General features: G+C 66.4%; 91 protein-coding genes and 1 riboswitch (2 of these 92 only partly in view). Of the genes, 33 read left to right on the top strand and 58 right to left on the bottom strand.

What is annotated here, in order from left to right; all coding sequences use genetic code 11:
* The 3 genes from U5817_RS10840 to U5817_RS10830 form a co-directional block, all read right to left on the bottom strand.
* A protein-coding gene (locus U5817_RS10840; protein ID WP_407280738.1) for an ABC transporter permease crosses the window boundary here: on the bottom strand, window positions 1-53 show its beginning. 784 nt of this gene lie to the left of the window's left edge; 53 of the gene's 837 nt are visible here — the first part of the coding sequence; it begins with the start codon at window positions 51-53; its stop codon lies beyond the left edge, outside the window.
* Window positions 46-1254, bottom strand: coding sequence for a glycine betaine/L-proline ABC transporter ATP-binding protein ProV (gene proV / locus U5817_RS10835; RefSeq protein WP_407280737.1), 1209 nt, complete (start codon window positions 1252-1254; stop codon window positions 46-48). Before proV (U5817_RS10835) ends, U5817_RS10840 begins: the two co-directional genes overlap by 8 nt.
* Before the next feature lie 264 nt (window positions 1255-1518).
* Window positions 1519-2403 (bottom strand): TorF family putative porin, encoded by an 885-nt coding sequence (locus U5817_RS10830; protein WP_407280736.1) that lies wholly within the window; start codon window positions 2401-2403, stop codon window positions 1519-1521.
* 392 nt (window positions 2404-2795) lie between these two features.
* On the opposite strand from U5817_RS10830, the gene U5817_RS10825 reads away from it, so the two are divergent.
* Together U5817_RS10825 and U5817_RS10820 are read left to right on the top strand one after the other, a co-directional pair.
* Window positions 2796-3746: a choline ABC transporter substrate-binding protein gene (locus tag U5817_RS10825; RefSeq protein ID WP_169127945.1), complete on the top strand. Its 951-nt coding sequence runs from the start codon at window positions 2796-2798 to the stop codon at window positions 3744-3746.
* Between the two features lie 117 nt (window positions 3747-3863).
* Entirely contained in the window at window positions 3864-4193 is a 330-nt protein-coding gene (locus U5817_RS10820; protein ID WP_407280735.1) for a DMT family transporter, read from the top strand.
* Window positions 4194-4203: 10 nt separating this feature from the next.
* Here U5817_RS10820 and U5817_RS10815 read toward each other — a convergent pair whose 3' ends face one another.
* Both U5817_RS10815 and U5817_RS10810 read right to left on the bottom strand, forming a co-directional pair.
* The gene (locus U5817_RS10815) at window positions 4204-5907 is read right to left on the bottom strand and encodes a SulP family inorganic anion transporter (protein ID WP_407281055.1); all 1704 of its coding nucleotides are present in this window, start codon (window positions 5905-5907) and stop codon (window positions 4204-4206) included.
* Window positions 5904-6158 carry a hypothetical protein gene (locus tag U5817_RS10810; protein ID WP_407280734.1) on the bottom strand — a complete coding sequence of 85 codons (255 nt, stop codon included), beginning with the start codon at window positions 6156-6158 and terminating at the stop codon, window positions 5904-5906. Before U5817_RS10810 ends, U5817_RS10815 begins: the two co-directional genes overlap by 4 nt.
* Before the next feature lie 310 nt (window positions 6159-6468).
* Between U5817_RS10810 and U5817_RS10805 the strand changes: the two genes are divergently transcribed.
* On the top strand, window positions 6469-7521 hold the full coding sequence (locus U5817_RS10805; protein ID WP_407280733.1) for a GlxA family transcriptional regulator: 1053 nt from the start codon (window positions 6469-6471) through the stop codon (window positions 7519-7521).
* Here U5817_RS10805 and U5817_RS10800 read toward each other — a convergent pair.
* The 4 genes from U5817_RS10800 to U5817_RS10785 all read right to left on the bottom strand — a co-directional run bounded on the left by U5817_RS10800 (window position 7487) and on the right by U5817_RS10785 (window position 11694).
* Window positions 7487-7915, bottom strand: coding sequence for an aldehyde dehydrogenase family protein (locus U5817_RS10800; RefSeq protein WP_407280732.1), 429 nt, complete (start codon window positions 7913-7915; stop codon window positions 7487-7489). The genes U5817_RS10805 and U5817_RS10800 overlap by 35 nt on opposite strands.
* Before the next feature lie 234 nt (window positions 7916-8149).
* A complete protein-coding gene (locus U5817_RS10795; RefSeq protein WP_407280731.1) occupies window positions 8150-9253 on the bottom strand; it encodes a 2Fe-2S iron-sulfur cluster-binding protein in 1104 nt (367 codons plus the stop codon).
* Between the two features lie 113 nt (window positions 9254-9366).
* On the bottom strand, window positions 9367-10608 hold the full coding sequence (locus U5817_RS10790) for an aromatic ring-hydroxylating oxygenase subunit alpha (RefSeq protein WP_407280730.1): 1242 nt from the start codon (window positions 10606-10608) through the stop codon (window positions 9367-9369).
* A gap of 564 nt (window positions 10609-11172) precedes the next feature.
* The gene (locus tag U5817_RS10785; RefSeq protein WP_407281053.1) at window positions 11173-11694 is read right to left on the bottom strand and encodes a DUF5943 domain-containing protein; all 522 of its coding nucleotides are present in this window, start codon (window positions 11692-11694) and stop codon (window positions 11173-11175) included.
* 525 nt (window positions 11695-12219) lie between these two features.
* On the opposite strand from U5817_RS10785, the gene U5817_RS10780 reads away from it, so the two are divergent.
* The 3 genes from U5817_RS10780 (at window position 12220) to U5817_RS10770 (ending at window position 16781) form a co-directional block, all read left to right on the top strand.
* Window positions 12220-13230 (top strand): GlxA family transcriptional regulator, encoded by a 1011-nt coding sequence (locus U5817_RS10780; protein ID WP_407280729.1) that lies wholly within the window; start codon window positions 12220-12222, stop codon window positions 13228-13230.
* A 127-nt stretch (window positions 13231-13357) separates the two neighbouring features.
* Window positions 13358-13552, top strand: a complete 195-nt coding sequence (locus U5817_RS10775; RefSeq protein WP_169127973.1) for a hypothetical protein — start codon at window positions 13358-13360, stop codon at window positions 13550-13552.
* A gap of 31 nt (window positions 13553-13583) precedes the next feature.
* A complete protein-coding gene (locus U5817_RS10770) occupies window positions 13584-16781 on the top strand; it encodes an EAL domain-containing protein (RefSeq protein WP_407280728.1) in 3198 nt (1065 codons plus the stop codon).
* 17 nt (window positions 16782-16798) lie between these two features.
* Here the strand turns inward: U5817_RS10770 and U5817_RS10765 are convergent, their stop codons facing one another.
* The 14 genes from U5817_RS10765 to dctP all read right to left on the bottom strand — a co-directional run bounded on the left by U5817_RS10765 (window position 16799) and on the right by dctP (window position 33371).
* Window positions 16799-17668, bottom strand: coding sequence for an ABC transporter permease (locus U5817_RS10765; protein WP_407280727.1), 870 nt, complete (start codon window positions 17666-17668; stop codon window positions 16799-16801).
* Complete coding sequence (gene proV / locus U5817_RS10760) at window positions 17661-18872, bottom strand: glycine betaine/L-proline ABC transporter ATP-binding protein ProV (RefSeq protein ID WP_407280726.1); 1212 nt, start codon at window positions 18870-18872, stop codon at window positions 17661-17663. Before proV (U5817_RS10760) ends, U5817_RS10765 begins: the two co-directional genes overlap by 8 nt.
* Window positions 18873-18972: 100 nt before the next feature.
* Entirely contained in the window at window positions 18973-19842 is an 870-nt protein-coding gene (locus tag U5817_RS10755; protein ID WP_407280725.1) for a glycine betaine ABC transporter substrate-binding protein, read from the bottom strand.
* A gap of 464 nt (window positions 19843-20306) precedes the next feature.
* Window positions 20307-20528: a hypothetical protein gene (locus tag U5817_RS10750; protein ID WP_407280724.1), complete on the bottom strand. Its 222-nt coding sequence runs from the start codon at window positions 20526-20528 to the stop codon at window positions 20307-20309.
* Window positions 20529-20601: 73 nt separating this feature from the next.
* Window positions 20602-21420, bottom strand: coding sequence for an electron transfer flavoprotein subunit beta (locus U5817_RS10745; protein ID WP_407280723.1), 819 nt, complete (start codon window positions 21418-21420; stop codon window positions 20602-20604).
* A complete protein-coding gene (locus tag U5817_RS10740) occupies window positions 21410-22660 on the bottom strand; it encodes an electron transfer flavoprotein subunit alpha/FixB family protein (protein WP_407280722.1) in 1251 nt (416 codons plus the stop codon). Before U5817_RS10740 ends, U5817_RS10745 begins: the two co-directional genes overlap by 11 nt.
* Window positions 22657-24627, bottom strand: a complete 1971-nt coding sequence (locus U5817_RS10735; RefSeq protein ID WP_407280721.1) for a (Fe-S)-binding protein — start codon at window positions 24625-24627, stop codon at window positions 22657-22659. The genes U5817_RS10740 and U5817_RS10735 overlap by 4 nt, the downstream gene beginning before the upstream one ends.
* Before the next feature lie 390 nt (window positions 24628-25017).
* Window positions 25018-27081, bottom strand: a complete 2064-nt coding sequence (dgcA, locus tag U5817_RS10730) for a dimethylglycine demethylation protein DgcA (RefSeq protein ID WP_169127986.1) — start codon at window positions 27079-27081, stop codon at window positions 25018-25020.
* Between the two features lie 15 nt (window positions 27082-27096).
* Window positions 27097-27624: a DUF5943 domain-containing protein gene (locus U5817_RS10725; RefSeq protein WP_169127987.1), complete on the bottom strand. Its 528-nt coding sequence runs from the start codon at window positions 27622-27624 to the stop codon at window positions 27097-27099.
* Window positions 27625-27757: 133 nt separating this feature from the next.
* Window positions 27758-28735, bottom strand: coding sequence for a dipeptidase (locus tag U5817_RS10720; protein ID WP_407280720.1), 978 nt, complete (start codon window positions 28733-28735; stop codon window positions 27758-27760).
* A 268-nt stretch (window positions 28736-29003) separates the two neighbouring features.
* Window positions 29004-30173 carry a GlxA family transcriptional regulator gene (locus U5817_RS10715; protein WP_407280719.1) on the bottom strand — a complete coding sequence of 390 codons (1170 nt, stop codon included), beginning with the start codon at window positions 30171-30173 and terminating at the stop codon, window positions 29004-29006.
* Between the two features lie 300 nt (window positions 30174-30473).
* On the bottom strand, window positions 30474-31769 hold the full coding sequence (locus U5817_RS10710; protein ID WP_407280718.1) for a TRAP transporter large permease: 1296 nt from the start codon (window positions 31767-31769) through the stop codon (window positions 30474-30476).
* Entirely contained in the window at window positions 31757-32302 is a 546-nt protein-coding gene (locus U5817_RS10705) for a TRAP transporter small permease (RefSeq protein WP_246262238.1), read from the bottom strand. Before U5817_RS10705 ends, U5817_RS10710 begins: the two co-directional genes overlap by 13 nt.
* Before the next feature lie 67 nt (window positions 32303-32369).
* Window positions 32370-33371, bottom strand: coding sequence for a TRAP transporter substrate-binding protein DctP (gene dctP / locus U5817_RS10700; protein WP_407280717.1), 1002 nt, complete (start codon window positions 33369-33371; stop codon window positions 32370-32372).
* A gap of 396 nt (window positions 33372-33767) precedes the next feature.
* Here dctP and U5817_RS10695 point away from each other — a divergent pair, with 396 nt between their 5' ends.
* From U5817_RS10695 to U5817_RS10680, 4 genes are all read left to right on the top strand, one after another.
* Window positions 33768-35045 (top strand): MFS transporter, encoded by a 1278-nt coding sequence (locus U5817_RS10695; RefSeq protein ID WP_169127990.1) that lies wholly within the window; start codon window positions 33768-33770, stop codon window positions 35043-35045.
* Window positions 35046-35377: 332 nt separating this feature from the next.
* Window positions 35378-36601 (top strand): hypothetical protein, encoded by a 1224-nt coding sequence (locus U5817_RS10690; protein WP_169127991.1) that lies wholly within the window; start codon window positions 35378-35380, stop codon window positions 36599-36601.
* 403 nt (window positions 36602-37004) lie between these two features.
* Entirely contained in the window at window positions 37005-38558 is a 1554-nt protein-coding gene (locus U5817_RS10685; protein WP_169127993.1) for a BCCT family transporter, read from the top strand.
* A gap of 246 nt (window positions 38559-38804) precedes the next feature.
* Window positions 38805-40367 carry a trimethylamine methyltransferase family protein gene (locus tag U5817_RS10680; RefSeq protein ID WP_169127995.1) on the top strand — a complete coding sequence of 521 codons (1563 nt, stop codon included), beginning with the start codon at window positions 38805-38807 and terminating at the stop codon, window positions 40365-40367.
* Window positions 40368-40439: 72 nt separating this feature from the next.
* Here the strand turns inward: U5817_RS10680 and cbpB are convergent, their stop codons facing one another.
* The 10 genes from cbpB to U5817_RS10630 form a co-directional block, all read right to left on the bottom strand.
* Window positions 40440-41819 carry a peptide-modifying radical SAM enzyme CbpB gene (cbpB, locus tag U5817_RS10675; protein WP_407280716.1) on the bottom strand — a complete coding sequence of 460 codons (1380 nt, stop codon included), beginning with the start codon at window positions 41817-41819 and terminating at the stop codon, window positions 40440-40442.
* Window positions 41816-41965, bottom strand: a complete 150-nt coding sequence (gene cbpA / locus U5817_RS10670) for a modified peptide precursor CbpA (protein ID WP_407280715.1) — start codon at window positions 41963-41965, stop codon at window positions 41816-41818. The genes cbpB and cbpA overlap by 4 nt, the downstream gene beginning before the upstream one ends.
* A gap of 82 nt (window positions 41966-42047) precedes the next feature.
* Window positions 42048-42238: riboswitch (cobalamin riboswitch) on the bottom strand.
* A gap of 176 nt (window positions 42239-42414) precedes the next feature.
* The gene (locus U5817_RS10665; RefSeq protein ID WP_407280714.1) at window positions 42415-43167 is read right to left on the bottom strand and encodes a tyrosine-protein phosphatase; all 753 of its coding nucleotides are present in this window, start codon (window positions 43165-43167) and stop codon (window positions 42415-42417) included.
* A gap of 368 nt (window positions 43168-43535) precedes the next feature.
* Window positions 43536-44675, bottom strand: a complete 1140-nt coding sequence (locus tag U5817_RS10660) for an MFS transporter (RefSeq protein WP_169128003.1) — start codon at window positions 44673-44675, stop codon at window positions 43536-43538.
* Between the two features lie 45 nt (window positions 44676-44720).
* Window positions 44721-46235 (bottom strand): alpha,alpha-trehalase TreF, encoded by a 1515-nt coding sequence (treF, locus tag U5817_RS10655; RefSeq protein ID WP_407280713.1) that lies wholly within the window; start codon window positions 46233-46235, stop codon window positions 44721-44723.
* Between the two features lie 160 nt (window positions 46236-46395).
* The gene (locus U5817_RS10650; protein ID WP_407280712.1) at window positions 46396-47577 is read right to left on the bottom strand and encodes an ABC transporter ATP-binding protein; all 1182 of its coding nucleotides are present in this window, start codon (window positions 47575-47577) and stop codon (window positions 46396-46398) included.
* A gap of 158 nt (window positions 47578-47735) precedes the next feature.
* Window positions 47736-48581 carry a carbohydrate ABC transporter permease gene (locus U5817_RS10645; RefSeq protein ID WP_407280711.1) on the bottom strand — a complete coding sequence of 282 codons (846 nt, stop codon included), beginning with the start codon at window positions 48579-48581 and terminating at the stop codon, window positions 47736-47738.
* On the bottom strand, window positions 48578-49573 hold the full coding sequence (locus U5817_RS10640; protein ID WP_407280710.1) for a carbohydrate ABC transporter permease: 996 nt from the start codon (window positions 49571-49573) through the stop codon (window positions 48578-48580). Before U5817_RS10640 ends, U5817_RS10645 begins: the two co-directional genes overlap by 4 nt.
* A 206-nt stretch (window positions 49574-49779) precedes the next feature.
* A complete protein-coding gene (locus tag U5817_RS10635; protein WP_407280709.1) occupies window positions 49780-51048 on the bottom strand; it encodes an ABC transporter substrate-binding protein in 1269 nt (422 codons plus the stop codon).
* 112 nt (window positions 51049-51160) lie between these two features.
* Window positions 51161-52879, bottom strand: coding sequence for a glycoside hydrolase family 13 protein (locus tag U5817_RS10630; RefSeq protein WP_407280708.1), 1719 nt, complete (start codon window positions 52877-52879; stop codon window positions 51161-51163).
* A 254-nt stretch (window positions 52880-53133) separates the two neighbouring features.
* On the opposite strand from U5817_RS10630, the gene U5817_RS10625 reads away from it, so the two are divergent.
* The gene (locus tag U5817_RS10625; protein ID WP_407280707.1) at window positions 53134-54186 is read left to right on the top strand and encodes a substrate-binding domain-containing protein; all 1053 of its coding nucleotides are present in this window, start codon (window positions 53134-53136) and stop codon (window positions 54184-54186) included.
* A gap of 85 nt (window positions 54187-54271) precedes the next feature.
* Here the strand turns inward: U5817_RS10625 and U5817_RS10620 are convergent, their stop codons facing one another.
* A complete protein-coding gene (locus U5817_RS10620) occupies window positions 54272-55792 on the bottom strand; it encodes a carbohydrate porin (RefSeq protein WP_407280706.1) in 1521 nt (506 codons plus the stop codon).
* A gap of 450 nt (window positions 55793-56242) precedes the next feature.
* On the opposite strand from U5817_RS10620, the gene zwf (U5817_RS10615) reads away from it, so the two are divergent.
* On the top strand, window positions 56243-57703 hold the full coding sequence (gene zwf / locus U5817_RS10615) for a glucose-6-phosphate dehydrogenase (protein WP_407280705.1): 1461 nt from the start codon (window positions 56243-56245) through the stop codon (window positions 57701-57703).
* Window positions 57704-57763: 60 nt separating this feature from the next.
* On the top strand, window positions 57764-58753 hold the full coding sequence (locus U5817_RS10610; protein ID WP_169128020.1) for a glucokinase: 990 nt from the start codon (window positions 57764-57766) through the stop codon (window positions 58751-58753).
* Window positions 58754-58813: 60 nt separating this feature from the next.
* On the opposite strand, the gene U5817_RS10605 is transcribed toward U5817_RS10610, so the two are convergent.
* Together U5817_RS10605 and U5817_RS10600 are read right to left on the bottom strand one after the other, a co-directional pair.
* Window positions 58814-60574 carry an amidohydrolase family protein gene (locus U5817_RS10605; RefSeq protein ID WP_407280704.1) on the bottom strand — a complete coding sequence of 587 codons (1761 nt, stop codon included), beginning with the start codon at window positions 60572-60574 and terminating at the stop codon, window positions 58814-58816.
* Window positions 60571-61386 carry a uracil-DNA glycosylase family protein gene (locus tag U5817_RS10600; protein ID WP_407280703.1) on the bottom strand — a complete coding sequence of 272 codons (816 nt, stop codon included), beginning with the start codon at window positions 61384-61386 and terminating at the stop codon, window positions 60571-60573. Before U5817_RS10600 ends, U5817_RS10605 begins: the two co-directional genes overlap by 4 nt.
* Window positions 61387-61636: 250 nt before the next feature.
* On the opposite strand from U5817_RS10600, the gene U5817_RS10595 reads away from it, so the two are divergent.
* From U5817_RS10595 to U5817_RS10575, 5 genes are all read left to right on the top strand, one after another.
* Window positions 61637-62884, top strand: coding sequence for an ROK family transcriptional regulator (locus U5817_RS10595; protein WP_407280702.1), 1248 nt, complete (start codon window positions 61637-61639; stop codon window positions 62882-62884).
* Window positions 62874-64421 (top strand): sugar ABC transporter ATP-binding protein, encoded by a 1548-nt coding sequence (locus U5817_RS10590; RefSeq protein WP_407280701.1) that lies wholly within the window; start codon window positions 62874-62876, stop codon window positions 64419-64421. Before U5817_RS10595 ends, U5817_RS10590 begins: the two co-directional genes overlap by 11 nt.
* Window positions 64422-64550: 129 nt before the next feature.
* Window positions 64551-65579, top strand: coding sequence for an ABC transporter permease subunit (locus U5817_RS10585; protein WP_407280700.1), 1029 nt, complete (start codon window positions 64551-64553; stop codon window positions 65577-65579).
* Window positions 65580-65678: 99 nt separating this feature from the next.
* Complete coding sequence (locus U5817_RS10580) at window positions 65679-66611, top strand: ABC transporter substrate-binding protein (RefSeq protein WP_169133051.1); 933 nt, start codon at window positions 65679-65681, stop codon at window positions 66609-66611.
* A gap of 201 nt (window positions 66612-66812) precedes the next feature.
* The gene (locus U5817_RS10575) at window positions 66813-67742 is read left to right on the top strand and encodes a carbohydrate kinase family protein (RefSeq protein ID WP_407280699.1); all 930 of its coding nucleotides are present in this window, start codon (window positions 66813-66815) and stop codon (window positions 67740-67742) included.
* Window positions 67743-67772: 30 nt separating this feature from the next.
* Here the strand turns inward: U5817_RS10575 and U5817_RS10570 are convergent, their stop codons facing one another.
* The 5 genes from U5817_RS10570 to zwf (U5817_RS10550) all read right to left on the bottom strand — a co-directional run bounded on the left by U5817_RS10570 (window position 67773) and on the right by zwf (U5817_RS10550) (window position 74206).
* Window positions 67773-69095, bottom strand: a complete 1323-nt coding sequence (locus U5817_RS10570; protein WP_407280698.1) for an amidohydrolase family protein — start codon at window positions 69093-69095, stop codon at window positions 67773-67775.
* A gap of 322 nt (window positions 69096-69417) precedes the next feature.
* On the bottom strand, window positions 69418-71055 hold the full coding sequence (gene pgi / locus U5817_RS10565; protein WP_407281052.1) for a glucose-6-phosphate isomerase: 1638 nt from the start codon (window positions 71053-71055) through the stop codon (window positions 69418-69420).
* 2 nt (window positions 71056-71057) lie between these two features.
* Window positions 71058-71975 (bottom strand): transcriptional regulator HexR, encoded by a 918-nt coding sequence (gene hexR, locus U5817_RS10560; RefSeq protein WP_211167259.1) that lies wholly within the window; start codon window positions 71973-71975, stop codon window positions 71058-71060.
* Between the two features lie 75 nt (window positions 71976-72050).
* On the bottom strand, window positions 72051-72788 hold the full coding sequence (gene pgl, locus U5817_RS10555; RefSeq protein ID WP_407280697.1) for a 6-phosphogluconolactonase: 738 nt from the start codon (window positions 72786-72788) through the stop codon (window positions 72051-72053).
* A 2-nt stretch (window positions 72789-72790) separates the two neighbouring features.
* Window positions 72791-74206, bottom strand: a complete 1416-nt coding sequence (gene zwf, locus U5817_RS10550) for a glucose-6-phosphate dehydrogenase (RefSeq protein WP_407281050.1) — start codon at window positions 74204-74206, stop codon at window positions 72791-72793.
* 422 nt (window positions 74207-74628) lie between these two features.
* Between zwf (U5817_RS10550) and edd the strand changes: the two genes are divergently transcribed.
* The 9 genes from edd to U5817_RS10505 all read left to right on the top strand — a co-directional run bounded on the left by edd (window position 74629) and on the right by U5817_RS10505 (window position 86686).
* Window positions 74629-76476: a phosphogluconate dehydratase gene (gene edd / locus U5817_RS10545; RefSeq protein WP_407280696.1), complete on the top strand. Its 1848-nt coding sequence runs from the start codon at window positions 74629-74631 to the stop codon at window positions 76474-76476.
* Between the two features lie 25 nt (window positions 76477-76501).
* Window positions 76502-77137 (top strand): bifunctional 4-hydroxy-2-oxoglutarate aldolase/2-dehydro-3-deoxy-phosphogluconate aldolase, encoded by a 636-nt coding sequence (gene eda, locus U5817_RS10540; RefSeq protein WP_407280695.1) that lies wholly within the window; start codon window positions 76502-76504, stop codon window positions 77135-77137.
* Window positions 77137-78330: an aldose 1-epimerase gene (locus tag U5817_RS10535; RefSeq protein WP_407280694.1), complete on the top strand. Its 1194-nt coding sequence runs from the start codon at window positions 77137-77139 to the stop codon at window positions 78328-78330. The genes eda and U5817_RS10535 overlap by 1 nt, the downstream gene beginning before the upstream one ends.
* 8 nt (window positions 78331-78338) lie before the next feature.
* A complete protein-coding gene (gene pyk, locus U5817_RS10530) occupies window positions 78339-79853 on the top strand; it encodes a pyruvate kinase (protein ID WP_407281049.1) in 1515 nt (504 codons plus the stop codon).
* Window positions 79854-79917: 64 nt separating this feature from the next.
* A complete protein-coding gene (locus tag U5817_RS10525; RefSeq protein ID WP_407280693.1) occupies window positions 79918-81555 on the top strand; it encodes an NADP-dependent glyceraldehyde-3-phosphate dehydrogenase in 1638 nt (545 codons plus the stop codon).
* Window positions 81556-81777: 222 nt separating this feature from the next.
* Window positions 81778-83061, top strand: a complete 1284-nt coding sequence (gene eno, locus U5817_RS10520) for a phosphopyruvate hydratase (RefSeq protein ID WP_407280692.1) — start codon at window positions 81778-81780, stop codon at window positions 83059-83061.
* Window positions 83062-83215: 154 nt separating this feature from the next.
* Window positions 83216-85978, top strand: a complete 2763-nt coding sequence (gene ppc, locus U5817_RS10515; RefSeq protein WP_407281048.1) for a phosphoenolpyruvate carboxylase — start codon at window positions 83216-83218, stop codon at window positions 85976-85978.
* 28 nt (window positions 85979-86006) lie between these two features.
* Entirely contained in the window at window positions 86007-86285 is a 279-nt protein-coding gene (locus U5817_RS10510) for a SemiSWEET transporter (RefSeq protein ID WP_407280691.1), read from the top strand.
* Entirely contained in the window at window positions 86282-86686 is a 405-nt protein-coding gene (locus tag U5817_RS10505; protein WP_169131501.1) for a VOC family protein, read from the top strand. The genes U5817_RS10510 and U5817_RS10505 overlap by 4 nt, the downstream gene beginning before the upstream one ends.
* 56 nt (window positions 86687-86742) lie before the next feature.
* On the opposite strand, the gene U5817_RS10500 is transcribed toward U5817_RS10505, so the two are convergent.
* Window positions 86743-87429, bottom strand: coding sequence for a DUF6946 family protein (locus U5817_RS10500; RefSeq protein WP_407280690.1), 687 nt, complete (start codon window positions 87427-87429; stop codon window positions 86743-86745).
* Between the two features lie 29 nt (window positions 87430-87458).
* A complete protein-coding gene (locus U5817_RS10495; protein WP_407280689.1) occupies window positions 87459-88415 on the bottom strand; it encodes a helix-turn-helix domain-containing protein in 957 nt (318 codons plus the stop codon).
* 140 nt (window positions 88416-88555) lie between these two features.
* Here U5817_RS10495 and U5817_RS10490 point away from each other — a divergent pair, with 140 nt between their 5' ends.
* The 4 genes from U5817_RS10490 (at window position 88556) to U5817_RS10475 (ending at window position 91684) form a co-directional block, all read left to right on the top strand.
* Complete coding sequence (locus U5817_RS10490) at window positions 88556-89365, top strand: ThuA domain-containing protein (RefSeq protein ID WP_407280688.1); 810 nt, start codon at window positions 88556-88558, stop codon at window positions 89363-89365.
* Window positions 89362-90477, top strand: a complete 1116-nt coding sequence (locus U5817_RS10485; RefSeq protein WP_407280687.1) for a Gfo/Idh/MocA family protein — start codon at window positions 89362-89364, stop codon at window positions 90475-90477. The genes U5817_RS10490 and U5817_RS10485 overlap by 4 nt, the downstream gene beginning before the upstream one ends.
* Before the next feature lie 223 nt (window positions 90478-90700).
* A complete protein-coding gene (locus U5817_RS10480; RefSeq protein WP_407280686.1) occupies window positions 90701-90883 on the top strand; it encodes a LysR family transcriptional regulator in 183 nt (60 codons plus the stop codon).
* Between the two features lie 36 nt (window positions 90884-90919).
* On the top strand, window positions 90920-91684 hold the full coding sequence (locus tag U5817_RS10475; RefSeq protein WP_407280685.1) for an enoyl-CoA hydratase-related protein: 765 nt from the start codon (window positions 90920-90922) through the stop codon (window positions 91682-91684).
* A 171-nt stretch (window positions 91685-91855) separates the two neighbouring features.
* Here U5817_RS10475 and U5817_RS10470 read toward each other — a convergent pair whose 3' ends face one another.
* From U5817_RS10470 to U5817_RS10435, 8 genes are all read right to left on the bottom strand, one after another.
* Window positions 91856-92269 carry a hypothetical protein gene (locus tag U5817_RS10470; RefSeq protein ID WP_407280684.1) on the bottom strand — a complete coding sequence of 138 codons (414 nt, stop codon included), beginning with the start codon at window positions 92267-92269 and terminating at the stop codon, window positions 91856-91858.
* 47 nt (window positions 92270-92316) lie between these two features.
* Entirely contained in the window at window positions 92317-92856 is a 540-nt protein-coding gene (locus tag U5817_RS10465; protein WP_407280683.1) for a hypothetical protein, read from the bottom strand.
* Between the two features lie 647 nt (window positions 92857-93503).
* A complete protein-coding gene (locus U5817_RS10460; RefSeq protein ID WP_407280682.1) occupies window positions 93504-95024 on the bottom strand; it encodes an IS1182 family transposase in 1521 nt (506 codons plus the stop codon).
* 139 nt (window positions 95025-95163) lie between these two features.
* Window positions 95164-96480, bottom strand: a complete 1317-nt coding sequence (locus U5817_RS10455; protein WP_407280681.1) for an ATP-dependent nuclease — start codon at window positions 96478-96480, stop codon at window positions 95164-95166.
* Between the two features lie 100 nt (window positions 96481-96580).
* Complete coding sequence (locus U5817_RS10450) at window positions 96581-97345, bottom strand: hypothetical protein (protein WP_407280680.1); 765 nt, start codon at window positions 97343-97345, stop codon at window positions 96581-96583.
* A 333-nt stretch (window positions 97346-97678) separates the two neighbouring features.
* On the bottom strand, window positions 97679-98323 hold the full coding sequence (locus U5817_RS10445; protein WP_407280679.1) for a PIN domain-containing protein: 645 nt from the start codon (window positions 98321-98323) through the stop codon (window positions 97679-97681).
* Window positions 98324-98696: 373 nt separating this feature from the next.
* Entirely contained in the window at window positions 98697-99083 is a 387-nt protein-coding gene (locus tag U5817_RS10440) for a DUF488 domain-containing protein (protein ID WP_169131477.1), read from the bottom strand.
* A 58-nt stretch (window positions 99084-99141) separates the two neighbouring features.
* Entirely contained in the window at window positions 99142-100665 is a 1524-nt protein-coding gene (locus U5817_RS10435; protein WP_169131475.1) for a sigma-54-dependent transcriptional regulator, read from the bottom strand.
* Window positions 100666-100935: 270 nt separating this feature from the next.
* Here U5817_RS10435 and U5817_RS10430 point away from each other — a divergent pair, with 270 nt between their 5' ends.
* Complete coding sequence (locus U5817_RS10430) at window positions 100936-102459, top strand: alanine/glycine:cation symporter family protein (RefSeq protein ID WP_407280678.1); 1524 nt, start codon at window positions 100936-100938, stop codon at window positions 102457-102459.
* Window positions 102460-102628: 169 nt separating this feature from the next.
* Here the strand turns inward: U5817_RS10430 and U5817_RS10425 are convergent, their stop codons facing one another.
* The 4 genes from U5817_RS10425 to U5817_RS10410 all read right to left on the bottom strand — a co-directional run bounded on the left by U5817_RS10425 (window position 102629) and on the right by U5817_RS10410 (window position 109618).
* Window positions 102629-104107, bottom strand: a complete 1479-nt coding sequence (locus U5817_RS10425) for an efflux transporter outer membrane subunit (RefSeq protein WP_407280677.1) — start codon at window positions 104105-104107, stop codon at window positions 102629-102631.
* A gap of 10 nt (window positions 104108-104117) precedes the next feature.
* Complete coding sequence (locus U5817_RS10420; RefSeq protein ID WP_407280676.1) at window positions 104118-107360, bottom strand: efflux RND transporter permease subunit; 3243 nt, start codon at window positions 107358-107360, stop codon at window positions 104118-104120.
* A 25-nt stretch (window positions 107361-107385) separates the two neighbouring features.
* Complete coding sequence (locus tag U5817_RS10415; protein WP_407280675.1) at window positions 107386-108633, bottom strand: efflux RND transporter periplasmic adaptor subunit; 1248 nt, start codon at window positions 108631-108633, stop codon at window positions 107386-107388.
* Between the two features lie 124 nt (window positions 108634-108757).
* Complete coding sequence (locus tag U5817_RS10410) at window positions 108758-109618, bottom strand: alpha/beta hydrolase fold domain-containing protein (protein ID WP_407280674.1); 861 nt, start codon at window positions 109616-109618, stop codon at window positions 108758-108760.
* Between the two features lie 156 nt (window positions 109619-109774).
* Here U5817_RS10410 and U5817_RS10405 point away from each other — a divergent pair, with 156 nt between their 5' ends.
* The gene (locus U5817_RS10405; protein WP_407280673.1) at window positions 109775-110689 is read left to right on the top strand and encodes a LysR substrate-binding domain-containing protein; all 915 of its coding nucleotides are present in this window, start codon (window positions 109775-109777) and stop codon (window positions 110687-110689) included.
* A gap of 648 nt (window positions 110690-111337) precedes the next feature.
* Here U5817_RS10405 and folB read toward each other — a convergent pair.
* The 3 genes in view from folB to U5817_RS10390 are tightly spaced (at most 5 nt apart) and all read right to left on the bottom strand, a layout consistent with a single transcriptional unit that may run on beyond the window.
* Complete coding sequence (gene folB, locus U5817_RS10400; protein ID WP_407280672.1) at window positions 111338-111796, bottom strand: dihydroneopterin aldolase; 459 nt, start codon at window positions 111794-111796, stop codon at window positions 111338-111340.
* A gap of 5 nt (window positions 111797-111801) precedes the next feature.
* Entirely contained in the window at window positions 111802-112503 is a 702-nt protein-coding gene (locus tag U5817_RS10395; RefSeq protein WP_407280671.1) for a sarcosine oxidase subunit gamma, read from the bottom strand.
* Window positions 112496-115343, bottom strand: the 3' portion of a protein-coding gene (locus tag U5817_RS10390; RefSeq protein WP_407280670.1) for a sarcosine oxidase subunit alpha family protein. It continues 182 nt past the right edge of the window; 2848 of the gene's 3030 nt are visible here — the last part of the coding sequence; the start codon falls outside the window, past its right edge; it ends in the stop codon at window positions 112496-112498. The genes U5817_RS10395 and U5817_RS10390 overlap by 8 nt, the downstream gene beginning before the upstream one ends.

The raw sequence follows: 115343 nt of genomic DNA, 5'->3' as shown, positions 1-115343 counted from the left end.
AGGAAATTCACGGCTTGGTCGGCCCACTCGCCGATCGGTAGAAACTCAGACATTGGCCGTCTCCTGTGCCATGTTCCGCAGCAGGATCGTCTGGGTCACTGCGCCGAGATAGCGCCGCTCGCCGTCTATGATCGGGAGCGGATAGGGATTCCTGACGATGTTGGAAATGAGCTCGGTCATGCGGGTGTCGCCCGAAACGGCCGGGATGTCGTCGAGCAGCGCCTGTTCGAGCGTTGTCCTGCCCTCGGCCAGGCAACGCAGCATCGAATCGATCGACACCGTGCCCAGCACCCGCCGCTCCTTGTCGACGACGAAGCCGTAGTTGCGGCGCATCTGCCGGAGCCGCCCGATCGCCGACTCGAAACCCGCATTGAGGTCGGCCGGGGCCTCCATCACGAGGACCTCGTCCGGGAGGGCGACATCCTTCGCGGTGAGGTAGCGCTTGACGTCCACGCCCTTGAAGAACGCACGCACGTAGTCGTCGGCCGGATTGCGCAGGATCTCGTCGGGCGAGCCGATCTGCACGACGCGCCCGCCTTCCATGATCGCGATGCGGTTGCCGATGCGAAAAGCTTCGTCGAGGTCGTGCGAGACGAAGATGATGGTGCGCTTGTGCTCCTTCTGCAGCGTGAGGAGGAGCTCCTGCATTTCCGTGCGCTTGAGCGGATCGAGCGCCGAGAAGGCCTCGTCCATCAGCATCAGCGACGGATCCACGGCCAGCGCGCGGGCAAGGCCCACGCGCTGCTGCATGCCCCCCGACAGCTCGGCGGGACGCTTGCCGGCGAAGGCCTGGAGGCCGACCTCGTCGAGCACCTCCAGCGCGCGCCGCTCGCGTTCCTTGCGCGCCACGCCCGCGACCTCGAGCCCGAACGCGGCATTGTCGAGCACGGTCAGGTGGGGCAGCAGCGCGAAGGACTGGAACACCATCGCCATGTCGCGCCGACGCAAGGCGACGAGCTGGGCCTTGCTCATGGTCGCGACGTCCTGCCCGTCGACGAGGATCTGTCCGGCGGTCGGCTCGATGAGACGGTTCAATAGGCGGATCAGCGTGGACTTGCCCGACCCCGAAAGGCCCATGATGACGAAGATCTCGCCCTCATTCACGGCGAAGTTCGCGTCCTGAACGCCGACGACCATCCCGGTCTCTTTGAAGATTTCATCCTTGTGCCGCCCCTTGCGCAGCATCTCCATCGCGATGTCGGGGCTGCGGCCGAAGATCTTGTGCAGGCCCTTGGCGACGATCTTATGTTTCATCGCCTTATCCCCTTTTCCATTTTCATGATCGTGTCTCCGTTGGGTTATTCGTTACCGTCGTCGCTGCTTCACCTCGTGCACTTCATCGCGGCGGGCGGGGCGCGGGCAGGAAGAGTTTAGGGGGACGGGAAATCGGCAAGACCCGGATTGCGACCACCAGAATCGGGACTGCGTCAGGAGGTCCGGAATCAGCGCGCGCATCGAGTACCCCCAACGAGCCGCGGAGGTCCGGGGCGGCCGTTCGCGTCGCCCCGGACGATGTCCTCAGAACGTCCTCGTCACCGAGAACAGGACCGTGCCCTTCAAGGGGTTGGAGACGTGCATCCTGCCCGAGGAGTCGACGGCGCCCGTCGTGTAGTTCTCGAACAGGTCGTCCTTATCCCAGGCCTTCGTATAGCCCAGCGACACGGTCCAACCGCCATCGAAGCTCTTGTTCACGGCCACCTTGGCGTCGCGCCAGTTCGCGAAGCTGAAGCCGCGCACGCGCTGATGGCCGTAGTGGAGCAGCAGGCCGTAGCCGGCGCCGAGGTCGAAGTTGGCGTTGATATCGAGGTAGCCCGAGCCGCGGCTGTGCCGGTCGCCGGTGCGCGCCGTGGTGCCGAGCGTCTCGTCGTTGAAGCCGAAATAGTCCCGCGTGTAGGTGAGCCAGTACTTCACGGTGAGGAACTTGTAGCTGATACTGGGAACGATCTCGCCGTAGTCGTAGCGCACGTCGGCGAAGGCCATCTTCGCGCCGGGATAGACGTAATAGTACGCGGTAACCCCGTAACCAATGTCCCCCGCCGTTCCGGCATAGCCTGCGTAAAGATCCCACTCGACGGTGCCGTTCTCGATGAAGCGGTTGCTCACGCTAGACATCCAGGTGCCGGCGAAGAAACCGCTCGGGTGCGCGTAGTCGAAACCGCCCTGCAGCGCGGGTTTGCCCCAAGTCTGCCGCCAGCCGCGCGAGACGTACTGCGAGGTCAACGTGACATTCGCGGAGAGGGCGGAGGCGGCGGACTCCTCGGGTGCGACCGACGCGCCGGCCTGCGGCCCCGCTGCGATCTGCACGGGATCCGGATCCGCCGATTGCGCGAGCACGGGCGGGGCAATGCCCCACAGCGCCGTTGCGCACAGGCCGAGGACGGAGGCGGTGGTGTGGAATTTCATTATTTTTGCTCCTGGCACAGAACATGGAAGGACTTCTTTCGCACCCCCGCTCGCCGTCCAGGTCCGGTCGCAGCCTGTTCGCTCGAGGTCATCCTCCGGGGAGGCGGGCCGATTATTCGTCGCCAGGAACGGTCGCGCAGACGAGATTGCGACCAGGAAACCCACGTTTGCGACCGGAACAGGGGATCTCCTGCAACACGCCCGCCATCGGGCGCCGTCACGACAGATCGGGTCGCGCAGAGGGAATCCGAAGGCGAAGCCGCTGGCTATCCTCGGCAGCACCTGTCGGTCCGGAACCGGCAGCCATAGCGAGCGGCACCCGGGCTGGCGCACACGTGCGCTGCCGGGCGTGTCGCCAGGATTGAATTCCACCGCACCGAAAAGGATCCGTCATGAAGAAAATGGTCAACGTCGCCGCTGCCGCCAGCCTGGCTTTCACGGTGTTCGCCACCAACGCCGCCGCCAGCGTCGAGCCGGCCAGCTGCCGCGACGTCCGCTTTGCCGACGTGGGCTGGACCGACATCACCGCGACGACGGCGCTCGCCTCCACCCTGCTCGAAGGCCTCGGCTACCGGCCCAAGACCACGATCGCCTCGGTGCCGATCACTTTCGCCGGCATCAAGAAGAAGCAGATCGACGTCTTTCTCGGCTACTGGTCGCCGTCGATGACCCCGATGATCGAGCCCTTCGTGAAGACGGGCGACGTGAAGGTCCTCGATACGCCCAACCTCACCGGTGCGAAGTACACGCTGGCGGTGCCGAAATACGTCGCCGACGCGGGACTGAAGAGCTTTGCCGACATCGCCCGCTTCGCCGACAAGCTCGACCGCAAGATCTACGGCATCGAACCGGGCAACGACGGCAACGCGCTGATCGAGAAGATGCTCAAGGAAAACGCTTTCGGACTGAAGGGCTTCGAGATGGTCGAGTCGAGCGAGGCCGGGATGCTGCTGTCGGTGGATCGGGCGATCCGGCAGAAGAAGTGGATCGTGTTTCTCGGCTGGGAACCCCACCCGATGAACGTCAAGTTCGACGTGACCTACCTGGAGGGAGGCGACGAGGTTTTCGGGCCGAACTTCGGTGAAGCCAAGGTCTACACCGTCGTGCCGCCCGACTACATCAACCGCTGCCCCAACGTCGGCCGCCTAGTAAGCAACCTCACCTTCAATACCGACATCGAGAACCGGCTGATGATGCCGATCGTGGAGAAGAAGAATCCCTCGGCCGTGATCAAGACCTGGCTCAAGGAAAACCCGGCCCAGCTCGACAGCTGGCTCGCCGGCGTCAAGGCCGCGGACGGTAGCGACGGCCTCGCCTCGGTGAAGGCCTACCTGCAACGCTGAGGATCGGGGGAGGCGGAGTCCCGGCCTCCACCGTCCCGATCGTCTCCCTGCTTCCTCCCTCGGCGCGCGCCCTTCCGAGTCGCGCGCCATTTTTTTGCACACAGCACGGAGCTCCGCATGGAGTGGCTCTACCTGTCGATCTCGATCCTCGCCGAGGTGGCCGCCACCACCGCCCTGAAGGCTTCCAACAGCTTTACGCGCCTGCTGCCTTCGCTTGTCGTGGTGACCGGCTACGGCATCTCCTTCTATTTCCTGTCGCTCGCCATTCAGCGCATCCCGCTGGGCGTCGCGTATGCGATCTGGTCCGCGGTGGGCGTCGTCCTGATTTCCGCCGCAGGCGCCCTGCTCTTCGCCCAGCGCCTGAGCGCTCCGGCCGTTGCCGGCATGACGCTCATCGTCGCCGGCGTCGTCGTCATCAACGTCTTCTCGCGCGACGGCATCCACTGACGAGCACAGCCTATGGGCTGCTCGTCGCTTGCGGCACGAGTGTCATGATCGCCTCGCGGTCGGTTGCGAGCAATGCGGCCTCACCCAGTTCGGCGCTCAGGCCGGCACGGTCGAGCACCGCACGGAACTGCCGCTTCACCGCCGACAGCCTCAGCACCACGTCGGCCCGGGCGAGCTCGCGGTGCATCCGGCGCAACATGTCGACTCCGGTGGCGTCGAGATCGTTGGCAGCCGACACGCATAGCAGCACGGTGCGCACACCGGCGGCAGTGCCGACGCGCTCGAGCACGAAGCGCTCGAGGAGCGGCGCGGTGACGTAACTCAGCGAGGCGTCGATGCGCACGGCGAGAACGTCCGGCGCCAGCGGTGGCAAGCCATGTACGAAACGGTCACGCAAGGTGCCGTCGGCGTGGAGTCCCAACTCGACGATGCGCGGATGCGCGCGACGGTACAGGAAGCACAGCATCGCGGTGACGAAGCCGGCGAGCACGCCCCAGTGCAGCTGAGGCATGCTGGCGAGCGTGGCGGCGAAGCTCACCAGTGCGACCAAGCCGTCGTCGCGCGAAATGCGCCACAGTCGCGCGAAGACGCCGAAATCGATGAGCCCCAGGACGGGCGCGACGATCACCGCCGCGAGCAGGGCGCGCGGCAGATCGTGGAGGGCGTCGGTGAGGAAGAGCAGGAACACCACGACGCCGGCCACCGCGAAGAGCGTCGACCAGCCGCTGACGGCACCCGCGAACACATTCAGGGCCGAGCGCGAGAACGAGCCGCTGACCGGGAAGGCACCGCTTGCCCCGCTCACGATCTTGGCCAGGCCCTGGCCGACGAGTTCCTGATTCTCGTCCCAGCGCCGCGCGCTGCGCTGACTGAGCGCACGGCAACTCGACATCGCTTCGGTAAAGCTCACCAGGGCGACGATCAGCGCTCCCGGAAGCAGCGCCCGATGCTGCTCCAGACCGAGCGATGGCGGCAGAGCGAGTTGCGGCAGTCCCGCGGGAACGGACCCCACCACGGCCCCCCCGCTTCCCGCAAAGCCCAAGGCCGCGCTGATCGCGGTGCCACCCACGCACACCAGGAGAACGCCGGGAAGTCGCGGCGCGAATCGACGCAGGAGCAGCAGCAGCGCAAGCGCGCCGAAACCGAAGCCCGCGGTCGTCGCAAGCAGGCCCGGGTCGGCGTGCCACGTCGTAGCCAGGCGCCGCGGCCAGTCGGCATCGACCCCGCCCGCCACGCCGAAGAGCGCCGGCAACTGTGACAGGATGATGGAGAGTGCCGCGGCATTGATGAAGCCGGCAATCAGGGGATTCGACACGAAATTTGCGATCAGCCCCAGGCGCAGCGCGCCCAGCAGGAACTGGATCGCGCCAGAATACAGCGCGAGCCAGATCGACAAGGCCACCCACTCGGTGCCGCCCGGCACCGCCAGCGGTTGCAGGATGGCGAAGCTCAGGATGCTCGTCAGCGCAACGGGCCCCACGGCGAGGAGCGGCGAAGCGCCCCACAGGACGCCCACGACGGCGGGCAACAGCGCCGCGTAGAGGCCCGTCACCGGCGGCATCCCCGCCAGGGTGGCGTAGGCGAGTGACTGCGGGATCAGCACGAGGGCCACGGCGAGCCCGGCCCAGGCGTCGCGGCGCAGGGTCTGCGCGCTGGGCCGCGGCCAGCGCAGGAAGGGCAGCAGCCGCAGGAGTCGCGCCCTCGCCGGACTCATTTCAGCCACAGGACCATCGCCTTGCCGCCGGCGGCGGCGTTGCCCGGCAACGTGAGCGGCCGATCGATGGCGTACATGCTTTCCTTGGCGACACCGATGGCGTGTTGCCGGGCCGAGTCGACCATCGCGAGGACCTCTTCAGACAGGAGATTACCGAGACGATAGCGCGGATTGATGTAATGGTCGCACGCATAGACGCCGCAATTGTGCTCGACGAGCAGCGCATGCCCGAGCGCTTCGGCATCGTGCACACCGCCCCTTCCCCGCCGAGCGCGACGTGCGTGAGCCATTCTAAGTTCATCTCGAACATGTCGCCCACGTCGTGGGGCACCCACTCGTCGAACGCCGCGACCCACCGTCTCCCTGGCTCGCCGGATCGGCCGACCACGCCGCCAGCACGCCACCATGGTCACCGCTCTTTTTTGATTGCACGTTCAATTAAAAAAGCGGAAGATGTGCCGAACCGTTCGTCGCTGCACTCGCGACAGACGGTGATCAAGCAGCAGGAGCCGGACACAAGCATTCCGGCCAACGACAAGAGCACCGGAAGGAGACCACACCATGGCAGCAGCAACGGCAGCGCCGACCTATCGCTTCGCATTCATCACGCTCGACAACTATTCGATGATCGCCCTCTCGAGCGCGATCGAGCCGCTCCGCATGGCCAACTACCTGAGCGGGCGCGAGGTGTACCAGTGGTCCATCGTCACGCTCGACGGCCAGCCGGCCACCGCAAGCAATGGCGCGTACATGCTGCCGACGGTGTCGCTCGATGACATCGGGCCGGTGAACATCGCCTTCGTGTGCGGGGGCATCAAGGTCAAGGAAGCGATCACGCCTGCGCTGCTGGCCGCGCTGCGCCGCCTGGCGCAGCGGCACGTGCCGATCGGCGCACTGTGCACCGGGAGTTACGCGCTCGCGATGGCCGGCGTGCTCGAAAAGCACCCGGTGGCGATCCACTGGGAGAACATGGCCGGTCTGCTCGAAGAGTTCCCCGGCATCCACGTCACCGAGAAACTCTTCTCGATCGGCGACGACCGCTACACCTGCTCGGGCGGCATCGCGCCGCTGGACCTGATGCTTCACCTGATCAAGGACCAGCTCGGACCCGAGATCGCGTTGGCGATTTCGGAGCAGTTCATCGTCGAGCGCGTCCGCGACGACAACGACCGTCAGCGCATCCCGCTGCAGAACCAGGTCGGCATCTGCCAGGAGAACCTGCTCAAGGTCGCCGCGCTGATGGAGGCCAACATCGAGGAGCCGCTCTCGCTCGACGAGTTGTCCGACGAGATCGGCGTCTCGCGGCGGCAGATCGAGCGCCTGTTCAAGCGCTACCTCAACTGCGTGCCGACCAAGTACTACCTGGACCTGCGCCTGCACCGCGCGCGCACGCTGCTGCTGCAGACTTCGATGTCCATCCTCGAAATCGCCATCGCCTGCGGCTTCCGCACGCCGCCGCATTTCGCGAAGTGTTATCGCGATCTCTTCGGCTACCCGCCGAGCGGCGAGCGCGGGCAGAAGTGCAGGAAGCCGCCGTTCACGCCGGTGCCGCTGCTGGCAACGCCGCGCCCGCAAGCCATCACGCCGAGCGTCGACTATTACGGCAACGCTTGAAGCGCGAGGGGCGCGACGCGGCCGACTTTCTGGTCGTCTTGAGCTCGATGTAGTGCTCGTGCGCATACACCGACTTGTCGCGCCCCCCGAACCCGGACTGTTTGTACCCGCCGAACGGGGTCGTGATGTTGCCTTCCGAGAAGCAGCCGACCGACACCGTGCCGGCATGGATCGCCTTGAACATGCGGTGGGCCGTGCTGAAATCGTCACTCCACAGCGAGGCCGTCAGCCCGTAGCAGGTGTCGTTGGCAATAGCGGTGGCCTCTTCCTCGCGGTCGAATGGAATCATCGCCAGCACTGGCCCGAAGATCTCTTCCCGCGCAATCTCGGCATCCTCGGGCACGTCATCGACGATCGTCGACGCGATCGTCACCGCCAATCTGATCGGTCGCAAGCAGCTCTACCGCTTCGAGACATACCGCCTCGAAGCGGCGAAGGTTCGCGGCGGCCTGGGGATCGACGTTTCAGTCGACGGCGAGTTGGTCGCGCTGGACACGACGGATCTCGACGTCCTGATCATGTGTGGCGAGTTCCGTTCGAATCTCGAACCCCGCCGTCCGGTCGTCGACAAGCTGCGCGCGGCACCGCCCCGACTGATCGGAACCGGTGCCGCTTTTCCGGGCGGACGTCAGCGCTCGATGACGAGATCGCTCCGCGGCGTGCTGCAGCAGGGCAGGATCAAGCCCTGATCAATCTCCCTTTGGCGGATGCCCCCGCCATGGACCATGTCCACTTCGCCGGAAACGAGGCGCGACTTGCAGGTGCCGCACACGCCCTTGGCGCACGACGATGGCAGGCGCAGGCCCGCCGCGCGCGCCGCGTCGAGCAGCTTCTGTCCAGGCGCGCAAACCACTGTACGGCCGCTTTTCGCGAACTCGACGGTGAAACCGACTGCGTCGTCGGCTGACGCCTCGGCTGTGCCGGTTTCCCCGCCTTCCTCGTCGCTCGCCGTGTCGGCGAAGCTGAAGCTTTCCTCGTGATAGTGCTTCATGTCGAAGCCGCCCTCGGCCAGCAAGGCCCGGACGGCGGCCATGTAAGGCTCCGGCCCGCAGCAGAAGATCTCGCGCTCGCTGAAGTCGGGAGCGATTCGCTTGAGCAGCGATAGGTCGAGATAGCCGGTCGGCGACGACCAGTCGGCCTCGCTGCCCCGCCCTTCGCACACGAAGGCGGTGCGGAAGTTCGGCTGGTTCGCAGCGAGCAGGCCGAGTTCGCGGCGGAAGATGATGTCCGCGGGCGTGCGTGCGCTATGCACGAAGACAACGTCCCGATCCTCGCCCAGGTCGTGGAAGCTGCGCGACATGGACATCAGCGGCGTGATCCCGGAGCCGCCTGACAGGAACAGGTACTTGCCCGCCGGATGCAGGGCGCAGGCGAATTCCCCGCTCGGCCCCAAGGCGCGCACGCTCATGCCCGCGGTGAGGTGATCGTGCAGCCAGTTGGAGACGAGGCCGCCGGGCACGCGCTTGACCGTGATCGACAGGGTGTCCGGGCGCGTCGGCGAGGACGAGATCGTGTAGCAGCGATTGACCGTCTCGCCATCGATCTCCAGTTCGAGCGTGAGGAACTGCCCCGGCAGGAAACGAACCAGCCCCGGCGTGCGGGGGCGAAAGATGAAGCTCTTGACGTCGTGCGTCTCATGGCGAACCTGGCAACAGATCAGGACGTCGTCCTCCTCCGCATTCCACAGGCGCGGCACGGGCTGCCATACATCACGAGTAACAGGTGCGTTCATGCTGGATACATCCTCGGATTTCCAGACCCCGCTGCCGTCAGGAATGCGGCAAGCGGGGGGATTTGCGGTTCATGGCGGAAGGCACGGATACTCCGGCTCCCGCCTCGCGTCGTTTATTCCACGGCGGCCTTCAGGCGCCCCACGTACCAGTTGGCGAACTTCTCGACCAGCTCCTCGGTGTAGGGCGAATAGGGGCCCGGCTCGTAGGCCGGATCGGCGACGCCGCGCTGGGACATCTCGACAAGCTCGCGGTCCTGCTGGTTGGTCGCGCGCCACACTGCGGTGAGCTTGGCGGGATCGTAGTCGCGCCCTTCCACTGCGTCCTTGTGCACCAGCCACTTCGTGCGCACCAGCGTCTGATCGGGGCCGATCGGCAGCACCGTGAAGGTCACGATGTGGTCGCTCATGAAGTGGTGCCAGGAGTTGGGCTGGGTCCAGAACGACAGGCCGCCGAGGTTGCGCTCGCCAAAATTGCCGAGCAGTTTTTGGCAGGCAACCTTGGCGTCCATCGTCTGCGACTCGCCGGCCTTGTCGAGCGGCAGGCGCTTGGTGCGAAAACCGGTGACGCAGCTGTCCAGCTCATCGATTTCCGCGGACTTGAGGCCGGCGGCCTCCCAGCGGGCATGCTCGCGCTCCGTGAGGTCGCGGAAGGCCTGGACCTGCTCGATGTTCGAGGGCGAGGGCTGGTAGCCGAAGCCGTACTCGTACAGCGAGATCGTCAGTTCCGGGTGATTGCTCACGCAGTGGTAGCACTCGCGGTTGTTCTCCATGACCAGCTTCCAGTTGCCGGCCTCGACGATCTCGTCCTGCACGGCGATCTTGCAGTCGGCGAGTTGGTGCGGCCCGATGTAGCGCGCCATCGTTTCGCGCATCCGGGCGAAGTCTTCGGGCGGGTTTTCGGCGAGGCAGACGAAGATGAGCCCCGCGACGCTCTCGACATGGACGCGCTTGAGGCCGCGGCCGGAGGGATCGAAGTCCTCGCCCATGTGCTCGGCGTAGATCAGCTTGCCGGACAGGTCGTAGGTCCATTGATGGTAAGGGCAGACCAGGTTGCCGACGCTGCCCTTGTGCGCGTTGCACAGCTGGGCGCCGCGGTGGCGACAGACGTTGTGGAAGGCGCGCAGCTCCATGTCGTCGTTGCGCAACACCACGACCGACGCACGGCCGAGCTTGACCGTGAAGTAGTCGCCCGGCTCGGGGATGTCGGGTTCGACCCCGACATAGATCCAGTGCCGTCCGAAGATGGCTTCCATGTCCAGGTCGAAGATCTCCTGGCTGGTGTAGAACTGCGCATCCAGGCTGTGCCCGGTACGTCGGGCGGCGAGGAGTTCCCTCACCCCGTTGCTCGCTTTCATGTTTTTTCCTCCTCGGTGCAGAAACGTTGGGGTGATATTCCCGCAGGCTGCGCGACGTCACTTGTGCTTTGTGGACGCAATCCAATTCAATTCCGACATGAGGACAGCAGAACCCGGCGACGACCCGGACCGTTCGGCGCGTCCGCGGCGAACGCGAGCGCATGGCGGTCGCCATCGGGAACTGCGTGAATTCGCATGATTGATTCGCGGTGAGGTTCAGCCCTCACGAGCGGCGGAGGCAGGCAACCGTCCGTGGGAGCTTCAACCGCGAATACGCACGCTGGAGGACATCTGTTGCCGATTCGCGGCTGAAGCCGCTCCCACAGGAAGCCAAATCGGCCGTTCGTACGATCGTCCGTCGCAGCGTCCTGTCAGTTGAGCAGGCGCGGGCGGATGGCGAAGATGCAGTGGTCGAAGCCGTCAGCGCCGCATTGTGTTGTCCGTGGGAGCGGCTTCAGCCGCGAATACACACGCTGGAGGACATCTGTTGCCGATTCGCGGCTGAAGCCGCTCCCACAGGAAGCCAAATCGGCCGTTCGTACGATCGTCCGTCGCAGCGTCCTGTCAGTTGAGCAGGCGCGGGCGGATGGCGAAGATGCAGTGGTCGAAGCCGTCAGCGCCGCATTGGGTTTCGCAGCAGATCGTGCTGAGCGGCTTGCCGGCGTTTTCGCCGATCCAGTCCATCATGCCCGCGAACCAGCCCGCGAACATGTAGCAGGTCCTGGCGGCACAGGCTTCCGCCTGCGAGAGGACGAGCGTGGAATGGTCGAGGCGGACGTCGGCCGTGCCGGTGCGGAAGTCGGCCTCGGCGAGGCTGAAGCGACCCCAGCCGCGTGCGGACAGGCGCTCCAGGTAGTGTTCGAAGAGCTCGACGCCGGCGAGGCCGTGGGCGAACGCTTCCTTTTCGCACCAGTGGCGCGCCGACTTGTAGCTGGCGTGGTAGAGGATGTCGCCGTAGCTTTCGTCACCCATGCCCGTCTCCAGGTCCTGCAGGGTATCCAGGCAGAAGCTGCGCGCCGCGAGGCGAATGGACTCATACTCGGCCTCGGCGCAGCCGTCGTCGTCCTGGTCCTGCCCGGCGCTCATCGAATCCACCTGTCGATCCTTCCCGTCAGCCTCATTGCATCATTATTCGCACCCCGGCGCGTCGTGGTCAGTCTGCTTGCGACAGGTTTCCGCGAGATTGCGACAGTTTGCTGCGCCCGGACCGTGAAGGCTGGCGAAGGCCGGGAGAAGCCGCTATGTTTACAGACATATAGCTCGATCCGCATGGCGCACCAAAAAGAACAAGGCGCCCGCGTGACGCCCCATGCCGGGGCGTGAAACGCGAGGACGACCAACAGGAGACACCGATGTTCCATTTCCCCGGGCCAGCCGCCCCAGGGCGTTCCGCGCCCGCCTCTCCCCCGACTCCATCCTGTCCGTCCCTGTGCCGGCGCCGCTCTTGCGGGCGCGATGTGGCGGGCTGACGCGCGTCTTTCCTGCCGCGCAGCACGCCTCGTCGCACAGAGGCATGGTTCCTGCTGAAGACGGCATAGCGACTGCACCGATGCAAACCGGTCCGCCGCACCAATCGATGTTTGCATTCGCCCAACCTTGAAATCGGAGCACATGGTGTCCGCCACACTTTCGTCCGTGACCCGCGTCGGTTTTCTCCTGCTGAACGAATTCACGATGATCGCGTTCTCCAGCGCGATCGAAGTCCTGCGCATGGCCAACCACATCAGTGGCAAGCCCCTGTACAGCTGGTCCGTGATTTCCGCCGACGGTCAGCCGGTGGCCTCCAGCAACGGCCTCGCGCCCGCGCAGATCGGAACCTACGAGGAGTCCGGGCCGTTCGACATGGTATTCGTGTGCGGCGGCACCAACGTCACCCGCTTCGTCGATGACAAGGTGCTCGCCCTGCTGCGCCGCATCGCGCACGACAAGGTGATTCTCGGCGGACTGTGCACTGGAACCTATGCGCTGGTGAAGGCCGGCCTGCTCAACGGCTACCGCGCGACCATCCACTGGGAGAACCTGAGCGCACTGCGCGAGGCCCACGGCAGGATCCACTTTGTCGAGGAGCTCTTCGTCATCGACCGCGACCGGATCACCTGTACCGGCGGTATCGCCCCCATCGACATGATGCTCGCCGTGGTGCGCGAGCGTTGCGGCAAGACCCTGGTTGCGGAAATCTCCGAGCAGTTCATCCTCGAACGGGTGCGCGACAGCAAGGATCGCCAGCACATCCCGCTGGCCGCGCGAGCGGGCTGCAACCGCAAGGCCCTGGTGGAAGTCGCAGCCCTGATGGAAGCGAACATCGAGGAGCCGCTGTCGCTGGAGGAGCTGTCGCAACTCGCCGGCCTCTCCCAGCGCCACCTGCAGCGCCTGTTCCGCGAAGCCTTGCAAGTCACTCCCAGCCACTACTACCTGGAATTGCGGCTGCGTCGCGCGCGCGAGCTCCTGTTGCAGACGCAGATGTCCATCACCAACATCACGGTCGCCTGCGGCTTCCAGTCGGCCTGTCATTTCAGCAAGTGCTACCGCGCGCTGTTCGGCAAGCCGCCCAGCAGCGAGCGGCGGCCGCAGGGGACCGTGGCGGGCGTGGGCAAGTCCGTCGTCCATCATCTGGCGGCATGACGCGTCTGCCGGCGGCCTGAGTCCGGGTCGCTCCAGGCTCCGTGCAATGCACGGAGCCGTTTCCTATCCTTGTAGCGCAGGGATGCGCAGAGGCCGGTTGTCGAGGAACGATCCGGGAGAGGAAACCATGAACAGGCCCAACATCAAGGTGTATCGCCTGGCGGCGTTGTTCGTTCTGGGCATCCTGCTGTTCAACTACCCCCTGATGGCCCTGTTCAATCATCCGACGCTGGTGGCCGGGATTCCCGTTCTGTACGTGTACGCCTTTGCGGCCTGGGTACTGCTTGTCGCGCTCCTGATCCTGGTGATCGAGCGGACCTAGCGCAGCTGCGCGGCCGCGGGGAGACGCCATCTTGCCGACATGGCTCATCGCGGTGGTGGTCGCGGCCTATCTCGGGCTGCTGTTCGCCATCGCCTATCTGGGCGAACGCGCCGCAGACGCGGGTCGCAGCCTGATCGCAAATCCCTATGTCTACGCGCTCTCGCTGTGCGTCTTCCTGACCGCGTGGGGCTTCTACGGCGACGTCGGCGTCGCCGCGAACTCGGGCATCGCCTACCTGCCGGCGAACATAGGGCCGTGCGTGATGGCTTGCCTGTGGTGGATGGTGCTGCGCAAGATCATCCGCATCGCCAAGGACAACCGCCTCACCTCGCTGGCCGACTTCATTTCCTCGCGCTACGGCAAGAGCGGCCTGCTCGCAGGGCTCGTGACCGTGATCGCGCTGCTGGGGGTCACGCCCTACGTGTCGCTGCAGCTCAAGGCGGTGGCGATGAGCTTCCACTTCCTGCGAGGCTTTCCGGACGTCCCGGCGTCCGCGTCGCTCGTCGACAGCATATGGCGCGACACGACCTTCTACGTGACCCTGCTGCTGGCCGCGTTCACGGTCGTGTTCGGCACGCGCAAGCTCGATCTCGCCGAGCGGCACGAAGGCATGGTCGCCGCGACCGCCTTCGACTCCCTGGTCAAGCTGCTCGCCTTTCTCGCCGTCGGCATCTTCGTCACCTGGGGGCTGTACGACGGCCCGGGTGATCTCTTCGGCCGTGCGGCCGAGGTGCCGCAGTTCGCCGCGCTGTTCACGATCGGCGGTGGCGAGAGCGGCGGACAGTCGCCCTGGGGATCGCTGTTCGCCATCTACGCCGTCACCATGCTCGCGGTGATGTTCCTGCCGCGGCAGTTCCAGGTGGCGGTGATCGAGAACGTCGACGAGACGCACGTGAATCGGGCGATCTGGCTGTTTCCGCTGTATTTCCTGCTGTTCGACCTCTTCGTCCTGCCCATCGCCTTCGCCGGCCTGCTGCAGTTCGGCCCCGACGGCGCCGTGAGCCCGGAGACCTACGTGCTCGCGCTGCCGTTGGCCGCGCAGCGCGAGGCGCTGGCGCTGCTCGTGTTCGTCGGTGGTTTCGCCGCGGCCACCGGCATGGTGGTCGTGGAGGTCATCGCGCTGTCGACGATGGTCTGCAACGACCTGGTGATGCCGATCCTGCTGCGCGTGAAGGCGCTGCGCCTGACGGAACGGACCGACCTGTCGGGCCTGCTGCTGGCGATCCGGCGCATCACCATCGTGGGTGGGCTCCTGCTCGGCTACGCGTATTACCGACTGGCAGGCGAGACCTATGCCCTGGCGTCGATCGGGCTGCTCTCGCTGGCAGCGGTGGCGCAGTTCGCGCCCGCGCTGCTGGGCGGGCTGTACTGGAAGGCAGGCACCAAGGCGGGCGCGTTCGCCGGGCTGGGGGCGGGTTTCGTGGTGTGGCTCTACACGCTGGTGGTGCCTGCCTTCGCCCGTGCGGGCTGGCTGCCGCCGACCCTGCTCGAGCAAGGCCCCTTCGGCGTGGAGTTGCTCCGCCCGCTCGTGCTGTTCGGCCTGGAGGGGCTCGACGAGACCAGCCATGGGGTGCTGTGGAGCATGCTCGCGAATATCGGATCCTACGTGGCGGTGTCGCTCCTCAGCGAACAGGGCAGCGTGGAGCGGACCCAGGCGGCGCTGTTCGTCGACGCAACGCGGCACGATCGCGGCATCGAACGCGACTGGGGGGCACGCGGTTCGCTGCCCGACCTGTATGCGCTCATGCAACGTTTCCTGGGTCCGGAAAATGCCCGTCAATCCCTGGCGTCGTATGCGATGCGGCATGGCCTCGACTGGCCCCGCGAGGTGGACGCCGATCTGGCGCGCCACTGCGAAGCGCAACTGTCCGGCATCATCGGCGCGGCTTCAGCGCGTCTCGTGCTCGGCTCGGTGGTGGAGGAAGAGTTCCTGCGCGACACGCTCACCGGCCTTCCGAACCGCGCATTGCTGCTAACCCGTCTCGGCGACGCCCTCGACCGGCACCGGCTGGGCAAGGCGCACGGGTTCGCCCTCCTGTTCATCAGCCTGGACCGCTTCCGACTCATCGGTGACAGCCTGGGCGCAACCGTCGCCGACGAGTTCCTGATTGCGGTCGCACGCAGCCTGGGCTCCGGGCTCCGCCCCGGTGACACGGCGGCCCGCCTGGGCGGCGAGAATTTCGCGCTCCTGCTCGACGAAACCAGCGATGTCACGGAGGCGATACGCTTCGCGGAGCGCCTCCAGACGGAGCTGGCGGCCGGCTTCAACGTGGACGGGCACGCGCTGTTCTCGTCGGCGAGCGTTGGGATCGCCCTCGGTCGGCCCGACTACGCAGACCCCGCCGACATCCTGCGTGATGCGGAGACGGCCGCGCACAACGCCACGCGGCGCGGTGGTGCGTGCCAGGAGGTGTTTGCCGCCGACATGCGCGAACGCGTGGTCGCCCTGCTCGACATGGAGACGCAGTTGCGCCGGGCGGTTTCACGCGGCGACGAGTTCCGCGTCTACTACCAGCCCATCGTCGACCTGCCCACCGGCCGGTTGGCCGGTTTCGAAGCGCTGGTGCGGATGCGCCGGGCCGACGGTACGCTGGTGCCGCCAGGCGAGTTCATTCCGCTCACCGAGGAGACCGGTCTCATCGTGTCGATCGGCCGCTGGGTGCTGGCCGAAGCCTGCCGACAGATGCAGGACTGGCAACGGCGCTTTCCGGAGCGCGCGGCCGGGAAGATCAGCGTGAACCTCGCCGGCCGGCAGTTCGTGCAGCCGGACCTGCTCGAGCAGATCCGGGCGGTGCTGGCCGAAACCGGCCTCGACGCGGGCAGTCTCAAGCTGGAGGTGACCGAGACGCTGCTGATGGAGCACGCCGAAGCGGCGGCCGCCGTGCTGACGAAACTGCGCGCACTCGGAATCGAACTCCTGATGGACGACTTCGGCACCGGCTACTCGTCGCTGTCATACCTGCACCGCTTCCCGCTCGACACCCTGAAGGTCGACGCCTCCTTCGTGCGCCGCATGGACACGGACCAGGCGGCGGACGATATCGTCCAGACGATCGTCACCCTCGCCCGCACGCTCGGCATGAGCGTGATCGCCGAAGGGGTCGAGACCGCGGCCCAACTGGCCCGGCTGCGGGCCTTGGGGGTCGATTATGGCCAAGGATATTACTTTGGCCAGCCGCTCGACGCAGAAGCCGCCGAGCGGATGATCAGCACTGCGCCGACCTGGTGATCCGCGGGTCCGGGGCGTCAGGACTCCTGCCCCTGGCCCCCTTTCCGACGTGCGATCCGCTCTTCCTTCCGCACGCCGAAGCTTTCGGTAAGACGATCGAGGATGATCGCGAGCAACACCACCGCGAGTCCGGACTCGAAGCCCAGTCCGATGTCGAGGCGCTGGATACTGGCGAGGACGTTGTTGCCCAGGCCGCCACCACCGACCATCGACGCGATGATGACCATCGACAGCGCCATCATGATCGTCTGGTTGATGCCGGCCATGATCGAGGGCAGCGCGCCGGGGATCTGGATCTTGAGCAGCACCTGCAGCGGTGTGCAGCCGAAGGTGATGCCGGCCTCGACCTGCTCCTTGTTGACCTGGCGGATGCCGAGCGCGGTCAGGCGGACCACCGGCGGCATGGCGAAGATCACCGTCGCCAGGACCGCCGGTACGCGCCCGAGTCCGAACACCATCGCCGCCGGGATGAGGTAGACGAAGGCCGGCATGGTCTGCATGAAGTCCAGCACCGGCCGCAGCAGGTAGTTGATCCGCCGGTTGAGCGCCGCGGCGATGCCCAGCGGTATGCCGACCAGGAGGCTGATGAGCGTCGCCGCGATGATCAGCGCGAGCGTGACCATCGTTGCCGGCCAGAAGCCGGTGCCGATGATGACGACGAAGGCCGCGGCCGCGACGACCGCGAACTTCCAGCCCAGGCGCCAGAATCCCAGGGCGACGAACATGCCTGCGAGGAGCCAGTCCGGCACCCATTGCAGGAGCTGCTCCGTCAGGGCCGTCATGTCGCCGACGACGTCCCCCAGGCGCTCCAGCACCCCGTGATCGTTTTCGAGGATGAAATTGATGGTTTTCTCGGCCCATTCGCCGATTGGCAGGAAATCACGCATGGCTGAGCTCTTCCTTCGCCATCTTCTTCAGCAGGATCGTCTGGGTGACCGCGCCGATGTAGTGGCCCTGCGACTCGATCACGGGCAGCGGATAGGGCATCTTCACGATGCGGCAGATCAGCTCGCGCAGGTTGAGGTTGCCATTGACCGGCGGGAGGTCGGTCAGCAGCGCGTGGGAGAGTTCGGTGGAGCCGGATTCGAGCGACCGGATCATCGAGTCGATGGAGACGGTGCCGACGAGCTTGTGCTCGCCATCCACGACGAAACCGTAATTGCGTCGCGCCGCGCGCAGACGCTCGATCGCGCCGTGGAAACCGTCCGCGAAATCGCCGTGCGCCTTGAATACCGGCACCGCATCGGCGTCGGCGATGTCCTTGGCGGACAGGTACTTGTTCACATCCACCCCGTTGAAGAAGGCCCGCACGTATTCGTCGGCGGGGTTGCGGATGATTTCGTCGGGCGTGCCAATCTGCACGATGCGCCCGCCTTCCATGATGGCGATGCGGTTGCCGATGCGACAGGCCTCGTCGAGGTCGTGGGAGACGAAGATGATCGTGCGCTGATGCTCGCGCTGCAGGTCGAGCAGCAGGTCCTGCATTTCGGTGCGCTTAAGGGGGTCAAGTGCGGAAAAGGCTTCGTCCATCAGCATCAGCGACGGATCGACGGCCAGCGCGCGCGCGAGTCCCGCGCGCTGCTGCATCCCGCCGCTCAGCTCGCGCGGATAGCGGTTTGCGTAGGCGCCCAGGCCCACCTGTTCGAGCACCTTCATCGCCCGCGCTTCGCGCTCCTTGCGCGGCACGCCTGACACCTCCAGCCCGAAGGCAGCGTTTGCGAGCACCGTGAGGTGCGGCAGCAGCGCGAACGACTGGAAGACCATCGCCATGTCGCGGCGGCGCAGCTTGATAAGCTCGCGCGGGTCCATCGACGCCACATCCTGTCCGTCGACGAGAACCTGCCCGGAACTGGGCTCGATCAAGCGGTTGAGCAGGCGGATCAGCGTTGATTTGCCGGACCCGGACAAACCCATGATGACGAAGATCTCGCCCGCGTTGATGTGGAAATTCGCATTCTGGACACCGACCACCATGCCGGTTTCCCGAACGATCCGGTCCTTGTCCTTGCCCGAACGCAGCATCTGCATCGCCACGTCCGGTTTGGGGCCGAAGATCTTGTACAGATCCTTTACTACGATCTTTGCCTGCATGGTCTCGCGTACCTCCAGCGCACTGCTCCACCCATCAATCGACACCGGTGCCCGCAATGCTGCGAACACCGGTTTTCGCGTCTGCGCGCAATACGCCGCCTTACTGGGCGTCCTTCAACCAGGCTGCAACCATTTCGGGATGGCTCGCAATGTAGGCCGCGGCCTCTTTCTCGTAGGACGATTCCTTCGCCTTCGCCATGATGCCTTCAAGGTCCGAGAGCGGAATCTTGAAGTTCTTGATGAAGGCCGCCGCTTTCGGGAAGTCCTGGTCGAAGCCCTTGCGCCCGATCGCGTGGATGGCTTCGGCGCCGCCGAGCGACTTCTTCGGATCCTCGAGGTAGCGCACCTTGTATTTCGAGAACATCCAGTGCGGATTCCACGTCGTGACGACGATCCAGTCCTTGCGCGCCATCGCGCGATCGAGGGCGACGATCATCGCGGCATCGGAACCCGTGCGCAGGTCGTAGCCGGCGAGGCTGTAGTCCTTGAGCGCCTGTTCGGAGGCGCGCATCAGGCCTGCACCCGGGTCGATCCCCTGGACCTGGCTCTTCAGCTTCTTCGCCACTTCCGGTTTGTTCAGATCGGAAATCGACGACAGCTCGGACGCGGGGACATAGTCGGGAACGGCCCAGCCGAGCTTGGCGTTGTCATACAGGATGCCGAGATCGACCAGATCGCCGTTGAGCTTGTCCCAGTAGGCCTTGTGCGTATTCGGCAACCATGCCATGAGCATCACGTCGAGCTGCTTCTTCGCGACGCCCTGGTACTGCAGCCCGATGTCGGTCATCACCAGCTCGACCTTGTAGCCGAGCCGCTGTTCGAGCAACTGCTTGGCGATGTTGGTCACCGCCTCCGCGTCCGACCAGGCCGTCCAGCCGATCTTGATCGTCTTCTGATCGGCGGCCTGGACGCCGGTCGCACCGGCCACCGCGGAAACGATCATCGCAGCGCCGATTGCGTGTTTGAACACTTGCCTCAGTCTTGAAAACATCTACTCCTCCGGTCTGGTGTGTCGGGCTCTATGGATTGGCCCGTTGGTGGTGAGTCTGTGTGGTGCGAGTCGAGAACTGCGATCCAGCGGGTGGAACAGCCGACCGAGTTATCAAGCGGGCGAGTAAATGCCGTTCGGACTGGGATCTTCTACTAGCGCAGGGCGAACGGTAATACCTTTAACGAGAAGATCGGCGAGAGTCAGTCTAGGGGCCCGCGGGTCGGGCAATTTACCCCTGTGCGACCTCCAGTCGATCTGTTTGCGGCATCGGGCAGGGCGAGGTTTCGTAGGGCGGGAGGCACGAAGCAGATCCCGCCGCGCGACATTCGTGACGCCTCCGACGCGTGGAGTGGCGGGATGCGCTGCGCTCCTCCCGCCCTACGGGTTCGTGCGGTGGTTCGGATTGCCGCCGTCTCCTCCATCGTCAGAGGTGACTGACGGACTCACGGCACTAGGATCAGGTCGATGGCCCTGCGCACCTCGGGCTGCAGCGTCGTGCCTTCGGCGCACAGGGCGGCGATCAGTTCGGGGAGGCCGTCGACGGGCTGGGCGGCGCGCACACGCTGCGCCCAGTCGTCGGGCGTTTCGCCCTGCGGCAGCGCGACCCCCAATGCGCCGAGCCGCTCGCGAAAATCGTCGATATCGACGAGGTCGGCAAACATCATGATGTGGCCCTCCTGAAGGACGAGGAATACTTTACGCCTTTCGACGGTCCGCGATAGCTGCGGTTTCCCGCGCTCACCGCAGCACCCCTTCCTCGCGCAGCAGCTTGAGGATGGCCTCGGCGCCCTGTTGTGCGGACACGCCTGTGAGCACCTGCCCGCCGCTACCTTCGGCCTTCGCCGCGGCGGCCTTGAAGCGGTCGCGGGCGGATGCCGCCTTCACGATCTTGAGGCGCTTCGGGCGCTTGCGCGCGGGCGCGACCGTCCACTCACGCGCAGCAGCATCGGGCACCACATCGGACGCGACGCGATGCAGCTCGCCGCGTTGCGCGGGTCCGAAGGCGCTTTGCCGTGCGGGCTGCGCCGCCGCGTCGACCGTCACGACGGCGGGCAGGCGCACCTTCAGGCGTCGCCGCTGCCCGCGCGGCAGGGCCTGCAGCACCGTCATCGTGTCGCGGTCCACCGACTCGATCTCGGCGAGCCCGGACACCAGCGACCAGCCGAGTCGTTCGGCGAGGATGAAAGGCACGAGGCCAGACCCTTCCCCGGTTTCACCGCGCGCCCCGCACAACACGACGCGCGGGCCGGCGGCGCGCAGCCAGCTTTCCAGCGCCGGCACGACGTCGGACCCGTCCGGTTGCTGCAGAACGTCTACGGCGCCAGGGCCCATGCCCAGGTAGCCGCGCAGCGCCGCCTCCGTCTCGGGCGACGAGGCGCCCGCATGCACGAGCGACAGATCCCCGCCTTTCGCCAGCGACAGGCCGATCTCGACCGCGCGCGCGTCGTACTCCGCGCGCCGCGCCCGGCCGGTCACCGGGTGGCGGCCGACCGAGACCAGGGCGGCGACTTTCAGCGACGGCTCCGTCGCCGCATTTCCATTGCCATCACGCTGCATTGCGTTGCTCCTTGCGAACGCCTTCGACCATCTCCACCAGCGCGGCGAGCACCTCGCTCGAATCCGCGATCACCGAGAGATCCGCCCGCTTCACCATGTCGCAACCGGGATCGGTGTTGATCGCGATGACCTTGTCGCACTGCTGGATGCCCTGCAGGTGCTGGATCGCGCCCGAGATGCCGACGGCCAGATACACCCGCGCCGTGACCCAGGTGCCGGTCGCACCGACCTGGCGGTGTCGCGGCATGAAACCGCTGTCCACCGCGACGCGGGAGGCGCCTTCGGTCGCGCCGAGCACGCGCGCCGCCTGGTGGAAGCCGTCCCAGTCGCGGATGCCGTTGCCGGCCGACAGGATGAATTCCGCTTCCGCGAGCGCCACGCCGGCCGGATCGACCGCGACCGCGCCGAGGTCCTCGACACGCCGCAGCGGCTGCGGCAGCGCTGCGGGCGGATCGATCGGAGCCGCGGCGTGAATCGTCTCGCTCACCGGTTCGGCGCATTCGGGCAGTGCGAGCACGATGCGCGGCAGCCTGCGCGTGACGTCGGTCGTGCCCGCGGCGCCGCGGCCGGTGCATTGTCCGTCCGCGATCTGCCACACCTGGGTCGCCGGCCGCTCGCCGAGACGGGCCGCGAGACGCCGGCCCAGCTCCGCCCCGCCCAGCGGCGAGTCCGGGAACAGCCAGTGGCGCGGCTCGTGCTGGCGCTCGATGCCGCCCAGCGCCGTGAGACGCTGTTCCGGCGCGTAGCCTTCGAAGGACTCGCCGGCGAAATTCACCACGCGATCGACACCTGCTTCGCCGAGCGCGTCCTCGCGCGAGTCGCCGAACGTCACCAGCAGCACCGCGCCCTGCCCGCCTTCGTCGGCGAGCTGCCGCGCAAGGCCCAGCACGTCGCGGTCGTGGGCCGACAGGCGGCCGCCGGGCATGTCGGCCACCACAGCGATGATGAACGCGGGGGAGTCGATCTGCACGGCCCGCCGGGTGGGCGCCGCCGAGGCTTCGCGCCGCGGGGAGCCCGACGCATGGGCCGTCTGCGCGCCACTGCGGTCGATGCGGCGGATGCCGTTCGGGCCGATGAAGCCGACCGCGTGCGGATTGCGCCGGATGATGCCGTTCGGCCCCATCCACTGCGCCACCGCCGCGCCCCCGTTCAGCTGCGCCAGCACGGCGTCGTGCTCGGGATGCAGGCGATTGCGGGCGATCCACTCGGTGCGCGGATCGCGTCTGACGATTTCACTCATGCCACCACCTCCACTGCGCGTTCCACCTGAACACGCTTGTCCGCGCCCCGCGCCGGCGCCGGTGCCGCCACCAGCTGCGCCGCGACGAGCTCGGCAATGTCGAGCACTTCCGGGCGAGGCCCGACGACGCCTTCGAGCATCGCCGTGCATTGCGGGCATCCGACGGCCACGATGTCGGCCTTCGTCGAATTGATCTCTTCCATGCGCATGTCGGGGATGCGGCGCTTGCCGGGAATGTCGGTGATCGGCGCCCCGCCGCCACCGCCGCAGCAGCGCGAACGGAAGCCGGAGCGTTCCATCTCGACGACCTTGATGCCGATGCCCTTGAGCGCATTGCGCGGCGCTTCATACTCGCCGTTGTAGCGGCCGAGGTAGCACGGGTCGTGGTAGGTCACGCGGCCACCGGTCCATTCACCCAGCGCGAGCCGCCCCTTCTCCATAAGCTTGGAGATGAAGGTGCTGTGATGCGTCACCGCGTAGCTCGCGCCAAAGGCCGGGTACTCGTTCTTCAGCACATGGAAGCTATGCGGGTCGCAAGTCACGATCTCGCGGAAGCGGTACTTCGCGAGCGTCGCCGCGTTGCGCACGGCGAGCGTCTGGAAGGTGGCCTCGTCGCCCAACCGGCGTGCGACGTCGCCGCTGTCGAGTTCCTCATTGCCGAGCACCGCGAAATCCACCTGCGCCGCGCGCAGCACCTTCACGAGGGCCCGCAGCGTGCGCTGGTTGCGCATGTCGAAGGCGCCGTCGCCCATCCACAGCAGCACGTCCGCCGTGCCGCGCTTCGCCATCAGCGGCAGCTCCAGGTCGGCCGCCCAGTTCATGCGCGATGCGGGATCGAAGCCGCCGGGGTTGTCGGTGGTTGCGAGGTTCTCCAGCACCTCCCGACCCTTGTTCGGCGTGTTGCCGTGCTCCATCGTCAGGAAGCGGCGCATGTCGACGATCGCATCGACGTGCTCGATCATCATCGGGCACTCCTCGACACAGGCGCGGCAGGTCGTGCAGGACCACAGGGTTTCCGCATCGACGAGCGCGCGGCCCTCTCGCAGGACGATCGGGCTGTGCGCGTCGCCGCCGTGCTCGCCGATCGGCTTGCCGGGATAAGGCGAGCCCGCATAGGCGGCGTCGGTGCCGCCGGCCAGACCGACGACCATGTCCTGGATCAGTTTCTTCGGGTTCAGCGGCTGGCCGGCGGCGAAGGCCGGGCACATCGCCTCGCAGCGGCCGCACTGCACGCAGGCATCGAAGCCGAGGAGCTGGTTCCACGTGAAGTCCGCGGGCTTGCCGACGCCCAGCGGCGCGGTGGCGTCCTTCAGGTCGATCGGCTTGAGACCGGTCGAGCGCCCGCCGCCGAAGCGTTCGGGCCGGCGGTGGAACGCCAGATGCAGCGCGCCGGCGAAGGCATGCTTCATCGGTCCGCCCCACGTCATGCCGAGGAACATCTCGCTGATGCCCCACGCGACGATGAGCGTCAGCACCGCGGCGAGCGCCCAGCCGCCGAACGAGGCCGGAAGTACACCGGCCGTCGGCAGCGTGACCAGGAACACGCCGCTCGCGAACGCGAAGAGGCTCTTCGGCAGGCGCATCCACGGGCCGCGCGAGAGCCGTGCGGGCGGGTTCTTCCGCCGCGCGGCGACACGCAGCGCGCCCGCGAACATCACCGCGGTGGCCGCGAGCAGCGCCCAGCTGAGCAGCCGGCTCTCAAACTGGAAGCCGTGCACCAGGATCAGCAGCACGGCGGCGGCGACGAAACCGCCACCCGTCGCGACGTGGGTGTTGGCGAACACCTTGTCGCGCGCGACGACGTCGTGGAGGTCCACCAGGTAGCGGCGCGGCATCGCGGCCAGGCCGCCGAGCACGGAGACTGGCGAGGGGCGTCCCTGGCGCCACAGTCGGATCCGCTGGATGGCGCCCAGCAGGGCCAGCGCCAGCGAGGCGAAGATAAGTATGGGGAGTACTACGTCAAGCATTCGTCTCTCCTAGTAGGACGTTGCTCTCTTGATGAGACGGAACAGATGCCGCGAGCCGCGGACGACTCCCTCCCCTTCAAGGGGGCGGAAGCGGGGTTTCGGGGAGCCCTGCTCCCCGCCGCCGGAGCGGCGGAGCGAAGCGGAGACTCCTGGGTTGGGGTGGGGATGGGTGGACTCCGCAGCGCCAGTAAGAAACCCATCCCCATCCTGTCCATTCCAAGGCCGGCTTTGCACAGCCGGCCCGCTCGGACGGCGCGAAGCGATGCTTCGCGAAACCCCGTCCTCGCCCCCTTGAAGGGGAAGGAACCTGCTAATCGCACCGTGCGAACTCCACAAGACCGCGCCGGACCGTGCGCAATTACGTCAGCTTCGACCAAGACCTCCGCGTACTCAGAAGTCTTTGCACAGCCGCAACGCATCCAGGATGGCCGCATGCGTATTCCGCTGCGACACGCAGTCGCCGATGCGGAACAGCAGGTAGCCATCACCCTTCTCCGCAAGGCAGGACTGCGGCTGGATCGCGAAGAGCTCCTCGATGTTCACCTGGCCCTTGTTGCGCGAACCCGGCTTCAGCTCGTAGTACAGCTTCTCGTCCGGCCGCACGCCGTTTTCGACCACGATCTGGTCGACGACCCGCTCTTCCTTTGCACCGGTGTATTCGTTCTCCAGCACCGCGACGAGCTTGTCGCCTTCCCGATACACCTTCTCCAGCATCAGGTCCCCGGTCATGATCACTTCCTTGGGGTACAGGCTGCGGTAGTAGGTCGGGAAGGTCGTGCCGCCGATCGCCACACCCGGCTTGATGTCGTCGGTGACGATCTCGACCTTGGCGCCCTTGTCGGCGAGGTAGTCCGCGACCGACATGCCGGAGAACTCGCAGATCGTGTCGTACACCAGCACGTTCTTGCCCGGCGCGACCCGGCCTTCGAGGACATCCCAGCTGCTCACGACCAGCCCTTCGGCGGCGCCCCAGTGCGGGTTCTGCTCGAGGAAGGGATGGGCCCCCACCGCCAGCACGACGACGTCGGGCCTCAGGTCCATGATCGTCGCCGCATCCGCCCCAACGCCCAGGCGCAGGTCGATCTTCAGGCGTGCGAGCTCGAGCTGGTACCAGCGCGTGATGCCCGCCATCTGGTCGCGCTGCGGCGCCCGGGCGGCAATCGAGATCTGGCCGCCCAGCGCGTCCTTCTTCTCGAACAGCGTCACGTCATGGCCGCGCTCGGCCGCGACGCGCGCCGCTTCCATGCCGGCCGGCCCGCCACCGACGACGACCACCTTGCGCTTCGGCCCCGTCGATTTCTCGATGATGTGCGGCAGCCCCTGATGCTCGCGCGAAGTCGCGGCGTTCTGGATGCACAGCACGTCCAGGCCCTGGTACTGGCGGTCGATGCAGTAGTTCGCGCCGACGCACTGGCGGATCTGGTCGACCTGGCCCATCTTGATCTTGTTCACGAAGTGCGGATCGGCGATGTGCGCGCGCGTCATGCCGACGAGGTCGACGTAGCCGCCTTCGAGGATGCGCTGCGCCTGATTCGGGTCCTTGATGTTCTGCGCGTGGATCACCGGCACCGACACCACTTCCTTGATCCCGGCCGCCAGATGCAGGAAGGGCTCCGGCGGATAGCTCATGTTCGGGATCACGTTCGCCAGCGTGTTATGCGTGTCACAGCCCGAACCGACGACGCCGATGAAGTCGAGCAGACCCGTGTCGCTGTAGTACTTGGCGATCTGCTTCATGTCCTCGTGCGTGAGACCGTCCGGGTGGAACTCGTCGCCGCAGATGCGCATGCCAACCACGAAGTCGCGCCCGACCTCGGCCCGCACCGCCTTCAGCACCTCCATGCCGAAGCGCATGCGGTTCTCGAAGGAGCCGCCCCACTCGTCGTTGCGCTGGTTCACGCGCGGGCTCCAGAACTGGTCGATCAGGTGCTGATGCACCGCCGACAGCTCCACCCCATCCAGCCCGCCCTCCTTCGCCCGGCGCGCCGCCTGCGCGTAGTTGCCGATGATGCGCTCGATCTCCTCGGGTTCGATGGTCTTGCAGGTCGCGCGGTGCACCGGCTCACGGATGCCAGACGGCGACACCAGATGCGGCCAGTTCTCACCGTCCCAGCGCGAGCGACGGCCCATGTGCGTGATCTGGATCATGATCTTGGCGCCGTGCTTGTGCATCGCATCGGCAAGGTTCTGGAAGTGCGGAATGATCTTGTCGGTCGACAGGTTCACCGACTTCCACCAGCCCTGCGGACTGTCGATCGCAACCACCGAGGAGCCGCCGCAGATGCACAGGCCGATGCCGCCCTTGGCCTTTTCCTCGTAGTACTTGACGTAGCGCTCGGTGGTCATGCCGCCGTCGGTCGCATAGACCTCGGCGTGCGCGGTACTGACGATGCGGTTGCGGATCGTCAGCTTGCCGATCTGGATCGGCTGGAACAGGGCGTCGAACTGGGCCATGGCCATTTACTCCTATCAGCGCGGGCGGGTGATGAACACGCCGTAGTCGCAGCCTTCCTCGGCGCCGCTCTGGGTCTGCTCGGCGAGCGTGCGCAGCGGGCTGCCGGCGGCGGCCAGGATCTGGTCCATTGCGCCGGCAAACCAGCCCGTGAACATGTATTCGATCTTGCGGCCGACCTTGCCGTACTCATAGACGAAGGCCGAGTGGTCGAGGCGCACGCGGCAGGTGCCGGCTTCAAGATCGATGGCCTCGATGGAGAACAGCCCCCAGCCGCGCTGCGACAGGCGCTTCATGTAGTGCTCGAACACCGCAACGCCCGACAGTCCGTGCAGCGCGGCTTCCTTCTCGCACCAGTGCCAGGCCGACTTGTAGCCCGCCTTGTAGAGGATCTGGGCGTAGCGCTCGGCGCCGATCTCTTCCTCGATGCCCTTGTGGTTGTTGATGAAGAAGTGGCGCGGCACGTACAGCATCGGCAGCGCGTCGGTGGTCCAGACGCCGGTTTCGGAATCGACTTCGATCGGCAGTTGCGGTGCGGTCTTCATGTTCGGTTTGTCTCCAGTATTTTGTCGGGGCAGGACGGGCCTTCTTCGGATCACGCCGGAAACCCATCCCCATCCCTAGCCCTTCCCCTTGAAAGGGAAGGGAACGTCGTGCGGGGCTATGCCCCGGAAAACATCAAGCGCCCCAGACGTCGCGCAGCACGCGCACCCAGTTCTCGCCCATCACCTTGCGTACGACACGCTCCGGCATGCCGCGCTTGAGCAGTGTTTCGGTCAGGTTCGGGAATTCACCGACGGTACGGATGCCCAGCGGATTGACGATCTTTCCGAAGTTGGTGAGGCGGCGGGCGTAGCCTTTGTCGTGCGTGAGCCACTCGAAGAAGTCCTTGTCGTGCCCCTGCGTGAAATCGGTGCCGATGCCGATCGCATCCTCGCCGACGATGTCCATCACGTACTCGATCGCCTCGGCGTAGTCGTCGATGGTCGAGTCGATGCCCTTCTTTAGGAAGGGCGCGAACATCGTCACGCCGACGAAGCCGCCGTGATCGGCGATGAACTTCAGTTCGGCGTCGGACTTGTTGCGCGGATGTTCCTTGAGGCCGGACGGCAGGCAGTGCGAATAGCAGACCGGCTTCTTCGATTCGAGGATGACTTCCTCGGAGGTCTTCGCGCCGACGTGCGAGAGGTCGCACATTATGCCGACGCGGTTCATCTCGGCGACGACCTCGCGGCCGAAGCCGGACAGCCCGCCGTCACGCTCGTAGCAGCCGGTGCCGACGAGGTTCTGCGTGTTGTAGCACATCTGCACAATGCCCACGCCGAGCTTCTTGAAGATCTCGACGTAGCCCAGCTTGTCCTCGAACGCGTGCGCGTTCTGGAAGCCGAGGATGATGCCGGTCTTGTTGGCTTCCTTCGCCGCGGCGATGTCGGCCGTCGTGCGCACCGGCATCACGAGATCGGTGCTCTCCGCCATCAGGCGATTGACCATGACGATGTTGTCGACGGTCGCCTGGAAGCCTTCCCACACCGACACGGTGCAATTCGCCGCGGTCAGGCCGCCCCGGCGCATGTCCTCGAACAGATGCCTGTTCCACTTCGCAATGATCAGCCCGTCGATGACAACGGCACTGTCGTGAACTTCCTTCGCATTCATTCGCAGCTCCTCGGCAAGCGCTATTCGTGGGGATGAGAATAGCGTTCTCGCCGGGAGACCTATCGCACGGGAAGCGACGGGCACGAGTCAAAATGCGTCATTTTGGTGCGAACCGCGACAAGCCCTGCGCGCTGCACGTGTATAGCGGTTCGATCACGCAATGAAACCGGCTTCGAGATGCCCAAAAAAGAATCCGCCCGGAACCAGAAAGGTTCCGGGCGGATTGGACACGTGAAGCTTCAGACGCCGGCGCGGAGGCGTCGTCCTGTCAGCACACGGCGCGACGCGGCGCGCGCGTGAGGCTTCCGTAGGTCGCCTCGCCGCGGGCAGCCATCAGCGCCAGTTCGGCGGTCGACGCGGGCAGGACGACGTCCGGCAGGTCGGCGCTCTCGTCGGCGATAAAGATCTCGCGCCGCCCGCGCGCGCCGCGCGGCACGGGCTCGATGGTCCGCTCGCTGCTCGGCGGAACACCGAAAAACCCGCGGTAGCACTTCGAGAAATGCGGCGTCGAGACGAATCCGCAGGCCGTGGCGACCTCGATGATCATCATAGAGGTCTGCCGCAGCAGCTGGCGGGCGCGGTTGATCCGGATCGTCAGGTAATAACGGGACGGTGAACAATTCAGGTGCCTGAGGAAGAGGCGCTCCAGCTGCCGCCGCGAGATGCCCGCGATGGCCGCGAGATCCTCCAGCTCGAGAGGTTCCTCGATGTTGGCTTCCATCAAGGCGACGATCTCGAGCAGTTTCGGCTGCGAGGTCCCCAGCACGTGGCGCAGGGGAATGCGCTGCTGCTCCTGATCGTTGCGGATGCGCTCGCACATGAACATCTCGGAGATGGCCCCCATCAGTTCGCGCCCGTGCTGCTTGCCGATCAGGTTCAGCATCATGTCGAGTGGCGCGGTCCCGCCCGATGCGGTCAGGCGGTTCGCCTCGATGGTGAAGAGGCGGTTCGTCACCAGCACTTTCGGGAAAGCTTCCTGCAATCCCGAAATGCATTCCCAGTGAATGCTTGCGCGGTAGCCGTCAAGCAGCCCGGCCTGCGCCAGCGCCCAGGTTCCCGTGCATACGCCGCCGATCAGTGCGCCGCGGCGCGCCTGGGCCTGCAGGAAGCTCAGGTGCGATTTGCGGATCGCCTGCTGCTGGGCGACTCCGCCGCACACGATCACAATGTCCAGATCGTGCGCATCGTCCATCGGTGCATCAGGGAGAATGCGCTGGCCGTCGCTGGCGCGCACCGGGTCACCGTTCTCGCTGAGCGTGAACCACTGGTAATGCTCTTCCCCGCTCAAGTGATTGGCCATGCGCAAGGGCTCGATGGCCGACGAATGCGCAATGAGCGTGAAATTGTCGAGCAGCAGGAAACCGATACGGGTCGGCCTGGCGACGACACCCGGCTCCGTCGGCCTCCCAGCCGCGGCGCGATTGCGTTCGTACATCATTACCCCTCCTCCACAGGCACCCCTGGGTGCCACGCAGGCCGGTCTTTCTGCCGGCCTTGTCGTTTGAATAGTCCTCGTGCACCACGCGGTGCCGCGGGACCCCTGAACGCTATTCCCAAAGTCTTAGGAAGAAACTGTTCCGGAGGGCGCGCCGCACCGTTTGCCGCGTCGTTTCCGACGAACAAATAGTGACACTCCCAGCAGGGCTAATCAACAGCGGAGGGGCTCTCGTCTTGTCTCCTTACGACGGGCGTTTTCCCAAACGCGACATCGCACCATTGCTGCACCGCACTTCGCGACTCACAGGAAGCCGAGCAGCCTCGGCAACGCGAGCGACAGCTCCGGCACAAAGGTCGTAACGACCATCACCGGCAAGGCCACGAACAGCATCAGCGCGATTGCGGGCGCGATCGTGCGATGGATTTCCGCCTTCCCGATACGGCACGCCATGTAGAGGATGGGCGCCACCGGCGGGCTATTCGCCCCGATCACCACCGAGCACGCGACGATGGACGCGAAATGCACCGGATGCATGCCGGTTTCCATCATCAGCGGCAGGAACAGCGGCGCGATGACGACGGTCACGGACACATCGTCGATGATCATGCCGGCGAGGATCAGCACGAGGTTGACGGTCACGAGGATCAGCAGCGGATTGCTCACCAGCGAGGTCACCCATTCCGTGAGGTCCTGCGGGATTCCTTCGGACGCAAGGATTCGCCCGATCATGAAGCTGAAGAGCAGGATCAGGATCACCGTGCCGGTCGTCTCGGCGGCCGCGACCAGGTTGTGCGCGAAGCCCTTCGCCGTCAGGTCGCGGTAGAAGAAGAAACCCACGATCATCGCGCAGAAGGCCGCGACCGCCGCTGCCTCGGTCGGCGTGAAGATCCCGCCGTAGATCCCGCCGAGGATCATCAGCGGCAGCGACAGGGCCGGCAGCGCGCTCAGCGTCGCGCGGCCCTTCGACACCCGCTCCTGCCCGTCCGCGGCAGCCGCGAAGCTCTCGTGGAACAGCCGCCCGACGCTGAAGCGGTTGGCGACGATCAGGCCGATGATCAGCAGGATCGCCGGCCCGATGGACGCCGCGAAACAGGCCGCCACCGACTGGCGGGTGACCACCGCGAACAGGATCATCGTGATCGACGGCGGGATCAGGATGCCGAGCAGGGACGAGATGCCGAGCAGCGCCGACGAATAATGACGCGGGTATCCACGTTGCTCCAGCGGACCGATCATGATCGTGCCGATCGACGCCACCGCGGCCGTCGCCGTCCCGGCGATCGCGCCGAAGATGCCGGACGCCAGCACCATCGAGGCTCCCATGCCGCCGCGCCGCTTCCCGACCATCACTTCGATGAACTCGACGAGCCGCCTCGCTATACCCCCGCCCTGCATCAGGTAGCCGGTGAGCACGAACAGGGGCAGCGCGATCAGGATCACCGAATCGAGCGAGCGGTAGCCCTGCATCATGATCGTGTCGATATTGACGTCGTAGGCGGACACGAGATACGCCAGCACGCCGGCGAACGACCATGCGACCGGCACGCCGAGGACCATCATCACGAGCAGCAGCCCGATTGCGATCAAGCCTTCCATGACAGCGCCTCCTCGGAGCGGATTGCGGTACGTGCGCGTGCGGACGAGAGGGCCAAGCCCGCCAGTACGATGTCGCGCAGCGCATAAAGACCACTGCCGACAGCAGCGACCAGGATCGCCGACTGCGGGATCCATAGCGGAATACCCATGCCCGGCGTCGTCTGCGGATGATCGAAGCTCCATTGCAGCATGCGCCATGCGAGCAGCGTGAAGAACGCGGTGGCCGCGAAGGTGATCACGCCGACCAGGATCCTGTGCGCCTCGCGCGCCCACCCGTCGCCGAACTTCTGCGCGAAGAAGTCGACGACCAGGTGCTCCTTGCGCCGACTGGCGATCAGCGCGCCCAGCATGTACAGCCACATGCCGCACATCATGATCACTTCGAGCAGACCGACGATGGACCAGCCGAAGAGATAGCGCCCCGCGACGAGCAGCAGCATCAGTCCGACCACCAGCACGCTGGCGACGAACGCCGCGGCATCGAGCAACCAGGCCGCGCTCTTTCCGAGCGCGGCAATCACTCTCATTGTCATTTTTTCATCCCGTCCAACGGAAACCAGCCCGGATCAGCGGGCTGGTCGGGTTTCAAGCAGGCACGTATCAGAGTGGCGAGGCGTTGCTGCGGATCGTCTTGACGATCTCCGCCCCGATTTCCTTCTCCATCAGCGGCCACACCTTCTCGCGCGCCGCCTTCCCCAGCACGGCCAGTTCGGCAGGCGACGGCTCGATGTACTTGATCCCAGCCTCGACGGCCTTCTTCACGTAGAACTCGTCCTGTGCCTTCGCGGCCTTGAACTGGTCGTTCATGATCTCCAGCGAGGCCTCGCTGACCACCTTCTGCTGCTCGGCCGAAAGCTTGTCCCAGGCCTTGTGGTTCATGCTCAGCACGCCCGTCATGAAGAAGTGCTTGGTGCGGACGTAGGTCTTGACGATGTCGCGGAAGTACTCGTAATCCCAGAAGATCACATTGCCGGCCTCGCCATCGACGACCCCGGTCTGCATCGCGGTATAGACCTCGCCCCAATCGATCGCGGCGGTCTGGTAGCCGAGCGCCTGCATCGTCTGCGGCGCCGGGAACACCGTCATCGTGCGCACCTTGATGTTCTTGGCGTCGCCGATCGTCAGCGCGTGGCTGCCACGCGTGGCGACGCCGTTGAAGCCTTCCGGCCAGGGGCCGAAGAACTTCAGGCCGATGTCCTTGTAGATGCCGCCGAGCAGGTTATTCACCCAGCCGCCGGGGCTGTAGGCCTTCAGCGCGTCGTCCCACGAAGTGGTCATGTAGGGCGTGTAGATCACGCCGATGCGCTTGTCGTAGGAGGTCATCGGCCAGTTGAGCATCAGCTGCACGTCGCCCGCGACGTGCAGGTCGAACACCTCCTGCTGCCCCCCGAGCTCGTTCTGGTAGAACACCTTCACCTTGATGTCCCCCTTCGACTTCTGCTCGATCAGGTCGGCCCATTTCTTCAGCGCGTTGCCGGCGGGAGAGCCCTTGGCGCCCGAATCGGTGGCCATCTTCAGCGTCGTCGCCGCGTGCGCGAGCGGGGTGAACAGACACGTCGTTGCCGCCACAGCGAGCAGCAGGCTCCGCAGCTTGAATCTCATCGTCATTTCCTTGGTCTCCTCGGTTTTTCGGTGCGCAGGCATCTCCGCTACCCTGCCCGCATCCGCGAGCAACCTTCCGGGCAGCAGGGTCATGCCCCGAGGTCATAAAACAGCACAGCGCGCGACCGGCGCAATACGTCGATCGCAAACAGTACCGACGGAGGTCGCTTCGGGAACACAAGTGGTCGCCGGCTTGTTCCTGTGCGACATCCGGGACCGGCAGGAGCACCCCGACGGAGCGCGCGCACCGGAATCGTGCGCGATGGGGTCGTTTCACCTTGCCCTCGCTCCCTTCGCATGGCACCTTTCACATCCGAAGAACCTCTCGGCCCGCCGGATCGGTCCGCCCTCCAGCCTCCGCCCCCGGCATACCGTCCGCGGCGCCGCGCCAAGAAAATGCTTGCACACACCCTTCCGATCGCCACACTGATGAGCGGCGTAGCCCTGCTGCTGATCGGCAACGGCCTGCTCGGCACCCTCGTGGCCGTCCGCGGCAACGACGCCGGATTCACGGATGCCTTCCTCGGCCTTCTCGGCTCGGGCTACTTCGCCGGCTACCTCGTCGGCAGCCTCCTCGCGCGTCCCTTCATCCAGCGCGTCGGCCACATCCGCGCGTTCGCCTTCTTCGCGGTGGGCATCGCGGGCGTCGCGCTGCTGCACGGCCTGTTCGTATCGCCCATCGTGTGGGTCGCGCTGCGGGTGCTCGCAGGCGCGGCCATCGTCGCGCTGTACATGCTGATCGAGAGCTGGCTCAACGACCAGACACCCCAGGCACTGCGCGGGCGCATCTTCGCGATCTACATGGTCGTGAACCAGCTCTCGCTCGCCGCCGCGCAGCAACTCCTGCGCTTCGATTCCGCCGACGGACTGGCCCTGTTCATGGCCTCGGCGCTGTTCGTGTGCCTCGCGGTGATGCCGGTCACCTCGACCCGGCTGACGCAGCCGACCCCGCATCGCGCGGCCTCGTATCCCTTGCTGCGCATCGTCCGCGAGATCCCCGTCGCAGCGGCGGGCGCCTTCTTCACGGGCACCGCGCTCGGGGCGTTCTGGAGCATGGGCCCGGTCTACGCCGCGCGCGCGGGTGCCGGCGAACAATGGGTTCCCCTGTTCATGAGCGCAGGCATCCTGGGTGGCGCGCTGCTGCAATGGCCGCTCGGCGTGCTCTCCGACCGCATCGACCGCCGCAAGGCCCTGGCGATCGCCGCCGCACTCGCCACCGTCTCCGCCCTGCCCCTGCTCGTGCCCGGTCTCGGCCAGGGCGTTGCGGTCGCGGCCATCGCGCTCTTCGGCGGCTTCGGCTTCGCGATCTACCCGATGGCCGTGGCCCACCTGGTCGACCACCTCCCCGCAGACAACATCGTCGCCGGATCGAGCGCCGTGCTCCTGCTGCACGGTATCGGCGCGGCCATCGGGCCGATGGCCGTCGGCCTGGCAATGGGCTGGATCGGCTCGTCGGCGCTACCGCTGTACTTGATCGTCGTGCACGCGCTGCTCGCGCTCGTCGCCTGGACGGCGGCCCGTCGGCAACCGGACGAGATCCTCGAACATGCCCACTTCGTGCCGATGATGCGGACCTCGGCCACCGTGCTCGAGATCATGCCCACGCCCGAACACCCTGCGAAGCCCGGCACGCAGGACTCTGCCGCGCCCACTCCTCGCCCCGGGGAAACCTGAGCGCGCTGCCCGGAATTCCACCGCGGCGCAGCAATGTTCCCTTTGCGACCTTCGCGATTCTTCCTGCGCCGCATCTATTGAAGCCGATCCGGCACTGCTGTTTCATCTGACCGCACCCGGACGCAATCGGGCAATTCAATTCACCCCGTCTTGTCGCGTCCCGATTCGCCCGGGTTGCGTGCACTGATTCGACACGGAAATTCGATCGAGCCCGCCATCGGCGTAACCGGGAAAAGACGCCGATAAAAACCGGGAGGTATTCCCTCGCGTGCTTGCTCGAGATCAATTGAAAAATACATAAAAAAATCACCATCAAGGAAGGAGATAGGTCAATGAAGTTTCTCAAGCGTGCGAGGTCAGCGCCCCTTGCAGTGGCGGGCGCCTGCCTGTTCATGTCGGCATCGGCGGCGGTTGCCCAGGTTGCCGAATCCCCGCTGAAATTCGACGGTGCCGTGCGGATCAGGGCCGAGCACCTGGACTGGAATCCGGATCGAAAAGGGACGCTCGAATTCGACACGATCCGTCTCGGCTACACCTACGACGACGGCCGCTTCATTTCGTCGGGCCGCCAGCGTTATTACCATTACTCGACCCGTCAGACGGGCGCCGACGAAGGCGCCAGCATCCTGATGAACGAATACCTGTGGGCGGGCATGCGCTTCCAGGACAAGAGCGAAATCCGCGTCGGCCAGGATCTCGTGCCCTTCGGCCTGGTGCGCTACGCGTCGCACAACTTCTTCGAATCCATGGCGTACTACGCCGGCTTCGAGGACACCTTCGCGCTCGGCGTGAAGTACCTGCGCAAGGACGGCGGCTTGAGCACGATGCTGGGCTTCTTCCCGTCCGACGGGGGCCACATGCTGGGCGCGGCCGACAACATGTCGGTGCTCGACGGCTATGATTCGCTGCGCTTCAGCAACCACCTGATGAAGACCTACGGGCGGGAAGAGCGCAATACCTTCGTCGGCCGTCTCGCCTACGACTTCGAATTCGGCGGCGGCAAATCGGAATTCGGCGTTTCCGCGATGACGGGCCAGCTCGCGGCAACAGCGTCCGAATTGTCCAGCGGCCGGCGCAATGCGCAGGCGATCCATTACTCGGGCGAATTCGGCAATTTCGGCGTCAAGCTCCAGACCATCCGCTATCGCAACAGCTTCTCCGGCAATGGTTCGGTCGACGGCAACTGGTGGTCCGCGTGCGACAACGACTGCGTGATCATCGGCTCCTACGGCTTCACCAACCGCATGGCGGCGAAAGGCAATATCGACGTCGTGAGCCTGAGCTACAAGATTCCCGGTTCCATCGGGCCTTTCAGCAATTTCCGCGTCTATAACGACTGGAGCCAACTGCGCAAATCCGCCTCGGGCTATTCGCGCAGCGTGCAGAACGTGACCGGCGTGGAATTCGGCAGCGGTGGCTGGTGGATCATGCTCGACTACGCCTACGGCAAGAATCAGCCCTACCTCTCGCCGGTGTTCGGCGATGCCCTGGCGGCCGGCGGAAGCTCCAACACCTCCGGAAGGCGTTTCAACGCCAGTATCGGCTACTACTTCTGATCACGCCCGAGCGGCCGGAGAACGGGCCGGCAGTGCGGAAACGGGCTCACGTCCGTTTCCGCATGTTCGTTCGCCCCCGGAACGCGATGGCCCAAATCGGCGATCGCTCCATCCGCGGCCGAACGGTGCCACGTGCGTCTCCCCGCTAGAATTGAAACGACTGCCGCGTGAATTGCAGCGGCTATTTCTCGGCACCCCAAATTGGTGCGTATTCGCCCCATCTTGTCGCGCTTTTTTCACTGCGCCCACAATGACCATTTTTGACTGCATCCGGTCGTGGACTGACAAGTGCCGGCGAATCCCAGCACCAACAATATGCCTGCATTTGGGGGAGTACGTATTTCTCCGGGAAACAAATATTAACCGGCGAACCGCAACTACCGAGATCTGAGGAGATAACTACATGAGCGTCAGTCATAGCCTGGCCCTGGAGCCAGGCATCGACAACAAGCAGTTATGGGGCATGGATTTTCATAATCCCGTGTTCCCGATTTCCGCCGGTTTTACCCTGCTCTTCATCCTTTACGCACTGTTCGATCCGGCGACGGCGAGCGCCCAGATGGTCGCCGCACGGACGTGGGCGATCGAACATTTCGACTGGCTGTTCATGTTTGCCGGCAACGCGTTCGTGCTGTTCTGCTTCGCGCTGATCCTGCTGCCGGTCGGCAAGGTCAGGCTCGGGGGGGCCACGGCACGGCCCGAGTACTCGACCATGTCGTGGTTCGCGATGCTGTTCGCCGCGGGCATGGGGATCGGACTGATGTTCTGGAGCGTCGCCGAACCCGTTGCCTATTACACGGACTGGTACGGCACCCCCCTCAACGCGCCGGCGAGAACGCCGGAAGGCGCGAGCGCAGCGATGGGCGCCACCATGTTCCACTGGGGCCTGCACCCGTGGGCAATCTATGCCGTCGTGGCGGTCGCGATCGGCTTCTTCACGTTCAACATGGGATTGCCGCTGTCGCTGCGGGCCGCGTTCTTCCCGCTGCTCGGCAACAAGGTGCGCGGCTGGCCCGGCCACCTCATCGACATTCTCGCAGTGCTGGCGACCATATTCGGGCTCGCCACCTCGCTCGGACTCGGTGCGACTCAGGCAGCCAGCGGTCTTAATTTCCTGACCGGAGCCGAAAATTCGATCGACCTGCAGATCTGGATCATCGTCGTCGTGAGCTGCATCACCGTGCTGTCCGTGTGGCGCGGGATCGACGGAGGCGTGAAGCTCCTCAGCAATATCAACATGGTCCTGGCGACCACCCTGATGGTGTTCGTCGCCTTCGCGGGCGGCATCGTCGCGTATTTCGGCTGGCTCGGCACCACGGCCTCCGACTACGCCTCACATCTGTTCCAGCTATCGAACTGGATCGGTCGTGAGGACGACAAGTGGCTCCACGGATGGACGGTCTTCTACTGGGCCTGGTGGATCTCCTGGTCGCCCTTCGTGGGGATCTTCATTGCGCGCATCTCCAAGGGCCGCACGGTCCGTGCGATGGTGACCGCGGTCCTCATCGTCCCGACCCTGGTCACCTTGCTCTGGATGACCGCTTTCGGCGGTAACGCGCTGGCGCAGACGACCGGGGGAATCGGCGAACTGGCCAAGGGAATCAGCGACGTGTCACTGCCCCTTTTCCAGATGCTCGCGAACATGCCCTTGAGCTCGGTCACCTCCCTGCTTGCGGTGATGCTCGTTCTGGTGTTCTTCGTGACCTCTGCGGATTCCGGGGCACTGGTGATCGACTGCATCACGGCCGGCGGAAAGGTCGATGCTCCGCGCCGGCAGAAGGTGCTCTGGGCCTGCCTCGTCGGCGTCATCGCCGCGATCCTGCTGTCGGCGGGCGGAACCGATGCGCTCAACGCCTTGCAAGCCGGAGCCGTCACCGCCGGCCTGCCCTTCACCGTCGTGTTGCTAGTGATGCTGATCGGCCTTTACAAGGCACTGCACGAGTGCCACTACGCCTGAGTGCAAACGGCCGTCGAACCGACGGCTGTTCTTCGTGACGGGTGCGGCAGGCAGCCGCGGCCGTCACGAATCAGGCTATCGCGGCAGGCGCGCGCCGCCATCCCCTGAGCCGCCATCTCCCGAACTGCCGGCCCCGTCTGGCGCAAATCGCTAATCGCGGGTCGCTTCGTGCCATGTCAGCACACCCTGTCCCTCCGCATACTGGCAGCGTGATGTGTTCCGAACAACATGATGGAGAGCGAGACAATGAGTACCACCGAAACCCGCCGGCGCGGCGGTCGCAGCGGAAGCGAGGCGCGCCGGGCGGCCCGGTCACGCGGGCAAGGGATGAGCGTCCCGTACGTCACCCGCAAGGTTCCCTTCTATGAAGTGCTCAACGAGGAAGGGCTCGCGATCATCGAGCACAACGCCGACACCATCCTGGAGGAGATCGGCATCGACTTCCGCGACGACGCGGAGGCACTGCAGATCTGGCGCGACGCGGGGGCCGACGTGCAGGGCGAGCGGGTGCGCATGCCGCGCGGCATGTGCCGCAAGCTGATCCAGGAGAACGCACCGCGCGAATTCACTCAGATCGCACGCAACCCCGAACGCAGCGTGCGCATCGGCGGCCCCAACACGGTCTTCGTGCCCGCCTATGGCTGCCCCTTCATCCACAACCTCGACGACGGGCGTCGCTACGGCACCATCGAGGACTTCCGCAACTTCGTCAAGCTCGCCTACCTGTCGCCCAGCCTCCATCACTCCGGGGGCACGATCTGCGAGCCGGTCGACCTGCCGGTCAACAAGCGGCATTTCGACATGGTCTACAGCCACATGAAGTACTCGGACAAGTGCTTCATGGGCTCCGTCACCCACCCCGAGCGCGCGCAGGACACGGTCGAGATGGCCAGGATCCTGTTCGGCGACCAGTGGATCGACCCGGAGACAGGCAAGCCGCGCACCGCCGTGATCAACCTGATCAACGCCAATTCGCCGATGACCTTCGACGATACGATGCTCGGCGCGGCCAAGGTCTACGCCCGCAACAACCAGGCCTGCGTGGTCACCCCGTTCATCCTCGCCGGCGCAATGTCGCCGGTAACCGTCGCCGGCACTGCCGCGCAGACGCTCGCCGAAGCGATGGCCGGCATGGCCTTCGTCCAGCTCGTCAACCCGGGCGCACCGGTGGTGTTCGGCAGCTTCGCAAGTTCGATGTCGATGCAATCGGGCGCACCGACCTTCGGCACGCCCGAACCCGCCCTGGTGCTGTACGTGATGGCGAACCTCGCGCGCCGCCTCGGCGTGCCCTTCCGTTCCGGAGGCTCGCTGACCGCCTCGAAGATTCCCGACGCGCAGGCGGCATCCGAGAGCGCCAACACGCTGCTGCCGACCGCGCTGGCCGGCGTGAACTTCGCGCTGCACACCGCGGGCTGGCTCGAAGGCGGCCTCGCGATGGGCTACGAGAAGTTCATCATGGACGCCGACCAGGCCGGCATGATGCAGACCCTGATGGGTGGCGTCGATCTCTCGGAGAACGGCCAGGCGATGGATGCGATCCGCGAAGTCGGTCCGGGCAAGCACTTCCTCGGCTGCGCCCATACCCAGGCGAACTTCGAGAATGCCTTCTACCGCTCGCCCATTGCCGACAACAACAGCTTCGAGCAATGGGACGCCGAGGGCCGCCTCGACATGGCACAGCGCGCCAACGCACGCTGGAAGAAGATGCTCGCCGAGTACGAGGCGCCCGAACTGGATCCCGCCGTCGACGAGGAACTGCAGGCCTACATGCGCCGACGCAAGGAGTCCTTCCCGGACTCGAACACCTGAACGACATTCGGGCACCCATGAAAAAGGCCGGTTTGACCCGGCCTTTTTTGCATCTGCGCGATCCTGTGAAGCTCAAAGGGCGAGATTGAACACCGTCTCGGTCCCCTCGTCCCAGCCGTCCCACAGATAGTCGTCGGCCTTGCCGTCGGCGATCAGGCGCAGGGAGTAATTGACCTGCTCCTTGTAGAAGTCGCAGAAGGCGCCGATCTTGTCCATCCCGCCGTTCATCTCGTGGGCCTCCGCGGGGCACGGCGAGCCGCAGAAATGGCGGATCGCACAGTCGCCACAGGGGCTGAACTTGTCCACGTCACGCCCCGTCACCGTCTTGAAGGCTTCGGACTCCAGCGCCGCCTCGACACCGCCATCGACCAGCAATGAACCGCCGTTGAAGCGCGGCAGGCCGATGAACTCGCTGCAGGGGTAGAGGCTGCCGTCGGCCGCCAGCGCGAAGAATGCGCGACCGCCGCCGCAGGGCGAAATGTCGCACATAAGCCGTCGCGCGGTCGGCGCCAGGATGCCGATCAGGATATTGGCGAAGTTGGCCACCACGAGCTTGCGCCCCGTCTCCCGATACAACTCATGACTGCGGTCGAGCGCGGCAAAGAAGGCCTTGGCCATCTCGCCGTCCGCCGGCTTCACTCCCCGCGCCCCGGGCAAGGTACAGCGCAAGGTGTTGAGCATGCAGGTCGGCACCTCGTTCGCATGGAACAGCTCGACCATGGAAGTGAGGTAAGGCAGGTTCTCGGTGGTGCAGGTGGTGATGACGCTCCACGAGCCATAGCCCTTTAGCTTCGCCATCGCGGCGAGCACCTTCTCATGCACGCTCTTGCCGCCCCAGGTGCGTCGGGTGGCATCGGTAATGCCCGCCACCGGGCCGTCCAGGGAAAGGCCGATACTCACATTGCGGCTGGTCAGGAATTCGACCGCGGCATCGTCGAGCAGGGTGCCGTTGGTCTGCACCCCGAAGGCGAAATCGTCGGCGAACTCGCTGATGGCAGCGAACACGGCGGCCTGGTTCATCAGCGGTTCCGCGCCGTGGAAGATCGCGCGCGGCTTCCTGCCCTCGGGCATGACCGAGCGGAAATAATCACGCAGCCGCCCCAGGGATGCGACCAGGGTCTCGACCGGCATGTGCTGCCCGGTCTTGCGCTGGCTGCCGGGAAGATAGCAGTAGGTGCAATCGAGATTGCAGCGCTCGGTCGGATTGAGATAGACGCCGGAAGGCTTCAACTCGAAGCGCAAGGCATGCAGTTCGCGCCCGAAGGCTTCCGCCTGCCCGCGATAGGCGTCGAGCAGCGGACCGTCGGACAGGGACTCGGCCAGGCGGCTCTTGTCCACCAGCGCCCAGAAGGCGGTCCTGGGGTCGGTGACCGCCGCATAGACGTCGTGGCCGATGTCCACGGGGATCAAGGCCGGGCCCGCCAGGGCCTGGCTCGGGAGGGCGGCCGTCACTTGGCGGCCTTCCGATCCATCAGCACATAGTGCGACAGACCGATGCCGTCCGGGTTGCAGCTCTTGCGGATGGCGATGGTCGGAGCGGCCTTCTGCGCCGGGGCTGTGTTCTGGGTCTGGGCTTGGGTTTGAACAGTGTGGGTCATGATCCATTCCTCGAGATAGAAAAACAAAAAGGGCTCCGGCTGACGGCACGCTTTGAGCATGCAGTCAGCCGGAGCCCTTGCCTTGGCTCCAGATCGGTTCGACACGTCTTCTGGCTACCGGATCAGCCGGATCGCTGCGCCTTCCCGCCGGGGTTGTCCCCGTCAGTGGCTGGTCTCTTCAACCTGGCAGCGGCCGTCCCCGGATACAGCGGCGGGCCCGCCACGGATTCTCACCGTGTTCCGTTTCGTCGAACCGAAAGGAACTGGAATTTTTGCCTATTCGGGCGGCATCGGTCAACAGTCTTCGCCGCCGGGGTCGAAACGCCCCGATACGCGTCTGCGCACCATTCGTGCCGCACGTCGACACCCCCATCCCCGGCCGCCGAACTTCGCGTCGCGGCACAGCCACAGGGGCTCCGGCACCGCGATGCCGGCGGCGTGGGCCGCCCCTATCGTGACTCCAGCCAGCGCTCGCGCAGTTCGGCGAGCGCCTCCTCGTCCAGGCCGGCCCGGGCCCTCAGGTAGCCCTGCATCGATCCGTAGCGTTCATTCACGGTATCCAGGGCCGCACGCAGATACTCGGGGCGGGCGTCGAGTATCGCGTCGATCATTTCCTCGGTCGGATCCCGATCGGTAATGCGGCGGATGATCCGTGACGTCGCTGCGCGGCGTTCTCCATCCGCCAATTCACGAACGCGCGTCGAAAGCAGGTAATCCGCCATCACGGCCTCATCCGCGACGCCGAGCGCATGCAGGATCACCGCGACGGTGAAGCCGGTGCGGTCCTTGCCGACGACGCAATGCACGAGCACCGGCACTTCGTCCTCGCGAAAGAGCCGGAACAGCGTCGACAGGTGCGGAGCGAGCGCCTCGGGAAACTGGCGGTACATCTGCCGCATCATTTCCACCGCGCCCTCGGCACCGTGGCGCGTGCGCAGCGGCTCGACCAGTTCGGGGTTGGATCGCACGTCGCCGACGAGTTCGATGGGGATCTGCCTCATGCCCTGCTCCGGCAGGCTGTTGGGGAACCGGTTGCGCTCCGAGGCCGTGCGCAGGTCGCACACCGTCTTCACGCCGAACGAGGCGAGCAGATCCCAGTCCGTCGGTTGCAGGCGATCGAGCTGGTCCGAGCGCAGCACCACATGTCCCGCGATGCGGCGTCCGTCCTTCGTCGGCAGGCCTGCCAGGCTGCGAAAATTCAATGTGCCGCTCAGTTGCCGGTGCAATCTTGTCCCCTTCCCTGTCCCCGCTTTGTTCGACCGGAGCTGTTTCCGCTCCCTTGCCCGTACGCGAAGGCAGTATCCCGCGTTACCCGCCCGCGACACCTCTGCCGGAAGCTGCGATGGCCCGATACGGACGGAGCAAGGATGCCTGCGCCAGGCGCCAATTCTGCTCAATTCGACGCGGCACTGCCAGCAGTACGGGATGGCGTTTGACGGGGCCATGTCGCCGTTGACTGCCGAACTGTCCGTGCAGGAACGACCACCATTGCCCTGAACCCGTCGAGACGACCGACTCGCCGAGGGTGCGTTCGCCCCCTGCTCCGGGCGGCGCATGGGAAACCGGCGTTTCAGTGCCTCTTGCCCTGCGTGCTCGCCGCCAGGGCGGTCGCCTGCCTCACGATCACGACGGCGACTGCGGCGAGCGTCGCGAGCACCCAGTCCAGCGACACGTGGCTGGCGATGCGGCCGAGGATCACCGGGCCGAGCAGTCCTCCGAGCGCGCCGAGTCCGGCGATCAGGGCAAGCGCCTCGCCGCCCATGCGGCCCGCGACCGAGAAGATCACCGGCGCGGCGGCGGCGAGCCCCAGGCCGGTGACGGCGAAGGCGAGCAAGGTGACGGGCAGCTCGTGCAGCCAGGCCGCCAGCGCGAGGGAGAGCGCACATGCGATCGCGCCCGTGCGGACGATGCGCAGCGCGCCATGACGCGTGACGAGCGCGTCCGAGAAGAGCCGCCCCACCGCCATCGCCCCGGAGAAGAGCGCGAGGCCGATGCCGGACAGGCTTTCGTTCGCCTTCAGGCTCTGGTTGAGATACACCGACGCCCAGCCCATGACGCCGCTTTCGAGCACCGTGCACCAGCAAAACAGCATGCCCAGCCCGAGCCAGGACTCGGGGGCGTGATGCACGGCGACGGGCGCGGCCGATCGGGCCGCCGCGGCCTCCAGCGTGGCCGCCGCGGCGCGGTGGATGAGCGCGGAGGCGAGGCCGACCGCGGCCATGTGCAGCGGCAGGCTGACGGAAAGCGCCGCGAGCAGGCTGCTGAGGAAGGCCGACAGCACGCTGCCGATGAAGAAGGTCGCGTGCAGGCGGCCCATCATCCGTGTGCCGCGCCGCAGTTCCCAGTCGGACGCCTGCTGGTTGATGGCGACGCTGACGCCGTTGTAGATCACGCCCTGGGCGAAGAGACCGGCGAGCAGCCCGGGCACGCCGGGTAGCCAGGGGATGGCCGCCAGCACGACGCCGCCGGCCGTGCCGAAGCGGAGCAGCATCCCGCGGCTGCCCCAGCGCGCAAGCAGCCAGCGGTTGAGCGGATAGGCCAGCACGCCGCCGAGGCCGGTGGCGAACAGCGCCCAGCCCCACTCGGCGTTGTCCAGGTTCCAGCGATGATAGAACTCCGGCTGGCGCGTCATCAGGACGCTGCCGACACCGCCCAGCACGGCAAAACCGGTCACCAGCGCCCACAGGGGGCCGGCGGGGAACTTCAGCATGATGTCCTCGTAACGGGGAGACGGCGCAAACGGAGGTTGGATGGTTCAGTCGGCCGGATACGCGTCGAGGCCGAAACGCTCGATGAAGGCGCGCACGACGCCGTTGGTCCAGCCGAAGCCGTCCTGCACCGGATACTCGCCACCACCGGCGTCGAGCGACATGTCGCATACGTCGTACTTTTCCATCAGCTTGCCGGTGCGGCGCCATACGCGGTCGGCGAGATCCACGAAGCGCGTCGCGATCTCGCGCGCGAGTTCGTCGTGACCGTAGTCGAGCAGCCCCTGCACCGTCACCCACTGCAGCGGCGCCCAGCCGTTGGGCGAATCCCATTGTTCGTGCGAGTCGGCCAGTGTCGTGACGACTCCGCCGGAACGCAGGAATCGTTCCGCGATGTTGCGGGCGACGCGCTCGGCCTGGGCCTCATCCGCGACGCCACAGTACAGGGGAAACACGCCGGCCAGCGACCAGCATCCGCTCTGGCCTTCCTCGCGCCACGACCAGTCGAAGAACCAGCCGTGTTCCTCGTTCCAGCAGTGCTTCACGGCGGCCACGCGCCGTCGCTCGGCGGCGAGGCGGTAGTCGACGGCGCGGGGTTCGTCGAGCCGGGCGAGCCAGTCGCCGAGCATGCGTTCGATGCGGAACAGCAGGCAGTTGAGGTCGACCGGGATCAGTTCGGTCGTGCGAATGTCCTCGAGCCCGCCCTCCTCGCCGCACCAGCGGCTGCTGAAGTCCCAGCCGGACTCGGCACCCGCGCGCAGGTTGCGGTACAGCTCGTCGCGGCGTGCGGGCGCGGCGCGGGCGTACAGTTCGACGTCTTCGGCGTACGACTCCTCGCGCGGCGTGTTGCGGTCGTCCCAGTAGCGGTTCAGCACCGACCCGTCGCACAGGCGCACGACATGGCGATCGGGCATCGCGGCACCGCGATGAGGTGTCCGCGCGTGCGCCATCCACCAGGCGTATTCGCGCTCGAGTTGCGGCAGGTACGGCCGGATCGCGTCGAAACCCCGTTCGCGCTCGAGCAGGCGCAGCATGAAGCCGAACATCGGCGGCTGCGAGCGGCTGAGGAAATAGCTGCGGTTGCCGTTGGGGATGTGGCCGTGCGTGTCGATGAGCCAGGCGAAGTTGCGGATCATGCTGTCGAGGAGCTCGAAGCGTCGGGACGCGACCAGGCCCAGCATCGTAAAGTAGCTGTCCCAGTAGTAGATCTCGCGGAAGCGCCCGCCGGGCACGACGTAGGGGTACGGCAGCGGGATCAGCGAGCCGTGCGGCGCGTCGGCGCGGTCGGCGTCGCGCGTGAGCGTGGGCCAGAGGCGGTCGATGTGGGCGGCGAGCCCGGCGGCCGGGTCCGTGCCGCCGTCGGTCGCATTGCCTGCGGCCTGGGCGGGCGGCGCGAAATGGGTGCGCACGAAGTCATCGAGGACGCGGCGGAACTCGGACTCGATCGTTCCCGGATCAGCCAGCGGCACGCTGTCGGGAAAGGTCTTGGAGTCGTCGAAAAGGCGTGCGCGCTGCACCGCCTCGAACAGCGCGCCGGAGGTTTGCAGGAGGTGGTCGGTCACTTCAAATCCTATCGAGCGGACGACGACCGTCCGGGATTGGCCTAAGACGCCCAAAAGGATGTTCGTAGGGCGGATGAGCCGAAGGCGTTATCCGCCGCATCTGCCTTGAACAACGACATACGGCGGGATGCGCTTCGCCTTCCCGCCCTGCGAACTGTTATCAATGCAGCGCGTTGGTACGCGCCGGCTCGGCGAAGGTGATCGGCGGCGCGTCGACGCCGGGGATGCGGCTTGCACCGTTGCCCGCGGCGCGGCGCGCGAACGCCTTGCCCGATTCGTCGAACAGGTGGCAATGCTCCGGCGGCAGGCGGTAGCCGACTGTCTCGCCCGCAGCGATGTCGGAACGGCGCGAGTCGCGCACGACCCACGGTTCGCCGAGCTTGCCGCTGTCGAGGTAGTGGTAGGTCTCGTTGCCCATGTGCTCGACGAAGAGGACATCGGCGAGATTCGGCGCCTGGGCGACGCTGCCCCATTCGATGTGCTCGGGGCGGATGCCCAGCTTGACCTTGGTCCCTTCGGCGCTCGCGGGGGTCGCGATCGGCACGACGAGGTCCTTGCCGCTCCACAGGCGCACGACGCTATCGGCCTCGCCTGCGCGCACGAGCGTTGCGGGCATCAGGTTCATCTTCGGCGAGCCGATGAACTGCGCGACGAACTCGTTGGCGGGATGATCGTAGAGCTCCAGCGGCGTGCCGACCTGCTCGACGTTGCCGCGGTTGAGCACGACGATGCGCTGCGCGAGCGTCATCGCCTCGACCTGGTCGTGGGTGACGTAGATGATCGTGGACTTCAGCCGGCGGTGCAGCGCGGCGATCTCCATGCGCATCTGCACGCGCAGCGCGGCGTCGAGGTTGGACAGCGGCTCGTCGAAGAGGAAGAGCTTGGGTTCGCGGGCGATCGCGCGGCCGATCGCGACACGCTGGCGCTGGCCGCCGGAGAGATCCTTGGGCCGGCGCTGCAGTAGCGGTTCCAGTTGCAGGATGCGCGCCGCTTCCTCCACGCGGCGGGCGATCTCGTCCTTCGGCAGCTTCGCGAGCTGCAGGCTGAAGGCCATGTTTTCGTATACGTTCATGTGCGGGTACAGCGCGTAGGACTGGAACACCATGCCGATGCCGCGCTCGGAGGGCGTGTCGTCATTCACGCGCACGCCGTCGATGTACATGTCGCCGCCGGAGATGTCCTCCAGGCCGGCGATCATGCGCAGCAGCGTGGATTTGCCGCAGCCGGAGGGGCCGACGATGACGACGAATTCGCCGCTATTCACCTGCAGGTCGATGCCCTTGATGACCTGGGCGGCCTCGCCGTAGCGCTTGTTGAGTTTCTCGAGAGTCAGTTGTGCCATGATCTTTGATCCTTGATGAGCGAGGCGGTCCGCGGCGGGCACGCCGGTTTTCGTAGGGCGGGAGGAGCCGGAGGCGTATCCCGCCAATCAACCGCCGAGTGGCGGGATGCGCTGCGCTCCTCCCGCCCTACGGGGTGCTCCGATTGACACGTCATGGCTCACCCCTTCACTGCGCCGGCCGTGAGGCCGCTGACGATGCGTTTCTGGAAGATCAGCACCAGCGCGATGATCGGGATCGTCACGACTACCGACGCGGCCATGATGTGTCCCCACGGCAGTTCGTATTGTGAGGCGCCCTGCAGCATGCCGATGGCGACCGGCACGGTACGGTTCTCGTTGGAGATGATGAAGGTCAGCGCGAACATGAACTCGTTCCACGCGCCGATGAAGGCGAGCAGCCCCGTGGTCACGAGCGACGGCCCCATGATGGGCGCGAAGACCTTGGTGATGATCACCCACAGGCTCGCGCCGTCGACGATCGCGGCCTCCTCCAGTTCCACCGGCAGCGAGCGCATGAAGGTCGTCAGCACCCACACCGTGAAGGGCAGCGAGAAGGTCGTGTAGGACAGGATCAGCGAGCCGATCGAGTCGTACAGGCCCATGAAGCGCACCAGCTCGAACATCCCCGACAGCACCGCGACCTGCGGGAACATCGACACGCACAGGATCGTGAAGAGGATGTACTTGCGCCCGCGGAAGCGCACCCGCGCCAGCGCGAAGGCGGCGGTGATCGACACCAACAGGCAGATGCCGACCGTCACCGTCGCGACGAGCGCGGAGTTGAGCAGGCTGCGGCCGACTCCGTTCTCGCCGAGCGCATTGACGTAGTTCTCCCAGTGGAAGGTGGTCGGCAGGTAGTTCGTCAGGAACAGCTCCTGGCCGGTGCGCAGCGAGGTCAGGATCGCGTTGTAGAAGGGGAAGACGCAGATCACGCCGACGACCAGCGCCGCCAGGTAGATCCAGAACTGCCGTCCCAACTCGCGTTGTTGGCGTGTGAGTTTCATTCCTTCGCCTCCTTGCCTTCGTGGCTGAAGCGGTTGATCCACAGGAAGCACGCGGCGATGCCTGCGACCATCATGAACACCAGCACCGAAGCGGCCGAACCGACGCCCATTTCCTGGAAGGAGATCATCTGCTCGCGGGCGTAGCCGGAGATCGAGATCGTCGCCTCGCTGTTGGAGGTCAGCACGTAGATCAGGTCGAACACGCGCAGCGCGTCCATCACGCGGAAGATCAGCGCGACGATCATCGCCGGCATGATCAGCGGCAGCGTGATGCGGCGGAAACGCTGCCAGGCGTTGGCGCCGTCGACGCGCGCCGCCTCGTAGAGGTCGGACGGGATCATCTGCAGCGCGGCGAGCAGCATCAGCGCCATGAAGGGCACCGTCTTCCAGACGTCGGCGATCACCACCGCCCACATCGACAGCGTCGGCTCGGCGATCCACGCGAGCGGCGTCTCGATCAGACCGAAGCGCAGCAAGAGGTCGTTCACCACGCCGTACTGGTCGTGGAACATCCAGCCCCACATCTTGGCCGTGACGATGGTCGGGATCGCCCAGGGCACGAGGATCGCAGCGCGCACGACGCCCTGGCCGCGGAACTTCTCGTTCATCAGCAGCGCGAGCAGCATGCCGAAGAAGAGCTCCAGCGACACGGAGCACGCCGTGAACCACAGCGTGTTGCCGACCGCCTGCCACCACAGCGGGTCGGCGAGCACGCCGAAGCTGTCGCCCTCGGCGAAGTCGAGGTAGTTCGCAAGCCCGACGAAGTTGTACTCCTCCGGGGTGTCCATGGCGGCGTCGGTGAAGCTGTAGAACAGCGTGCGCAACAGCGGCCAGCCGGCCACCGCAAACAGCAGGATCAGCGCCGGCGCGACCAGCAGCCAGGCGGCGCGGGCACGCCGCTGCTGCAGGCTGCGCTTGCGGCCTGGCGCGGGCGCCGCCCGGGCCGGCGCGACCGCGGCCGAAGGCGGCAGGGTCTGGGAATTGTGACTCATCGTTGTTTCCTCCTGAGGTTCGGCAAACTGCCGCGCGGGCCGGGTCGGATCCGTAGGGCGGGAGGAGCGAAGCGCATCCCGCCGAACGGACGTCGCGTGTCGCCACACGCCGATTTGGCGGGATACGCCTTCGGCTCCTCCCGCCCTACAGACGTTCCGTCGCGTACCCTGAACTGCCGCGCGGCGGTGTCAGGCCGATATCCCGCTTACTTCCACTCGCGGCCCTTGATGCGCTTCAGCTTGTCCTCGAGGTCCGCCACCGCCTGCTCGCCCGTTGCCCGACCGCTCAGGACGTCGTAGCCGGCGTTGAACATCGCCTTCGAGACCTTCGGGAACTGCGCGCGCGTCGGGGTCGAGGGGCGCGGCACGGCGTTCGCGAACACGTCCTTGAACTCCGTGAGGTACGGCGCCTTGGCCTGCACTTCGGCGTCCTGGTAGGTGTCGATGCGCGCCGGCGGGATGCCCAGCAGCATGAAGGCGCGCTTTTGCGTGTCGGCTTCCGACAGGATGCGCACGAGCTTCACCGCCGCGTCGGGGGTCTTCGAGTACGCGCTCACGCCCCACTGCCAGCCGCCCAGCGTCGCCGCGTGCAGACCGTCGTCGCCGCCCTTGGGGATCGGGATGACGCCGACCTTGCCCTTCACCGGGCTGTTGTCCGCCTGCGTCAGCAGGTAGGCGTAGGGCCAGTTGCGCATGAAGAGCGCGTCGCCATTCTGGAACACCGCGCGCGATTCCTCTTCCTGGTAGCCCATCACGCCCTTCGGCGCGATCGAGCCGACCCAGCTTGCCGCGGTATTGAGCGCCTTGGCGGCCTTCGGGTTGTTGATCGTGACGTTGCCCGCGGCATCGACGAAGGTGCCGCCGTTGTAGGAGGCGACCCACTCCAGCACGTCGCACGACAGGCCCTCGTAGGCCTTGCCCTGGAACACGAAGCCCCAGAAGTTCTTCTGCCCGGCATCGCGCTCTGCCTTCTGGATCTTGGTCGCGATGCGGGTCAGGTCTTCCCAGGTCTTGGGCGGCTGCTCCTTGTGCTTGGCCAGCAGGTCCTTGCGGTAGTACATCATGCCGGCATCGACCTGGCCCGGCACGGCCTTGATGCGGCCATTGACGATGTTGTTCTTCCAGTTGTTCGGGAAGAAGGCCGGCTCCAGGTCCTTGACCTTGTCGGTAATGTCGAGGAGATGCTTGTCGAGCAGACCGGTCCAGATCACGTCGATCGACAGCACGTCGACCGCGTCGCCGTCCTTCGCGGCGAAGATCTGCTGGTACAGCGCGAGCTTCTCGTCGGTGGCGGCGGGCATCTCGACGAACTCGAGCTTGTGCGTCGTCTCGGCTTCGAAGCGCTGCTTGACGTGCTCGCAGAAGGGCTTCATCGCGCCGGATACGTTGCACGCCATCTTCAGCGTGGCTGCGTGGGCGGCGGGGATGGCGCCGAACAGCAGCACGGCCAGGGTGGTGGGAAGCAGTTTTTTCATGGGGTGTCTCCTCCGTTGTTTCGAGTTAGTTGATTTCCCGGCGGCCCGTTCGCTCTGAGCCTGTCGAAGGGCGGTGTCAGGGCTTCCGGGTTAATCCATTGGCGGTTGCGGCTCAGCCCACGCGATAGACGCGCGCCTCGAAGGGACGCAGCGTCAGCCGGCGCGTCTCCTCATGCGCGTCGACCGCGTAGTTGGCGAGCAGCAAATCCTCGTGACGGACAGCGAAGCCGTCGTGCTCGACGCGCGCCTCACGGCCGGTGAGGTTCGCGATCACGACGATCTGCTCGCCGCCCAGCGTGCGGGTGTAGGCATAGACCTGCGGGTCGCTCTCCATCAGCAGCGCGTAGCGACCATGCACCAGCACCGGCTCGGCCTTGCGCAGCGCGATCAGGCGGCGGTAGAAGTTCAGGATCGAGTCGGGGTCGGCTTCCTGCTGCGCGACGTTGATCTGCGGGAAGTTCGGGTTCACCTTCAGCCACGGCGTGCCGTTCGTGAAGCCGGCGTTGGCCGACGCGTCCCACTGCATCGGCGTGCGCGAGTTGTCGCGCGAGCTCACCGCGAGCGAGGCGATGATGTCGCTCGCCGGCACGCCCTGCGCGCGTTGCAGCGCGTATTCGTTCTTCGCGAAGACGTCGTTGAAGTCCTCGATGGCGGCGAAGCGGGTGTTGGTCATCCCGATCTCCTGGCCCTGGTAGATGAAGGGCGTGCCCTCCATCAGGAAGTACATCGTCGCGAGCGCGGTCGCGCTCTCACGCCAGTACTGTCCGACGTCGCCCCACTTCGACACGATGCGCGGGATGTCGTGGTTTTCCAGGAACAGCGCGTTCCAGCCCACCCCGTGCAGCGTGCCTTGCCAGCGCGAGAAGATCTTCTTCAGGCCGACGACGTCCAGCGCGGCCTTCGGGTCCTGCGCCCACAGGTGCAGGTGTTCGAACTGGAAGATCATGTTCAGGCGATCGCGGTCCGCGCCGACCCAATCGACGGCCTGTTCGGCCGACACGCCGTTGGCCTCGCCGACGGTCATGATGTCGTAGCCCGCAAAGCTGTTCTGGCACAGGTCGTCCATGTAATCCAGCACGCCATCGACGTTCATGTGCATCGGCAGGCAGGAGACGTGGTCCAGCCCTTCCGGGTTGGGCATGTCGGGCAGGCCGGCGACCTTCTTCATGTGGCTCACGGCGTCGAGGCGGAAGCCGTCGATGCCCTTGTCGAGCCACCAGCGCACCATGTCGTTCACCGCGGTGCGCACCTCCGGGTTTTCCCAGTTGAGGTCGGGCTGCTTCGTCGAGAAGAGGTGCAGGAAGTACTGGCCGGTGGTCTCGTCGAACTTCCACGCCGAGCCGCGGAAGATGCTCTCCCAGTTGTTCGGCTCGTCACCCGACGTGCCGCCGCTTTTGCCAGTTTCGCCGCCCTTGCCGTCGCGCCACACGTACCAGTCGCGCTTGGGGTTGTCCTTCGACGAGCGCGATTCGACGAACCACGCATGCTCGTCGCTGGTGTGATTCACCACCAGATCGAGGATCAGCCGCATGCCGCGTGCGTGCACTTCCGCCAGCAGGCGGTCGAAGTCGGCCATCGTGCCGAACTCGTCCATGATCGCGTGGTAGTCGGCGATGTCGTAGCCGTTGTCGTCGTTGGGCGACTTGTACATCGGGCAGATCCAGATCACATCGATCCCGAGCGCCTTCAGATAGTCGAGGCGCGCGGCGATGCCGTTCAGGTCGCCGATGCCGTCGCCGTTGGTGTCCATGAAGCTGCGCGGGTAGATCTGGTAGGCGACCGCCTCCTTCCACCACTGCGTCTTCACGACCTTGTTGTGCTGTTCACTCATGGGGGATTTCTCTCTCGTCAGGCCGCCGTCGCGGCGTTCCACTCGCGGAACTGATCGAAAACGGGTACGCGATGAATAACTTTGATGAACTTATAAAATCGTCCAAAGCGGTTTGGATCGTAATCCGAAGCGCTTTGGATGTAAACTGCTTTTTATGCTCACGATGCGACTCCCTGAAGTCGTTAGACTGCGGTCATGACGCGGGCCGTCCCGAGACGGCCCATCGACGCCCAATGCGGGCCGAAGGAAGGCAGATGAAGGTCAATTTGAAGATGCTGTCCGAGACGCTCGGACTGTCGCAAACCACGGTGAGCCGCGCGCTCAACGGCTACTCCGACGTCAGCGAGGCGACGCGCAAGCGCGTCGTCGAGGCCGCGGCGCAGCTCGGCTACCAGCCCAACCCGCAGGCTCGCCAGCTCGCCACCGGGCGGGCCGACGCGATCGGCATCGTGTATCCCTTCGGCGCGAGCGACATCGGCGACATCCGCTTCGGCGAGGTCGTCTCCGGCATCACCGAACGCCTCGCCGAACACAAGCTGGACCTGCTGATCCACTCGTCGCGCCCGGACGTCGAACTCGACACCTACCGGCGCCTGATCGAAGGCCGCCGCGTCGACGCGATGATCGTCGCGCGCACCCGCGTCGACGACCCGCGCATCCGCTTCCTGCAGGAACACAATTTCCCCTTCGTCGCCTACGGTCGCACCCGCAGCAGGATCCCCTACGCGTGGTTCGACTTCGACAACGAGGCCGGCGGCCGGCTGGCCGTGGAGCGCCTGGTGGGACTGGGGCACCGTCGCATCGCGCTGGTGCACGCCCCACTGGAACTGAACTTCGCGATGCAGAGGCATCGCGGCTTCGTGACGGGCCTGCGCGCCGCCGGCATCGAGCCGCACCCCGAACTCATCATCGAGGCATCGCTCGACCGCATCGGCGGCTACCAGGCGGTCGGCCGGCTGCTGGCACTCGACGAGCCGCCGACGGCGGTGCTGGTCGACAACAACGTCGCAGGCGTCGGCGCGCTGCGCGCGCTCGGGGATTCGGGATGGAAGCCGGGCAAGGGCATGTCGCTGATCGTGTATGACGGCATCCCCAGCGAGATCCCCCTGACCTGCAAGGTCACCGGCGTGATCCAGCCGACCGGAACCTCGGCGGGCCATGCGCTCGCGGACCTCGTCGTCGACGTGCTCGCCGGCAAGCCGCTGGAGGCGCTGCATTCCCTCGGCGCCCCCTGCCTCAGCGTGGGCGACACCGACGGCCCGCCGCCCGCGGCGACGCGCCGGCGGCAGGCCGCGAAGGCCGGCTAGGCCATCGCCGGCGGCGCCGGGAAAGGCGCTGCCGGACGGATGCGCTCGGCCCACGGCGTCCATGTCCGCATCGCCCGGGCGTGGCTCAGAACCACACTTCCATCTGCGCCCCCACCAGCCACTTGCTGTCGCCGGTGAATTTCGTGCTGCCGAAGCCCTCGTTCGCGCTGCCGTCGTAGGTGAAGCCGTTCAGATCCTTGTCCCAGCCCATCCACGTGGCGAAAAGGCGCAGCTCCGGCCGCGCGAAGAAGCCGGCGCCGGTGTCGAGCTTGAAGGTCGGTGAGACGGTCAGCTTGTAGAAGTTGCCCTTCGCCTGCGCGAAGGTGCTGTCCAGGTCCATGTACTGGAAGCTGCCCTCGTACTGCATCGCGAAGTTCTTGTTGATCGCGTTGGTGAAGCGCAGGTTGGCGGAGGCCCACTTGTACTCGTCGCCCTTGTTGAAGCGATCCTTGCTGACTTCGGCCATCAGCGCCGGCGAGACCTTCCACTTCGGTGCGAGATCGGTGACACCGAAGCTCATCACGCGAAACGCCTGAGCGTCTTCGAGCAGGTTGCCGACCGCGCCGAGCCGCTTGACCTCGGCTCCCAGCCCGCGCCCCGCCAGTATGCCGGTCTTGGAGAAGCCGTCGCCCAAGCCGTAGAAGCTCGGTGCATGGTAGGCGACCAGGCCGTGATAGCCGCTGGTCGCGCGGTCGCTGCCGTTCACGTCGTTGTTCTTCGCGTGCATGCCGTTCAGCATGAACTGCCAGTTGCCGACGTAGTTGTTCATCGTGAAGACGTAGCTCTTGATGCCTTCGTCGTCCTCGTTGAGGAAGTCGCGACCATACACCGACACGTTGGTCTTCCAGTCCGGCGTCACCTGGGCGTCGTACACGCCCGCACCGGTGCCGGAAAGGAAGACGAAATCGCTGTCGAAGAAGTGGATGTCGAAATTCTTCTTGTCGAAGCGCTTGCCCGCCCAGATCGTGGCGTTCTCAAGCGCTGTGCCCTTGAAGGTCGGAAGGTTGCCCATCTCGGCATAGGCCCAGCGCACATTGATGCCGTTCTCGCCACCGGTCCAGTCGTTGTTGCTATTCACGCCGTCCGCGAGCATGAAACCGAAGGTCGCCCAGCTGCCGTCGTCCGAGCGGAAGTTCTTCAGCAGTTTCGCCTCGGCGTAGGTATCGGTCTCCAAGCCCAGGCGGCCGACCGCGCCACCGAGGTTGCCCGCCGGCGTGATGTAGGGCCCCACCCCCTTGACCGTGAACATGTCGCTGTTCGAGACGGTGCCCGAGCGGGCATAGCCGTGGAACTCGAAGGACGACGCGGTTTCGGCCGCGGCCTTGGTCAGCGGCGCCTGCGCATCGCTGGCGGCCTTGGCCGCAGACGCGGCGGTGTCGGCCTTGCGCGCGACCTCGTTCGCCTGCTGGGCACTGCTGCTGGCCTGCTGGGCTGCGCTGGTCGCCTGCTGCGCCGCCGTGGTCACCTGCCGCAACATCTCCTCCAGCTTGGCGATGCGCGCTTCCAGTTCCTCGACGCGCGTCGGCTTCGCCTTGTCGGCGGCCCCCGCGGTCCCGCAGAAGGCCAGCGCGATGCCGACAGCGATGGCGGTTTTCCTGATGGTCATTTTTGTCTGTCTCCTCATTGATCAATGGTTGCAACACCGTCGCCGGTCGCGGCGCCTCTGCGGGCGTTCGCGACGAGCCAAAAAACCACTGCTGGCAGCGCCCTTGTCCTCCCGGATGCTGCTCGTTCCAACATCCGAAGCGCTTTCAAGGATGGCCACGCTGATTTTCTGCGAAGTGTAGTAATGCTACGAAACAAAGGCAAACTTTTTTGTAATTTTTAAACATGAAAGGTCCTCACTTTGCCTGCCATTGACATTTTTATTCCGTATATCATGTTGTTTTGTCTGGTGTCTTATTGTTACTACTGAAATTTTTCATTCACCCGCACTTGACCAGAGCACTCGCCACGTCGTGTAGCTTTATGCTGTGAGCCGTTGATTTATGTGTAAGTTTGTTCCAGACTATTAACTCAAAGCGCTTTGGCTCACAATCGGTACATGAGGTCATCCATGGCAAGCACCCGTTCCCTCGATCTGGTCGTTTTCGGCGGCACCGGCGACCTCGCCATGCGCAAGCTGCTGCCGGCGCTCTACCATCTGCACTGCGATGCCCTGCTGCCGCCCGAGGCGCGGATCGTCGGGGTTGCGCGCGACGGACTCGACGACGACGGCTACCGGCGTTTTGCCGGCCAACAGGCGGAACGCTTCCTCGGCCGCGACTTCAGGAGCGACGACTGGCAGACGTTTGCCGCCCGTCTCGCCTACGCGCAGGTCGATGCGATGCAGGGCGACAGTTTTGCGACGCTCGCCGACCGACTGGCGGCGCGCCCGGATGGTCAGCGCGTCTTCTACCTGTCGACCGCCCCCAGCCTCTTTGCAGCCATCAGCCGCCACCTCGATGCGGCGGGATTGCTCCACGGCGACAGCCGCGTCGTGCTGGAGAAGCCGCTCGGGCACGACCTCGCGTCATCGCGCCAGATCAACGACGAGGTGGGGCGCCATTTCGGCGAGGACCAGATCTACCGCATCGACCACTACCTCGGTAAGGAACCGGTGCAGAACCTGCTCGCGCTGCGCTTCGGCAACGCGCTGTTCGAGCCGCTGTGGCGGCGCGAATGGGTACGCGACGTGCAGATCACGGTTGCCGAACAGGTCGGTGTCGAGACCCGCGGCGACTTCTACGATCGCGTCGGCGCGATGCGCGACATGGTGCAGAACCACCTGCTGCAACTGCTGTGCATCGTCGCGATGGAGCCCCCGGCGTCGATCAACCCGGACGCGGTGCGCGACGAAAAGCTCAAGATCCTGCGGGCACTGCGCCCCTTCGGCGCCGGCGACGTCGCCGCGCGCTCGGTGCGTGGCCAGTACCGCGCCGGGGCGAGCGGCGGGAAACCGGTGCCGGGCTATCTGGAAGAGCCTGGCATTGCGACGGACAGCCGCACCGAGACCTTCGTCGCGCTGAAGGCCGAGATCAACACCTGGCGCTGGGCCGGCGTGCCCTTCTTCCTGCGCACCGGCAAGCGCATGCAGGAAAAGGTCGCCGAGATCGTGATCAACTTCCGCTCCGTGCCGCACTCGATCTTCGGTGTGCCGGCCTCGCCGTTTCACGCCAACCGCATGGTGATCCGCATGCAGCCAGAGGAGACGGTGGACCTGCATCTCCTCGCGAAACAGCCGGGCGACGTCATGCACCTGCAGCCGGTGCGCCTGAACCTGGACTTCGCCGAAGCCTTCCGCAGCCGCCGCCTGGAAGCGTACGAACGATTGCTCATGGACGTGATGCGCGGCAATCTGACGCTGTTCGTGCGGCGCGACGAGCAGGAAGCCGCGTGGCGCTGGGTCGAGCCCATCCTCGCCGGCTGGGACGCCTCGGGGGAACGACCCAAGCCCTACACCGCCGGCACCTGGGGCCCTGCCGCGTCGAGCGCGCTGCTGTCGCGCGACGGCCTGTCGTGGCACGAGGAAATCTGAACAACGCCGCATCCACCCGCTGCAATGACGTCACCACTGACGGCACTCGAGGACTTATCGATGTTTTCCGGTTCCCCTGACACCTTTCCCCGCCTGGTCGGCGACATCGGCGGCACCAATGCGCGCTTCGCGATGATCGCCGGCCCGGGGCAAGACCTCGTCGCGATGCGGACCCTGCCCTGCGCGGACTTCCCCGGCCCGGCCGAGGCGATCGAACGCTACCTCGCCGACGGCGATCTGCCACGGCCGCGCTGGTGCGCCTTCGGCATCGCCAACCCGGTCGATGGCGACTTCGTCCGGATGACCAATCACAGCTGGGCGTTCTCGATCGCGGCCCTGCGCGACCAGTTGGGGCTGGATCACCTGCAGGTGCTCAACGACTTCACCGCGCTTGCGATGGCGCTGCCGGCACTGACACCCGCCGATCTTGCGCAGGTCGGAGGTGGTACGTCGGTTGCGCGGCGCGCGATCGGCCTGCTCGGGGCAGGCACCGGGCTTGGAATTTCGGGCCTCGTGCCCAGTGGTGACGACTACGTGCCGCTCGAAGGCGAAGGCGGCCACGTCACGCTCGCAGCAAGCAACGCGCACGAGGCCGAACTGATCGCCTGGCTCGCGACCCGCTACCCTCACGTCTCGGCCGAGCGAGTCCTGTCCGGACCCGGGCTCGTCGCGCTGTACGACGCGCACGCCGCGGTTGCCGGTGTACCCGCCGATGTCCTGAGCGCTGCCGAGATCAGCAGCCACGGCCTTGCGGGAACGTCTTCGCTCTGCGTCGAAACGCTGAACACGTTCTGTGCCTTCCTGGGCACCGTCGCAGCGGACCTCGCCCTGATCCTCGGCGCGCGCGGCGGCGTCTACATCGGCGGCGGCATCGTGCCGAAGCTCGCCGATTTCTTCGCCCGCTCGCCCTTCCGCGAACGTTTCGAGGACAAGGGGCGCTTCAGGGAGTACCTCGCACAGATCCCGACCTGGGTCATCCATGCGCCCTACCCCGGCCTGGTCGGCGCGGCGCGCGCGCTCGATCGGGCGGCAGCGTCGCTGGCACGCTAATCCCAGCGCTGGAAGCCCTGCTTGCGGCGAGTGCCGCGGGCCGGGCACCCGCTTCCACCATCAGTAGAGCTCCGCCAGTCGCGTACGGATGGCTTCCGGCACGTTCGGTTGATTCGCGATCTCCGACAGGAAGTCCGGATCGTCTGCCACGGTGAGGCGATCGAGGGCGATGGACCCGAGGATGGTCGAGAGCGGGGCCGCGGCGGCGCGCGGAGAGATGCGCTCGGGGCCGGTGAAGTCGTCGGGGCCGCCGAAAGGCAGGCGCGGGCGCAGGTCGATGTCCGTGTCCTCGATCTCGTCGAGGGCGAGCGACCAGACGATGGATTCGGGCGTGCTCCGCAGGGCATTCCTCGGCCGCGGTGTTTCGATTTCGCGCGCGAGGGCGGGAAGATTGCGGAAGGCGGCCCGCAGGGTGCGGCAGGCCTGTTTCAGCGACACGGCGGCGACATCGGGATCGGCCGTTGGCTGCATGAGGTTCAGGCAGCGCAGCCTGCCGCCGACACGCAGCGTTTCGCCTGCGGCGCCCAGCGCGCTCATCATCCCGGGCGTGCCGTAGCGCGCGAGGCCGTTGATCATGACGAGCCGGATCGATATCTCCTTCGCCTTGACGAGCGCTTCGTAGGGGTCGCCGGCCGTGCCGTCGATGACGAGGAGGTCGGCGCGCCTGCCGGGCTGGAGCGTGCCCAGCGCCTTGTCCCATTTGAGGATTGCGGCGGCTTCGCGCGTCGCCATCGCGACGAGGTCGCGCGCACCGAAGAAGCCGTCGAGCATGTGCTGCGAATAGAGCCACGCGACCTTCAGTTCGCCGAGCAGGTTCTTGCTCCCCGAGGGGGACCAGTCGCTGCCAAGGGCGATGCGCACGTTTGCGCGGCGGGCGGCTTTCACGTCGGCGGTCGCCCCATAAAGCAGGAGGTTGCTGAAGGGGGACCACACCATCGCGCCCTGGTGCCGCCCCAGTACTGCGAAGTCTTCCGGCAACAGGCCCGCGGCATGGATGCCGGCGAGACGGTCATTGAGGGCCCACCGGTCGGGCGCAACCTGTAGCGCGAGGAAATGGCGGCGCGCGATCGAATCCGGCGCGTCCGGTGGCGTCACGCCTTCGCTGAGATGAAGGAGGAAGCAGCTGCCCTCCTTCTCGAGCCGCTCCAGGAACCAGGCGGCATCGCGAGCATCGATGTCGGGGATGCGCGCCTGCGCTTCGGGCAGTTCGGGGTCGTCGGTCTGTTCGACATTGCGCAGCAGGCCGCGGTAGTAGCGTCGTATGCCGGCGTTGCTGTTGAGCATGATCCCCTGGCTCGTCGTGACGCCGCCGAGCAGGCATTTGCATTCGACGTAGCGGACGAGCGGTGCGAGCAGCGCGGCCTTGCCTTCGGCGTAGCGGTAGGTGCCGACGACGGTCATCGGGCCGCTGATCAGCCGACGGTAGTCGGGATGATCGGGCCACTGGCCGCGATGCTGGAAGCGTCGGGGCACCGGCGCCCAAAGCGGCAGCGCGTTGTAGGCGAGGTGATTGTGCAGCTCGATCAGACCCGGGTAGAGCGTGCCGCGCGTGGCGACGGGCGCGATGCCTTCGAAACCGGGCGGCGCCGGCCGGGCGCGGTCCTGCACGGCGACGATGGCGCCGCGGTCGATGTAGACGACAGCGTCCGTCCTGACGGTAAACGCGTCGTCCATCGTCACGACGCGCCCGGCGAGCGCGGCCTTCGGGCCGGTCGGGAGGTCGATCGGCCCTGCTCCCCTGGCGACCGCCACGGGGGCGCGCCGGGCGGGCGGCGCCTCGGCTCCGGCAAGCGGATACCAGCGACGCGGGATGCCGGTCATGCGACGACTCCCTTGGGAATCCTGATCGTGATGTTGCGCCGCTTGGCCAGATCGTCGGGGCCGACGCGCCGCGCCCAGCCGTCCTGCTCGCGCATCCACGCCGGCAATCCGGCGGGAAAATCGAATTCGGGGATGCCGATGCGATCCTCGTCCGTCCAGGTATCGCCGTACAAGACAAGGGGAGTCGGCGCGTCCGGATGCTGCACGCGCGGCGCGACGGCCTGCAGGGCCTTGTTCCAGTTGCGCAGCAAAGCCGTGGTCGCATCCGCGAGCTTCGCCTTGTCGCCATTCGAGGCGCTTTCCGGCTGGGTGGGATGAGTCAGCGCCGCATAGGCGAGGTCGATGCCCCCGCCCGCCGGGGTCTCCCTCCAGAAACGCCACGCCTCGTCGGCCACCCGGCCGAATGCCAGCACGACCTCGATGCGGCTGCCGGTCAGCAGGGCGTGCAGCCAGCGGTTGCGGTAATCGACCAGCCGCGCATCCTTGCGCGTGTGCGCCTTGACGCTGCCGTAGACGCTGTAGAGGTAAGTGTTGATGAACACGTAGCTGCGCGTCACGCCGAGCTTGCGTAGCATCCCCTGCACGCGCCGTCCCGCCTCGCCGACCATGATGCGCCGGATGACGCTCTCGTGCTGCGCGGGGTCCTGTCCGATGACCAGCACGCGGGCGGAACCGTCCAGCCGCCCGCGATGGAAGATCGGCCCCCATTCGGTGCGGAACTGCCCGGGCGGGTAGACATCCGTCCCCGGGTATTCGGAACAGAGCGTCACGAAAGGCTCGGCGACATAGCCTGGGTCGAACGGATGCAACATGAGAGCTCTCCTTCGGACGGGCGGTGGCCTGCGCGCCGCCGGCCCCGCCGTTGATTTGGCATAGCACAGAAATTCGCTTCGTTCGTGCCTGACCGCGGCCGGAGTTCGCCGAGACGCGTGCGCCGCCGGTCGGGCCCTCCGCCCGGGTAAGAAGTTCTCCTTGACAACCGGCCTTTCACGGCATTTAATAAACCAACTTGATTTATTAATAAACAAACACCGCCAAAGAGCGGGGTCGAAGGAGACGAGCATGGCAACTGCCCAGATCGGCCGCGGCCGCAACTCCGTGCGGCTGCGGCGCTACAACGAACGCCTGCTGCTGCAGGTGTTGCGCCGTTCCGGGGAGGCCTCGAAGGCCGACCTTGCGCGCCGCACCCACCTGACCAGCACGGCCATCGGCAGCATCATCCAGTCGCTCGAGGCGAGCGAGCTGATCGTGTATACGGGCCGCCGCACCGAAGGCCAGCGCGGCCAGCCGGCGACGCTGATCGACCTGAACCCGAAGGGGGCCTTCGGCATCGGCGTGCGCCTCGACCGCGACACGATCGAGACCGCGCTGCTCGACTTCGGCGGCCAGATCCTCGCCCGCCGCGTGCACGACCGCATCCTGCCCTCCCCCGACGAGACGCTGAAGCTGGTGCAGGCCGACATCGAGGAAGTGCTGAAGGCGATCACGCCGGAGGAGCGCGAGCGCCTGACCGGCATCGGTGTCGCCCAGCCTTTCAACCTCGGCGCGTGGCTGCGCGAGTTGAACCTACCGAACGAGGACTTCCGCGCGTGGGACGAGGTCGATTTCGCCTTCGAGCTGGGCGAGGCGACCGGCCTGCCGGTGTTCAGCGAGAACGACGGCAACGCGGCGGCGATCGCGGAGCTGTTCTACGGCTGCGGACGCGAGTTCGACGACTTCCTGTATCTCTTCATGGGGCCGGTGATCGGCTGCGGCGTCGCGCTCAACGGCGACTGCCTGCGCGGCGTCACCGGCAACGCGGGCGACATCGCGGTGATGCCGGTGCCGCCCAGCCGCCTCGCCTCGGCGCAGGCGCCCGCGCACAAGTGGGACATGCTGCTGTCGCGCGCCTCGCTCAACGCACTGGGCCGCCACCTGCGCCACATGGGTGCCGACGTCACGAGCCACGCCGACCTGGAGCGCCACATCCGCGCCCATCACCCGGCGGTCGAGGAGTGGGTCGAGGACTGCATCGACGCGCTCGCCCCGGCCGTGCGCTCGGCGCTGTGCATGCTGGACGTGCCGGTAGTGGTGTTCGACGCGGACGTCGATGGCGGCCTGATCGACCTCCTGCAGCGCCGCCTCGCCAAGGCACTGGCCGACAACGCGCCCGAGGCGCGCGAGGCCCCCGAGCTGGTGCGTGGCTCCTTCGGTTCCGATGCCGGTGCGGTGGGCGCTGCGAGCCTGCCGATGTTCTTCAGCTTCTCCCCGCGCGCCGAGATCCTCGGCAGCGTGACGCGTTCGATCGAGGATATGCGCGATGCCGACTGATATCACCCCTCGCCCCGTGCTCGAGATGCGCGGCATCTCCAAGACCTTCCCCGGCGTGCGCGCGCTGCGCGACGTGTCGCTGACGCTCTACCCCGGCGAGGTGCATTCGCTGATGGGCGAGAACGGCGCCGGCAAGTCGACGCTGATGAAGATCCTGTCGGGCGCCTACACCGCCGACGAGGGCGGTGAGATCCGCATCGACGGCAAACCCGTGGTCATCGACGGGCCGCTGTCGGCGAAGGCGCTGGGCGTCGCGGTGATCTACCAGGAGCTCACGCTGTGCGCGAGCCTGACGGTGGCCGAGAACATCTACCTCGGGCGCGAACTGCGCCGCGCCGGGCGCATCGACCGCCACGCGATGGAGGCGGGCTGCGCCGGCATCCTCGAACGGCTGGGCGCCTCCTTCGGGCCGCGCGCGCTGGTGAGCGACCTGTCGATCGCCGAGCGCCAGTTGGTCGAGATCGCCCGCGCGATCCACGCCGACGCGCGCATCCTGGTGATGGACGAGCCGACCACGCCGTTGTCGTCGCGCGAGACGGACCGTCTCTTCGAGCTGATCCGCCAGCTGCGCGCAGACGGCCTCGCGATCGTGTACGTGAGCCACCGCATGGCCGAGATCTACGAGCTCTCCGACCGCGTGTCGGTGCTGCGCGACGGCAGCTACGTCGGCACGCTCGACCGCGACGCGCTCTCGGCCGAGGCGCTGGTGCAGATGATGGTGGGCCGCGACCTCTCCGGCTTCTACAAGAAGGACCACAAGCCCTACGAACCGGGCGCGGTGGTGATGGCGGTGCGCAACATGTGCGACGGCAAGCGCGTGCGCAGCTGCGGCTTCGACCTGCACGCGGGCGAGGTGCTGGGCATCGCCGGCCTCGTCGGCGCGGGACGCACGGAACTGGCGCGCCTGATCTTCGGCGCGGACGAGCGCAGCAGCGGCGAACTCGTCGTCGACGGCGTACCGGTGCGGCTGAGGACGCCCCTCGACGCGATTCGCGCGGGCGTCGTGTATCTGACCGAGGACCGCAAGGGCCGCGGCCTGTTCCTCGACATGAGCGTGCGCGACAACATCAACGTGTGCGCGTGTTCCGGCGACGCCCGAACCGGCGGCGTGCTGAACCTCGCGAAGGCGCGTGAACGGGCGAAGGCCGCGATCCGCGACCTCGCGATCCGCGTGCCGAACGCGCGCGTGAATGTCGGCGCGCTCTCCGGCGGCAACCAGCAGAAGGTGCTGCTGTCGCGCCTGCTGGAGATCCGGCCGCGCGTGCTGATCCTCGACGAGCCGACGCGCGGCGTCGACATCGGGGCGAAGTCGGAGATCTACCGGATCATCAACGACCTCGCCAACCGCGGCGTCGGCGTGATCGTGATCTCGAGCGAGCTGCCCGAAGTCGTCGGCACCGCCGACCGCGTGCTGGTGATGCGCGAAGGCGAGCTGGTCGGCGAGCTCGGCGGCTACTCCGGCGCTCCGATCACGCAGGAAGCAATCATCGAATTGGCCACCGGCGCCACCCCCCAGACCCTGCCGCGGGCCGCCTGAGCGCCACCGCCCGGCCGCCCGAAGGTGGCGCTCATCCTCCCCCGGGGAGGATGTCGCGCAGCGACTGGAGGGCAGTGCAGTCAGCGGCCCCACGCACAAGAGCAGGAGCCACACACCATGGAGAAGACAATGAGCAACGCCACCGCCACCGCGGCCACCACGCCCCCCGACAGCCTCGCCGGTTCGCCGCGAGTCCCCGTGCAGGCCACCCCGCGCGAGCGCTTCCAGTCCGTGATGCGCGCCGTCGGCATGCTGCCGGTGCTGATCCTGCTGGCCGCGGGCTTCGGCATCCTCGCGGAGGGTTTCCTGACCGCGCAGAACCTGTCGATCGTCGCGCAGCAGGCCTCGATCAACATCGTGCTGGCAGCCGGCATGACCTTCGTGATCCTCACCGCCGGCATCGATCTGTCGGTGGGCGCCATCCTCGCGGCGGCGGCGGTCGTGTCGGTGATGGCCTCGACCCTGCCGGGCGGCGGCTTCCTCGGCATCGCGGCGGGCCTGCTCGTGGGGCTCGTGTTCGGGCTCATCAACGGCGGGCTCGTCGCCTTCGCGAAGCTGCCGCCCTTCATCGTGACGCTGGGCGCACTGACGGCGGTGCGCGGCGTCGCCCGCCTGCTCGGCGCCGACCAGACCGTGTTCAACCCCGACCTGCCCTTCGCCTTCATCGGCAACGACAATCTGCTGGGCGTGCCCTGGCTGGTGTGGATCGCCGTCGCGGTGATCGCCGGTTCGTGGTTCATCCTGCGCCGCACGGTGCTGGGCCTGCACATCTACTCGGTCGGCAGCAACCCGGAAGCGGCGCGCCTGTCGGGCATCAAGGTGTGGAAGGTGCTGCTCTTCGTGTATGCGATGTCGGGCCTCCTCGCCGGCCTCGGCGCGGTGATGACCTCGGCGCGCCTCCTGGCCGCCAACGGCCTGCAGCTCGGCCAGTCCTACGAGCTCGACGCGATCGCGGCGGTGATCCTCGGCGGCACGAGCTTCGTCGGCGGCGTCGGTTCCATCGTCGGCACGCTGATCGGCGCGCTGATCATCGCAGTGCTGTCGAACGGCCTCGTGCTGCTGGGCGTCTCGGACATCTGGCAATACATCATCAAGGGCCTCGTGATCATCGGCGCCGTCGCGCTGGACCGCTACCGCCAGAGCGGCGCGCGGACCTGAACGCCGCACACCCCTCCCCCCGTTTTCCCATCACGCCACGGCCCGGAATCCGGTCCCGGGTCGCGGCATAAGACAAGATCGGATCCAGGAGACATCCAAATGTTCGTTCGCAAAGCACTCGTTGCCGGCATCGCGCTGGCCTGCGCAACCGGTATCGCCCAGGCGCGCGAGATCAAGTCGGTCGGCGTCACCGTCGGCTCGCTCGGCAACCCCTTCTTCGTCACCATCGCCAAGGGAGCCGAGGCGAAGGTGAAGGAGATGTACCCGAACGCGAAGGTCATCACCGCGTCGGCCGACTACGACCTGAACAAGCAGTTCACGCAGATCGACAACTTCATCTCGGCCGGCGTGGATCTGATCCTGCTCAACGCCGCCGACGCGAAGGCGATCGAGCCGGCCGTGAAGAAGGCACAGAAGGCCGGCATCACCGTCGTCGCGGTGGACGTCGCCGCCGCCGGGGCAGACGCGACGGTGCAGACCGACAACGTCCAGGCCGGTCGCCTCGCGTGCGAACACATCGTGAAGAAGCTCGGCGGCAAGGGCAACGTCGTGATCCAGAACGGGCCACAGGTCTCCGCCGTGGTCGACCGCGTGAAGGGCTGCAAGGAAGTGCTCGCCGCCGCCTCGGGCATCAAGGTGGTCTCCGACGACCAGGACGGCAAGGGCTCGCGCGAAGGCGGCATGAACGTGATGCTGGGCCACCTGACGCGCTTCCAGAAGCTCGACGCTGTGTTCACGATCAACGACCCGCAGGCCATCGGCACCGACCTCGCCGCCCGCCAGCTGAAGCGCAAGGGCATCGTGATCACCTCGGTCGACGGCGCGCCGGACATCGAGACCGCGCTGAAGAACGACACCCAGGTCGAGGCCTCGGCGAGCCAGGATCCGTGGCTGATGGCGCAGCAGGCGGTGGTGATCGGCAACGACATCCTCAACGGCAAGAAGCCCGCGAGCCCGATGGTGCTGATCCCCTCGACGCTGGTCACGCGCGACACCGTCGGCAGCTACAAGGGCTGGTCGTCGCCGCGCTGACGGTTTCTCACGTAGGGCGGGAGAAGCCGAAGGCGCATCCCGCCATGCGGCGGTCAGACGGATACCGACGCGTGGATTGGCGGGATGCGCTTCGCTTCTCCCGCCCTACGAAACCGATCCATCACGACACGCTCCACAGCTCATGCGGTGCCCATCACTTTGCTGCGGTGCCCCCCAACCCCAACGAAACGGTTCCCGATCATGTTCCTGGTATGTGGCGAAGCCCTGTTCGATGTCTTCATCGGTAGCGAGACCGACAATGCCCTGCATCTCGACGCGCGCCCCGGCGGCTCGCCCTTCAATGTCGCCATCGGGCTGGCGCGGCTCGGCCAGCCGGTGGCCTTCCTCAGCGGACTCGCGAAGGACATGCTCGGCGACCGCCTCGCGCGGGTGCTGGCGCGCGAAGGAGTGGACACCCGCCCCTGCCCGCGTTTCGACGCGCCGACCACACTCGGCATGATCGAGCTCGACGCGGCGGGCGTGCCGCGCTATGCGTTCTACGGCAACGGCGCGGCCGACCGCCTGCTCTCGGCGGCCCAGCTCCCCGAGTTCGGTCCCGAACTACAGGCCATCCATCTCGGCTCGTACGCCACGGTGGTCGAACCGGTCGCCAGCGCACTCGAAACGCTGGTGCGCCGCGAGCGCGACCGACGCCTGATCGCCTACGACCCCAACGTGCGCCTCAACGTCGAACCCTCGATCGACCGCTGGCGCGAGCGCGCCGACACCCTGGCGGGCCTCGCGCATCTGGTGAAGATCAGCGACGAGGACGTGCGTCTGCTCTACGGCGAGACGGACGAGGCGGCGCTCGCGCGGCGCTGGCTCGCAGCCGGCGCGAGGCTCGTCGTCGTCACGCGCGGCGCGGACGGCGCGAGCGCCTGGAACGCGAACGGGCGCACCGATGTGCCCGCCCCGCGCGTGACGACCGTCGACACGGTGGGCGCCGGCGACACTTTCCAGTCGTCGATGCTGACCTACCTCGCCGAAGCCGGCCGCCTGAGCCCGGACGCGCTCTCGGCAATGGACGCTGACGAGCTCGCCCGCCTCCTCGCCTTCGCCGCCCGCGCCGCCGCGATCACCTGCTCGCGCCGCGGCGCAGACATGCCGCGGCGGGGGGAACTCGGCGCATAGGCCATCGCGCACACCCGACAGGGCGACGGATCAACGCTCCTGCTCGATCAGGTCCCGCACGACGAACTTCCCGCCCGAGATCACGAGCTCGGGGTATTCGAGCACCTTGAGCCGGTGCAGCGGGTTGCCCCGGACCGCGATCATGTCGGCCGGGGCGCCCGGCACCAGCTGGCCCAGCGGCGCGAGCCCGGCCTGTTCGCCGGCCAGGGCCGTGGCGGCCGACAAGACCTTCTCGGCCGACAGTTGTCCATGGCCGACGTGCACCATCAGCTCGAGCTCTCGGGAATCGATTCCCCACGGCAGCTCCGTATGCGCCATGTCCGTGCCATAGAGCAGCGTTCCACCCTTCTCGACGAAGCGCCGCGCGTTCGCGAACGCGCCGCTGCAGTGCGACAGGGTGTCCAGCGTGCCGACGATTCGCACGCGCGCCTCGACGGCCCGGGCGATCAACGCTTCCGGTAGCGCATCGCACGGCATGTGCGCCCATTCATCCACGCCGGCATCGAGCGCGAGTCGGGCACCTGCCACCCCGCTGAGATGCGCCGAGACGATGCGGCCGCGGCCATGCGCCTGTGCGACGACGGTTTTCACGACCTCTGCACTCGGCAAGGGCCAGGGCGGCAGCGTGCCTGCTTCATGCATGCTCCACGGTGCTCCGGCCGAGCCGCCCGGTTCCAGGGCGATCTTTATCACCGACGCCCCCGCTTCGACGATGTGATCGACGACCCGCCGCGCCTGCGCCGCATCCGCGACCTCCACGGCAAGTGCCGCGGCACCGTGACCATGCCCAGCCCCGCTCTTGCCCTGACCGAACACGGGGATCGGGTAACCGCCGGGCGCGGTAATGATCGGCCCCGCGCTCAGGTGCCGGAGGCTGCCATCTCCGCCGCTGACGGGCTTCGGCGGACCGCCCAGATCCCGGACGGAGGTGATTCCATGCCGCAGCACCGTCGAAAAGGACACGTCCTGGGCGGCGAGGTGTCCGTGAAGGTCGATGAAACCGGGAAGGAGCGTCGCACCGGGCAAGGGCAGCCGTCCTTCGGCGGGCAGCGCATCGACCGGGCCGACGGCAACAATCCGACCGCCGCTCACTGCGACGCCGTGGCCCTCGCGCATGTTCCGCCCATCGAAGAGGCGATCGGGAATCAGGACGTAGGAATCGGCGACCCGGTCGGCCGCTCTGCCCGCCTCCCGGGCGAGTCGCGGATCGGGAGCCTTACTGACGCAGGCCGCGAGCGCCACGGAGGCGGCCACCAGCGTCGGCCACAGCATGCGCCTGAGGTACGACGAACGGAACACGATCCGACTCCCATGCCGAAACATTGAAGCCGGAATGAGGAAGATGCGCAGCATCTGAGCCTCCTTTGCGTTCCCGATGGGGAAACGCGCGAGCCCGCCTCCGACGACGGGAAACTGCGACCGGGCCGATCTACACCTTGGGTGATTTCCCCCAAAAACCCCCCGGTGTGTTCAACATAGGCGATCTCCAAGCGCAATCAAGCGAAACTGCGCATGCAAGTCGGCTATGCACCGGACCCACCGCAGGGGCGAACGCCGCCACGCCACCGGCTACCGCCAGATGAAGCGCCACGGCATGATCCCGCCCAATCAGGCGCATGTGTGCCGGGGCGCGTCGGTCCCGGCGCGCGCCCAGGCTTCGCGAGGCTGTGGACCCTCAGCCTGCGGCGCGTACCGCCGCGATCAGCCCTTCCGTCGACGCATCGTGCTCGCTGCGCGCCCCGCCGGCTAGTTCGCCGGCGATGCGCGTCGCGATCTGCTTGCCCAGCTCCACGCCCCACTGGTCGAAGGCGTTGACGCCCCAGATCACGCTCTGCACGAACACCTTGTGTTCGTAGAGGGCGATCAGCGCGCCGAGCGCCCGCGGCGAGAGATCGGGCAGCAGCAGCGTGTTGCTCGGGCGGTTGCCGGGGAAGACGCGGTGCGGCACCTGTGCTTCCAGCGCGTCGCCCGACAGGCCGCCGGCGGAAAGTTCGGTGCGCACCTCGTCGGCCGTCTTGCCGACCATCAGGGCCTTGCTCTGCGCGATGCAGTTCGCCAGCAGCAGGCGATGGTGTTCGGCCAGAGCGTGGCTCGCCTTCAGTGGCGCGATGAAGTCGACCGGGATCAGGTCCGTGCCCTGGTGCAGGAGCTGGAAGAAGGCGTGCTGGCCGTTGGTGCCGGGCTCGCCCCAGATCACCGGGCAGGTCGCGGTCTCGACCGGCTTGCCGTCGCGCGTGACCGACTTGCCGTTGCTTTCCATCTCGAGCTGCTGCAGGTAGGCCGGCACCCGGCCAAGTGCCTGAGCATAGGGCGCGATCGAGATGCTCGCCGCGCCGAAGAAGGCGCGGTACCACACGCCCAGCAGGCCCAGCACGACCGGCATGTTGGCTTCGAGCGGCGCCTCGGCGAAGTGGCGGTCCATCGCATGCGCGCCGTCGAGCAGCGCCGCGAAGTTGTCGCGGCCGACGTAGAGCGCGATCGGCAGGCCCACGGCCGACCACATCGAGTAGCGCCCGCCGACCCAGTCCCAGAAGCCGAACATGTTGGCGGTGTCGATGCCGAAGGCGGCGACGCGCTCGGCGTTGGTGGACACGGCGACGAAGTGCTTCGCGACATCCGCCTCGCTGCCGCCGTTGGCGAGGAACCACGCGCGCGCGCTGGCGGCGTTGGTCATCGTCTCGATGGTCGTGAAGGTCTTGGAGGCGATGATGAACAGCGTGCGCGCGGGCTTCACTTTCGCCAGCACGCCGGCAAGGTGGTCGCCGTCGATGTTCGAGACGAAGTGCATCGTCAGACGCTCGTGGCCGCATGCGGCGAGCGCCTGGCAGGCCATCGCGGGACCGAGGTCGGAGCCGCCGATGCCGATGTTGACGATGTCGGTGATCGTTTCGCGCGTGAAACCGCGCCAGCGGCCATCGCGCACGCCCTCGGCGAAGTCGCCCATGCGTGCGAGGACCTCCCGCACGGCGGGCATCACGTCGCGGCCATCGACTTCGACCGGCGCGTCGCCGCGATTGCGCAGCGCGACGTGCAGCACGGCGCGGTCTTCGGTGGTGTTGATGCGCTTGCCGGAGAACATCGCGGCGCGCGCCGCTTCGAGGCCGCGGTCGCGCGCGAGCGCGGCGAGCAGCTCCAGCGTGCGCGGCACGATGCGGTTCTTCGAGTAGTCGAGGAAGAGGTCCGCAGCACGCAGCGAGAAGCGCTCGAAGCGGCCTGCGTCGGCGGCGAAGAGATCGCGCAGATGCCGCTCGCCGAGTTCGTCGCGATGCGCGGCAAGCGCGCGCCAGGCGGAGGAGTTCGTCAGGGAATTCATGGTCACGCTTCGAATCCGCGAATGCGCTTGTCGCGCAGGGTCTGCTTGGTGCGCTCGAGGCGCTTGATGAGTTCGGGGCCGCTCGCGAGCGCGACGCTCACCGACAGCACGTCGATGATCGCCAGATGCGCGATGCGCGAGGTCATCGGGGCATAGACGTCGGGATCTTCCGGCACGTCGGCGGCGAGCAGCACGCTCGCGGTGCGGGCGAGCGGCGAGCCGCTGGCGGTGATCGCGATCACTTCGGCGCCGGCCTCGCGTGCCAGTTCGCAGGCGCGGATGATCTCGGGCGTCCGTCCGCTCGCGGAGATCGCGACGACGACGTCGCCCTCCTCCAGCAAGGTCGCGGCCATGCCCTGGGTGTGCGGATCGCTGTAGGCGACCGACGGGATGCCGAAACGGAAGAATTTGTGTTGCGCATCGGAGGCGACGATACCGGAATTGCCGATGCCGTAGAACTCCATGCGCCCGGCGCGCGTGACGAGCTCCACCGCGCGTTCGAGGCGCCCGGCGTCGAGCTGGTTGCGCACGCTCATCAACGCGCCGATGGTGCGATTGAAGACCTTGGGCGCGACTTCGTCGAGCGAGTCGTCGGGGCCGACGTCGCGATGCACGTAGGGCACGCCGCTCGCGAGGCTCTGCGCGAGGCGCAGCTTGAATTCCTTGAAGCCGGTGAAGCCGAGCGCATTGACGAAGCGCGCCACGGTCGGCTGGCTGACGCCCACACGGTAGGCGACCTCGGCGATCGAGATGTTGAGCACCTCGTTCGGATGGTCGAGCACGAATGTCGCGACGGCGCGTTCGGACTTGCGCAGCTCGTCGAAGGACGCCTCGATGCGGGCGAGCAACGGACTCGCCTGGCGGGCGCCCGTCTCGGCAGGGGCTTCGCCGGGCGATTGGATGATCGGTTGGTTTTCCATTTCAGTAGCCTGGTTCCAGTGTTGCGCGGCTTCGTGTGCCGCTGCCTCGGATCGGAAGACTAGCCCATCCGCATGTCACGTGGAGGAGCAGAAGAATACATGCATCGGGGTACGCCGTTGTCGCAGAAGTGTGGCGATCGGAAAACTTTCGTTTCCGGCGGCCGCAGCCTCGATCACTTTGCGCTTCACCGCGCCGGCGATCGGCAGCAGGATCCGGCGTGCATCGAGCAGCGCGGAGACTCCCAGCGTCATGCGCGCGTGCGGCGCGGCGGGCGGGACGGTCGCCGCGAGCGCGGGACCGCCCTCCGATAACAGCTCGCCCAGCCGCGGAATGCCGGGGAAGATCGACGCGAAATGCCCGTCGTCCCCCATGCCCAGCACGACGACATCGAAGGGCCGTCGAATCTCGTCGAGCCGGGCCGCGCATGCGGCCAGCCCGTCGCCGGGCGAGTTCTCGCCGCCATACAGCGGCACGAAGCGCGCCTCGGCGGCCGGCCCCTGCAGCAGGTTCGCGATCACGAGGCCGGCGTTGCTGTCGGGATGGTCGGCCGGCACCCAGCGCTCGTCGGCGAGCGTGACGGTGACGTGCGACCAGTCGAGCTTGCGCTGCCCCAACGCACGCAGGAAGGGAATCGGGCTGCGGCCACCGGAGACGACGAGGCTCGCGCGCCCCCGCTGGCCGATGGCGTGGCGCAGCATCGCGGCGACGCGGTCGGCGAGCGCCGCGGACATCGTCGCCGTGTCGGGAAAAAGGTCCTGCGCGACGTGGCGCGGGAGACCGAGGGCGTAGTCCAGTTCCATTGCGACTTCCATGCTCAGGAGTCCTGCAGCCAGGCGAGACCGTCGCGCCCGACCAGCGCGCTCGACGCAGCCGGGCCCCAGGTGCCCGCGGTGTAGGGCCGCGGCGGCGTCGTGTCCTGCTCCCAGCCTTCGAGGATGGGCTCGATCCAGCGCCACGCGGCGTCGAGTTCGTCGCGACGCATGAAGAGCGTGAGCTTGCCGCGGATCACGTCCATCAGCAGGCGCTCGTAGGCGTCCCACTGGCGGCCGTGGTAGGTCTCCGCGAAGTCGAGGTTGAGCGCGACCGGGCGCAGGCGCATCTCGTCGCCGGGCACCTTGGCCATCAGGTGCAGCTCCAGGCCCTCGTCGGGCTGCAGGCGGATCACCAGGCGGTTCGGTGCGCGCTCGCCGGAGAGCGAGGGGAACAGCGCGTGCGGCACGTCACGGAAGTTCACCACGATCTCGGCGAGCCGCTCCTGCATGCGCTTGCCGGTGCGCAGGTAGAAGGGCACGCCGGCCCAGCGCCAGTTGTTGAGTTCGGCCTTCAGCGCGACGAAGGTCTCGGTGCGGCTGCCAGCGGGGATGCCCGGCTCCTCGAGGTAGGCTGGCACCGGACGGCCCTCGACCGCGCCGGCGCGGTACTGCCCGCGCACGGTGCGGGTGGCGACGTCCTCGGGCGTCATCGGGCGCAGCGCGCGCAGCACCTTGAGCTTCTCGTCGCGCATCGCGTCGGGGTCGATGCTCGCGGGCGGTTCCATCGCGACGATGCACAGGAGCTGCAGGAGGTGGTTCTGCACCATGTCGCGCAGCGCGCCGGTGTTGTCGTAGAACTCGCCGCGCCCTTCGACGCCGACGGTCTCGGCCAGCGTGATCTGCACATCGCGCACGCAGCCACGGCTCCACAGGGGTTCGAACAGCGTGTTGCCGAAGCGCAGCGCAATCAGGTTCTGCACCGTCTCCTTGCCGAGATAGTGGTCGATCCGATAGATCTGTTCTTCCTTGAAGATCGCACCGACCTGTTCGTTGATTTGCCGTGCGGAGGCGAGGTCGCGGCCGAGCGGCTTTTCCAGCACGACGCGGCTGTCGGGCGTGACGAGACCGGCGGCGCCGAGGTTTTCACAGATCGACGCGAACAGGCTGGGGGCGGTCGCAAGATAGAACACGCGCACGCGCGCGGGATTGTCGGCGAGCGTGGCGCCCAGGCGCTCGAAGTCGCCCGCCTCGCGGGCATCGACTCGCACGTAATCGAGCGTGGCTGCGAAGGCCGCCCACGCGCTGTCGTCGAAATCGCGCGCGGCGACGAACTTGCGCGCCGCGGCTTCCACCTTCGCGACATATGCCTCGCGCGAGAGCTCCTCGCGCCCGACGCCGACGATGCGCCAGCGCGCGGTGTCGCCGCCGGCGACGCTATCGCGGTGACGGTAATACAGCGCCGGGAGCAGCTTGCGCATCGCGAGATCGCCGCTGCCTCCGAACAGGATCAGGTCGAACGCTTCAAGAGGGATCAATTTTTTGCCTCGTCCATGTGTTCTTGTGGGGCCGTCGCCTTTCCGGGACTGCGGGAACGCGTCGGTAGTAAATCTACAGACCATTAAAGTAGGAAAAATGTAGCAAGTCAACACAAAATTTCTCAACCCGACTTCGCTCCCGTACGGGGCGCAGCTCCGCATCCTTCAAGGCATTTGCCCATTAAACCTCAGTTCAAAGCGCTTCTGATTTCTGGCGAAATCGATCAGCCGGACTACAAGTTTTCACTTTTTCTACAAAAATGGGCTTGCATTTCTACATGTAGCAAATCTACACTTGTGTCAAAGCAAGTCGCCATGACCCTCGCTGAGACAAGAAGGCGACGCCACGACACAAAGGAGGCAGCATGACCCTCAACCCCATCCTCGCCCGCGTTACCGACCGCATCCGCGCCCGCAGCACCGCCTCGCGCGCCGCCTATCTGGCGCGCGTCGACGCCGCCGCACGCGCCGCCGGCAGCGCGCGCACCCATGTCTCCTGTGCCAACCAGGCCCACGCCTACGCGGCGTTCGAGCCGAACGACAAGCTGGTGCTGCGCCAGGCGCGCCTGCCCAACCTCGGGATCGTGTCCGCCTACAACGACATGCTCTCCGCGCACCAGCCCTTCGAGCGCATGCCCGCGCTGATCAAGGAAGCGGCGCGCGGGGCGGGTGCGGTCGCGCAGTTCGCCGGCGGCGTGCCGGCGATGTGCGACGGCGTCACGCAGGGCGAGGCGGGCATGGAACTCTCCCTCTTCTCCCGCGACGTGATCGCGATGTCGACGGCGGTGGCGCTATCGCACAACGTCTTCGACGGCACGCTGTGCTTGGGCGTGTGCGACAAGATCGTGCCCGGCCTGCTGATCGGCGCGCTGCAGTTCGGCCACCTGCCGACGATCTTCGTGCCGGCCGGCCCGATGACGACCGGCATCGGCAACGACGACAAGGCGCGCGTGCGCCAGCAGTTCGCGCAGGGACTGGCGACGCGCGAGGAACTGCTGGCGTCCGAGATGGCCGCCTACCACGGCCCCGGCACCTGCACCTTCTACGGCACCGCGAACAGCAACCAGATGCTGATGGAGGTGATGGGCCTGCACCTGCCGGGCGCGGCCTTCGTCAATCCCGGCAACACCCTGCGCGACGGGCTCACCCGCGCGGCCGCCCAGCGCCTCGCCCGCATCACGCGCCTCGGCAACGAATACATCCCGATCGCGAAAGTCATCGACGAGCGCACGATCGCCAACGCCATCGTGGGCCTGCTCGCGACCGGCGGTTCGACCAACCACACCATCCACCTCGTCGCGATCGCCGCCGCGGCCGGCATCCACATCGACTGGAACGACTTCGACGAACTCTCCGCCGCCGTGCCGCTGCTCACCCGCATCTACCCGAACGGCAGTGCCGACGTGAACCACTTCCACGCCGCGGGCGGCATGGGTTTCCTGATCCGCGAACTGCTCGGCGCGGGATTCCTGCACGGCGACGTGACGACCGTGATGGGCGAAGGCCTCGCGCGCTACGCCGAGGAGCCCTGGCTCGACGGCGAGACGGTCGCATGGCGTACGACGGTCGCCGAAAGCCTCGACACCGCCGTGCTGCGCCCGGCCGCCGACCCGTTCAGCGCCGACGGCGGCCTGAAGCTGCTGCAGGGCAACCTGGGGCGCTCGGTGATCAAGGTCTCCGCCGTCAAGCCCGAGCACCGCGTCGTCGAAGCACCGGCACTCGTGTTCGACAGCCAGGACGACGTGATGGCGGCCTTCAAGCGCGGCGAACTGGCGCGCGACTTCATCGCCGTGGTGCGCTTCCAGGGCCCGCGCGCCAACGGCATGCCGGAACTGCACAAGCTCACGCCGGCGCTCGCGGTGCTGCAGGACCAGGGCTACCACGTCGCGCTCGTCACCGACGGCCGCATGTCGGGCGCCTCCGGCAAGGTGCCCGCGGCGATCCACGTCACGCCGGAATGCCTCTCCGGCGGCCCGCTCGCCAAGGTGCGCAGCGGCGACCTGATCCGCCTCGACGCCGAGGCCGGCACGCTGGAAGCGCTGGTCGATGCCGCCGAGTGGGCCGCACGCGAGGTCGCCACGGCGAACCTCGACGCGAACCAGCATGGCGTCGGCCGCGAACTCTTCTTCAATGCGCGCGCCAACGCATGCGGCGCCGAACAGGGGGCCAGCACTTTCGGCTCCACCCTGCCCGGCCCGCTGCCGCTCGCCTGACCCCCGAATTCCGGAGAACTCATCCATGGACATCCATACCCTCCTCGCCGCCAGCCCCGTGATGCCGGTGATCGTGCTCGACAAGGTCGTCGATGCGGTGCCGCTGGCCCGCGCGCTGGTCGCCGGCGGCATCCGCGTGCTCGAAGTCACCCTGCGCACCGCCGCCGCGTTGGAGAGCGTGCGTGCGATCCGTGCCGAGGTGCCGGACGCGATCGTCGGCGTCGGCACCGTCGTGACGCCCGCCGACCTCGCCGCGGCGGCCGAAGCCGGTGCCGTCTTCGCCGTGAGCCCCGGCGCTTCGCCCGAGCTGCTGCGCGCCGGGCGCGAATCGGCGATCCCGCTGCTGCCCGGCGTGATGACCCCGTCCGACGTGATCAACGCGCTGGCCGCCGGCTACACCGCGATGAAGCTATTCCCCGCGGCGCAGGCAGGCGGCATCAGCATGCTGAAGGCCCTCGGCGGCCCCTTTCCGCAGGTGCGCTTCTGCCCGACCGGCGGGATCGACCTCGCGAGCGCGCCGAACTTCCTCGCGCTGCCCAACGTCGCCTGCGTCGGCGGCTCCTGGCTCACGCCGGCCGACCGCGTGCGCGCCGGCGACTGGGCCGCGATCACCGAACTTGCGCGCGCCGCCGCGGCACTGCGCCCGGCCGGAGCCGCGTGATGGCGGCAGCGCCGGCCCTGGCCATGACGTCCGTCAGCCCGTTCCGCGTACGCAACCGGGACCAAGGCGGTATCGCGGCAATCGAGTTGCGCGACGAACGCAGCGGCGCCTATGCGGTCCTCGCGCGGCGCGGCGCGACGCTGCTCGACTGGCGCGTACCGCACGCCGGCGAACTGGTGGCGCTGACCGACGGCTACCAGTCGGCCGACGAACTGGCCGGCCAGAACGGCGTACGCAACGGCATCATGGTGCCCTTCCCGAACCGCATCGCGGACGGGCGCTATCGTTTCGAGAAACGCGAGCATGATCTGCTGCCCGGCGTTCCGACCGCCGAGCGGCTGATCTACCACGGCTTCCTGCGCGGCATGGACCTCGCGATCGCGAACGTGCAGGAAACCGCGGGCGGCGCCAGCGTGCTCTTCACCGGCACCATCCGGCCCGACAGCTTCCCCGGCTACCCCTTCGCGCTGAAGCTCAACGTGCGCGTGAGCTTCGCGGCGCGCAGCCTCGCGCTGTTCGTCACCGCGACCAACATCGGCGAGCACGCCGCCCCCTACGCGGCCGGCTGGCACCCGTACTTCCGTCTGGGCGATGCGCCCCTCGACAGCCTGGAGCTGACGATCCCCGCAACGCACTGCATCGTCACCGACGGGCAACTGTTTCCGCTTGCCGACGCCGCCGCCTATGCGCCGGTCGACGCCGGCCCTCTGCCTGATTTCCGTCTCCCCCGCCCCATCGGCGACGCGGTGATCGACGGTTGCTACGGCGGGGCGGGTCGGGACGGCGGGCATGTGGGGTCGGCGGAAGCTGAGCGGGTGGCGGCGATTCCAGCATCCGACTCCGTTCCAGCCCCGCTCGGCGGGATGCGCTGCGCTTCTCCCGCCCTACGGGTCGGTGATTCGGACGGCCTGATCCGCAGCCGCCTGCGTGACCCGGCGACCGGCCGCCAGCTCACGATCTGGCAGCGCGGCGGCCTGACGCACGTCTTCACCGGCGACACGCTCGCCCGCGACCCGCGCCGTGCGATCGCGATCGAGCCGGTCGAGGCGATGACCGACGCCTTCAACCGCCCCGACTGCGCGCGCGACGTCCGCCTGCCGCCGGGTGCGACCTCCAGTTTCAGCTGCGGCGTCGAGTTCGACGTCAATGTCGCAGGCACTCCTCCCAACCCGTTTTCAGCGACCACCGCATGAGACCCCAGATGCCCGGCAAGAACACCAAGATCATCGCAACCGTCGGCCCCGCGAGCGCCGACGAGAACACCTTGCGCGCGCTTGCGGAATCGGGGGCGGACGTCTTCCGCCTGAATTTCAGCCACGGCACGCACGACGACCACCGCGCCGTGTACCAGCGCATCCGCGCCGTCGAGGAGCGCCTCGGCCGCCCGATCGGCGTGCTGATCGACCTGCAGGGGCCGAAGCTGCGCCTGGGCACCTTCGCCGAAGGCGGTGTCACGCTCGCCCGCGGCGACCGCATCCGCTTCGACCTCGACCCGACGCCCGGCAACGCGCAGCGCGTCGCCATCCCGCACCCCGAGATCATCGCGGCGGTCGGCCCCGGCCACGTGCTGCTGGTCGACGACGGCAAGATGCGCCTGCAGGTGGTCGCGAAGGACGAAGGCGTGCTGGAGATGGAAGCCCTGACCGACGGGCGGCTCTCCGACCGCAAGGGCGTGAACGTCCCCGACGTCGCGCTGCCGCTCTCCGCGCTCACCGCCAAGGACCGCCGCGACCTCGCCTTCGGCCTGGAACTGGGCATCGACTGGGTCGCACTGTCCTTCGTGCAGCGCGCCGAGGACATCGCCGAAGCGCGCGCGCTGATCGGCGACAAGGCCCTGCTGATGGCGAAGATCGAGAAACCTTCGGCGATGGTCGAACTCGAACAGATCATCGCGCTCGCCGACGGCATCATGGTCGCGCGCGGCGACCTCGGCGTGGAGCTGCCGCCCGAGGACGTGCCGGGCCTGCAGAAGCGCATCGTGCGACTGTGCCGCCGCGCGGGGAAGCCGGTCGTCGTCGCGACGCAGATGCTCGAATCGATGATCTCCGCGCCCGCCCCCACCCGCGCCGAAGCCTCCGACGTCGCGACCGCGGTGTTCGATGGCGCCGATGCGGTGATGCTCTCGGCCGAGACCGCTTCGGGCAAGTACCCCGCCGACGCGCTCGCGATGATGAGCCGCATCATCGCCCGCACCGAGGCCGATCCGCTGCAGCGCCAGCTGATGGAAGCGGTCGGCGCCGACCCGAAGGGCAACACCACCGACGCCATCGGCACCGCGATCCGCGCGGTCGCAGCGACCTTGCCGCTGTCGGCCACGGTCGCCTTCACGGCCTCCGGCTCGACCGCACTGCGCATCGCGCACCAGCGCCCGCGCTCGCCGATCCTGGGGCTGACGCCGTCGCAGTCGGTCGCGCGGCGGCTGTGCGTCGTGTGGGGCGTGCGTTCGCGCCGGTCGGTCGAAGCCTGCGCGGTCGAGGAGATCGTCAACGTCGCGCTCGAACACTGCCGCGCCGAAGGCCTCACCGCACCGGGACAAGCAGTCGTCGTCACCGCCGGCGTGCCCTTCGGCACCCCCGGCAGCACCAACCTGCTTCGCCTCGCGTGGCCGGAGGGGGATATCACGGCTGCCGACACCGAAGGCGAGATCCCATCACGTGGGAGCGGCTTCAGCCGCGAAGGGGCCGCCACCGGAGCGACACCGTCGATTCGCGGCTGAAGCCGTTCCCATATCAAGTGCGCCCCACGAACAACGTATTCAAGAGAGAACGAGAGAGACAACCATGAACGCCACCACCATCCAGGCCCGCCTGCATTCCCTGTTCCCCACCGAGGCCGACATTCCGGCCGACTGCCGCGTGCTGGCGCCGCTGCACCAGCGCGCGATCCTGCTCAACGGCGAGATGCAGATCTGGAAGGGCGAGACGCGCCCGGTGTATTCCCCGGTCGCGATGCGCGCCGCCGACGGCAGCCTCGCGCACGTCGAACTCGGCAGCTTCCCCGTCACCGGCACCGATGAGGCCGACGCCGCGATCGCCGCCGCCGCCAAGGCCTACGACAACGGCCGCGGCCAGTGGCCGACGATGTCGGTCGCCGACCGCATCGCCTGCGTGGAGAACTTCACCAACCAGATCGTCGCGCGCCGCCGCGAGATCGTGAACCTGATCATGTGGGAGATCGGCAAGAGCCTCGCCGACTCGGAGAAGGAATTCGACCGCACGATCGACTACATCAAGGCGACCATCGCCGAGCTGAAGAACCTCGACAACGCCAACTCGCGCTTCCAGATCGTCGACGGCACGATCGCGCAGATCCGCCGCTCGCCGCTCGGCATCGTGCTGTGCATGGGCCCGTACAACTACCCGATGAACGAGACCTTCTGCACCCTGATCCCGGCGCTGATCATGGGCAACGTCGTGCTCTTCAAGCCGCCGCGCTTCGGCGTGCTGCTGTACTACCCGATGCTGGAAGCCTTCCGCAGCGCTTTCCCGGCCGGCGCGATCAACATCGTGTACGGTCAGGGCAGCATCGTCGTGCCGCACATCATGAGTTCCGGCAAGGTGAACGTGCTCGCGCTGATCGGCACCAGCAAGGTCGCCGACCAGCTGAAGAAGGCCCACCCGAAGACCAACCGCCTGCGCGCGGTGCTCGGCCTCGAAGCGAAGAACGCCGCGATCATCCTGCCGGACGCCGACATCGAGCTGACGGTCAAGGAATGCATCGCCGGTTCGCTGTCCTTCAACGGCCAGCGCTGCACCGCGATCAAGATGATCCTCGTGCACCAAGCCATCGCCGACCAGTTCCTGCGCCGCTTCTGCGAGGAGATCGGCAAGCTCAAGATCGGCATGCCGTGGGAAAAGGGCGTGACCATCACGCCGCTGCCGGAGATGGCCAAGGTCGGCTACATGAACGAATGCATCGAGGATGCTGTCGCGAAGGGCGCGAAGGTGCTCAACGACAACGGCGGGGCCTCGGTCGAGACAATGTTCTACCCGGCGGTGGTGTTCCCCGTGAAGGAAGGTATGAAGCTCTATCGCGAGGAGCAGTTCGGCCCGGTGATCCCGGTCGCGCCCTTCGAGGACATCGAGACCGCGCTCGATTACGTGATCACGTCCGACCACGGCCAGCAGGTGTCGATCTTCGGCACCAACCCCGACCAGATCGCGAGCCTCGTCGATCCGCTGGTGAACCAGGTGTGCCGCGTGAACCTCAACGCCCAGTGCCAGAGGAGCCCCGACGTCTTCCCCTTCGCCGGCCGCAAGGACTCGGCCGAAGGCACGCTGTCGGTGCATGACGCGCTGCGCTCGTTCTCGATCCGCACCATGGTCGCCGCGAAGCAGACGGAAGCGTCGAAGAAGCTCCTCGACAGCATCGTGCTCGGCAACAAGTCGAACTTCGTGAATACGCGCTTCATCCTGTAAGCGAACCGCTCGCCGCGTTCACACCGCCGCTCCCTCCCGTTCAAGGGGAGGGTTGGGGTGGGGATGGGGGGACTCCGCAGCGTCTGCAAGAGACCCATCCCCATCCTGTCCTTCCCCTTGAAGGGGAAGGAACCTTCTAATCCTCCCCTTCAAGGGGAGGGAGCAGTCCGTGCCGACCGAGCCTCTTGTGCGATTGACTGCTCCCTTACGAGACACACCGCAATGACCGCCATCACTTCGATCGAAGCCCTCGAAATCCTCGACTCCCGCGGCAACCCGACCCTGCAGGCCACGGTTCGCCTCACCTCCGGCCACGCCGGCACCGCCGCCGTGCCCTCCGGCGCCTCCACCGGCGCGCGCGAAGCGCTCGAACTGCGCGACGGAGACCCCGCCCGTTTCGGCGGCAAGGGCGTCACCAAGGCGCTCGCCAACGTCGAAGGCCCCATCGCCGCCGCACTGAAGGGCCGCGACGCCTGCGACCAGGGCGCGATCGACGCGCAGCTCGTCGAACTCGACGGCAGCCCCGACAAGTCACGCCTCGGCGCCAACGCGCTGCTCGCCGTGTCGCTCGCGACTGCGCATGCCGCCGCGAACGCGCAATCGATCCCGCTCTACCGCCACCTCGGCGACGCCTCGCGCGGCTTCACGCTGCCCGTGCCGCTGATGAACGTGATGAACGGCGGCGCGCACGCGAACAACAGCCTCGACATCCAGGAATGCATGATCGTCCCGCACGGCTTTTCCCGCTTCGGCGACGCGCTGCGCGCCGGCGTCGGCGTCTTCCACGCGCTGAAGAAGCTCCTCGATGACAAGGGCTACCCCACCTCGGTCGGCGACGAAGGCGGCTTCGCGCCCAACGTCAGCGGCACCCGCGAAGCGCTCGACCTGATCCTCGAAGCCATCGAACGCGCCGGCTACAAGCCCGGCTCGCAGATCGCGCTCGCGCTCGACTGCGCGGCCTCCGAATTCCACCATGAGGAGGCCTACCACCTCGCAGGCGAAGGCAAGCGCTTCTCGCGCGCCGAGTTCTGCGGCTACCTCGCGGACCTCGTCGGCGACTACCCGATCGTCAGCATCGAGGACGGCATGGCCGAGGACGACTGGGCCGGCTGGGGCGTGCTCACCGACCGCCTCGGCCGCCGCGTGCAGCTCGTCGGCGACGACCTCTTCGTCACCAACACCGAAATCCTCGCGAAAGGCATCGAGAAAGGCATCGCCAACGCGATCCTGATCAAGCCCAACCAGATCGGCACGCTCACCGAGACGCTGGCCGCGATGGAAATGGCCCGCCGCGCCGGCTACGCGTCGATCGCGTCGCACCGTTCGGGCGAGACCAGCGACACGACGATCGCCGACCTCGCGGTCGCGACCGCCTGCGGCCAGATCAAGACCGGCTCCGCGAGCCGCTCGGACCGCGTCGAGAAATACAACCGCCTGCTCGCGATCGAACGCGAACTCGGCGCCGACGCACGCTTCGCCGGCTCCATCGCCTTCGCTTCGCGCTGAGCGCCACGGCACAACGATTGCTCTCCAACCGGCACCGCATCACAACGCTCACTCCCTGGCGGTGGTGCCGGTCCTTTTTATTCCTGCGGTCGCGCCGCGCGGCGGGCCGCTCCTTTTGCAGAGCCTTGCCGTGAACGCTGCCCTCCCCGCTGATCTGAACCCCGACAAGGACCAGGCCCTGCGCGACGACATCCGCCTGCTCGGGCGGCTGCTCGGCGACACCGTGCGCGCCCGCGAAGGCGAAACGGTGTTCGAGCTCATCGAACGCATCCGCCGCGACTCGATCCGTTTCCGCCGCGACGCCGACCACGGCGCGCGCGACGAGCTGGAGGCCGCGCTCGACCGCCTCTCGCGCGAAGACACGCTGCACGTCGTGCGCGCCTTCAGCTACTTCTCGCACCTCGCGAACCTCGCCGAGGACCAGCACCACATCCGCCGCTCGCGCGCGCACCTGATCGCCGGCTCCGCGCCGCGCGAAGGCAGCCTCGCGCTGGCGATGAACCGCGCCTTCGACGCCGGCCTCGACGCGACGGCGCTCGCCGATTTCTTCGCCAGCGCGCAGATCGTGCCGGTCCTCACCGCGCACCCCACCGAAGTCCAGAGGAAGAGCATCCTCAACTGCCAGACCGCGATCGCGCGCTTGCTCGACCAGCGCGACCGCATGCTGCTCACGCCCGAAGAGCGCCGCGAGAACGACGATGCGCTGCGCCGCGGCGTGCTGACGCTGTGGCAGACGCGCATGCTGCGCCCGGCCAAGCTCTCGGTCGTCGACGAGGTGAACAACGGCCTCGGCTACCACGAGACCACCTTCCTGTGCGAAGTGCCGCGCCTCTACGCGAACATCGAGGACGCCCTCGCCGAGCACGACGAACGCCTCGCGGCGCACGAACTGCCCGCCTTCTTGCAGGTCGGCAGCTGGATCGGCGGCGACCGCGACGGCAACCCCTTCGTCACCGCCGACATGCTCGAGCAGGCGCTCGCGATGCAGTGCGAGCGCGTGCTCGATCACTACCTCGACGAGCTGGAGATCCTCGCCTCCCAGCTCTCCCTCGCCTCGCTGCTGGTACCGGCCTCGGACGAGCTGCTGGTGCTCGCCGACGCCTCGCCCGACCGCTCGCCGCACCGCAGCGACGAACCCTACCGGCGCGCCGTCACCGGCATCCGCGCCCGCCTCGCCGCGACCCGGCATGCGCTGCTCGGCGGCCCCGCCGCGCCGGCGGCAGCCCAACTCCCCGCGCCCGACGGAGTCGCCCCCTATGCCGATCCGCAGGCGCTCGCCGGCGACCTCGACATCGTTCATCGCTCGCTGCTCGCGAACGGCTCAGCCGAGCTCGCCCACGGCCGCCTTCGTCGCATCCGCCGCGCGGTCTCCGTGTTCGGTTTCCACCTCGCACCGATCGACCTGCGCCAGAACTCCGAGGTGCACGAGCGCGTCGTCGCGGAACTGCTCGAAGTGGCCCAGCCCGGTACCCGCTACGGCAGGCTCACCGAGGAACAACGCATCTCGCTGCTGGTTGCGGAACTCGCCAGCGCGCGGCCGCTGCATTCGCCGCACTACGCCTATTCCGCCGAGACCGCCTCGGAACTCGCGATCTTCCGCATGGCGCGCGAAGCGCATCGCCGCTACGGCCCGACGTCCGTGCCCAACGCAATCATCTCCAAGACCGACGGCGTCTCGGACCTCCTCGAACTCGCCGTGCTACTCAAGGAAGCCGGGCTACTCGATCCGCGCAGCGACACGCTCGCCGTGAACGTGATCCCGCTCTTCGAGACCATCGCCGACCTGCAGGCGAGCGGCCCGGTGATGGACCGCCTGCTCTCGCTACCGACCTGGAAGCGCCTCCTCCCCTCGCGCGACCGGACGCAGGAAGTCATGCTCGGCTACTCCGACTCCAACAAGGACGGCGGCTTCCTCACCTCGGGCTGGGAGCTGTACAAGGCCGAGATCGCGCTAGTCGAAGTCTTCCGCCGCCACGACGTGCGCCTGCGCCTCTTCCACGGCCGCGGCGGCTCGGTCGGGCGCGGCGGCGGGCCGAGCTACCAGGCCATCCTCGCGCAACCCGGCGGCGCGGTGCAGGGCCAGATCCGCCTCACCGAACAGGGCGAGGTGATCGGCGCAAAGTACGGCAACCCTGAAGTCGGCCGCCGCAACCTCGAAGTGCTGGTCGCCGCGACCCTCGAAGCCACGCTGCTCGCCGGCAAGGAACCCGCCCCGCGCGCGGAGTTCCTGGAAGCCATGGACGAACTCTCCGACTCGGCCTTTCGCGCCTACCGTGGCCTGGTCTACGAGACCGACGGCTTCGAGACCTACTTCCGCGAATCGACCATCGTCGACGAGATCGCCCAGCTCAACATCGGCTCGCGTCCCGCCGCCCGCAAGAAGAGCTTCGCGATCGAGGACCTGCGCGCGATCCCCTGGGTGTTCAGCTGGTCGCAGTGCCGCCTGATGCTGCCCGGCTGGTTCGGCTTCGGCGCCGCCGTCACCGACTACCTCGACCGCCACGGCCCCACCGGCCTCGAGCGCCTGCAGGCGATGCACCGCGAATGGCCATTCTTCACGACGCTCCTCTCCAACATGGACATGGTGCTCGCCAAGAGCGACATCGCCATCGCCAGCCGCTACGCCGGCCTGGTGCGTGATGCGGCCGTGCGCGACGCGATCTTCCCGCGCATCCGCGCCGAGCACGAGGCCACCGTCGCCGCGCTGCTGAAGATCACCGGGCAGAACGAGCTGCTGGACGCCAACCCGCTGCTGAAGCGCTCGATCCGCAACCGCTTCCCCTACCTCGACCCGCTCAACCACGTGCAGGTCGAGCTGCTGCGCCGCCACCGCGAAGGCGCCGACGACGAACGCATCCGCCGCGGCATCCACCTGTCGATCAACGGCATCGCGGCCGGCCTGCGCAACAGCGGATAATGCCGACCTTTCACCGACACCCCCGGCCATGACCGCCACCGAAGCCATCGGCTACCTCGCCGCCCTCCTCACGACCGCCTCCTTCGTGCCGCAGGCGCTGCACATCTGGCGCACGCGCGACGCCCGCGCGATCTCGCTCGGCATGTACGCGGTGTTCTCCACCGGCGTCGCGCTGTGGCTCGCCTACGGCGTGCTGGTCGGCTCGTGGCCAGTGACGCTCGCAAACGTCGTCACGCTGTTCTTCGCCCTGAGCATCCTGTTCATGAAGCTCCGCTACGACCGCGAGCGGCGGAACCGGCGGCTATGAAGGGAGTCGAGCTGGCCGGCCTGCACCACGTCGCCATCATCTGCAGCGACTACGCGCGCTCGAAGCGCTTCTACACCGAAGTGCTCGGCCTGCGCGTGATCGCCGAGACCTGGCGCGCCGCACGCGACTCCTGGAAGCTCGACCTCGCCCTGCCCGACGGCACGCAGCTCGAACTGTTCTCCTTCCTCGATCCGCCGCCACGCCCCACCCGCCCCGAAGCCTGCGGCCTGCGCCACCTCGCCTTCGCCGTCACCGACCTCGACGCCGCCGTGCGCGCGCTCGAAACCCGCGGTGTCGCGGTCGAACCGATCCGCCTCGACGAACTCACCGGCCGCCGCTTCACTTTCTTCGCCGATCCCGACGGGCTGCCGCTGGAACTCTACGAAAACGCGGCGCGGTAATCACCACCACCACAAGGCGATGTCACCACGCAAAGCCCCTATCCGGGCGGAACGAATCATGGCGTTGCGGTTGTGCGCCGTTCACCATGCACCCAACCGAGATGCAGAGAGATTCCGTCGATCGGCGCCGCGGAAACGAGTCGGTTCACTTCCGCCTCCGCGCCGGTGCCGAAGAGAGCGACAAAATCGGCGAAGTCCTGGAACCATTGGTGCTGGTCGCTGAACGAGTGCACCAGCATCACCGCGTCGCGGGCGCAGAAACGCCTGGCTTCGATCAGCGCGGAGGCAGTCCGGTGGAGTAACTGGTAACGAATGCCATCGGGAATGTTACCGTCCAGCCCGAGGGTCTCGGCCAGGTATTTCAGGCGTAGCGTCTTGCCGGGGGAGGCATCCGCGCGCCATTCACCGACCGTCTTGTCGAAGGGCTCCTCGACCTTCCCCTCCACGGCGATGGAGATGAGACCGCTGCCCCCCTTCGCCAAGGTCCAGATGTCGTTTTGCGACGGACGTGCACCGCCGGGTAGCGGAACCTTCCATTCGGGAAAGATCAGCAGCGGTTCCGCGTCCTCAAGAGCGGGATGTTGGTTGAGAACGCGCGCGATCTCGATCGGATAACCACTCTGGGTCTCCCATGCGTACGCGAGCGTTTTCGCGGAATAGCCGGACACCCAGTGCTTGTCCGGGTCCGCCAGAAGGGCGCGCCAGTCCTCGGGGCCACGGGTCGGGACGTAGATGCGGTTCATGGTCTTCCTTTCCTTTTTCGTTAATGCATTTAGACGAGGCCCCGCTCACCCGCGCTCGCCCGCCACGCCCTCGGCGTCACCCCGAACTGCGCGCGGAAGTTGCGGATGAAATAACTCGGGGTCGCGAACCCACAAGCCCAGGCGACCTCCTTGCCCGCCAGTTCCGTATGGCGAAGCAGGTGCGCGGCCCGCTCCACGCGCTGGCGGGTGATGTAGGCAATCAGATGCTCGCCGGTCGCCCGGCTGAACACATGCGAAAGATAGTCCGCGGTGCATCCCGACTGCTGCGCCAGCCGCCGCACGCTCAGTGCGTGATCGCCCAGCTGGTTCTGCACGAGCAGCCGCACCCGCGCCACCAGCGGCGGCTCGGCGCGCGGGTCCGCCGACGTGTCGTCCAGCGCCCTGAGCACTCCCCCGATGGCGGCGACCACCAGACCGCAGCGCTGCGCACGGCCCCATTCGTCCTCGCCCGAAGTGACGATTCGCGCGGCGTCGCTCATCCACTCCCGCACCCGGGCAGCCTGCGCGTGCCGGCGCGCTTCCAGATGCAGGATGCCGGGCACGCCGGGGGCCGCCTCGTGCGCGAAATGGCAGGTCAGCGAGTCGCCTGCCGCATAGATCACGATATTGCGAAACGCCTCGCCTTCCGCGCCGCCCACGCGCTCGGCGTGAAGGAGCTGCGGTGGCATGAGCAGCGCCTCGCCCGGACCGAGCCGACACTCCGCATGCGGAAAGCGAAACTCCGTCCAGCCCGAGAGCTGCACGAACAGCTCGGGCGCCACATGGAAGTGCCCTTCACCGCGCGTCACGATCTCCGGCGGCAGCCCGGGCAATTGCAGGGGCATGCGCCCGGCGCCGATCCGCGCAAGCGCCTCACCTAGGCTCGCACGCAGTTCCCCCGCCAGTCGGGTCTCCAGCCCATCCCGCCGCAGGCCTTCGGAAAGCGTCGTCGGATCAGCCGCCTGCGGATCAAAGATTTCTTTCATTCTTTGCAGCTTTGTCGCACTGATTTTCGTTGAGACGGCCCATCCCCGCTCGCTAAGATTTCCCTGCTAGCGCACCAACCTGCAGGACATCAAGGCCTCCCCCGCAACAGAGCGGGCAAACCACATCTTGGAGCACTCACGTGTCAAAGACAAAGATTTCTGTGATCGTCTGGAACGAGTTCCAGCATGAACGCGAAAATGACGCGATTCGCGCGATCTACCCCGACGGCATCCACCACGCCATCGCCAGCGCATTGCGTGAAACGCCAGCCCTTCAGCCCGGCGCCCTGCCCCTCGAGATCGGCACCGCCACGCTCGACCAGTCCGAACACGGTCTCAGCGAAGCGCGCCTCGCCGACTGCGACGTGCTGCTGTGGTGGGGGCACAAGGCGCACGACCAGGTCTCCGACGCCGTCGTCGAACGCGTCCAGCGTCGCGTGCTGGAAGGCATGGGCCTGATCGTCCTGCACTCCGGCCACTTCGCGAAGATCTTCCGCCGCCTCCTCGGCACCAACTGCTCGCTCAAATGGCGGGAGGCGGACGAGAAGGAGCGCGTGTGGGTCGTCGAACCCTCGCACCCTATCGCCGCCGGCCTCGGCGAGTACTTCGAACTGCCCAACGAGGAGATGTACGGCGAACGCTTCGACATCCCGCAGCCGCACAGCACCGTCTTCATCTCCTGGTTCGAGGGCGGCGAGGTGTTCCGCTCCGGCTGCACCTGGGAGCGCGGCCACGGGCGCATCTTCTACTTCCGCCCCGGCCACGAGGCCTACCCCACCTATTACGACGCCAATGTCCAGCGCGTGCTCGCCAACGCCGTCCAGTGGGCCGCACCGCGCGTGAACATCGTCGACCGCTGCCCGATGTCGCCACCGCTGGAAAAACTGAGCCCCAAGCAGGTCAGCTTCTCCAAGGTCGGCATCCAGCAAAACAAGGGAGACATCGAATGAAGGACTCGTACAAGGTCGAGGTGAAGGAAACCGCCGTCCGCTCGGATTCCCGCCGCCTGCGCGTCGGCGTGGTCGGACTCGGCATCGGCCGCCTGCACATCGAAGGGTGGCGCGAACACCCCCAGGTCGACGTCGTCGCGATCGCGGACCCCGACAGCGAACGGCTCGCCCAGGTCGGCGACGCCTTCGCCATCGGCGCCCGCTACGACAGCGCCGAGGCCATGCTCGCCGCCGAGAAGCTCGACGTCGTCAGCGTCTGCACCCCCAACAAGTACCATCAGGCAATCACCCTCGCCGCCTTCGCCGCCGGTTGCCACGTGCTGTGCGAAAAGCCGATGGCGATGAACGCCGACGAGGGGCGCGCCATGCTGGCGGCCGCACAACGCAGCGGCAAGCGCCTGATGATCAACTTCTCCTACCGCTTCAGCGCCCAGTCGCGCGCCCTGAAGGCGCAGGTCGACGCCGGCCTCTTCGGCGACTTCTATTTCGGCCGCTCGACCTGGCACCGCCGCCGCGGCATGCCCGGCTTTGGCGGATGGTTCGGCACCAAGGCCCTGGCCGGCGGCGGCCCGCTGATCGACCTCGGCGTGCATCGCCTCGACCTCGCGCTGTGGCTGATGGGCTATCCGAAACCGGTGTGGGTCATGGGCAGCGCCTACGATCACATCGCCCGCCCGCTTGCCGAACAGTCGGGCAAGACCTTCGACGTCGAGGATCTCGCCGCCGCCCTGATCCGCTTCGACAACGGCGCCACCCTCGCGCTCGAAGCCTCGTGGGCGGCCAACATCCGCGAGGCCGAACTGATGGAGACCCGCCTGCTCGGCACCCGCGCAGGGCTGCTGCAGCACAACCTCAACGAGGGCTACACCTTCGACGCCCACATCTTCATGGAGCGCGACGGCGGGCAGTTCGACATGCGCGTGAATCCAACCTCCAACCAGGCCCGCTCGGCGATGCACGACTACGCCGACGCCATCCTCGGCGACCGTCCGCACCCCGCACCGGGCGAAGAAGGCCTGATCGTGATGGAGATCCTGGATGCGATCTACGAGAGCGCACGCATCGGCGCTCCCGTCCCGATCGCCCCACAGCCCATCGCCCAGGCCGCATGAGCATCATCGAGGGGGTTGATCGCCCCCTCGGTGCAAGCTCGCGCGTTCCCCGTTCCCCGACAATCCCGGCCGCTGCGCACTCAATGCGCGGCGGCAACCATTGGAGAATGGAAAAGGTACGACAGGAATTCGGGGGAGGCAGAAACGAGCGCGAACTTATCGAAAGCTCCGAAATTCCGGAAACTGCTATATAAAAGATCCACATTAATCTCGAAAATTCTGCATGCCGATTCGGTCAGGATCGCGCAATCTCGACTTGGGCCTCTTGCGCGCCCTCGTGGCCATTGTCGACAGCGGGAGCTTCTCGATCGCGGCCGCACGACTCGGCCGCACGCAGTCGGCTATCAGCATGCAGATCAAGCGACTTGCGGATGCCGCGCTCGAACGCTTCGAGCAGCGCATGTGATTACTGCCCCCCGAGGCTTATGAGGAGAAAGGAACGATGGCAAATCTGCAGCTTACGATAGGCGACGGCGTCGGCCAGATCGTGCTCGGGCGTGCCGAAGCGCTGAATGCCCTGAGCCGCGCCTTCTGCGACGAAATCGATGCCGCCGTGGCCGCCTTCGAGGCCTCGCCCGAAGTGCGCGTGATCCTCATTTCGTCGGCCCTCAAGCACTTCTGCGCCGGCGCGGACATCCGCGAGATGTCGGCGATGACGCACAAGGATGCGGTCGCCGAGGCCTTCGTCGGCTGCGTGAAGACCCTGGCCGACGCGCGCAAGCCGGTCGTCGTCGCCGTGAATGGGCTCGCTGCCGGCGGTGGCTGCGAACTCGTCGAGATGTGCGACATCGTCATCGCCGGCGAATCGGCACGTTTCTGCCACCCCGAGATCACCCTCGCCGCGATGCCGGGGGCAGGCGGCACTCAGCGTCTCGCCCGCGTCGTCGGCAAGCACGTGGCGATGGACCTGCTGCTCACCGGCCGCGCGATGAATGCGCAGGAGGCACTCGCCGCCGGACTGGTGTCGCGCGTCGTGCCGGACGCCGAGCTCGCGTCGACGGCGCTCGCCCTCGCCCGCCAGATCGCCGCGTTCTCCAGCCCGGTGGCATGCCGCATCAAGGAGAGCGTGCGCAGCACGCAGACGGGACTCGCCGAAGGGCTGCTCGCGGAACGCGAGCGCTTCCACCGCTGCTTCCTGGAGGACGATTTCCGCGAAGGCCTGCAGGCCTTCATGGACAAGCGCCCGCCGGCGTTCCGCCATCGCTAGGCGCACGCCGCCGGCCGCAGGGGTAGGCTGACCTTGCCGCGAAGGCAGAGTTGAGCATGAGTTGAATATCCGACCGAGAAAATGACACGGATATGAAACGCCGCTGGAGATCTATCATGCGTCCTGAGAGCTATTGCACTTCAATGTTGAAACTACGCGCTCTTTCACCATTCATTGTGCGGTAATCACTTGAGCCACTATTGCGCCCACCGAGAGGACGAGCGCCACGATTGAAACGGCAAGCGACCAAGAATGCCTTTTGTGCTCTTCTTCGTGCCCTGCGAGGATGGAGGCAAGAAACGGAAAATGAACACAGTGTCGTTTGCCCTGAATATTCAAGTGGAACAGCGAGACAAGCGCGCCATTCTCTTGTTTGTATCGGTACTTTGCATCAAGGTAGTAGTACAACCTACCGAAAAGCAGCTCTGGTTTGCAGTCGAGCCTCTTGGCTACATCAGGAATTTCTATTGGCAAGTATGGATCGTTCTCTCCTTGAGCCTGCCCCAGTGAATTTCCCGGATAGGCCGACTCATACATCTCATAGATGCAGCGCAGTACCTGACGATCAGTGGGAAGTTTGCTCATGACGCCCAACGTGGGGCTAACCGGAAGCCGGAGCGCGTAGCGCGGGGTTATGCATCGCGCCACTTCCGTGCGTCAGTCATGAACCACTCCAGCATTTGCCATTGGTTCAATTGAGTAGCTTCGTTACCCATGCTTCGGCGAATTTCGAGTAGGAACTTTCCGAGCAGCCCCATCATGATTTTCAGGTTCTCCTCCGATGCATTTGGTGTGTCGCCTTGAGAGTAGAAATGCTGAAAGAGGTCGTTGTAGGCAAGCACTACCGCATCGGAACCGACAAGGGAAAGTTTGAATGCGACCTTCCGGTATTCAAGCGACAGCATTTTCCCCAGAGCGATTTCTGTTTTGTCTTTTCCGCGATTCTGTTTGTCGTGCTGCCAAGCTGCATCCGTCATGAGCAAAATGATGAACGGCTCAAGGATATGGTTGTAGATGGTGATGCGGTCTTCGCGTAGCTTGTCTTCAAGTTCAAGTTGGCGTTCCACCCGACGGCGCAACCGCCAACCGACAGCGGTTAGCCCTAGAACAAGCACTGGCGTCGCAATGGAGCCGAGAGCCGCCAAGTAGTCGAGCCAGTGCTTTTCAGTCACCTGCAACCTCTGAGCGATACCGATGCATAACGTAGAAGTGAGGGGCAGCCGGAGTGCGAAGCGCGGAGGGCACCAAAAGCGTAGCTTTTGGCTGTCCCCTCGACTGCCGGGTTAGCGCTTTGGAGCCACATACGCCTTATACCTTTGCCAATGACGCCAGTAGCGGAACTGGAAAAAAGCAAAGATTGCAACCCAGAGCGCAAGAACGCCGGCCCCAAGGGCGATGGCAAGTGCCGGGGTGATTGCCGTCCTAGCGTTGAGAAACCCAACCAGCGGAATGCCAATGACTGCACCGACGACCTGCTCAGACCAATGAAAGTTTGTTGCAAGCTCACCTCCGCAATTCGGGCACACCGGTACGGCTTGCATGGGAAGGAATCTTCGCTCGCCCGGCAGTGGTTTCGAACGTACCAGTTTCCACTTCAGCGACTCTCCGCAATGAGGGCAATTATGTCGCATAGGTAGCGCTAACGACGGTGTAGAAAAACCCGATTTCCGGGCAAGCGATCGATGTCGGCGATAGCCGACGATGTCTTGTTCGTCATGTTGCGGTCCGGGTCAGCCTGAGTCCGTCATTCGTTCGGTTTCCGTAGTTCGCGCGCTGTCCCCCCGTATGCGGAACGGCATGCTGCCGTGGCGCGCGTTGCTCATTGTGCATACCCGTGGTGCGCCAGCTTCTCGATGTTGTGCACCAGGCAGTAGAGCTTCCACTGCCCGTCGACCTTGCATCGGCCGCGCAAGGTGAAGCGATGGAGCCGCTTGTTGTTTCTCAGATGGCCGAAGACCGGCTCGACGGTGGCAAAGCGCGCGGTGATCATGCGCTTGCCCGTGTCGGTGTCGATCCGCCGTTTCATCCGCTCGGTGTGGCTCTCTTCACTGGCGCGCGTGCCCTGGAAGAAGGCGACCTCGCGCGTCTTGGTCTTATCGGGGGTGCGCAGACACTGGTCGCGCAGCACGCACGGCACGCAGTCGCGCTCGGCGCCGCGAAACTTCATCGCCGCGTAGCCGTTGAAGGTGCAGTTCGAGCCGTTCGAGTACAGTTTCTTGCCCGCCGGGCAGAGGCAGTGAGAGCGGTCGTCGGCCAGCGTGAAATCGGCAGGCCGGAAGCAGCGCGTCTTCCCGTCCACCTTCCGTTTGTCCCACAGCGGATCGGGCTTCGCCTTGTGACGCGCTTGCCCGGTATAACGGGCGTCTCGGCTGCGGTAGTCGTTGTCGCAGATGTAGGCGTCGATCCCGCTGTCGGCCAGCGCCTTCAGGTTCGCTTCCGAGTGGTAGCCCGCGTCGGCACAGATCGTCGTCTCGGGCGTGCGGAACGGCCCGGTCGCCTCGACCACTGGCAGGAGCAGTTCCTGCTCGGAGCCCGTGCCGTGCGCCTGGGCGTCGACGACGATCTGGCTCTTCGCATCGACTGCGGCCACCCCGGTGTAGCCCTGGATCACGCCTTTGCCGGTCGCCATCTTGGCCGACTCATTGTCGGTGCGATTGCTCAGCCGCGGTTTGCCTTTGGCGCTGCGCCGCTCGTCGGGATGTGCGTCCAGCCAGGCGCGGATCTTCGCCGCCTCGGTCTTGAGGCGCGCGACGGTGCGTGCGGCGCGCGCGGCCTCGGGGTCTTCGCCGTTCAAGTCGGCCGTGGCGTGGCTGGCCATGATGCGCTTGACGGCCGTCTCCATCTTGTCGGCCTCGCGCAGGAAGTCCGCACGGGTACCGCTCCTGGCCTTGCTTGCGTTGGCCGGCAGCTTCACCCCATCGATGGCGAAGAGTTCGCGTCCGATCAATCCTTGCCGATCGCAAATCATCAGCACCCGGGCAAAGATCCGGGCCGCTTCGTCACCAAGCTCGGCGACGAAGCCGGCGATCGTCGTGAAGTGCGGTGCGCTGTCGCCCGAAACCGCCATGAACAGCACGTTGTCGCGGCAGGCTGCGGCGATGGCACGCGAACTGACCAACCCGCGCGAGTACCCGAGCAGCACGATTTTCAGCAGCACGGCCGGGGAGAACGCCGGCGCGCCCGTCGTCTCATTGCGGTAGCGCGCGTGTAGCCCCGAAAGATCGATCTCGTGGTCGACCAGATGACAGAGTGCGTGCTCGAAACTCCCCGCAATCACCTGCCGGTCGAAGTCCACCGGGATCATTTTGAGACCATAGTCAGGCGTTTTGAAGCGGGGCATCGCGGAACTCCGGGAGGCGTTGCAGAATTATACCGAAGGCATTGACGCGTGCGCTGCGGACGGGGTTTTTCTACAGCCTCAACGTCTGAATTCACCGGCGTTGCGCGGCTTTATGCGCAAGGTCCGGTGGAATGATGGGTTAGCCGGCTGCTTTCGCATCAGCAAGTAGAAGGAATTTCTCTTCAAAGACAGGATGCATTTTCGATGCCGTATTCATCAAGGTAATGACCTTTTCGACAAGTTCTGCTTTTGTGTATGTGTTGCCATTCCGCGATACTCGGTCGCCTTCAATTGTAATTTCTGGGCCAGCACCAAATATTTGATCAACAACCTCTGGGGGGTAGTAATACTCGATGCCGTTCTTTGGCCATTTTACGATGTTCTCGGCAGGTAAGCCCATTCGCACTAGTTGATCCGGCAGGGTTGCAGAGTGAACCGAGTCAAGGATGACAAAGATCCGATCACGATAGGGGCTCTTTTGCAAATCGCTGAAGAGTCCTTTCGCGACCGCAAGAACTTCCTTAATTCGGTCATCTGAATTGGCCGGGATGACACTGATTTGTGCGTTTGGGTAGCGAAGTGCGAGTGCACGAGACACAAATTTGTCGTCGCACTTTCCTTCGACCAAGACAATTAGTGAAGGCAGATACAATGTCTCAAATCGATTTCCTAGCAAGAAGAAATGGACCTTGTTGAAATCGGCCTGCGTTTGAACCTGAGATAGGCAAACTTCATCTCCCACTTTCGTGACCGTGAAGTTATTTTGCAGATGCTTGCGGTCAAGAAAGACTGTCGAGTGCGTGGCGAAGACGATTGTCTTGATATGAGAAAAGTACTTCGCTCGGTGTGCGCGATCAAAGAGAAAGTCTGCCAGCTGGCCTTGTGCTTCGGGGCTTATTCCAAGTTCCGGCTCATCAATCAAAAATGTGTCGTAGTCCGTATCCAGAAGGCTTGTAACGAGCGTTGCGATCAATCGGAAGCCTGAGCTTGTGTACGAAATATTATGGCCGGCACACGAAATGTATTTCTGCGACATTGAGTTGTCTTCGACCGTGCTCCGTATTTCGAGCGTTACGCCGAGGAGAATGCGGATTATCTCGACCAGGTTTTGCCTTTGGATGTCAGAAAGTTCGGCAACTGCCTGTTGAAGATTGACCGGTGAGTTGTCAATGTTCTCGTGTTGGCTGCTCCATTGATTGTTGAATTGCCGCCATCTTTCGTTGCGTCGATTGCGGTTCGGAGTGTAGTAGCCGAGCAAATTGAAGTTCTGATACCGAGCTGGACCGAGATATGACGCAGACTGTCCCCAAGATTGCGTAAGGGTTTTCAACAACCAAGATTTTCCGCAATTATTGCGGCCAACAAGGACGATGTACTCAGAGTCGCGAATCACTTGCAGAAGAGGTGCACAGGAATCGGCGACGTGAGTGCCGGGGCGTTGATCGTAGAGGTACATAGGCTATGTATGAGGTGAATTGAAGCCGGCTAACGCTCAAGCTCAGCCGACGCCTGCGAGCGCAGCGAGTAGGCGGTCGGCTGCAGCGCCATGTTGGGCGTCATTTCGTTTTCCCCCGTTGCATCTTGGTTTTGGCCGCCAAAAAAGCTTCGTTAATATGGGGTTGGGCGCAAAGTTCGGGATACCTTTGTGCACGAAAGGCCTCTCCGCGCGGGCCATCGTGGCGAGCCGTTAGATATCCAGTTAAGAAGCCCAGTTGGTTGTAGAACTCCACGATCTCCTGGGCGATGCGTTCCAGGGTTCCAAGCTCATATACGAACTGCCTTTCTTTTAGATCGAAGGTTTTTTGATTCGCCTTATGTGCGGCAGTGAATGCAAGGAAGTCTGATTGCGCCACCCACACTATGTGGTCAGGGATGCTCACCGATACCCCAAAACAACCATGTGCCAAATCGTTCCGATCCTTCTCGAGTGAAGCCTTTCTGGAGATATAGGCTTGGAACAGCAATAAGTCCTGCTCATTAAGCACGGCTTCTGCGGCTGCAATAAGTGCATCAGATTGAGAGCGACTATTTCTCAACGAACCGAATACCGCAGCAACTTGAGGGATGTTTGCTCCCATAAGTTCAGCTAGGAGCCTAGTGACCTGAATTTCGATATCGGCCCACGAGGTAACTATGCGCCCCACAAGCGCAGCAGCCTTCGGGCGATCCTCGATGTAACCGACCCCCATTGTGACCTTTGCATTTGGGAACGACTTAGTGAGTGGCTTTCTCGACGCTCCGGAGATGGGTTCTCTTTCCGGATATGCTGAAGGAAACGATTCTGCCGCTTGAGCAATGTGCAGATCATCTACGGAATACATATCATCGTGCGCGCACCGTCTGCACGGGACGCTTAGGTCGCCGTCGCCCACCATCCGGGCCGGATTTGCACCGCGAGATGGGTCGTCGAGCACATGAATGAGTTCGCCGCAGCCTTTGCACTTCAAGGCGTAATACCAATCCCCCTTCAGTACAGGCTCTCTCCGGTATAGGCGGTAGGTCATTGCTCACGTACCCCAGAAGATTCTTTCAGCGCATGTCATGAGGAGATACTTGCCATGTGTTTATGACGCCCCAACGTTGGCCTTCAGCGGACGACAAGAAGCGAAGCTTCTTGACGGTCCGCTGCAAGCAGTTGTTAGCGCGCATTTCCTTTAATACCTGAATGCGCCCTTGCAAGAAGGGCAAACAAAATCAATTTGTTCTGGGGTTGCGGGTACGGGGTGCCTGCAGGTTGGGCAGGTTATGATCATTGAAGGTGCGGGTGCGGGTGCGGGTGCGGGTGCGGGTGCGGGTGCGGGTGCGGATGCAGGTGCGGGTGCAGGTGCAGGTGCAGGTGCAGGTGCAGATTGTAGGGTTGCGGTTGGGTTTTTCGGCGTGCTCACTGAAGCCGACGAAGGTTTTGCATTCTTCGTTTGACGCGATGCGTTCTTCAGTTGTGGTATCTCGGAGATGCTTGGCCTGCGAGTGGCTGGAATGCCTCTTTCTTTTAGGTGGGCAATTAGCGGGTCAAACCCGTTGTCCTTTGAAATAATGTGAAATGCCGCCGATGGGAAACGCGAAGACAACTGACCAATCCAGAAAGCAATATGAAAGTCTAATGCGTTTTTGCCGTTTCCGGAGATTTTGACGTATGCAGCATTTGGCCCCATTTGCTGTAGCGCGTCCGCAATTTCAAACGGTATTTTAGTTTGGCTCGCACCAACAAATACGATAACACTGAATTTAGCTTGTTCTACAGCCGCCAGTGAATCCGGTTGCACGTTTTCAAAGTCGACAAGAATGAAGTTGCTACTCAATTGCTTATTCCTTGCTATGGACGCTAACAGTTCTAGTAGACCGAACCGGCCAATATCGAAATATGCGGAATCGGTCTAGCACCGATGGCGCGTACGATCTGCACGCACTTGCCCCCACCGGATCTGTCGCAGATTCGCCGGAAATATATTTCTACCATATCGACATGACCTACTCAAATCACATTCTCGTAGCGCATACCTAACCAACTGATTCTTCGAGAGAATCAATCGTGGAAGCACCCGACAAGGGCGGGTCAATGCCTACCTGCACGGAGGCGAGTGCCGGTACAGTCCGCTGCTTGCCGCGCCTACACACGCTGGCGGAATAGGCCGCCAGGAACCTTGCCACGAATGGAGTAGTGCCGCCCGCGCCCTACCGCACATCCGCCCCACGATCGACGAGCAGTTGCCGCAAGATCGACCGATGACAGCGCGCTTCGTCGGCGCAGTAGCAGCCGATGGAGAGATTGGTGTGATGCGACAGCGCGGCGAGGAGGTCGAGGTCCTTGCTCGCGGCGGGCGCCTTGAGTTCGGCGAGGAACTTGCGGGTGAAGCTCTTCCACGCGCGCTCGTCGGTGGCGCCCTGCCCTTCCTTGAGCAGCGCCTCGCTCGGGGCGAGATTGGGGAACCAGACGTCGTAGATGTCCTTGCGGGCGTAGTCTTCCTTCTTCACGCCGCGCGGCGGCCTGCGCACCGTGCCGATACGCAGGCCTTCGCCCTCTTCCCGCGGACTGCCGAGCCGCACGATGCTGATCGTCATGAGTCCTCCCGCGGGGCGAGTACGTTGGCGCGAATGATCGGGTGTTATTCCATCCAGCTCAAGGCTGCCCGATGCCGTAGCGCTTGAGGCGCGCGGCGATCGCGGTGTGCGAGGTGCCCAGGCGCTTGGCGAGGCGGCGCGTCGAGGGGAATTCCTGGTACAGGCGTTGCAGCAGCCTGCGCTCGAAATCGGCGACGGCAGATTCGAGGGTGTCCACGCCGGCGTCAACCGACGTATCCGGCGAGCCGTGGGACTGCGCGAGCTCCAGGTCGTCGGCGGTGATGATGGTGCGCTCCGCCATGGTCACCGCACGGAAGATGACGTTCTGCAGTTGCCGGATATTGCCAGCCCAGGCGTTGGCGAGCAGCGCAGCGCAGGCGTCCTGGGCGAGCCGCATCGCGGGGCGTGCGGCCTGTGCGCAGGCACGGGCGAGGAAAAGCTGCGCGAGCGGCAGGATGTCGCCCGGGCGCTCGCGCAGCGCCGGCATGTGGAGGTTGAGGACGTTGAGGCGGAAGAGCAGGTCCTGGCGGAAGTGGCCGGCGGCGACCATGTCTTCGAGGGGCCGGTGGGTGGCGCTGATGACGCGCACGTTGACCTTCAGTTCGCGATCGCCGCCGACGCGGCGGAAGCTACCGTCGTTGAGGAAGCGCAGCAGCTTGGCCTGCAGGTAGGGCGACATCTCACCCACCTCGTCGAGGAACACGGTGCCACCGTCTGCGAGCTCGAGCAGGCCCGGCTTGCCGCCGCGCAACGCGCCGGTGAAGGCGCCCGGCGCGTAACCGAACAGTTCGCTCTCGGCGAGGCTCTCCGGCAGGGCGGCGCAGTTGAGGGCGAAGAAGGGCTGGGTGCTGCGGTTGCTGCCGGCGTGGCAGGCGTGCGCGAGCAGTTCCTTGCCTGTGCCGGTCTCGCCGGTGATCAATAGGGGCGCATCGACCAGCGCCATGCGCGCCGCGCGTTGTTTGAGCTGTTCGATCTCGGGCGAGGTGCCGACGATGGTGTCGAAGCCGCCGGCCCCGTAGTTCTGCAAGGCGCTCAGTCGTTCGCCCATGCGGCTGGGCGCGTGCAGCGTCAACACCGCGCCTGCGGCCCGGCCGCTGCTCTCGTGCAGCGGGAGGGTTTCGAGCATGAAGGACTCGCCGTTGAGTTCGATCTCGCGCACCGGCAGATGGTAGCCCTCGACGACGAGGCGCTTCGCGAAGTCGGCGTCGCCCAGGAGCTCGCCCATGGACACCCCGAGGACCGTCGCCTCGGTGCGCCCACTCGCCGTCACCGCCGCGCCGTTGGCGATGACGACCATTCCCATCGCGTCGATCGCGAAAACCGGGTCGGCCTGCGAGGCCAGCAGGGCCTGCAGGTAAAGCCGCCGCTGGACACCGGGGAGCATGTCGACGACCTCGACCGAGCGCACCCCCTGTACACGCCGAAGCCGCGCGAACGCGGACTCGTCGAGGGCCGGCGCCTCGATGTAGATGTGCGGCGGCTCGACTTCGACGCCCGTCACATTCACGTCGCGGCTCGACAGGACGGCGAGAAGTTCCTGGGCGATGCCGACCCGGTCTTCGAAGAAAACGACGATGCGCATGCGAGGTGTCACGAATCCGAAACTGTGTCACGAAAACACTACATCTCATCCAAGGGTTTGTAAATCAACACATAAGGAAATTCTTGGAAGCCGTGCTGCGAGCATTGTGGAACGAAATCGTTACACGGGTAGTTCATAGACCACGACGCGCTCGCTTAAGCCAATGATTTTGCAGCGTTATCCATAGCTGGCATCGACTTTGCTAAAGGGCGCGGGCGCGCCGTTCGCGCTTCGGCCGGGCGGCATCCATTCGCGAGGAGACCCAAAACAATGACTGAAATCATCAACACGCTTAACGGCTACATCTGGAGCCCGGCACTGATCTATCTGTGCCTGGGCGTCGGCCTGTACTTCTCGATCCGTACCCGCTTCATGCAGGTGCGGGGCTTCAAGGAAATGATCCGCCTGATGTTCGAGAGCAAGAGCTCGGACGCCGGGGTTTCATCCTTCCAGGCCCTGACGATGTCGCTCTCCGGGCGTGTCGGCACCGGCAACATCGCGGGGGTCGCCACCGCGATCACCTTCGGCGGCCCCGGTGCGGTGTTCTGGATGTGGATGGTCGCCTTCCTCGGCGCCTCCACTGCCTATGTCGAATCGACCTTGGGACAGATCTACAAGGAAAAGGATGACAAAGGCCAGTATCGTGGCGGCCCGGCCTATTACATCGAGAAGGCGATGGGGCAGAAGTGGTACGCGTGGATCTTTGCCGTCTCCACGGTGATCGCGACCGGCCTGCTGTTGCCCGGCGTACAGGCAAACAGCATCGCCGCGGGCCTGAACAACGCCTGGGGCATCGACACCGCGGTCAGCGCCGCCTGCATCTCCATCCTGCTGGGCTTCATCATCTTCGGCGGCGTCAAGCGCATCGCGCAATTCGCCGAGATCGTCGTCCCCTTCATGGCGCTCGCCTACATCCTGGTCGCGGTGGTCATCGTCTTCCTTAACATCGACCAGCTGCCCTCGATGATCGCGCTGATCTTCAAGAGCGCCTTCGGCCTCGAAGCCGGCTTCGGCGCGGTGCTCGGCATGGCCGTGCAATGGGGCGTAAAGCGCGGCGTGTATTCGAACGAAGCCGGCCAGGGCACCGGCCCGCACCCGGCGGCCGCGGCCGAAGTTTCGCACCCGGCCAAGCAGGGCTACGTGCAGGCCTTCTCCGTGTATGTCGACACCCTCTTCGTGTGCTCGGCCACCGCCTTCATGCTCCTGTCGACGGGCATGTACAACGTCAAGGCGCCGGACGGCACGATGCTCGTGAATGGGCTGCCGGGCGTCGAGACCGGTCCCGCTTACACGCAGGCCGCCGTCGAAACCGTGATGCCGGGCTTCGGTTCGAGCTTCGTCGCGCTGGCGCTTTTCTTCTTCGCCTTCACGACCATCGTGGCCTACTACTACATGGCCGAAACCAACATCGCCTACATCAACCGCAAAGTGCATCGCCCCTGGCTGTCCTTCGTCCTCAAGCTGGGGATCATCGCGACGGTGACCTACGGCTGCGTCAATGGCGCAGGCGCTGCGTGGGACCTCGGCGACGTCGGCGTGGGCCTGATGGCGTGGCTGAACATCGTCGCCATCCTGATCGTGCAGAAACCGGCACTGGTCGCGCTGAAGGATTACGAGACGCAGAAGGCCGCGGGCCTGGATCCGGTGTTCGATCCGGAGAAGCTCGGCATCCGCAATGCGGACCACTGGAAACGCCCCGCCGGCAACGTTGCCGATGTGCGCCGGCCGCACGCGCAACCCGAGGTCCATGCGCCTGCGGGCCTCGAAGTGAGCCCCGCCGCGGCGCGCGACTGAGCGTCCCGCCCTCCCGTTCTCTCAACCCGTCGCAAAAGCGGGTACTTTCCCGGGGCCGCAGTCTGCGGCCCCATTTTTTTGCTACAGCGCCGCAAAGCACACGGGCGCGTGGTTCGGTCGTTGGCCACTCCTTTACCACGTACCCTTGAGCGCCGCGCCGGGCCGAAATTCACCCCCCGACGCTGCCACCCATCGCACGGCGCCCGGCCAGCGGCGGAGCATCGGCAGTTTGCCACCCACCGCCGAGGGCGCGAACCAGTCCGACGGTCGCCTGATAGCGGGCCGAACGCACCTGCAGCGCCTCCCGCCGGTTGCGCAGCTCGCTGCGGCGGGCGTCGAGCAGTTCGAGCTGGCTGACGAGTCCGTTGCGATAGCGCGCGTCCGACAGCACCGTCGCGCGGCTCGCCGCGGTGACCGCGCGCCCCTGCGCCTCGCCCTGCTCGGCGAGGAGGCGCAGGGACGACAACTGGTCCTCGACCTCCTTGAAGGCGACGAGCACCTGTTCGCGGTAGCCTGCAAGCGCGGCATCGAGCTCCGCATTGGCGCTGCGCACACCCGCGTCGCGTCGCCCGCCGTCGAAGATCGGCAGCGACAGCAAGGCGCCGATGCCCCAGGAGCGGGCCGACCACTTGAAGAGGTCGCCCAGGTCCGTGGACGCAAAGCCCCCCGAACCGGTCAGCGCGATGTCCGGGAACCACGCCGCCTGCGCGACGCCGACGCGCGCCTGGGCGGCGAGCATCGACTGCCGCGCGGCGTCGATGTCGGGCCGGCGCGTGAGCACCGTGCTCGGGACGCCGGCCGGGATCACCGGCAGCGCCGTATTCCACTCGCCGGCGTCGAGGCCGAACTCGGACGCCGCGTCGCCGACCAGCACCGCGAGCGCGTGTTCGACTTCGGCACGCCGGCGGTCGAGGGCGAGCGCGTCCGATTCGGTCGCGGCCAGTTCGGTGCGCACGCGCGCGACGTCCAGTTCGGCGATATCCCCCGCTTCGAAGCGCCGTTCGGTGAGCGCCAGCGTGTCGCGGTAGGCGCCGACGGTCTCGCGCACCAGCGCGCGTTCGGCGTCGAGGGCGCGCAGCGCGAGATAGCTGCGCGCGACGTCCGCCTGCACGACGAGGCGTGCGTTGCGCAGCAGCGCTTCACGACTGCCGGCGTCGAGCGATGCGGCCTTGCTCGCCTGCGCGAGGCGGCCGAAGAGGTCGAGCTCCCACGCGAAGTTCGCGCCGGCGCGCAGCGGGTTGCCGGCACCGCCGCCGGCCGGGGTGATCGCCCCGCCCTGCCGTGTCGCGTCGGCGCCGATGCCGATCTGCGGCGCGCGCTGGGCGTCCGCCGCCTGCAGCAGCGCGCGGGACTGCGCCAGCCTTGCCGCGGCGATCTGGATGCTGTTGTTGCGCTCCAGTGCGCGCTCGACCAGCCCATCGAGGACCGGATCGGAGAAGGTCTTCCACCACGCGCCGTCGGCCTGCACCTGGGCCGGAAAGGCGTGGGTCCAGCGGCCGTCGCCTTCCTTGAAGGCCGCGGGGGCGCTGGGCAGCGCGGCAGGGTCGATCGCGGGCGCCGTCGCGCAACCAGCCAGCACGAGGGCGGCGAGGAGCGGTGCGAGCGCGGTGCGCAGCGGTTGAGTGCGCAGATGAGTCAGCAGTGTCATGTTCAACTCCTTATTCATGATGCGCACGCGGCGCAGCCAGGCCCGGCGCGGTTGCGGCGCCGCCGGTGATGGGCGAAGCGGCGAAGGCTTCGAGGTGCGGGATCTCGCCGTGCAGCTTCAGCGCGCGGTTGCCCGCGAGGCGGCGCAGCAGCACGTAGAAAACCGGCGTCAGGAACAGGCCGAAGGCCGTCACGCCGATCATCCCGGCGAACACCGCCACCCCCATCGCGCTGCGCATCTCGGCGCCAGCGCCGGTGGAGAGCACCAGCGGCAGCACGCCCATCACGAAGGCCAGCGAGGTCATCAGGATCGGGCGCAGGCGCAGCCGGGCGGCTTCGATCGCCGCCTGGATCGGCGTGCGGCCGGCGAATTCCAGCTCGCGGGCGAACTCGACGATCAGGATCGCGTTCTTCGCCGACAACCCGACCAGCACGATCAGCCCGATCTGCGTGAAGACGTTGTTGTCCCCGCCCGAGAGCCACACCCCGGTCATCGCCGCGAGGATGCCCATCGGCACGATCAGGATGATCGCGAGCGGCAGCGTCAGGCTTTCGTACTGGGCGGCGAGCACGAGGAACACCAGCAGGATCGCGAGCGGGAACACCCACGCCGCCGAGTTGCCGGCGAGGATTTCCTGGTAGGTGAGCTCCGTCCATTCGAACGAGATGCCCGGCGGCAGCGTCTCGGCCGCGATGCGCTCGACCGCCGCCTTCGCCTGCCCCGACGAGTAGCCGGGTGCGGGCGCGCCGCTGATGTCGGCGGATAGAAAGCCGTTGTAGCGCATCGCGCGTTCGGGGCCGAAGCTCGACTGGATGTTCATCAGCGACGACAGCGGCACCATCTCGCCCGTCTGCGAACGCACCTTCAGCAGCCCGACGTCCTCGGCACGGGCGCGGAACGGGGCGTCGGCCTGCACGCGCACCGAGTAGGTCCGGCCGAAGCGGTTGAAGTCGTTCACGTACAGGCTGCCGAGGTAGATCTGCATCGTGTCGAACACCTCGGTCACCGGGATGCCCAGCTGGCGCGCGCGGGTGCGGTCGACGTCGGCGAAGAGCTGCGGCACGTTCACCTGGTAGCTGGAGAATAGCCCCGCGAGCTCGGGCGCCTTCGACGCCTTCGCGAGGAAGGCCTTGGTCGCCGCGTCGAGCGCCTCGTAGCCGAGCGATGCACGGTCCTCGAGCTGCAGCTTGAAGCCGCCCGTCGTCCCCAGCCCCTGCACCGGCGGCGGCGGGAACATCACGACGAAGGCATCCTCGATGCCGGCGAACTTCCGGTTCAACTCCATCGCGATCGCACCGGCGCTCAGCGCCTCGCCCTTGCGCTGGTCGAAGGGCTCCAACGGCGTGAACACGATCCCCGAGTTCGAGCTGTTGGTGAAGCCGTTGATCGACAGGCCGGGGAAGGCCACCGCGTGCTCGACGCCCGGCTGCTGCAGCGCGATCTCGCCCATGCGGCGGATGACCTCCTCCGTACGGTCGAGTGTCGCGCCGTCGGGCAGCTGCGCGAAGCCGATCAGGTACTGCTTGTCCTGCGCGGGCACGAAGCCGCCGGGCACTGCCTTGAAAAGCCCCGCAGTCAGGCCGATGAGCGCGAGATAGACGGCCATCATCACCGCCTTGCGCCCGATCGCGCCGCGTACCCCGCCGCCGTAGGCTTCCGCGCCGCGGCGGAAGGTCCGGTTGAAGGCGGCGAAGAAGCGGCCGAAGACCTTGTCCATGCCGCGCGTCAGCGCATCCTTGGGCGCGTCGTGCCCCTTCAGCAGCAGCGCGGACAGCGCCGGCGACAGCGTCAGCGAGTTGATCGCCGAGATCACCGTCGACATCGCGATCGTCAGCGCGAACTGCTTGTAGAACTGGCCCGAGAGGCCGGTGATGAACGCGAGCGGGACGAACACGGCGATCAGCACCAGCGCGATCGCGATGATCGGGCCGGAGACTTCCTTCATCGCCCTGTACGTTGCCTCGCGCGGCGTGAGACCCGCCTCGATGTTGCGTTCGACGTTCTCGACGACGACGATCGCGTCATCCACGACGATGCCGATCGCGAGCACCAGGCCGAAGAGCGAGAGCGCGTTGATCGAGAAGCCGAAGAGGTGCATCACCGCGAAGGTACCGACGATCGACACCGGCACCGCAAGCAGCGGGATGATCGACGCGCGCCAGGTCTGCAGGAACAGGATCACGACCAGCACCACGAGCGCGACCGCTTCGAGCAGCGTCTTCACGACCGCTTCGATCGACGCGCGCACGAACTGGGTGGTGTCGTAGACGATCTCGTACTCGACGCCTTCCGGCATGTGCTGCTTCAACTGCTGCATCGTCTCGCGCACGCGGTCGGAGATCTCGATCGCGTTCGAGCCCGGCGCCTGGAATACCGGAATCGCGACGGCGTCCTTGTTGTCGAGCAGCGAGCGCAGCGCATAGTCGGCGGCCCCCAGCTCGATGCGACCGAGATCGCGCAGGCGCGTCACGGCCCCATCCTCGCCCGTGCGCACGATGATGTCGCCGAACTCCTCCTCGCTCTGCAGGCGACCGCGGGCGTTCACCGACAGTTGCAGGTCGACGCCCGGCAGGCCCGGCGACGCACCGATGACGCCGGCCGCGGCCTGCACGTTCTGCTCGCGGATCGCGCGCACGACGTCGCCCGCGGAGAGGCCGCGCGCGGCGACCTTCTGCGGATCCAGCCAGATACGCATCGAGTAGTCGCCCGAGCCGAAGAGCTGCACCTGGCCGACACCGTCGATGCGCGCGAGGCGGTCCTTGACGTTAAGCAGCGCGTAGTTGCGCAGGTAGGTCATGTCGTAGCGGCCGTTGGGCGACAGCAGGTGCACGACCATCGTCAGGTCGGGCGAGCTCTTGACCGTCGTCACACCGAGCCGGCGCACCTCCTCGGGCAGGCGCGGCTCGGCCTGCGACACGCGGTTCTGCACCAGTTGCTGCGCCTTGTCGGGGTCGGTGCCGAGGCGGAAGGTGACGGTCAGCGTCATCAAGCCGTCGGTCGTGGCCTGGCTGCCCATGTAGAGCATGCCTTCGACGCCGTTGATGGACTCTTCGAGCGGGGTCGCGACCGTCTCGGCGATCACCTTGGGGTTGGCGCCGGGATACTGCGCGCGCACGACGATCGACGGCGGCACGACTTCGGGGTACTCGGACACCGGCAGCACGCGCAGCGCGAGCAGGCCGGCGACGAGCATCAGCAGCGACAGCACACCGGCGAAGATCGGGCGGTCGATGAAAAAGCGGGAAAGATTCATGATGGTGCTCCGGACTACGGATGAATCAGGACTGCGGCGAGCCGGCCGCATCCGCGGCGCGGGCGCTGCGGTCGCTGTGGACCTGCTTGCGGCCGTCCATCGCCACCGCCTGCGGCGCGACGAGCGAACCGGGGCGCACCCGCTGCAGGCCATTCACGACGATGCGCTCGCCAGCCTGCAACCCCGCGCTGACAATGCGCAGCCCGTCGGCCGTGCCGCCGAGCGTGACTTCGCGGTACTCCGTCTTGTTGTCGGCATCGACGACCAGCACGAACCTGCGGCTCTGGTCGGTGCCGATCGCGCGCTCGTCGATCAGCACCGCCGGCGCAGCCTTTGGGCGCCCCATCCGCAGCTTCGCGAACTGGCCGGCCATCAGGCTCTCATCGGCGTTGTCGAACACGGCGCGCACGCGCACGGTCCCGCTGCGGGCATCGACCTGGTTGTCGACCAGTTGCAGGTGGCCCGCGTAGATCCGCTCCGGACTCATCGTCGTCGCCATCTGCACCGGGATGCTTTCGATCCGCCCCGCCTTGCCGTGGGCATCCCGCAACCCCTGCAGCGCACGCGCGACGACCTGCTCGTCGGCATCGAAGCTCGCGTAGATGGGGCTGACGGACACCAGCGTCGTCAGCACCGGCGCAGCGGGGCCGGCCGCGACGAGGTTGCCGACGGTGACGTCGAGCCGTCCGACGCGCCCCGACACCGGCGCCCTCACCTGCGTGTAGCCGAGGTTCAGGCGCGCCGACTGCAGCGCGGCCTGCGCGGCGCGCAGATCGGCATCCGCGGCGCGATGCGCATTGGCCCGTTCCTCGAACTCGCGCTCGGCGATCGCACGCTGCTCCCACAGGCGATGCGCACGTTCATGTTCGCTCGTCGTGAAGGCGACGCGCGCTTGCGCGGCCGCGACCTGGGCCGCGGCGCGATCCACCTCCGCCGCGTAGGGCGCGGGGTCGATCGTGACCAGCAGGTCGCCCGCCTTCACCAGCCCGCCTTCGCGGAAATGCACTGCCTGCACGGTGCCGGCGACGCGCGAGCGGATGTCGACGCGATCGACCGCTTCCAGGCGGCCCGAGAACTCATCCCACATCGCGACCTCGCGCTGCTCGACGGTTGCGACGGAGACCGGCGTCGCGGCCGGAGCACCCGCACTCGGGTTCGCCTCGACCGGTGCCGGGCGCAGGCCGAGGACGCCTGCGGAAATGGCGGTGAGGGCGGTGACGGCCAGGCCAGCGGTCCACAACCGGCGGTGCTTCGATTGGCTCTCTGGGGACATGGCAAACTCCTTTATTGCTTTGTTGATGTGTTCTGAGCTGCGGTCGCAGCGTCGGGGAACGCGAGGCATCCTAAAGTCCGTAGTTAGGTACGGAGTCAACCCCTTTTTTCGCGGGGAAAATCGTTCAAGCGAGATCGACGGATTCCCGGCTGCCCGCCCTCGCGAGGAAGGTCGCAAAGCGGGCACCCACTTCCTCGGTCCACGACCTGTCGGGGCTCGCAGGCTCCTGCAGGACGATCGGCCAACCGGTGGGCGCCGGTAGCACGAACTCGGATACCGGCACGCCGGCCTCCCCCAGCCTGCGCGCATAGGCAAGCGTCTCGTCGCGCAGCGGATCGTCGTCCGCGGTGATCAGCAGCGCCGGGGCGAGACCGGCCAGGCGCATCGCGCGACCGGGTGTTGCATAGGGGTGCTCGGCGGCGGCCGGCTCGCGCAGGTATCCGCACCAGCCCTTCGCCAGGGGGCAAGCGGCCGGCCCCTGATCGCTACGGCGAACCGATGCCGTGCCGAGACAGGGATCGAGCATCGGCGAGAGCAGGATCTGGCCGGCAAGCCGGGGCGCATGACGATCGCGCGCCATCAGTGCCGCGGCGGCGGCGAGATTGCCGCCCGCCTCCTCGCCGGCGACAAACAGCGCTGCCCCCTGCCCCGCGAGCCGGGCGCGCCTGCGCCACGCCCACTGCAGCGCGGCGTAGGCGGCATCGACCGCGGCCGGAAACGGATCGGCCGGTGCCAGCGGGTAATCGATCGACACCACGACCGCCCCCGCATCGGCCAGCAGACGGGCGACGGTCGCGCCGCTGTCGAGCGAACCGGAAACGAAGGCACCGCCGTGGAAATGCACGACCAGCGTGGCCCCGGCACGACGTTTCCCATAGACACGCACGCCCAGCGGGCGCGGGAGGCCGACGTCGATACTGCAGTCTTCCGTGGCCGGAAGCTGGTTCGGGTTGGCAAGGCAGCAGGATTGCAGAAAGCGGAACATGGTTGTTGGGACCTGCAGTAGGCGCCGACAGCGCTGATGGCCTGAACGATAGTTCCCGCACTTAAATGAATAAATAATCGATTCGTAGCTTCTTTATTTCCTTTGGTGAATAATCGCGCCGCAGCAATCGCGACTGGCGGACTGGAGGAGAAGCGAATGGACCAATTCCTGGCACTGCGCGTGTTCGCGCGCGTCGTCGAGGCAGGCACCTTCACGAAGGCGGCCGACTCCCTCGGCATGCCGAAGCCGACCGTGACGAAGCTGATCCAGAGCCTGGAGACGCACCTGCGGGTAAAACTGCTCAACCGCACCACGCGGCGCGTCACGGTCACCGCCGACGGCGCGGCCTACTACGAGCGCACGGCGCGGCTACTGACGGAACTGGAGGAAATCGACGCCAGCCTGTCGAACGCGCAGGCTTCGCCGAAGGGGCGTGTCCGCGTGGACGTCCCCGCGGCGGTCGCCACCCGGATCATCATCCCCGCGCTGCATGGCTTCCACGCCCGCTATCCGGATATCCAGATCGACCTCGGCGCGGGCGACCGCCTCGTAAACCTGATCGCGGACAACGTCGACTGCGTGGTGCGCGCGGGCAACCTCGCCGACGAATCGCTGGTTGCCCGACGCATCGCACAGATCGAATACGTCACGTGTGCCGCACCCGCCTACCTCGCCGAGCACGGCATACCCAGACACCCGTCCGAACTCGGCGGGCCGCACCACGTCGTCGGCTATTTTTCGGCGGGCACCGGCCGGATCTCGCCCTTCGAATTCGAGCGCAAGGGCGAGCGCGTCGAGTTGCCGGGCCGGTATGCCCTCGCCGTCAACGACAGCAACGCCTACCTCGCGGCAGCCCTCGCGGGACTGGGGATCGTGCAGCTGCCCCGCTTCATGCTCGATCGACAACTGATCGAGGGGGAACTGGTACCGGTACTGGAAGACTGGACCTCACCGGGTTTCCCGATCTACGTCGTCTATCCCCCGAACCGTCATCTGAGCGCGAAGATCCGGGTCTTCGTCGACTGGGTCGCCGAACTTTTCGCGTCCTTCAATACCGAGGGGCGGCGCTGACTTCCGTCGGCGCCGCCCCTCGGGAACAGGGCTGCAGCAGGGGGCAGGCGAGCCCGCGTCAGCGCATCCGCAACGGCCGACGCGCACGCGGCGCACGGGATTGGGTGCAATCCCCGTCGTCGCAACGCCCCGCCTGAACGGGATGCGCGAAGCTGGCGCGCGTCTTCATGATGATGCTCCGCGCGTTGGCCTCGATATCCGCTCGCGTGTCCGCCGCGCCGAAACCTGCGGTTAGCTGCGCTGCTGCGTGTACCGACAACTCCATTGCCATCCTCCTTTGAAGTCGATCTGCTGCGAATGCTTTAATGGCTTGAATGCAGGCGCACTGTACCGGCGACCATGGATGGAAATAAATACACCACCAGCGACCACTTTATTTCCATGCGTGAATAATCGCACCGCCGCCACATCGCTTACCATCGTGGCAGCGGCATGGAGCGCCTCATAACCATGACTATCTCATGGTTATAAAAATGCAATCAAGGTATTCCTTTGTCACGCGACGGCTTCGCATTCGAGCCCCGCAGGAGAGCGCTCGAGGTCGCCACAAAGGTGCAGAAGATCGTTGCAGGACGCGGCGTCGTTCCCGCCGCAGTGCGGGGCGAGGACGCGGCCTTCAGGCCGCGTCCATACGCCTTGCCGGCGTTCTCAGGCGTCCGCTGCCGCGCGACGCCGCCGGATCGACACGCCGACGCTGTCGGCAGCATCGAAGATTGCCGGCTTGCTGACGCTGATCGCGACCGACGACAACTCGAAACCGGCGAACAACGCATCGGCGACGTTCTGCGCGAAGGCTTCGAGCAGAACGGCGCGATTGACCTGCGCCAGGCGGCGCACGGCCGCAAGCACCTGGCCATAGTCGACAGCGTCGCGCAGATCGTCGCTGGCACAGCAGCGTGCGTGCTGCAAGCCCAGTTCGAGGTCGATCACGAGCGGCTGCGGTGCGTGGCGCTCATGCTCATACACCCCGATCAGCGCCTCGACGCGGACGCCGCGCAGGAAGATGGTGTCCTCGCACGGCGCCGCGACCGTCGCAGGCCCGACCGGAACGACCAGGCCCGGCAGGGCCCGCACCGACGCGGGCGCTTCGATGCGGTCGAGCTTCATCGCCCTTACCTCGCTTCGGCCGCGAGCTCGCGCTCAGCACCGCGACTGGCGGGACGGGCCACCTCCGCCGGCGCCACGAAGACGCCGAACTCTTCCGCGGCATCGAGGATCCAGCTGTACAGGTAATCCGCGAAGCTGCGGCGGATCACCAGTTCCCAACGCTCCTCATCGACACGACGGATCACCGCCGAGCTCTTCGCAAACACACTCGACACCCCCTTGCCCACCGGGAAGGCGCGCGGATGCACGTCATAGGGCGTGCACTTCATCAAGAGTTCGCGCACCCTGGGGCCGGTCAGCTCCAGCACCGTCTGCCCGCCGGTGACGTTCATCACCGCGTAGTGGCCGCTGAGCTCGCGCCGCAGCGCGGCCTCGGCTTCGAACTCGAGGCCCGCCGGCACGACGATCAGCCACTCGTCGGGCGACATCCACTGCAGGCTCACGCCGCGCGACTCGTCGCGGGCGACCGCACCCAGCGCGAGCGGCAGTGCAAGGCCCAGCACGCGCTCGACGCCGGCGCGGAAGCCTTCGTCCTGAGCGTTGCCGCGCAGCACGAGATGACCGAGGAAGGGCTTCTCGCGCACGACCACACCGGCCTCGCGCGCCGAGGCGGCGAGCACCACGTTGATGCGCGCCCTCACCAGCGGCGACTCCGACTTCACCCCGCCGCCGCGCGGGTTCAGATCCATTTGTGCGTAATCAGACATTCTGGCGTGCTCCTTCCGCATCGTAGAAGACCGGGCTCACGACCTCGGCCGCATGCACCCGGCCGTCGGCCATCGGCAGATAAACGGTTTCCCCCAGGCGCTTGGCGCCGCCCTTGACGACCGCCAACGCGAACGAGTGGCCCAGGTTCGGGCTGTAGTAGCTCGAGGTGACGTGCCCGACCATCGGCATCGGGATGCGGATCTCCTTCTCGAGCACGATCTGCGCGCCCTCGTCCAAGACCAGCTGCGGGTCGAGGGGCTTGAGGCCCACGAGCTGCTTGCGGTCCTCGCGCTGCGTGTCCGGGCGCGTGAGCGCGCGCCGCCCGATCCACGAGAAGGGCTTCTTGTAGCCGACGCACCACTGCATGCCGAGGTCCTCCGGCGTCATCGAGCCGTCGGTTTCCTGGCCGACGATGATGAAGCCCTTCTCCGCACGCAGCACGTGCATCGTCTCGGTGCCGTACGGGGTGAGGTTGTACTTCTCGCCCTTCTCGAACAGCGCCTGCCACACGTGCATCGCGTGGTGCGCCTGCACGTTGATCTCGTAGGAGAGCTCGCCCGTGAAGGAGATGCGATAGACGCGGGCCGGAACGCCGGCGACCGTGCCTTCGCGCATGTCCATGAACTTGAAGTTGTCCTTGGAGAGATCGATGTCGTCGGTGAGCTCGGCCAAGAGCTTCCGCGCGTTGGGGCCGTTGATCGCCATCGCCGCCCAGTGGTCGGTCACCGAGTTGAAGTACACCTCCAGCTCGGGCCACTCGGTCTGGTGCCACAGCTCCATCCAGTCGAGCACCGCCGCGGCGCCGCCGGTGGTGGTCGTCATGTGGAAGTGGTTCTCGGCGATGCACGCGGTCACGCCGTCGTCCATCACCATGCCGTCGTCCTTGCACATGAGGCCGTAGCGGCACTTGCCCACGTCGAGCTTGGTCCAGGCGTTGGTGTACAGGCGGTTGAGGAACTCGCGCGCGTCCTTGCCCTGGATCTCGATCTTGCCCAGCGTCGAGGCGTCGAGGATGCCGACCGACTCACGCACGGCGCGGCACTCGCGCTGCACGGCCTCGTGCATCGTCTCGTTGCCCTGCGGGAAGTACCACGGGCGCATCCACTGGCCGACTTCCTCGAACTTCGCGCCGTGCTCGACATGCCACGCATGCAGCGCCGTGTAGCGGCGCGGATCGAAGAACTCGCGGCAGTGACGGCCGGCGATGGCGCCGAAGGTGATCGGCGTGTAGTTCGGGCGGAACACGGTGGTGCCGGTCTGCGGGATGGTCTGCTTCAGGCAGCGCGCGGCGATGGCCATGCCGTTGATGTTGCCGAGCTTGCCCTGGTCGGTGCCGAAGCCCATGCCGGTGTAGCGCTTGACGTGCTCGATCGACTCGAAGCCTTCGCGCGTGGCGAGCTCGATGCCGGCGGCGGTGACGTCGTTCTGCGGATCGACGAACTGCTTCGGGGCGCGCATCGCCGGTTTCACGTGCGGCACCTGGTAGAGCGCCGCGGCCTTGCCCTCGCGCAGCTTGGCGACCTTGGGCAGCGCCGGAGCGGTGACCTCGAAGCCGGTGCGCTGCGCGGCGGCCGTGCCGGCTGCGGCACCGTCGGCGAGCGCCTCGACGAGCGCGCCCTTGCCGTGCACGCCGCCCACCGGGGTCATGCCCGGCACCTTGCCGGGGACGAAGCCGAGGATGTCGTCGCGCCACTCGGGGCGGGCGCCGGTGTGCGCCGCCAGATGCACGACGGGGCTGTAGCCGCCGGAGCTCGCGAGGGTGTCGCAGGCAAGCGTCTCGACGCGGCCCGCCACCTTGAAGCCGCCGATGTCGATGCGGGCGACCTGGGCACCGGTGACGCGCTTCTTGCCGTTCGCCTCGATCACCGCGGAGCCGGGGATGATGCGGATATTGCGCGAACGGGCCTCATTGACGAGGTCGCCCTCGGGGTGCTCACGCGCATCGACGATCGCGACCACTTCGCGGCCGGCATCATGCCAGTCGAGCGCGGCGCGGTAGGCGTGGTCGTTGGCGGTCGACAGCACCAGGCGCTTACCCGGCGCCACGGCGTAGCGGCGGATGTAGGTCGACACCGCGCCCGCCACCATGCAGCCCGGCACGTCGTTGTTGGCAAAGACCAGCGGACGCTCGTGCGTGCCGGTGGCGAGGATCACCTCATGGGCGCGCACGCGGTGCATGCGGGCGCGCACCTGGCGGCGGCCGTTCACGCTCGGCGCGAGGTCGGCGAGGTGCTCGGTGCGGCGCTCGTGCAGGGTCACGAAGTTGTGGTCGTGGTAGCCGTTGGCGGTGGTGCGCGGCAGGATCAGCACTTCGGGCAGGGTCGCCAGTTCCGCGAGCACGGCGGCGACCCAGGCCGAGGCCGGGCGGCCGTCGATGAGCTCGCGCGTGTCGAGCAGCGAGCCGCCCATCTCTTCCTGCTCGTCGCACAGGATCACGCGCGCACCGCTACGGCCGGCGGCGAGCGCGGCGGCGAGGCCCGCGGGACCGGCGCCGATCACCAGCACGTCGCAGTGACGGTTGATGTGGTCGTAGATGTCCGGATCCTTCTCCCTGGGCGTGCGGCCCAGGCCCGCGGCCTTGCGGATGTACTTCTCGTACTTCGGCCACAGCGAGGCCGGCGCCATGAAGGTCTTGTAGTAGAAGCCCGGGGGCATGAACTTGCCGCCGACGCTGCCGATCACGCCCATCAGATCGCGGTCGACGTTCGGCCAGCCGTTGGTGCTCGTGGCGACCAGCCCGCCGTAGAGCGCCTGTTGCGTGGCGCGCACGTTCGGCACCTGGCCCGCTTCGGTCGCACCCAGTTGCACGATCGCATTCGGCTCCTCGGCGCCGGCGGCC

It is taken from the genome of Aromatoleum evansii (assembly GCF_045689615.1).
In the GTDB taxonomy this organism is placed as follows: Bacteria; Pseudomonadota; Gammaproteobacteria; order Burkholderiales; family Rhodocyclaceae; genus Aromatoleum; species Aromatoleum evansii.
Note: the sequence above shows the minus strand (reverse complement) of the source record. Positions and strands in the feature narration are given on the sequence as shown.

Bases quoted from the DNA above. Each gene is read 5' to 3' on its own strand.
- proV (WP_407280737.1), bottom strand. From the start codon at position 1,254: ATGAAACATAAGATCGTCGCCAAGGGCCTGCACAAGATCTTCGGCCGC.
- U5817_RS10830 (WP_407280736.1), bottom strand. From the start codon at position 2,403: ATGAAATTCCACACCACCGCCTCCGTCCTCGGCCTGTGCGCAACGGCG.
- U5817_RS10825 (WP_169127945.1), top strand. From the start codon at position 2,796: ATGAAGAAAATGGTCAACGTCGCCGCTGCCGCCAGCCTGGCTTTCACG.
- U5817_RS10820 (WP_407280735.1), top strand. From the start codon at position 3,864: ATGGAGTGGCTCTACCTGTCGATCTCGATCCTCGCCGAGGTGGCCGCC.
- U5817_RS10815 (WP_407281055.1), bottom strand. From the start codon at position 5,907: ATGAGTCCGGCGAGGGCGCGACTCCTGCGGCTGCTGCCCTTCCTGCGC.
- U5817_RS10805 (WP_407280733.1), top strand. From the start codon at position 6,469: ATGGCAGCAGCAACGGCAGCGCCGACCTATCGCTTCGCATTCATCACG.
- U5817_RS10795 (WP_407280731.1), bottom strand. From the start codon at position 9,253: ATGAACGCACCTGTTACTCGTGATGTATGGCAGCCCGTGCCGCGCCTG.
- U5817_RS10790 (WP_407280730.1), bottom strand. From the start codon at position 10,608: ATGAAAGCGAGCAACGGGGTGAGGGAACTCCTCGCCGCCCGACGTACC.
- U5817_RS10785 (WP_407281053.1), bottom strand. From the start codon at position 11,694: ATGAGCGCCGGGCAGGACCAGGACGACGACGGCTGCGCCGAGGCCGAG.
- U5817_RS10780 (WP_407280729.1), top strand. From the start codon at position 12,220: ATGGTGTCCGCCACACTTTCGTCCGTGACCCGCGTCGGTTTTCTCCTG.
- U5817_RS10775 (WP_169127973.1), top strand. From the start codon at position 13,358: ATGAACAGGCCCAACATCAAGGTGTATCGCCTGGCGGCGTTGTTCGTT.
- U5817_RS10765 (WP_407280727.1), bottom strand. From the start codon at position 17,668: ATGCGTGATTTCCTGCCAATCGGCGAATGGGCCGAGAAAACCATCAAT.
- proV (WP_407280726.1), bottom strand. From the start codon at position 18,872: ATGCAGGCAAAGATCGTAGTAAAGGATCTGTACAAGATCTTCGGCCCC.
- U5817_RS10750 (WP_407280724.1), bottom strand. From the start codon at position 20,528: ATGATGTTTGCCGACCTCGTCGATATCGACGATTTTCGCGAGCGGCTC.
- U5817_RS10745 (WP_407280723.1), bottom strand. From the start codon at position 21,420: ATGCAGCGTGATGGCAATGGAAATGCGGCGACGGAGCCGTCGCTGAAA.
- U5817_RS10740 (WP_407280722.1), bottom strand. From the start codon at position 22,660: ATGAGTGAAATCGTCAGACGCGATCCGCGCACCGAGTGGATCGCCCGC.
- U5817_RS10735 (WP_407280721.1), bottom strand. From the start codon at position 24,627: ATGCTTGACGTAGTACTCCCCATACTTATCTTCGCCTCGCTGGCGCTG.
- dgcA (WP_169127986.1), bottom strand. From the start codon at position 27,081: ATGGCCCAGTTCGACGCCCTGTTCCAGCCGATCCAGATCGGCAAGCTG.
- U5817_RS10725 (WP_169127987.1), bottom strand. From the start codon at position 27,624: ATGAAGACCGCACCGCAACTGCCGATCGAAGTCGATTCCGAAACCGGC.
- U5817_RS10720 (WP_407280720.1), bottom strand. From the start codon at position 28,735: ATGAATGCGAAGGAAGTTCACGACAGTGCCGTTGTCATCGACGGGCTG.
- U5817_RS10715 (WP_407280719.1), bottom strand. From the start codon at position 30,173: ATGATGTACGAACGCAATCGCGCCGCGGCTGGGAGGCCGACGGAGCCG.
- U5817_RS10710 (WP_407280718.1), bottom strand. From the start codon at position 31,769: ATGGAAGGCTTGATCGCAATCGGGCTGCTGCTCGTGATGATGGTCCTC.
- U5817_RS10705 (WP_246262238.1), bottom strand. From the start codon at position 32,302: ATGACAATGAGAGTGATTGCCGCGCTCGGAAAGAGCGCGGCCTGGTTG.
- dctP (WP_407280717.1), bottom strand. From the start codon at position 33,371: ATGAGATTCAAGCTGCGGAGCCTGCTGCTCGCTGTGGCGGCAACGACG.
- U5817_RS10695 (WP_169127990.1), top strand. From the start codon at position 33,768: ATGCTTGCACACACCCTTCCGATCGCCACACTGATGAGCGGCGTAGCC.
- U5817_RS10690 (WP_169127991.1), top strand. From the start codon at position 35,378: ATGAAGTTTCTCAAGCGTGCGAGGTCAGCGCCCCTTGCAGTGGCGGGC.
- U5817_RS10685 (WP_169127993.1), top strand. From the start codon at position 37,005: ATGAGCGTCAGTCATAGCCTGGCCCTGGAGCCAGGCATCGACAACAAG.
- U5817_RS10680 (WP_169127995.1), top strand. From the start codon at position 38,805: ATGAGTACCACCGAAACCCGCCGGCGCGGCGGTCGCAGCGGAAGCGAG.
- cbpA (WP_407280715.1), bottom strand. From the start codon at position 41,965: ATGACCCACACTGTTCAAACCCAAGCCCAGACCCAGAACACAGCCCCG.
- U5817_RS10660 (WP_169128003.1), bottom strand. From the start codon at position 44,675: ATGCTGAAGTTCCCCGCCGGCCCCCTGTGGGCGCTGGTGACCGGTTTT.
- U5817_RS10650 (WP_407280712.1), bottom strand. From the start codon at position 47,577: ATGGCACAACTGACTCTCGAGAAACTCAACAAGCGCTACGGCGAGGCC.
- U5817_RS10645 (WP_407280711.1), bottom strand. From the start codon at position 48,581: ATGAAACTCACACGCCAACAACGCGAGTTGGGACGGCAGTTCTGGATC.
- U5817_RS10640 (WP_407280710.1), bottom strand. From the start codon at position 49,573: ATGAGTCACAATTCCCAGACCCTGCCGCCTTCGGCCGCGGTCGCGCCG.
- U5817_RS10635 (WP_407280709.1), bottom strand. From the start codon at position 51,048: ATGAAAAAACTGCTTCCCACCACCCTGGCCGTGCTGCTGTTCGGCGCC.
- U5817_RS10630 (WP_407280708.1), bottom strand. From the start codon at position 52,879: ATGAGTGAACAGCACAACAAGGTCGTGAAGACGCAGTGGTGGAAGGAG.
- U5817_RS10625 (WP_407280707.1), top strand. From the start codon at position 53,134: ATGAAGGTCAATTTGAAGATGCTGTCCGAGACGCTCGGACTGTCGCAA.
- U5817_RS10620 (WP_407280706.1), bottom strand. From the start codon at position 55,792: ATGACCATCAGGAAAACCGCCATCGCTGTCGGCATCGCGCTGGCCTTC.
- zwf (WP_407280705.1), top strand. From the start codon at position 56,243: ATGGCAAGCACCCGTTCCCTCGATCTGGTCGTTTTCGGCGGCACCGGC.
- U5817_RS10610 (WP_169128020.1), top strand. From the start codon at position 57,764: ATGTTTTCCGGTTCCCCTGACACCTTTCCCCGCCTGGTCGGCGACATC.
- U5817_RS10605 (WP_407280704.1), bottom strand. From the start codon at position 60,574: ATGACCGGCATCCCGCGTCGCTGGTATCCGCTTGCCGGAGCCGAGGCG.
- U5817_RS10600 (WP_407280703.1), bottom strand. From the start codon at position 61,386: ATGTTGCATCCGTTCGACCCAGGCTATGTCGCCGAGCCTTTCGTGACG.
- U5817_RS10595 (WP_407280702.1), top strand. From the start codon at position 61,637: ATGGCAACTGCCCAGATCGGCCGCGGCCGCAACTCCGTGCGGCTGCGG.
- U5817_RS10590 (WP_407280701.1), top strand. From the start codon at position 62,874: ATGCCGACTGATATCACCCCTCGCCCCGTGCTCGAGATGCGCGGCATC.
- U5817_RS10585 (WP_407280700.1), top strand. From the start codon at position 64,551: ATGAGCAACGCCACCGCCACCGCGGCCACCACGCCCCCCGACAGCCTC.
- U5817_RS10580 (WP_169133051.1), top strand. From the start codon at position 65,679: ATGTTCGTTCGCAAAGCACTCGTTGCCGGCATCGCGCTGGCCTGCGCA.
- U5817_RS10575 (WP_407280699.1), top strand. From the start codon at position 66,813: ATGTTCCTGGTATGTGGCGAAGCCCTGTTCGATGTCTTCATCGGTAGC.
- U5817_RS10570 (WP_407280698.1), bottom strand. From the start codon at position 69,095: ATGCTGCGCATCTTCCTCATTCCGGCTTCAATGTTTCGGCATGGGAGT.
- pgi (WP_407281052.1), bottom strand. From the start codon at position 71,055: ATGAATTCCCTGACGAACTCCTCCGCCTGGCGCGCGCTTGCCGCGCAT.
- hexR (WP_211167259.1), bottom strand. From the start codon at position 71,975: ATGGAAAACCAACCGATCATCCAATCGCCCGGCGAAGCCCCTGCCGAG.
- pgl (WP_407280697.1), bottom strand. From the start codon at position 72,788: ATGGAAGTCGCAATGGAACTGGACTACGCCCTCGGTCTCCCGCGCCAC.
- zwf (WP_407281050.1), bottom strand. From the start codon at position 74,206: ATGCGCAAGCTGCTCCCGGCGCTGTATTACCGTCACCGCGATAGCGTC.
- edd (WP_407280696.1), top strand. From the start codon at position 74,629: ATGACCCTCAACCCCATCCTCGCCCGCGTTACCGACCGCATCCGCGCC.
- eda (WP_407280695.1), top strand. From the start codon at position 76,502: ATGGACATCCATACCCTCCTCGCCGCCAGCCCCGTGATGCCGGTGATC.
- U5817_RS10535 (WP_407280694.1), top strand. From the start codon at position 77,137: ATGGCGGCAGCGCCGGCCCTGGCCATGACGTCCGTCAGCCCGTTCCGC.
- pyk (WP_407281049.1), top strand. From the start codon at position 78,339: ATGCCCGGCAAGAACACCAAGATCATCGCAACCGTCGGCCCCGCGAGC.
- U5817_RS10525 (WP_407280693.1), top strand. From the start codon at position 79,918: ATGAACGCCACCACCATCCAGGCCCGCCTGCATTCCCTGTTCCCCACC.
- eno (WP_407280692.1), top strand. From the start codon at position 81,778: ATGACCGCCATCACTTCGATCGAAGCCCTCGAAATCCTCGACTCCCGC.
- U5817_RS10510 (WP_407280691.1), top strand. From the start codon at position 86,007: ATGACCGCCACCGAAGCCATCGGCTACCTCGCCGCCCTCCTCACGACC.
- U5817_RS10505 (WP_169131501.1), top strand. From the start codon at position 86,282: ATGAAGGGAGTCGAGCTGGCCGGCCTGCACCACGTCGCCATCATCTGC.
- U5817_RS10500 (WP_407280690.1), bottom strand. From the start codon at position 87,429: ATGAACCGCATCTACGTCCCGACCCGTGGCCCCGAGGACTGGCGCGCC.
- U5817_RS10495 (WP_407280689.1), bottom strand. From the start codon at position 88,415: ATGAAAGAAATCTTTGATCCGCAGGCGGCTGATCCGACGACGCTTTCC.
- U5817_RS10485 (WP_407280687.1), top strand. From the start codon at position 89,362: ATGAAGGACTCGTACAAGGTCGAGGTGAAGGAAACCGCCGTCCGCTCG.
- U5817_RS10480 (WP_407280686.1), top strand. From the start codon at position 90,701: ATGCCGATTCGGTCAGGATCGCGCAATCTCGACTTGGGCCTCTTGCGC.
- U5817_RS10475 (WP_407280685.1), top strand. From the start codon at position 90,920: ATGGCAAATCTGCAGCTTACGATAGGCGACGGCGTCGGCCAGATCGTG.
- U5817_RS10470 (WP_407280684.1), bottom strand. From the start codon at position 92,269: ATGAGCAAACTTCCCACTGATCGTCAGGTACTGCGCTGCATCTATGAG.
- U5817_RS10460 (WP_407280682.1), bottom strand. From the start codon at position 95,024: ATGCCCCGCTTCAAAACGCCTGACTATGGTCTCAAAATGATCCCGGTG.
- U5817_RS10455 (WP_407280681.1), bottom strand. From the start codon at position 96,480: ATGTACCTCTACGATCAACGCCCCGGCACTCACGTCGCCGATTCCTGT.
- U5817_RS10450 (WP_407280680.1), bottom strand. From the start codon at position 97,345: ATGTATTCCGTAGATGATCTGCACATTGCTCAAGCGGCAGAATCGTTT.
- U5817_RS10440 (WP_169131477.1), bottom strand. From the start codon at position 99,083: ATGACGATCAGCATCGTGCGGCTCGGCAGTCCGCGGGAAGAGGGCGAA.
- U5817_RS10435 (WP_169131475.1), bottom strand. From the start codon at position 100,665: ATGCGCATCGTCGTTTTCTTCGAAGACCGGGTCGGCATCGCCCAGGAA.
- U5817_RS10430 (WP_407280678.1), top strand. From the start codon at position 100,936: ATGACTGAAATCATCAACACGCTTAACGGCTACATCTGGAGCCCGGCA.
- U5817_RS10425 (WP_407280677.1), bottom strand. From the start codon at position 104,107: ATGACACTGCTGACTCATCTGCGCACTCAACCGCTGCGCACCGCGCTC.
- U5817_RS10420 (WP_407280676.1), bottom strand. From the start codon at position 107,360: ATGAATCTTTCCCGCTTTTTCATCGACCGCCCGATCTTCGCCGGTGTG.
- U5817_RS10415 (WP_407280675.1), bottom strand. From the start codon at position 108,633: ATGTCCCCAGAGAGCCAATCGAAGCACCGCCGGTTGTGGACCGCTGGC.
- U5817_RS10410 (WP_407280674.1), bottom strand. From the start codon at position 109,618: ATGTTCCGCTTTCTGCAATCCTGCTGCCTTGCCAACCCGAACCAGCTT.
- U5817_RS10405 (WP_407280673.1), top strand. From the start codon at position 109,775: ATGGACCAATTCCTGGCACTGCGCGTGTTCGCGCGCGTCGTCGAGGCA.
- folB (WP_407280672.1), bottom strand. From the start codon at position 111,796: ATGAAGCTCGACCGCATCGAAGCGCCCGCGTCGGTGCGGGCCCTGCCG.
- U5817_RS10395 (WP_407280671.1), bottom strand. From the start codon at position 112,503: ATGTCTGATTACGCACAAATGGATCTGAACCCGCGCGGCGGCGGGGTG.